General features: G+C 59.3%; 61 protein-coding genes and 1 pseudogene (1 of these 62 only partly in view). 35 read left to right on the top strand and 27 right to left on the bottom strand.

Annotated elements, in window-relative coordinates:
* Positions 1–187: 187 nt before the first annotated feature.
* The 7 genes from CAF63_RS23755 to CAF63_RS23725 all read right to left on the bottom strand — a co-directional run bounded on the left by CAF63_RS23755 (position 188) and on the right by CAF63_RS23725 (position 16,618).
* Positions 188–1,507: an MFS transporter gene (locus CAF63_RS23755; protein ID WP_085689512.1), complete on the bottom strand. Its 1,320-nt coding sequence runs from the start codon at positions 1,505–1,507 to the stop codon at positions 188–190.
* A gap of 320 nt (positions 1,508–1,827) precedes the next feature.
* Complete coding sequence (locus CAF63_RS23750) at positions 1,828–3,159, bottom strand: sigma-54 dependent transcriptional regulator (protein ID WP_085689510.1); 1,332 nt, start codon at positions 3,157–3,159, stop codon at positions 1,828–1,830.
* Positions 3,159–4,919: an ATP-binding protein gene (locus CAF63_RS23745; protein WP_085689508.1), complete on the bottom strand. Its 1,761-nt coding sequence runs from the start codon at positions 4,917–4,919 to the stop codon at positions 3,159–3,161. Before CAF63_RS23745 ends, CAF63_RS23750 begins: the two co-directional genes overlap by 1 nt.
* Before the next feature lie 76 nt (positions 4,920–4,995).
* The gene (locus CAF63_RS23740) at positions 4,996–7,653 is read right to left on the bottom strand and encodes an RHS repeat-associated core domain-containing protein (protein WP_085689506.1); all 2,658 of its coding nucleotides are present in this window, start codon (positions 7,651–7,653) and stop codon (positions 4,996–4,998) included.
* Positions 7,654–7,672: 19 nt separating this feature from the next.
* A complete protein-coding gene (locus CAF63_RS23735) occupies positions 7,673–10,459 on the bottom strand; it encodes an RHS repeat-associated core domain-containing protein (RefSeq protein WP_085689504.1) in 2,787 nt (928 codons plus the stop codon).
* Positions 10,456–14,931, bottom strand: a complete 4,476-nt coding sequence (locus tag CAF63_RS23730) for a SpvB/TcaC N-terminal domain-containing protein (RefSeq protein ID WP_085689502.1) — start codon at positions 14,929–14,931, stop codon at positions 10,456–10,458. Before CAF63_RS23730 ends, CAF63_RS23735 begins: the two co-directional genes overlap by 4 nt.
* A 163-nt stretch (positions 14,932–15,094) precedes the next feature.
* Positions 15,095–16,618 (bottom strand): fumarate hydratase, encoded by a 1,524-nt coding sequence (locus tag CAF63_RS23725; RefSeq protein ID WP_085689500.1) that lies wholly within the window; start codon positions 16,616–16,618, stop codon positions 15,095–15,097.
* Positions 16,619–16,929: 311 nt separating this feature from the next.
* Here CAF63_RS23725 and CAF63_RS23720 point away from each other — a divergent pair, with 311 nt between their 5' ends.
* The 3 genes from CAF63_RS23720 to CAF63_RS23710 are packed head-to-tail and all read left to right on the top strand — an operon-like array spanning position 16,930 to position 19,743.
* Entirely contained in the window at positions 16,930–18,036 is a 1,107-nt protein-coding gene (locus tag CAF63_RS23720) for a diguanylate cyclase (RefSeq protein WP_085689497.1), read from the top strand.
* Positions 18,029–18,964 (top strand): iron-sulfur-binding ferredoxin reductase, encoded by a 936-nt coding sequence (locus tag CAF63_RS23715; RefSeq protein ID WP_085689495.1) that lies wholly within the window; start codon positions 18,029–18,031, stop codon positions 18,962–18,964. The genes CAF63_RS23720 and CAF63_RS23715 overlap by 8 nt, the downstream gene beginning before the upstream one ends.
* 29 nt (positions 18,965–18,993) lie before the next feature.
* Positions 18,994–19,743 carry an enoyl-CoA hydratase-related protein gene (locus CAF63_RS23710; protein WP_085689493.1) on the top strand — a complete coding sequence of 250 codons (750 nt, stop codon included), beginning with the start codon at positions 18,994–18,996 and terminating at the stop codon, positions 19,741–19,743.
* Positions 19,744–20,014: 271 nt separating this feature from the next.
* On the opposite strand, the gene pyk is transcribed toward CAF63_RS23710, so the two are convergent.
* Positions 20,015–21,466, bottom strand: a complete 1,452-nt coding sequence (gene pyk, locus CAF63_RS23705) for a pyruvate kinase (protein WP_085689491.1) — start codon at positions 21,464–21,466, stop codon at positions 20,015–20,017.
* Between the two features lie 173 nt (positions 21,467–21,639).
* On the opposite strand from pyk, the gene CAF63_RS23700 reads away from it, so the two are divergent.
* The gene (locus CAF63_RS23700) at positions 21,640–22,026 is read left to right on the top strand and encodes a tol-pal system YbgF family protein (protein ID WP_011335675.1); all 387 of its coding nucleotides are present in this window, start codon (positions 21,640–21,642) and stop codon (positions 22,024–22,026) included.
* Positions 22,027–22,243: 217 nt separating this feature from the next.
* Complete coding sequence (locus CAF63_RS23695; RefSeq protein ID WP_085689489.1) at positions 22,244–22,603, top strand: PilZ domain-containing protein; 360 nt, start codon at positions 22,244–22,246, stop codon at positions 22,601–22,603.
* 147 nt (positions 22,604–22,750) lie between these two features.
* Here CAF63_RS23695 and CAF63_RS23690 read toward each other — a convergent pair whose 3' ends face one another.
* Positions 22,751–23,152 (bottom strand): DUF6124 family protein, encoded by a 402-nt coding sequence (locus CAF63_RS23690; RefSeq protein WP_085689487.1) that lies wholly within the window; start codon positions 23,150–23,152, stop codon positions 22,751–22,753.
* A gap of 470 nt (positions 23,153–23,622) precedes the next feature.
* Between CAF63_RS23690 and CAF63_RS23685 the strand changes: the two genes are divergently transcribed.
* From CAF63_RS23685 to CAF63_RS28600, 5 genes are all read left to right on the top strand, one after another.
* Positions 23,623–26,460: a hypothetical protein gene (locus CAF63_RS23685; protein ID WP_143492491.1), complete on the top strand. Its 2,838-nt coding sequence runs from the start codon at positions 23,623–23,625 to the stop codon at positions 26,458–26,460.
* A gap of 118 nt (positions 26,461–26,578) precedes the next feature.
* Positions 26,579–30,217, top strand: a complete 3,639-nt coding sequence (locus tag CAF63_RS23680) for a Tc toxin subunit A (protein ID WP_085689483.1) — start codon at positions 26,579–26,581, stop codon at positions 30,215–30,217.
* Positions 30,218–30,271: 54 nt separating this feature from the next.
* Complete coding sequence (locus CAF63_RS23675; protein ID WP_085689481.1) at positions 30,272–34,360, top strand: neuraminidase-like domain-containing protein; 4,089 nt, start codon at positions 30,272–30,274, stop codon at positions 34,358–34,360.
* Entirely contained in the window at positions 34,353–38,075 is a 3,723-nt protein-coding gene (locus CAF63_RS23670; protein ID WP_085689478.1) for an Ig-like domain-containing protein, read from the top strand. The genes CAF63_RS23675 and CAF63_RS23670 overlap by 8 nt, the downstream gene beginning before the upstream one ends.
* A 138-nt stretch (positions 38,076–38,213) precedes the next feature.
* Complete coding sequence (locus CAF63_RS28600) at positions 38,214–40,631, top strand: hypothetical protein (RefSeq protein ID WP_143492490.1); 2,418 nt, start codon at positions 38,214–38,216, stop codon at positions 40,629–40,631.
* Positions 40,632–40,697: 66 nt separating this feature from the next.
* On the opposite strand, the gene CAF63_RS23665 is transcribed toward CAF63_RS28600, so the two are convergent.
* From CAF63_RS23665 to CAF63_RS23640, 6 genes are read right to left on the bottom strand one after another with little or no spacing between them, the layout of a single operon-like run.
* Positions 40,698–42,029: a DUF58 domain-containing protein gene (locus CAF63_RS23665; protein ID WP_085689475.1), complete on the bottom strand. Its 1,332-nt coding sequence runs from the start codon at positions 42,027–42,029 to the stop codon at positions 40,698–40,700.
* Positions 42,026–43,027 carry a MoxR family ATPase gene (locus CAF63_RS23660; protein ID WP_085689472.1) on the bottom strand — a complete coding sequence of 334 codons (1,002 nt, stop codon included), beginning with the start codon at positions 43,025–43,027 and terminating at the stop codon, positions 42,026–42,028. The genes CAF63_RS23665 and CAF63_RS23660 overlap by 4 nt, the downstream gene beginning before the upstream one ends.
* Positions 43,024–44,187, bottom strand: coding sequence for a DUF4350 domain-containing protein (locus CAF63_RS23655; protein WP_085689469.1), 1,164 nt, complete (start codon positions 44,185–44,187; stop codon positions 43,024–43,026). The genes CAF63_RS23660 and CAF63_RS23655 overlap by 4 nt, the downstream gene beginning before the upstream one ends.
* On the bottom strand, positions 44,184–45,728 hold the full coding sequence (locus tag CAF63_RS23650; protein ID WP_085689466.1) for a DUF4129 domain-containing protein: 1,545 nt from the start codon (positions 45,726–45,728) through the stop codon (positions 44,184–44,186). The genes CAF63_RS23655 and CAF63_RS23650 overlap by 4 nt, the downstream gene beginning before the upstream one ends.
* On the bottom strand, positions 45,715–46,692 hold the full coding sequence (locus CAF63_RS23645; protein ID WP_085689518.1) for a stage II sporulation protein M: 978 nt from the start codon (positions 46,690–46,692) through the stop codon (positions 45,715–45,717). Before CAF63_RS23645 ends, CAF63_RS23650 begins: the two co-directional genes overlap by 14 nt.
* The gene (locus tag CAF63_RS23640; protein ID WP_085689463.1) at positions 46,689–47,414 is read right to left on the bottom strand and encodes an RDD family protein; all 726 of its coding nucleotides are present in this window, start codon (positions 47,412–47,414) and stop codon (positions 46,689–46,691) included. Before CAF63_RS23640 ends, CAF63_RS23645 begins: the two co-directional genes overlap by 4 nt.
* A 180-nt stretch (positions 47,415–47,594) precedes the next feature.
* On the opposite strand from CAF63_RS23640, the gene sbcB reads away from it, so the two are divergent.
* A complete protein-coding gene (gene sbcB, locus CAF63_RS23635; RefSeq protein ID WP_085689460.1) occupies positions 47,595–49,025 on the top strand; it encodes an exodeoxyribonuclease I in 1,431 nt (476 codons plus the stop codon).
* Positions 49,026–49,126: 101 nt separating this feature from the next.
* Here the strand turns inward: sbcB and mvaT are convergent, their stop codons facing one another.
* Entirely contained in the window at positions 49,127–49,504 is a 378-nt protein-coding gene (gene mvaT / locus CAF63_RS23630; RefSeq protein ID WP_085689457.1) for a histone-like nucleoid-structuring protein MvaT, read from the bottom strand.
* A gap of 339 nt (positions 49,505–49,843) precedes the next feature.
* Here mvaT and purU point away from each other — a divergent pair, with 339 nt between their 5' ends.
* Entirely contained in the window at positions 49,844–50,692 is an 849-nt protein-coding gene (gene purU / locus CAF63_RS23620) for a formyltetrahydrofolate deformylase (RefSeq protein ID WP_011335666.1), read from the top strand.
* A 92-nt stretch (positions 50,693–50,784) separates the two neighbouring features.
* Positions 50,785–50,961 carry a hypothetical protein gene (locus CAF63_RS28870; protein WP_178081317.1) on the top strand — a complete coding sequence of 59 codons (177 nt, stop codon included), beginning with the start codon at positions 50,785–50,787 and terminating at the stop codon, positions 50,959–50,961.
* Here CAF63_RS28870 and CAF63_RS23615 read toward each other — a convergent pair.
* The 5 genes and pseudogenes from CAF63_RS23615 to CAF63_RS29335 form a co-directional block, all read right to left on the bottom strand.
* Positions 50,945–51,943, bottom strand: a complete 999-nt coding sequence (locus CAF63_RS23615) for a lysylphosphatidylglycerol synthase transmembrane domain-containing protein (RefSeq protein WP_085689449.1) — start codon at positions 51,941–51,943, stop codon at positions 50,945–50,947. The genes CAF63_RS28870 and CAF63_RS23615 overlap by 17 nt on opposite strands.
* Positions 51,940–52,716, bottom strand: coding sequence for a DUF2334 domain-containing protein (locus tag CAF63_RS23610; RefSeq protein WP_085689446.1), 777 nt, complete (start codon positions 52,714–52,716; stop codon positions 51,940–51,942). Before CAF63_RS23610 ends, CAF63_RS23615 begins: the two co-directional genes overlap by 4 nt.
* Positions 52,709–53,821: a glycosyltransferase family 1 protein gene (locus CAF63_RS23605; protein ID WP_085689443.1), complete on the bottom strand. Its 1,113-nt coding sequence runs from the start codon at positions 53,819–53,821 to the stop codon at positions 52,709–52,711. Before CAF63_RS23605 ends, CAF63_RS23610 begins: the two co-directional genes overlap by 8 nt.
* A 158-nt stretch (positions 53,822–53,979) precedes the next feature.
* Positions 53,980–54,744, bottom strand: coding sequence for a methyl-accepting chemotaxis protein (locus tag CAF63_RS29340; protein ID WP_371807424.1), 765 nt, complete (start codon positions 54,742–54,744; stop codon positions 53,980–53,982).
* A gap of 93 nt (positions 54,745–54,837) precedes the next feature.
* A pseudogene (locus CAF63_RS29335) lies at positions 54,838–55,869 on the bottom strand (cache domain-containing protein); the annotation flags it as partial.
* 188 nt (positions 55,870–56,057) lie between these two features.
* Between CAF63_RS29335 and CAF63_RS23595 the strand changes: the two are divergent.
* Complete coding sequence (locus CAF63_RS23595) at positions 56,058–57,545, top strand: helicase HerA-like domain-containing protein (RefSeq protein WP_085689516.1); 1,488 nt, start codon at positions 56,058–56,060, stop codon at positions 57,543–57,545.
* A 33-nt stretch (positions 57,546–57,578) separates the two neighbouring features.
* Here CAF63_RS23595 and CAF63_RS23590 read toward each other — a convergent pair whose 3' ends face one another.
* Positions 57,579–58,034, bottom strand: a complete 456-nt coding sequence (locus tag CAF63_RS23590) for a DUF721 domain-containing protein (RefSeq protein WP_085689437.1) — start codon at positions 58,032–58,034, stop codon at positions 57,579–57,581.
* Between the two features lie 307 nt (positions 58,035–58,341).
* On the opposite strand from CAF63_RS23590, the gene secA reads away from it, so the two are divergent.
* The 4 genes from secA (at position 58,342) to CAF63_RS23570 (ending at position 64,174) form a co-directional block, all read left to right on the top strand.
* Positions 58,342–61,080 (top strand): preprotein translocase subunit SecA, encoded by a 2,739-nt coding sequence (secA, locus tag CAF63_RS23585; RefSeq protein ID WP_085689434.1) that lies wholly within the window; start codon positions 58,342–58,344, stop codon positions 61,078–61,080.
* A 122-nt stretch (positions 61,081–61,202) separates the two neighbouring features.
* Complete coding sequence (argJ, locus tag CAF63_RS23580) at positions 61,203–62,420, top strand: bifunctional glutamate N-acetyltransferase/amino-acid acetyltransferase ArgJ (protein ID WP_085689431.1); 1,218 nt, start codon at positions 61,203–61,205, stop codon at positions 62,418–62,420.
* A gap of 180 nt (positions 62,421–62,600) precedes the next feature.
* Entirely contained in the window at positions 62,601–63,233 is a 633-nt protein-coding gene (locus CAF63_RS23575) for a glutathione S-transferase family protein (protein ID WP_085689428.1), read from the top strand.
* Positions 63,230–64,174 (top strand): Nudix family hydrolase, encoded by a 945-nt coding sequence (locus CAF63_RS23570; protein WP_085689426.1) that lies wholly within the window; start codon positions 63,230–63,232, stop codon positions 64,172–64,174. The genes CAF63_RS23575 and CAF63_RS23570 overlap by 4 nt, the downstream gene beginning before the upstream one ends.
* Positions 64,175–64,308: 134 nt before the next feature.
* Here the strand turns inward: CAF63_RS23570 and CAF63_RS23565 are convergent, their stop codons facing one another.
* Genes CAF63_RS23565 through CAF63_RS23555 form a run of 3 tightly spaced genes read right to left on the bottom strand, consistent with a single transcriptional unit; the run spans position 64,309 to position 67,896 of the window.
* Positions 64,309–64,893 (bottom strand): cob(I)yrinic acid a,c-diamide adenosyltransferase, encoded by a 585-nt coding sequence (locus CAF63_RS23565; protein ID WP_085689423.1) that lies wholly within the window; start codon positions 64,891–64,893, stop codon positions 64,309–64,311.
* Positions 64,894–64,896: 3 nt separating this feature from the next.
* Positions 64,897–66,933 carry a HAMP domain-containing sensor histidine kinase gene (locus CAF63_RS23560; RefSeq protein ID WP_085689421.1) on the bottom strand — a complete coding sequence of 679 codons (2,037 nt, stop codon included), beginning with the start codon at positions 66,931–66,933 and terminating at the stop codon, positions 64,897–64,899.
* A 45-nt stretch (positions 66,934–66,978) separates the two neighbouring features.
* Positions 66,979–67,896, bottom strand: coding sequence for a putative 2-dehydropantoate 2-reductase (locus CAF63_RS23555; protein ID WP_085689418.1), 918 nt, complete (start codon positions 67,894–67,896; stop codon positions 66,979–66,981).
* A gap of 140 nt (positions 67,897–68,036) precedes the next feature.
* On the opposite strand from CAF63_RS23555, the gene CAF63_RS23550 reads away from it, so the two are divergent.
* Both CAF63_RS23550 and CAF63_RS23545 read left to right on the top strand, forming a co-directional pair.
* Positions 68,037–68,522 (top strand): YajQ family cyclic di-GMP-binding protein, encoded by a 486-nt coding sequence (locus CAF63_RS23550; protein ID WP_011335651.1) that lies wholly within the window; start codon positions 68,037–68,039, stop codon positions 68,520–68,522.
* A 138-nt stretch (positions 68,523–68,660) separates the two neighbouring features.
* Positions 68,661–69,500, top strand: coding sequence for a mechanosensitive ion channel family protein (locus CAF63_RS23545; RefSeq protein WP_007951217.1), 840 nt, complete (start codon positions 68,661–68,663; stop codon positions 69,498–69,500).
* 123 nt (positions 69,501–69,623) lie between these two features.
* On the opposite strand, the gene CAF63_RS23540 is transcribed toward CAF63_RS23545, so the two are convergent.
* A complete protein-coding gene (locus CAF63_RS23540) occupies positions 69,624–70,970 on the bottom strand; it encodes an OprD family porin (protein ID WP_085689415.1) in 1,347 nt (448 codons plus the stop codon).
* 899 nt (positions 70,971–71,869) lie between these two features.
* On the opposite strand from CAF63_RS23540, the gene CAF63_RS23535 reads away from it, so the two are divergent.
* Together CAF63_RS23535 and CAF63_RS23530 are read left to right on the top strand one after the other, a co-directional pair.
* Positions 71,870–72,295, top strand: coding sequence for an HIT domain-containing protein (locus tag CAF63_RS23535; RefSeq protein WP_085689412.1), 426 nt, complete (start codon positions 71,870–71,872; stop codon positions 72,293–72,295).
* Positions 72,296–72,298: 3 nt separating this feature from the next.
* Positions 72,299–72,505, top strand: coding sequence for a SlyX family protein (locus CAF63_RS23530; RefSeq protein WP_085689409.1), 207 nt, complete (start codon positions 72,299–72,301; stop codon positions 72,503–72,505).
* An 85-nt stretch (positions 72,506–72,590) separates the two neighbouring features.
* On the opposite strand, the gene CAF63_RS29130 is transcribed toward CAF63_RS23530, so the two are convergent.
* Positions 72,591–73,193, bottom strand: coding sequence for a cold-shock protein (locus tag CAF63_RS29130; RefSeq protein WP_085689407.1), 603 nt, complete (start codon positions 73,191–73,193; stop codon positions 72,591–72,593).
* Positions 73,194–73,500: 307 nt separating this feature from the next.
* On the opposite strand from CAF63_RS29130, the gene CAF63_RS23520 reads away from it, so the two are divergent.
* The 13 genes from CAF63_RS23520 to tolB all read left to right on the top strand — a co-directional run.
* Positions 73,501–73,971 (top strand): Dps family protein, encoded by a 471-nt coding sequence (locus CAF63_RS23520; protein ID WP_007951212.1) that lies wholly within the window; start codon positions 73,501–73,503, stop codon positions 73,969–73,971.
* Positions 73,972–74,214: 243 nt separating this feature from the next.
* Positions 74,215–74,562 (top strand): ribbon-helix-helix domain-containing protein, encoded by a 348-nt coding sequence (locus CAF63_RS23515; RefSeq protein WP_085689404.1) that lies wholly within the window; start codon positions 74,215–74,217, stop codon positions 74,560–74,562.
* A 113-nt stretch (positions 74,563–74,675) separates the two neighbouring features.
* Positions 74,676–74,897, top strand: coding sequence for an FmdB family zinc ribbon protein (locus tag CAF63_RS23510; RefSeq protein WP_007951210.1), 222 nt, complete (start codon positions 74,676–74,678; stop codon positions 74,895–74,897).
* Positions 74,898–75,005: 108 nt separating this feature from the next.
* On the top strand, positions 75,006–76,781 hold the full coding sequence (aspS, locus tag CAF63_RS23505; protein WP_064599001.1) for an aspartate--tRNA ligase: 1,776 nt from the start codon (positions 75,006–75,008) through the stop codon (positions 76,779–76,781).
* A 124-nt stretch (positions 76,782–76,905) separates the two neighbouring features.
* Positions 76,906–77,652, top strand: coding sequence for a YebC/PmpR family DNA-binding transcriptional regulator (locus tag CAF63_RS23500; RefSeq protein WP_003227527.1), 747 nt, complete (start codon positions 76,906–76,908; stop codon positions 77,650–77,652).
* Positions 77,653–77,791: 139 nt separating this feature from the next.
* Entirely contained in the window at positions 77,792–78,319 is a 528-nt protein-coding gene (gene ruvC, locus CAF63_RS23495) for a crossover junction endodeoxyribonuclease RuvC (RefSeq protein ID WP_007951206.1), read from the top strand.
* Positions 78,320–78,433: 114 nt separating this feature from the next.
* Positions 78,434–79,042, top strand: coding sequence for a Holliday junction branch migration protein RuvA (gene ruvA, locus CAF63_RS23490; RefSeq protein WP_007951205.1), 609 nt, complete (start codon positions 78,434–78,436; stop codon positions 79,040–79,042).
* Positions 79,043–80,104: a Holliday junction branch migration DNA helicase RuvB gene (gene ruvB, locus CAF63_RS23485; RefSeq protein ID WP_085689401.1), complete on the top strand. Its 1,062-nt coding sequence runs from the start codon at positions 79,043–79,045 to the stop codon at positions 80,102–80,104.
* Positions 80,105–80,231: 127 nt separating this feature from the next.
* On the top strand, positions 80,232–80,699 hold the full coding sequence (gene ybgC / locus CAF63_RS23480; protein WP_007951203.1) for a tol-pal system-associated acyl-CoA thioesterase: 468 nt from the start codon (positions 80,232–80,234) through the stop codon (positions 80,697–80,699).
* Positions 80,689–81,384 carry a protein TolQ gene (gene tolQ, locus CAF63_RS23475; protein WP_007912733.1) on the top strand — a complete coding sequence of 232 codons (696 nt, stop codon included), beginning with the start codon at positions 80,689–80,691 and terminating at the stop codon, positions 81,382–81,384. Before ybgC ends, tolQ begins: the two co-directional genes overlap by 11 nt.
* 23 nt (positions 81,385–81,407) lie before the next feature.
* Positions 81,408–81,860: a protein TolR gene (gene tolR / locus CAF63_RS23470; RefSeq protein WP_162130475.1), complete on the top strand. Its 453-nt coding sequence runs from the start codon at positions 81,408–81,410 to the stop codon at positions 81,858–81,860.
* On the top strand, positions 81,860–82,939 hold the full coding sequence (tolA, locus tag CAF63_RS23465; RefSeq protein WP_064383749.1) for a cell envelope integrity protein TolA: 1,080 nt from the start codon (positions 81,860–81,862) through the stop codon (positions 82,937–82,939). The genes tolR and tolA overlap by 1 nt, the downstream gene beginning before the upstream one ends.
* A gap of 17 nt (positions 82,940–82,956) precedes the next feature.
* Positions 82,957–83,420, top strand: the 5' portion of a protein-coding gene (gene tolB, locus CAF63_RS23460) for a Tol-Pal system beta propeller repeat protein TolB (protein WP_166742344.1). 817 nt of this gene lie beyond the right edge of the window; only the first 464 of its 1,281 coding nucleotides appear in the window; the start codon lies at positions 82,957–82,959; its stop codon lies beyond the right edge, outside the window.

Raw genomic sequence — 83,420 nt, 5'->3', positions numbered from 1 at the left:
TAAACTTGCTCGGGTCGTATTCGCACTACTAAAGGGGCAGAGCGAATACCAGCCGAAAGCAAGTTGAGGGTTGCCCCTCAACCATAGAATCTCCCACAGGGTCAGTTGAATGCCGATCCAATGTGGGAGCGAGCTTGCTCGCGATGAGGCCATCACAGCCACCGTTGCAGTGGCTGAATGAATCCGGTCAGTCAGTGACGATCCGCGAATGTTTCTGGGTGTCTTTCATGGTGATGTACACCAGCAGAGACACCGCGATGCACGCGGTCACGTACCAGTAGTAACCGGTTTCCATGCCGATGCTCTTGAACCACAGCGCGATGTATTCGGCGGTGCCGCCGAAGATCGACACGGTCAGTGCGTACGGCAGGCCGACGCCCAGGGCGCGGATTTCGGTCGGGAACAGCTCGGCTTTCACCACGGCGTTGATCGAGGTGTAGCCGCTGACGATGATCAGCGCCGCCATGATCAGGAAGAACGCGCCCCACCAGGTCTGGATGGTGTGCAGGGTCATCAGGATCGGCACGGTGAAGATCGTCCCGAGCACGCCGAAGGCGATCAGGATCGGACGACGACCGATTTTATCGGACAGGCCGCCGATGATCGGTTGCAGGCACATGAACAGGAACAGCGTCGCTGCGGAAATGGTGGTGGAGTCGGAGATGCTCATGCCGACGGTGTTCACCAGGTATTTCTGCATGTAGGTGGTGTAGGTGTAGAACGCCAGGGTGCCGCCCATGGTCAGGCCGACCACGGTCAACAATTCCTTCGGATGGCGCATCAAGGTGCGCATGGCGCTTTCCTTGGACTTCTCTTTCTTCACGAAGGATTCGGTTTCTTCCATGCCGCGACGCAGGTACAGCGCGACGATTGCGCACAGCGCGCCGATGGCGAACGGAATACGCCAGCCCCATGCGTACAGTTGCTCGGTGGTGAGCATCTGTTGCAGCACGATCAATACGCCCAGCGCGATGAGCTGGCCCGAGATCAGGGTCACGTACTGGAAGCTGGAGAAGAAGCCGCGACGTTCCTTGGTCGCCATTTCCGACAGGTAAGTGGCCGAGGTGCCGTATTCGCCACCGACCGACAGGCCTTGCAGCAGACGGGCGAACACCAGCAGGATCGGCGCGCCGATGCCGATGGTTTCGTAGTTCGGGCTGAGGGCGATCAGCAGGGAGCCGAAGCACATCAGGTACACCGAGGCCATCAGCGCCTTTTTACGTCCGACCTTGTCGGCGTACAGGCCCATCAGCCAGCCACCGATCGGACGCATCAGAAAGCCCACGGCGAAGATCGCGGCGGTGTTCATCAACTGCGCGGTGGTGGAGCCGGCGGGGAAGAAGGTCTTGGCGAAGTACAGCGAGAAGGCGGCATAGACGTACCAGTCGTACCACTCGACCATGTTGCCGACGGAACCGCTGAAGATCGACTTGATGCGACTGGCGGTGGTTCGTTCTTTGGCCGGCACGGCAGCCGACCCAAGAGGCAGGGCGTTGGAGTTATCCATTGAAGGATCCTTCGTTTAATTGTTTTTGTGGAGCGCGTCGAAACGCAGCCTGCGGGTGCTATAGCAGGAGCTGTGCCAACGGGGGGAGGGCCGGTTTAGAGGGGGTGGGGAAGTTTATTGAGCGGAAATCCGCTCATGTATGAGTTGTATTGAGCGGAAAATTGCTCACCCCTGACGGATAGATCATTGTCGTCTGTGCCGGCCTCTTCGCGGGCAAGCCCGCTCCCACAGGTTTTTTGTGAACACAGAATCTGTGAACACTACCGACCACTGTGGGAGCGGGCTTGCCCGCGAAGAGGCCCGATCAGGCACTGCAAAAATCAACTGCCCTGCACAAACATCTCGCGAGTCAAACCATGGCGCTGCATCTTTTCATTGAAGGTGCGGCGCGGCAGTTGCAGTTCTTCCAGCACGGCTTTCACATCGCCCTTGTGCCGCGTCAGTGCAGCCCGCAAACATTGTGCTTCAAACGCCTCTTGCTGCGCCGCCAGCGACTGACCCGGATCGATACCCTGCACCGGTTCATCCAGCCCTAGCACCTGCCGTTCGGCAACGTTCGCCAACTCCCGCACATTGCCCGGCCAGTCATGACTCAGCAGATGACTCAATTGCGCGCCACTGAGCGGTGGAAACGTCCGGCCCAGGCGCTGGGCGGCGCTCTGCGCGAACGATTCGAACAACAGCGGAATGTCTTCCCGACGATCACGCAACGGCGGCAATCGCAGCTCGGCGACGTTAAGGCGATACGCCAGGTCTTCGCGAAAACGCCCGGCCCGCGCTTCATCCAACAAGTCGGGTTTGGTCGCCGCGACGATCCGCAAGTCCACCCGGATGCTCTGGTTCGACCCCAGCCGCTCCAGCTTCTGCTCCTGCAACACCCGTAGCAGTTTCACCTGCTGGGCCAGCGGCATGCTTTCGATTTCGTCGAGAAACAGCGTGCCGCCATCGGCGTATTCCAGCTTGCCGATGCGCTTGCCGGAAGCCCCAGTGAACGCGCCGCTCTCATGGCCGAACAACTCGGCTTCGAACAGCTGCTCGGGGATCGCCGCGCAGTTCAACGCAACAAAGGGTTTGTCGGCGCGCGGGCCGAAGTCGTGCAGGCAGCGGGCGACCAGTTCCTTGCCGCTGCCGGTTTCGCCACGGATCAACACGTTGACCGGCAGCGTTGCCAGATCCAGCACCTGCCGGCGCAAGGTCTGCAAGCCACGGGACACACCGAGCAGCGTTGCATCCAGTCTGGCGCGGTTGTCAGCCTGTTCGTGCAGGGCGCGGTTTTCCAGCACCAGCCGACGCTTGTCCAGCGCCCGGCGCAGGCTGCCGAGCAGGGTCTCGGGGCTGAAAGGCTTTTCCAGAAAATCGTAGGCGCCGTCGCGCATCGCTTCGACCGCCATCGGCACATCGCCGTGGCCGGTCAGCAGAATCACCGGCAGATCGGCATCCCGGCGCTGCACTTCGGCCAGCAGTTCAAGACCGCTGAGGCCGGGCATGCGCACATCGCTGAGAATCACCCCGGCAAAATGCTTCGGCAGCGCCGCCAGGCATTCCTCGGCGCGGCTGAACAGCTGCACCTCGAACCCGGACAGGCTCAGCCATTGCTCGACAGCATTGCGAATGCTGCTTTCGTCATCGACCACCATCACCGCATTGAGCATCAGATGTGCGCCTCCAGATCGATCGGCAAGGTCAGACTGAACACCGCGCCGTTGTCGCCATTTTCGGCGCACAGACGTCCGCCGGATTCATGGACGATGGCGAACGATACCGCCAGCCCCAGACCCAGCCCGTCACCCACGGGCTTGGTGGTGAAGAACGGATCGAACACCTGACCCAGATGTTCTTCGGCGATGCCGCCACCGTTGTCGATGACGCTCAGACGCCACAATTGCTCGTCGGTTTCCAGACGGATTTCCAGACGTTTGCACGGTTTGCCCTGCATCGCATCGAGGGCATTGCGCAGCAGATTGATCAACACTTGTTCGAGACGGATCGCATCGCCGCGCACCCAGGCCGGACGGGTCAGGTGCAGCACCAGACTGACCTGTTCATCGCGCAGACGCGCATCGAGCAATTGCAGGGCCTGATCGACCACCGTCGCCAGATCCAGCCGCTCGCGCAAGCCGCTGGGGCTCTTGCGGGCGAAGGTTTTCAGGTGGCCGGTGAGGGCGGCCATGCGCGTGAGCATGTCATCCACCGGTTTGAGCGCCTTGTAGGCGTCATCGACCCGACCGTGATCGAGCAGCAGTCTCAGAGTTGCAAGCTGCATGCGCTGGGCGGTCAGCGGCTGATTGATTTCGTGGGCCAGCGCCGCCGACATCTGCCCCAGTGCCGCCAGTTTGGCCGACTGCACCAGTCCGTCCTGGGCGGTGCGCAAGTCGCGGGTGCGTTCTTCGACCAGTTGCTCAAGCTCTTCGCGGCTGCGCTGGCGCATCTTCGCCAGACGCCAGCGCTGGTTGAGGAACAGCAACAGGAACACCAGCGCCAGCCACACCCCGGCGGCGGCGAGGCCGGCGTTGCGCTGATCCTCGAAGGACACTTGCGGGCGCCGCAGCAGATGCAGCGTCCAGCCTTCGGCGGTCAGCGGCAGCGATTCCCATAAGTAATCACTCGTGCCTTGCGGGCCTTCGACGCGGCGCAGATCACTGTTGTCGTCGAAGCTGCGCAGCGCCAGATGCGTCAGCGGCACCAGCGACTGTTTGTCGTATTGGCGGGTGGCCTTGATCTCGCGGTAATCAGCCGGGCTCAGCGGGTGCAGCAGGCGATAGCGCCAGCCGGGCTGGTTGGCGATGAAGATGATCCCGCGCGCATCGCTGACCAGCAGGGTGTCACTGCCCTGGCTCCATTCGCGTTCGAGTTCGGGAAATTCGAGCTTGACCACCATCGCCCCGAGGAACTCGCCGTTGTCGCCGAGCACCGCGCTGGACAGGAAGTAACCGGGAATCCCGCTGGTCACGCCGACTGCATAGAAACGCCCGGTGCCCTGAGTGCGGGTCTGGCTGAAATAGGGGCGAAAGCCATAGTTGTGACCGACGTAACTGCTGGGCAGACGCCAGTTGCTGGCCGCCACCGCGAGGCCGGTGTGGTCGAGCAGTTCAAGGGTCGAGGATTGTGCGGCGCCGTTGATCTTTTCCAGCTTCAGATTCAGCGCAGCCTGCTGTTCGGCATCCACGGGACCTGCCAGCGCCGCACGCAATTGCGGGTCCAGCGCGAGCACGGCGGGCAGGGCGCGGTAACGGTCGATCAGGGTGTGCAGGGAGTTGGCGTACAGCGCCAGCTGTTGATTGGCCCGAGCGGCGTCTTCTTCCAGCGCCTGGCGCTCGGCGTGGCGAATGGCAAGCGTCGCGGCGAGGGCGGCGCCGGCAATGATCAGCAGGGTGTACAACGACAGACGCAACGTACGGGAAGTCGGCAGCATGCTGGGGCAAACGGATGGCAGGACGGGCGGGCAAGATAGCATGTGCCCGCCCGGTCCGGCGTATTGTCGAAGCGACTCAGACGTACGTTTCGCTCGTCGTGCGTTGCACTCGATGCTGCATTTTTGTCCTGGGCTTGGGGATCGGTTTTTTCAGTGACTCGTCACTGACTTGCTGTGCCAGTTGGGCCAGGCGTGCCGTTACGCTGTCGGCTTCGCTCGGAGAGTCCTTGAGCTGTTGCGCGGAGTTCAATACCTGATCAATGGCATCAAACGGATCGACCCCGGTTTTTAGCAATTTCATGACTTCGCGTTGTTGATTGCCCCCCAGGTCATCCAGCTGTCCATAGAACATGTCCTGAAGGCGTTGCGGATAGGCGCTGAGGTTGTCAGTGGCATCCTTGATGCTCTGCAGGAGTTCACTGCCTCCCTTGATCAGGTTTTGCGCCCCTTCAACGGCGCTGGCGGTGGTCTCGGCGGCAGCTGTCACCGTCGCGGCGATTTCCCGGGTACGCAGGGTTTGCACGGCCTTCAGGCTTTTTTTGAAAAAGTAGTAACGCAACAGCGGAAAAACGATGGCCCCGGCGAGCGTGCCCACGCCAGTGCCGATCAGGTTGCCAATACCCGGTACAGCGGTGCCTATAAGTCCACCGACACCCGCACCTTTTATCGCACCGTAGAGGGCCGATTTGATCCCGTGCCGGGACTTCATGAAGGTGCCAAAGGTGATGCTTTCGCGCAGTTCATTGATGTCGGCGTCCTCAGGAACAAGGCCGTCGAATTCGCTCGCCAGGTTGTGCAACTGACCTGCTGCGGTTGCTGCTCTGTCGAGCACGCCGATAAAGCCTTTCGCCACGTCAAAAAGTGCCTTCGCGTTGCCCGTTTTGTCGACATGGATGATCGGGTTGTTGCCCACGAACGCATACAGATTCAGCCCGTCGACGGTTCCTGACGGGTCGGCAGCCGTCCAGCGCCCCAGCCACGGCGCGTAGTATCGGGCGCCGTAGTAATAACAGCCGCTGACATCCATTTCCTTGCCCGAATAGCGCAAGGTCTTGTAATCGACTTCGACGGCGGAGCGCGCAGTCAGTGTCGCGCTGGCACCGAACGGCAGATAGGTTTCTTCGCTGATCAATCGTGCTTGTCCATCCAGCTCTTTCACGGCCGAGCCCAGGTGATCCTCCAGCCGGAAACGCAACTGATCGGCTGCAATGTCCGGCGGTTTGCCGGCCACCCAGTGCAGGCAGACTGCGCCGCCCAGGTTGATCCGGTGCAATTCTTCACCATTGTCCCGGGTGCGGATTTCCAGTCCGGGCAGATAACGGACTTCATGGAAGTGGGTCATTGTCGTCGTGTGGGTCTCGTGACGTTTGTAGACCCGCTCGCCCTGGCTGTAGCGGTAATATTCTTCGTCGTTGGCACTGCTGCCGTTGCGATCGACCAGGGTTAAAGTTTCCAGTTCTCCCCGGATGTTCCAGTGCAACGGCATGCCCGGTTGCAGGGCCAGCAGATTGCCGGCCCGACTGTACAACCGATCGAAATCGGGTGTCGGATCCCCCTGTTTCCAGCGCACCCCCCGGTTGCTTGCGGGGTCGACGAAGATCTCGCGGGTATGGTTGGCGCCTTCGCGTACATGGATGGTTTTGATCAGATTGCTGCCGTCGTCGTATGCGTACGTTTCGGTGTACGGGCGTCGATCGTTCGGGTCCGTGGGCTGTGGCCTTGCGGGATTGTCCGAGGGCGGTGCGTCGGCATGGCCGCTGGCACTGTGCAGGCGATACAGCGAATCGTAAGTGAATGTCCGATCATTAGTGATGTGTCGATTGGCGAAAAAGCGGGGCGTAAAGGCGTGATCGAGGATGGCGATGATGTTGCCCACCCGGTCGTATCGGTATTCGAAATCCTGATGCACCGTCGCCGGGCCTGATTGTGCGATCTGCCGGTGCAGGCGCCCGATGGCCGGATCGTACAGCCAGCGGCTGAGGACGCCGTTGCCTGCGAGTCGCTCGATGATCTGTCCGGCGGCGTTGTACCGGGCATCCTTGAGCACAGGATGCAAGTCGGGTTGGCCGTTGAGCTGCAGCTGAGTGTGAATGAGCTGGCCGGCAACGTCGCAACGTGATCGCTGCGTGTGACCGCCGGCATCGATCGTCTTCAGCACCACGCTTAACGGGCTGAATGTATGGCGGCTGACAAAGGCTTTACCATCGTGAAAAGTGCGAGTGTCATGCAACACGCCGCCCGTCAGTCCGATGCTGTGAAATTCGACGTTGCCGGACGGGTCGCTACGTTCGACCAACTTTCCGCGCAGGTTGTGGCCCGGGTTGTGGTTGACATCGGCGTACGTCATCGTTTCGACGTTTGGTGTGCCGTTCTCTTCAATGGTCAACGGGCGCAACTGGCCATCGTACGTCACGACTCGGTGATTCCCGTTCGCGCTCCAGGATTGTGCAGGCAGACCGCCCAGCCCATGCAGGATGACGTCAATGCCGGCGTCAACGCTGGCCGTCCTCAGCGCCTGACCATTGAGTGCGAAGAGCGCGAACGTATTCGGTGCGGGCAGACGGGGATCGCGATGGGCCACCAGTCGCCCGGCGACGTCATATTGCTTGCGGGTAATGAGCGCCTGCACGTCTTCACCGGCCACCGTGCGCAGGTATTCGACCTTGCGGATCCCGAGGGCACGCGGGTCATGAACCTGCAAGGTGGGCGTGTGCCAGTTATCGGATTGACTCACAGAGCTGCTCCTGACGTGTTCAGCGGCGTGCAGCGCGTTGCCGCGTCAGGAATTGATTGTCGGTAGTGCCCATCTCCTTGTACCAGGCCATGCCTGCTTGCATTCGGTTGATATAGTCCAGCGTCTTTGCGGTCTGTTGTCGCAGACCTGAGCGAGTGATCGGCGCGAGCGTTTCACGGGACGTCATGTGAGTGATGTTGGGAATATGATCGGCGGGATAGATGACATCTGTACCCAGTGCGTCTAAGCCCGCCTCAGCCCAGGCAGAGCGTTGTTCCACGGCCTCTTTCCATTCACTGAGCATCGTCTCGATCTTGCCGATCTTGACGGGATCGAGACGGTTCTTGATGTCTTCGGCCTCCACGGCCCGGGCAAACAGATTGAACGCGCCGCCAAGGATCGATATCCACGCCCCCACCAAACGCCCCATCACGAACTCAGGGTTGAGCACCGAATTGAGTGCCGGGTGGATCAACTCGTCCTTGATGCTCTGCCAGTCGCCGTGGATGTCGTTGACGACTTCCGGGATTCCCAATGCCTGATCGATCGCGGACACGGATATTTTTGAAGTCTGCGGTATGAGTGCGCCGACCAGCCCCATGCCTGTGATTGGCGCTGCCACGCCACCCGCCACATCACCGCCGACGTTGCCCCCCGTCACCGCCTCGACAAAAGGCAGACGGTTCACTTTGCTGTTGGAGACGTAATGCTCTACATCCGGGATGAACTGGCTGATCTGTTCTCCGCCGATGTTGCCTGCTTCATAACCGAATACACCACTGGCCACCTCGCCGATGGTATTCGCCAGCAGATTTCTCTTGATGTTCTTTTGATGGATGACGTTGTCGATCTGAACCATCGTTTGTCCGGCAATGCCTTCCAGCGTCGACAAAAAACCCGAGTACAGCATGATGACACTCTCCGCCTTTGCACCTCCTGAAGGGTCAACATAGCTAACCGGGTTGTTGGAGACATAAGCGTAAAGATTCAGCCCGTCCACAGTGCCCGCACGATCGGCACTGACCCACCGTCCCAACCAGTTGGCGTAGTAACGGGCGCCGTAGTAATACAGGCGGGTGACATCCATTTCCTTGCCCGAATACCGGATGAAGCGGTAATCCACCTCGATCAGGGTCCGCGCCACCATCCATGCGGTGGTTCCGAACGGCAGGTAACCTTCTTGGCTGATCATCTGCGCCTGCTGATCGAGCTCCAGCGCGACCGAGCCGAGATGATCGCTGAAGGTGTAGCGCAACTGATCGGCAGTGATGCCCGTCGGTTTGCCGGCTTTCCAGTGCAGGCACACCACGTTGCCACTGGGCAGCGGCAGGGTGATCAGGTGCAACTCTTCGCCGTTGTCTCGGGTACGAATTTCCAGCCCCTGCAAATAGCGTACTTCGTGGAAGTGGTTGACGTTGGTGGTGTGGGTGTCGTGGCGTTTGTAGACCCGCTCACCCTGGCTGTAGCGGTAATACTCATCGTCGTTGGCGCTGCTGCCATTGCGGTCGACGAGGGTCACCTTGTCCAGCTCACTACGGTTGTTCCAGTTCATCGGTACGCCGGGTTGCAGGGCTTGCAGGTTGCCGGCGGGGTCGAACAGTTTTGTGAAGTCCGGCGGCGGATCGCCCTGTTTCCAGCGCACGCCACGGTTGCTGTTGATGTCGATGAACATCTCGAAGGTGTGGCTGGCACCGTCGCGCATGTGGATGGTTTTGACGAGGTTGTTGGCGTCGTCGTACTGGTAGCTTTCGCTGTAGTTGCGTCGGTCATCGGGATCGGTCGGTTGCGGTCGGCCGAGGTGGTCCGAAGGCGGGGCGTCGGTATAGCCGGTGGCGTGGATCAGCCGATAGAGCGAGTCGTAATCAAAGGTGCGGTGGCCATCGACCTGCTGGTTGCGAAAGAAGCTTGGTGTGTAGGTGTGGTCGAGGATGTGGGTGATGTTGCCCACCCGGTCGTATTTGTACTCGAAGTCCTGAAGCGCCGAATCTGATGCCTTTTGTACGGAGTGGCGATGCAGAAGCCCGTCGGCGGCGTGGTACTGCCAGTGGCTGGTCACGCCATTGCCGGCCTGTTGCTCGAGAGTTTGTCCGGCGGCGTTGTACTGCGCAGCCTTCAGTACGGGTTGCCAACCGGACTGTCCGTTGAGCTGAAGCTGAACCAGCGTGAGCTGCCCGGCAACGTCGCAGGTCATTTGTTGCCTGTGACCGCCGGCGTCGAGGGTCGCCAGTACTGCGCCCAGCGGGCTGAAGATGCGGCGGCTGACAAAGGCTTTGGCATCGTGGAAGGTACGGGTTTCATACAGCCCGTTGCCCGTCAGCCCGATGCTGTGAAACTCGACGCTGCCGGACGGGTCGCGCCGTTCGATCATCTGTCCGCGCAGGTTGTGTCCGGGGTCGGCTGTGGCATTGGCGTAGGTGAAGGTTTCGACGTCAGGTCTGTTGTTTTCTGCAACGCTCAGCGGGCGCAACTGATTGTCGTAAGCCGTGAGTCGATGATTGCCGTTGGCGTCCCAGGATTGCAGGGTTTCGCCCGCGAGTCCCGGTAGCGTGACATTCGTGCCGGAGTCGACGCTGAAGTTTTTTAGCGCCTGACCGTTCAGCGCAAAAATGCTGGTTGTATTCGGCGTGGTCAGACGTGGATCGCGCTGCGCCACGGGAAGACCGGCAACGTCATAGTGCTGGTGGGTAATGAGTGCCCGTACATCTTCACCTGCCAGCGTGCGCAGGTATTCGACCTGGCGGATCCCGAGGGCGCGCGGATCATGAACCTGCAGAGTGGGCGTGTGCCAGTGCAGATGGGTGTTCATGATTTAACTTTTTTCGATGGCTTTTTCGCCGGTCTGACAGTTTTTTTCAGAGACAGCCTCGCGGGTTTGGAGGGGGGCGTGTCATCTGTGTCATTGAAGTCGTAACTGAGTTTGAACCACGGATGCAGAAGGTCGAAAGCCAGATGACCGAGCGCATTGATCGTCTGGATCGGCCGTCCCAGGGCATCGTAGAACATCCGGTCGTGGTAGCCGTGCTCACGCATCGCACTGTCATTGATGCAGCGATGGGTATTGAGGAAGTAAGCGCGGTAGACCCGGATGGTTTCACCCTTGTGGTTGTATTCCACGCGACTCTGCACCCGCCAGCGCTGAAGGGCTGGCAGTTCGATCGGTTTGCCATCGGCGCCGGTCGTGAGGTCGTCCTCGGCTTTGGCGACTAAGGCTTGGCCCGGCGGGACGAGCTGTTTGCTTTGCAACTCGCGGCCAAAGCCGTCGACGTAGCTGATCCTCATCTGAATCTGTTGCAGCGAGTCGGTGTGATAGCGGTCGGCAACCAGGCTCAGGCTGTGCACTGGTTGTCTGAGGGCGGTGCGGATGATCTTGAGCAGGGTCTGTTCACTGGCGGTGCATTTTTTTTGCTGGTTCAGCCAGCGCAGTGCCGAGGCGCGTATGCGGCCGCCGGGCAGGATCAGGCCGTTGGCAATCCATTGCTTTCTTTTGAGACGCATCATTTTGAGCGGGAGCAACGGCATCCAGCTGAACAGCTCTGTGCGCACCACGCTGGCGGCAGATGCCAGCACGGTTTTTGGATTGGCAAGGGCGAACTCGACGCTCAGATCAGACTGTGGCGGATAAACGGACAGTCGTTCGAAACCGGCCGGCAGTCCCTCTTCTGTGCCATGAAAACTGTGTGCAATGGGGTGACCACCCGCTTCGTACAGCGCTTCCTGAATATTCTCGTTGGGGTCCGTGACACTCTTTGGGAGCAGGGTGTGCATGTCGTAGACCATTGTCGTGATGCAGCCGTCCGGCAAAGTGATGGCAATGGTCAGCAGATGGACCGCGTCCCAGGTGATGTGCGTCACGCCATGGCTGGTGGTCTGCTGCACGGCAATGGGGTGGTAAAAACCGCTGGCATCGTCGTAGGTGAAAAAACCGCTCTGTGCCGACCACAGGTTTTTCAGCAGGTCCTGTGCCGGATCCTCCGGGAAGAACAGCTTCATCGGGGCATAGCCGATTTTTGCCAACTCGTCCCGAATGACAATCGGGACATCGTCGTAGGCCGCCAGTGCCTTCTTGTCGAACACAGCCTGTTCGGTTGGCCCTGCCAACGGCGGATACAGAATCTTGCCGGCCGCCTCCAGATAGGTTTGCTGCGAGAGCGAAGTCAGTTCGCGTGACGCAGTCCATTGCGCGCTGTCTTTGTGCCGGTCGAGGTTTTCGAAACTGATTGCGCCCGCCGTCAATCCGTCCGGCAGTGTTCCCTTGGGCAGCATCAGCGCATTGCCGCGCTGGCGCCAGGGCAAGCCGAGCAGCCAATGGCCGCCAGTGATCAGGTGCGTGTGCTCGGCAAGGGACTCTGCCAGATAGAAGTACCGCTGTTGCTCGTCGTGGCTGTCCAACCAGGCAAGCCGCTGATCCTCTTGATCAAGGGGCGGTTCGTCGGTTTCGGTACGACGGCGTGCGCAGGCGACTTTCAGACTGTGAGTCAGATGGCCGAACTCGTTCCACGCTAGATTGACCACATGCTGACAGTTAGGGTCGTCCATGAAGCGTTCGTATTGATGGCTGCGGCTTTCCAGTTCCAGCACCAGCAGGCTGGATGGATTTTCTTTGACCACTCGTACCCGATAGCGAAATTCGCTCAGGGAGAACAGGCGTGCCGGGGCGGGGTCGTCTGCCTGGCAGACTTCGGTGCGCAGCAGACGACCGGCCAGGGCGTCGGCGATTTCCAGATCATTGTCCGTCTTGCGCCGCTTGCGAATTTGCTCCTGCTGGCGTTTGGCGTCGAACGTTGAAATAACCGTGGGCCCCAGCGGCGTGATTTCGTCGTCGAGTTCGCAGATGCCTTTCAGGACGAGATCGATGCTTCTCCCGGTATGAAACCAGTGCGTCACCCGCATCGGCGCCGTGTGGCCACTTTCGGCCTTGCCCGGTTCCAGCTCACTGTCGGTCTGACAGACTTTGCCGAAACCGCGAAACTCGCGTTCGTAACCGTCGTAGTAACCCTCGAAATATTCGTGGAACTGCATCAGGTAATTGCCGGTGATTTCATCGTCCTGGCGCAACCAGTGAAGCACCATCTGGGGAAAGGGCAGAAGACAGACCGGACGTCGACGCGCCCTCAGTTCCAGACGTTTCTCATCCAGCCAGCATTGCGCACTGCTGCGATGGTTCAGGGTGGCGCCATAGCCCATGTTGTTGTTGCAACCGGTGAGCAAGTAGGGCCGTTCACTGACGAAGTGATACACCCAGTGCTGCGGTTTCATGTGAGGTTTGGTGAACAGCAGGCTGGCGCAGCCAATGCCTCGCAGGTCGGCGAAGGTCACCTGGCAGAGGTTGTCGTAGCGAATGCCGGTGGGCCATGGCACACGCACGGGTGTCGAGGCCAAGCCATTGCCACCCTGGTTGAACCAGATTTCGAAGTAGTCCGAAGACAGGTAAATGAAGGCCGGGGCACCAGAGCCGTCGAGATCGGCGATGCGCACCTGGTCGGCATCGAACTCGTCATAGGTGAATGGCAAACCGTCCAGCTTGAAACCCTCTGCAAACCGACCATGCCCGAGACTGATCCAGCAACGGATTTCATCGTGGCGGATCCGGCACAGCTCCATACCGCTGGCGCCCATGCCACTAAATGACACCAGTTCGCTACGGGCATCGCTGAACAGCGGTAGTCTGTCCGGATCATGCAGCACATCCTGGCCGGGAGCGAAGCCTTTTTCCCTGAGGCTGGCATACACCCGCACGCTGTTCGGGCCGATGAGGGCCATGGAGTCCAGTCCATCGCCTTTCAAGTCGCCCAGTCGGGCCATTTGATGGAAGTACTCCACTGGAAACTGGCTGAATGGTTTGAACAACGACCAGGTGCCATCCGGATTGAGCGTGTAATAACCGCTGCCGCCGGGTTTGGCGACGACCCAGTCCAGACGTCCGTCGCCCGTGAGGTCGGTGAGGATCTGCACCACCGGTTTGCTGCTGTCGGTGTTAGGGATCAGCGGCAGCAAGGTCCAGGGGCCGTAGATGACTTCGTCTGTACCGGGTGTACCGCGCAAGGGTTCGCGGTAGTACCAGGCGTTGTCGTACTGGCAGAGAAATCCGGGCAGGCCTTCGCCATACAGATCGACGCAGTGGTATGGCTGGCCGTCGTTGAGGCCGGGCATGTGATCAAGCGGTAAAAAAGCCTGGGGCAGGGTGTTGAGTACGAGGTCCTGATAGAAATACTCGAGCGGAGGAGAGTGCTTGATCCTCCCGGCCGCGTCATAACTCATGTAGTGCGCCGCTTTCAGCTGACTGTAGCGGTGTGCTGTTTCCTCGTACTCCAGCAGCAGACGATTGACCAGCACCTTGTCGGAGCCAACGTTGTTGTACAGCAGGAATTGTCTGCAACGGCGTCGGGTTCCGAATTCAAAACCGAAGCGATGCATGCGAAACGGGTCGGGGCGAGGCGGCCACGCGTTTTCGTTGGCGGCTGCGTAAGGGGGAACATCGTCATAACCGGCGACGCGTTCGCCGTAGTCAACGATCAGTTGGAACAGCCAGTCCAGCAGCTCTGGTTGTGTGTGATCGAGGCAGTACAGATCAGTGCTGGCGGTCTTGTTGCAATAACAGACCTGCCGCAGATAGCGCTGCGCCTGGTAATCAAAACGGGTGTCGGCGACTTTGTCATCGGCCTTGTATTCGTAAAAGATGTTCTCGCCCACAGGGTTCCGGACTTCCACCAGTAACCACACAGCAATGTGGGTCGGATCGGCCGGGTCGAAGATGCATGACTGCAGGCTGTTGCCGTAGCAATGTTGCGAACCGTCGGCGCGCAAAACGATCCAGAAGGGGTTGCCGTCGGCAGGAGTCCAGAGTTCGTAGAGGTCGAACGTGCTTTCCAGACGCGGGAGGTAGCGCACGACCGAAAACGTTTTGGCTCGCCGGCCTTTGCCCCGTGTACGCCGGGTAACCTTGATCTTGCCGCGAGTCGTCTGCTCAGGTCGCAGGTCGGTGCCGTCAGCTTGCATAACGTCATCGGCTTCGTATTTCGGTACGCCCTTGCTGGTCTTGCGCGAGATCGCGCCCGGAGTGAAATCCCAGCCGAGGCCACATTTGCCGTTGCCCGAGTTGCCGTCGTAGACCAGATGCAACTCGGGATTGAACGTGCGTGCATTCAGGAACGGCACCGGCAATGAATATGCGCGCTGGCCGGTTACACCCATTTCCCCCCAGGTGCGTCCACCCGTGGCAATGGACGCTGTCTTGGCGATGGAAGGCGGGGTGACAAGCGCATCTGCATCTAGAGCCATGGCAACGCAACCGGTGAATGCCGAGATTGCACGCTAACAGAGCGCCTTTAATCCGACACCTGTCAGATTTGACAGGTGTTTTATCCTTCACTTTATGGCAGGCGAAAAAAAGGCCGGGATGTCATTGCTGACCGCCCGGCCTTTTTATTGACGGATGAAGCGCTTACTGCACTTCCACCGCCAGGCTTTCGCTGATCTTCTGTTGCCAGATCGCAGGACCGGTGATGTGTACCGATTCACCTTTGCTGTCCACCGCAACGGTGACCGGCATGTCCTTGACCTCGAACTCGTAGATCGCTTCCATGCCCAGCTCGGCGAACGCCAGAACCTTGGACTTCTTGATCGCTTGCGCCACCAGGTAAGCGGCACCGCCGACGGCCATCAGGTAAACGGCCTTGTTGTCCTTGATCGCGTCGATGGCGGTCGGGCCGCGCTCGGACTTGCCGATCATGCCCAACAGGCCAGTCTGCTCGAGGATCTGACGGGTGAATTTGTCCATCCGCGTGGCGGTGGTCGGGCCAGCCGGGCCAACCACTTCGTCACCGACCGGATCAACCGGGCCGACGTAGTAGATGAAGCGACCCTTGAGGTCTACCGGCAGGGTTTCGCCCTTGTTCAGCATCTCGACCATGCGCTTGTGCGCAGCGTCGCGACCGGTGAGCATCTTGCCGTTGAGCAGGACGGTTTCGCCCGGCTTCCAGCTCTGCACGTCTTCCGGGGTCAGGGTGTCAAGGTTGACGCGACGGGCCGACGGGCCGGCTTCCCAGACGATTTCCGGGTAGGCGTCCAGCGGTGGCGCTTCCAGCGAAGCCGGGCCTGTGCCGTCGAGCACGAAGTGCGCGTGACGGGTAGCGGCGCAGTTCGGGATCATGCACACCGGCAAGGAGGCGGCGTGAGTCGGGTAGTCCATGATCTTCACGTCGAGCACGGTGGTCAGGCCACCGAGGCCCTGGGCGCCGATGCCCAGCTGGTTGACCTTCTCGAACAGCTCCAGACGCATTTCTTCGATGCGGTTCTGTGGGCCACGAGCCTTGAGCTCGTGAATGTCGATGGATTCCATCAACACTTCCTTGGCCATCACAGCGGCTTTCTCGGCGGTGCCGCCGATGCCGATGCCCAGCATGCCCGGTGGGCACCAGCCGGCGCCCATGGTCGGAACGGTCTTGAGTACCCAGTCGACGATCGAGTCGGACGGGTTGAGCATGGCCATTTTCGACTTGTTCTCGGAGCCGCCGCCCTTGGCCGCCACGTCCACTTCCACGGTATTACCCGGAACGATGGAGTAGTGGATGACCGCCGGGGTGTTGTCCTTGGTGTTCTTGCGAGCGCCCGCCGGGTCGGCCAGGATCGAGGCACGCAGGACGTTTTCCGGCAGGTTGTAGGCGCGGCGCACGCCTTCGTTGATCATGTCGTCCAGGCTCATGGTCGCGCCATCCCAACGCACGTCCATGCCCACACGCACGAACACGGTCACGATGCCGGTGTCCTGGCAGATCGGCCGGTGGCCGGTGGCGCACATGCGCGAGTTGATCAGGATCTGCGCCATCGAGTCACGGGCCGCTGGCGATTCTTCGCGCAGGTAGGCTTCGTGCATCGCCTGGATGAAGTCCACGGGGTGGTAGTAGGAAATGAACTGCAGGGCGTCGGCAACGCTCTGAATCAGGTCGTCTTGCTTGATCACGGTCATGAGTCGCGCTCCTCTAAAAGACGGGAACATTCAATAAGGTGCCTGCGGCTTGGGTGCATCGGTCGGTCGCAGACACCTTTCAAGGCACGCCGGGGCTGCTGGCGCGACGCTAAAAAGGCGCGGCAGTATACCGCGCCTCGGTGGCGGGCACATCTGCCGGGAGTCATTCGTTGGTCGCATGGCTGCAGGTTTTTGACGCCAAATACCCGGCCCGAAAATCAATGGTCATTTATCGACCGGGCCACTAAAGTGGCAGCCGGTCTGTAGAGTAGGACACTCGGTCAGCCTCTTATCGCACGGTGAGTCAACGATTGACCCATAACGCCATTCAACGTCTTTTGCTCAAACGCTTCGCCCTCGCTGCAGCCACCTATGGATTGGCTTTGCTGCTGCTGTGGCTGGCGTATTTCACCGGTCACTACGACGATTCGCTGACCGGCGTCGCCGTTGGCAGCGCGCTGGTGGTGATCAGCCAGGCGGCTTTGTTCGCCCTGTTTTTTTCCGGCCTGAACCTGCGTTTCGCCGATCCGAGCCTGACCGAGGCTCAGGTTCTGCTCGGTCTCGGCTGGCAAACGTGGCTGATCGCGCATCTGGATGAGGCCCGGGGCGAGTTCCTGGTCTTTTACGTATTGATCCTGCTGTTCGGCCTTTTCCATCTGTCGCGCCGGGCGTTTGTGCGCTGCGCGATGCTGGTGTTCTTCAGTTTCTGCGCCATTACCTTGTGGGACGCTTACCACTTCAAACTGCCCGATCCGGCACTGGCGGCGTTGCAGGTGTGCATCCTGCTGATCGTGCTGGTGTGGCTGGTGATCTATGCACGTTTCGTCCAGACCTCACGGCAACGCATGCGCCAGCGCCGGTTCGCCTTGCAGGCGCATCAGGACACCCTGCGCGGGATGATGCGTCAGCTCGAAGACCTGGTGGCCACCGATGAACTGACCGGGCTGTTCAACCGCCGGCATTTTCTGCGCCTGGCCACCCGCGAGCTGAATGCGATGGAAGCCGACGTAGTGCACGGTCTGGCGCTGATCGACCTCGACCACTTCAAACGTATCAACGACCTGCATGGCCACGCCGCCGGCGATCAGGTGCTGCAAGCGTTCGCCGGGGTGGCCGGTGCCTGTCTGCGCGACGGCGATGTGCTGGCGCGTTATGGTGGTGAAGAATTCGTGGTGCTGCTGCCCGATTGCAACGCCGAGCGCCTGACCGCTTGCTGCGAACGGCTGCGCATCGCCTTCACCGACGTTGAACTGGTGGGCCTGAATGTGAAAAACCTGAGCCTGTCGGCAGGCATGACCCTGCTGGAACTGGGCGATGATCTGGACGACGCCTTGCAACGCGCCGATCAGGCGCTGTACCGGGCCAAACGTGACGGGCGTAACCGCTGCGCGGCGGCGTGGGAGAACGTCGATGCCTGAACTGCGGGTTGGTGAACGACAGTGGTCGGTGGCGGCGGGCAGCAACCTGCTTGATGCCCTCAATCAGAATGGTGTGGCGGTACCTTATAGCTGCCGCGCCGGCAGTTGCCACGCGTGCCTGGTGCAATGCGTGCAGGGTTTGCCCGCCGACAGTCGTCCCGATGCCTTGAGTGCCGAACAGCGTGATCAGGGCTGGCGGCTGGCTTGTCAGTGCCAGGTGATCGAAGATTTGCAGGTGCACACCTTCGATCCCGTCACCGATGGTCGCCCGGCCACGGTCGAAGCGCTGGACTGGCTCGGTGCCGATGTCTTGCGCTTGCGTCTGACGCCCCAGCGGCCGTTGCGCTACAGCGCTGGCCAGCATCTGGTGCTGTGGGCCGGCCACATTGCGCGGCCGTATTCGCTGGCGAGCCTGCCGGAGGAAGACCGCTTTCTTGAGTTTCACCTTGATTGCCGCGAGCCCGGCGAATTCAGCGATGCCGCGCGCCGCTTGCAGATCGGCGACCCGATCCGCCTCGGCGAACTGCGCGGCGGTGCGCTGCATTACGACCCGGACTGGCACGACCGGCCGCTGTGGCTATTGGCCGCCGGCACCGGGCTCGGCCCGTTGTTCGGGGTGTTGCGCGAAGCCTTGCGTCACGATCATCGGGGCGCCATTCGTGTCATTCACCTGGCCCATGATGCCGACGGGCATTACTTGGTCAAACCCCTTGAGGCACTGGCCGCGCAGCGGGAAAACCTCAGCGTCGAATGCTGGACGGCGGCCGAGTTGCCGGGCGCTTTGGCGCAACTGCGCCTTGTCTCCCGACAAACCCTGGCTTTAGTCTGCGGCTCGACTGCCAGCGTCGACGCGTTTGCCAAGCGTCTGTTCCTGGCCGGACTGCCGCGCAATCAACTGCTGGCCGATGTCTTCCTGAGCCGTGGTTGAGCGCTGAATTCTCAGACGCGAGACCTGCCATGCCCGAAGCCATCCTGCTGCACCGCGAACGCGGCTTGCTGACCCTGCGCCTCAACCGCCCGGACAAGAAAAACGCCCTGACCCGCGCCATGTACAGCCAGTTGGCCGAAGCGCTCAAGCAAGCCAATCACGACCCCGAAATCAACGCCGTGCTGATCACCGGCAGCGCCGAGTGCTTCACTGCCGGCAACGACATCGCCGACTTCATCCAGCAACCGCCGAGCGACCTCGACAGCCCGGTGTTTCATTTCATGCTCGAACTCCTCGAATGCCGCAAACCGGTGATCGCCGCCGTGGCCGGGGCGGCGGTGGGCATTGGCACCACGTTGTTGTTGCATTGCGATCTGGTGTACGTGGCGCGGGATGCGCGGTTGCGCATGCCGTTCGTCAATCTCGGGTTGTGCCCGGAGTTCGGTTCCAGCCTGATCCTGCCGCGATTGCTCGGGCAGGCCAAAGCGTCCGAGCTGTTGCTGCTCGGTGAGGGTTTTACCGGTGAGCAGGCGGCGCAATGGGGGATCGCGACCGAAGCGTTGGGCAGTGGCGAAGCCGCGTTGGCCAAGGCGCGGGAGATGGCGTTGCGGTTTGATGAGCTGCCGGCCGAAGCGGTGCGGATCAGCAAGCAGTTGATGCGTGCGCCGGATCGCGAGTTGATTCGCAAGGTGATCGAGGAGGAGGGGGCGCTGTTTACCCAACGGCTGAGATCGCCGGAGGCGCTGGCGGCGTTGACCGGGTTCATCAAACGGCATTGAAATCTTTGCCGACTGCCGACTGCCGACTGCCGACTGCCGACTGCCGACTGCCGCCGCGCACCTATCGCGCTCGCACTCCGAGCACTGATCGTTCCCACGCTCTGAGTGGGAACGCCTCAATGGACGCTCTGCGTCCGCTTCGGCATGGGACGCGGAGCGTCCCGGGCTGCATTCCCACGCGGAGCGTGGGTACGATCAAATCGAACATCACCAAAAGCAAAAAGCCCCGCCATTCACATGGCGGGGCTTTGCGTTTTCAGCAACCGGTCACTCAGACCTGCGGGTCGCCCACGTGCAGGATCTTCATGCCGTTGGTGCCGCCGGTGGTGTGGTAGCTGTCGCCCTTGGTCAGGATGACCCAGTCGCCTTTCTCCACCACGCCGCGCTTGACCAGCTCGTCGATGGCTTTCTGGCTGACTTCGTTCGGGGCCAGCGAAGCCGGGTCGAACGGAACGGTGTACACGCCACGGAACATCGCCGCGCGGGCCTGGGCTTCGCGGTGCGGGGTGAAGCAGTAGATCGGCACCGACGAACGGATACGCGACATGATCAGCGGGGTGTAGCCGCTTTCGGTCAGCGCGATGATCGCCTTGACGCCCGGGAAGTGGTTGGCGGTGTACATGGTCGCCAGCGCAATGCTCTCGTCGCAGCGCTCGAATTCCTTGCCGATACGGTGGCTGGAGGTCTTGCTGGTCGGGTGCTTTTCAGCGCCGACGCAGATGCGCGCCATCGCCTGCACGGCTTCCAGCGGATACTGGCCAGCGGCGGATTCGGCAGACAGCATCACGGCGTCGGTGTAGTCGAGCACGGCGTTGGCCACGTCGGACACTTCGGCGCGGGTCGGCATCGGGTTCTGGATCATCGACTCCATCATCTGGGTCGCAACGATCACCGCTTTGTTGTGGCGGCGTGCGTGCAGAATGATTTTCTTCTGGATGCCCACAAGCTCGGCGTCGCCGATTTCCACGCCCAGGTCGCCACGGGCAACCATTACAGCGTCGGAAGCCTTGATCAGACCGTCGAGGGTTTCGTCATCGGCCACGGCTTCGGCGCGTTCGATCTTCGCCACCAGCCAGGCGGTGCCGCCGGCTTCGTCGCGCAGTTGACGGGCGTAGTTCATGTCGGCAGCGTCACGCGGGAAGGACACGGCGAGGTAGTCGACTTCCATTTCAGCGGCGAGCTTGATGTCGGCCTTGTCTTTTTCAGTCAGGGCCGGAGCGGTCAGGCCGCCACCGCGACGGTTGATGCCTTTGTGGTCAGACAGCGGGCCGCCGATGGTCACGACGCAGTTCAGCTCGGTCGCGGTGGCGGTTTCAACGCGCATCACCACGCGGCCGTCGTCGAGCAGCAGTTCGTCGCCCACGCCGCAGTCCTTGACCAGGTCCGGGTAGTCGATGCCGACAACCTGCTGGTTGCCTTCGGTCAGCGGATGGCTGGTGGAGAAGGTGAACTTGTCACCGATCTTCAGCTCGATGCGCTTGTTGGCGAATTTGGCGATACGGATTTTCGGGCCTTGCAGGTCACCCAGCAGGGCGACGAAGCGGCCGTGCTTGGCAGCGAGGTCACGCACCAGCTTCGCGCGAGCCTTGTGCTCGTCGGGGGTGCCGTGGGAGAAGTTCAGACGGGCGACGTCCAGGCCAGCCAGAATCAGCTGTTCGAGAACTTCCGGCGAGTTACTGGCCGGGCCAAGGGTAGCGACGATTTTGGTACGACGGACGGACATGCAAAGACTCCTCAGGTTCAAGCGCTCGCAGAGGCTACTACGCTCTTTGGGTGTAGTCATTGTTCGTTTGCACTACTTATTGTTTTCTTTATTGAACACGGCAACTTTGGGACAAACGCGCCTGAAGATTTTCGACCAGAGGTCGATACAGAGCACAAGACAGGAGAACCCCCATGCGATTCGTGCCCATTGCCGCCCTTGCCCTCAGCGTCCTCGCTGCTTCGGGCTGCACCCGTTGGTCGATGAACCATCATTTGAACAACGCTTACAGCGCCTATGACCGCGGCAACTGCGAGCAGGTGATGCTCGAGCTGTCCAAGGTCGAACGCGCCAGCCGCGCCCGGCCTTACGTGTGGCCGGAAGTGTCGATGATGCGCGGCCAGTGCCTTGAGCGGCAGAAAATGTTCGTCGATGCGGCGCAGACCTATCAGTTCATCATCGCCTCGTACCCCAATAGCGAATATGCCTACCGCGCCCGCGCGCGTCTGGAAACCCTGCAGAGCCTGGGTCACTACCCGACCCGCAGCGCAGCGGCCGTGGTACGCCCGACCCGCTTCTGATGGCAGTTGTCATACAAAAGCTGGCCGGCTGTATAACGTGGGCTATAGTCCAATGACACCGGTGCAGATCGATATCTGTACCGGCGCAACACCTGCGACTGGCATGAGAAGTACGTGGCGAGCGCCACACCGGAAGCGGGGAGAGCGGGCCTGACGGTCAGGTTCGTTCCGAAGCACAGTGCGGCCCGGGCATCGGGCCATGCATGGCGATACGCTCATGTTTACCGACCGTCGAATCGAACGGCATCAGTTGCCGTATTTTCTGCGTGTGTTCAACAGCGTCACCGACAAACCCATCGGCTTTCTGGGCAACGTCTCCGAAGACGGGCTGATGCTTATCAGCCAGTTGCCGATGATGATCGGGGCTGAGTTCAAATTGCGTCTGAAAATCCCGCTGGGCCAGGATTGTCAGCAGGTGATTGACCTCACCGCCTGCTGCCTGTGGTGCCACGAAGACGCGACCCCCAGACATTACGACGCCGGCTTCAGCCTGTATCGGACGCCGCCCGAGTATGGGCAACTGGTCGAGGCGTTGAAGCAGTACTTCAGTTTTCAGCCACTTCCTGCCTCGGCCTGAAAGCTGTGCTGACCTTACTATTGCTTTCGCGGGCAAGCCCGCTCCCACAGTTTTCGGCTTCGTTCACAAAAGATGTGTTCGCCGCAGATCCCTGTGGGAGCGAGCTTGCCCGCGAAGGCGTCAGCACTGACACCCTTTACTCAACGGCTAGGCAATAGCAATCGCCCGCTCGTTATCCAGCGTTCTCTCCGCCAGCAACAACCCCATCTCGCTCAACTGATAGATCGCCATCGCCAGATGCCGCGGCTTGTCGTCCAGGCTGTCGGCCAGGTCGAGCAGCAGGATGCTGACCGAGGAAAAGGTTTCATAGGTCTGGATAGCGATTGCCTCGGGATTGATGTCGGGATCGACCTTGAACATCTGCATGCCGCGATCCACGGAGTTGCGCGGTTTTTCGGCCTTGGGATTGAGGTAGAAGTCGAGAGCCTTGTGGGCTGCGTCGTGGAGCTTTTTTGAATCGATTGAAGCGTAGGGGGAGACCGGATCGGGTTGATCGGTCGGGTCCTTTGGATCGTTGTCCGAAGGGGGATTTGGAACTGGCTTTTTCATGTATTCGCACACTCTTCGTTAGTGCTACCACCTGAGTCGCGACTAAACGAATTAGGGTGGTGGCTGTAAGCAGGTTAGTCGACCGGGAGTGTACGAAACCGGCGCGCCCGAGGGCGCCCTGCGAACAGCCACCATCGAGTGCGGGGATAGGGAATACCCGACTGGATGACGCTTATGCGCAGTACACATGACCCGGGCGACTAAACCCGGCCGCTGATTGGCAGCGACACGGATCAAGTTACGGGGCAACGCCAAGGCGCACAAGCCGGCGGATTCTGAGGGATTTGTAGGCAATGGCACAAGGCGTCGTAGCCCGCTGTTACGACTTGCAGGACGCTGCCGGGCTGCGCTGTGGGAAAGGTTACCGTTTGTCGGGACTGTCAGAACTGTCAGGTGTGGCAATGAACGCTATCGGCGTTCAATGGTTTCAAGTCTCGCAGTTAGCAATATGGCCCGCTGAGGAGTGGATGATGGATAAGTCTGAAAGTGGTGTTGGTGACGCCATCGATCCGAGAACGGATAAGTCATTCCCGGCACAATTGGATGGCGAAAAGGCCCAGATACTGCAAATTGATTTTCCGCCTGATAATGCCTTATTGGGCAGTAAAGTCATTGTCCGAGGACGGGCGGTTCCGCAAAATCCTTCCGAAGAGGTTGTAGTTGAAGTAAACCAAACGTTGTATCCGCCCAGAGACGCTAATGGTTATTGGCAAGTAGAAGACGACCTTACGAGCTTGCCTTATCCGACCATAATATTTGCCGCCATGATCCGTAATCCGATGCTAAGAGTGTCGAAGAGTGTTACCTGGGAAAAGAACTGTCGATCGTTCATTGGTTTCCCCGCTGGCGGAACAGTTCTTCCTCAGGGGCAACCTTTTACCATAACGGGCCAAGGTATAACGGGGTCTACTGTTACGGTAACAAATGTTTCTACTGGGCTCATTTTGGGCACTCGCATTCCTGGTGCGAGAGGCTACTGGGAAATGCAGATCATCGCTCCTACCTCGGGCACATCATTCATCATCGAAGCTGTTCACGACGGCCTGGGTGGATCTCATGTTCCCCACCGAGTCACATATGTATTGGCTCCAAACAATAAGACTCCCGAGATTACTTTGCCTTTAGCGGGAACTGTCCAAGACCAAAAATTCAGAGTTTCAGGAAAAAATGGTGTGTCGGCATCTACCATGCAGGTGTTCATCGACTTGACGGAGACTAAAGTCGGTGAAGCGGCGGTCACAGGAGATAACTGGAGTGTTGAAGTGAATGTTGACCCAGGACGACTTTCACTCGTGGCCAAGCAGATATTGAATAATTATCCACCCGGAATCAGCCTGCCCCGATTCTTCGACATCCGCCCTCCCGCATTGACCAAAGTCAACGTCACTGTTCCAGATGCAATCACCGTGAAGTTTGACGGTGACGGTCATGAAGGTGCCACGGTCGCGATAACGGTGGTCAGTGGTCCGGGAGGGGCAGCACCGGGGGAGGCAAAGGTCGTAAGCGGCAAGTGGGCAACCAGCGCAACGAACTGGCCCGATGGCCTCTACAAGATGCGTGCGATCCAGAAGGTTTCCAACAATGCGGGGGCCTGGATCGAGTCGGCGCCAATTGAGTTTGAAGCCACTTATCTGTTTCCACCTCCATCCGACGTGAAATCCACTGCGGAGTATCAAACGACCATTTCAGGCAATGGGCTTTTGGGCGCAACGGTGTCGGTGCTGGACTCCGACAAACTGACGAAAATTGCCCCGGATGCACCGGTAAGGAGCGATAACACATGGTTCACCAAAGCCTATGTGTCATGGGGGCCGACATTGGATCGGACCATTTATGTGCACCAATTTATTGGTATCCAAAAATCGGCATCCGTCGAAAACAAAGTCCGCATTCCACCGATCGCGCCTGGCATTGACAGCGTTTCGCCGGACGGCCTGTCACCGACGTTCACCGGCACCTGCGAGCTGAACGCCCAGGTCAACCTGGTGTTCAGCGGCAGTGCCACTTCATATCCTGCAGTGGTGACCGGCACGAAATGGTCGTTCCAGCGAACGCTGCCATTCACCCCGGATATTGAGCACACCGTCATTGCAACCCAAATCGCCGCCCAGCAGACATCCCCTGAGGCACGTCGACCGTTCAAGCAACAGAGGCCAATGGTGGCGGTGGTTATTACCCATCCCGCGCAAGATTCCGAGATTGGTCATGGTGATGTGACCTTCAAAGGAACGGACGGTATGAAAGGCGCCACGGTGTCTGTGTGGGACTACGTGAACGGTGGCACTTTGGATTCTGTAAAACTGGATGCCGATGGTCCGTGGGAAATTACTGTGCGAATGACGTTTGGTCGTTGGGTGGTTCGCGCCAAACAAGTTATCGATGACCGGGAGTCGGCGCACTCTGATTCGCGCGTATTCCATGTGGTGCTGTTACAACCCGAGATCGCTGAACCGGCGGAAGCCGGTACTCTGACACGAACCTCGACGATCAGGGGCACGGGCGAACCGTTTGGGTATGTCGATGTTTTTCTGGAAAGCGCGACTACGCCTTTTCTCGAAAAGGTACGGATTGGAGGCAACGGCCGATGGCAAGCCGAAGCGACCATGCCCGTTGGCGATAAAACCATCCGGGCCAGACAGTACTTCCAGAGTCAGATATCCAGAGACACGCAGCCGCGCTCCTACAAGGTAGTACCGCATTCGCCGATTGTGGAAACGCCTGCTGCAGGCGACCACGCTGGCAGACACACGATGGTCTCGGGCTTCGGCGTGTGGGGTGACAAGGTCAAGGTAAAACTCGGCCCTGGCACAGGCCCGGCGTTGGGTGAGGCGCTCGTGGCTGAAGACCGCACATGGTCGATACCAGTGGAAATCCTTCGCGCGGGACCGGCGGTCTCATTCGTGGCCACTTCCTCGGAGGGGGATTTCGAGTCCGCTGCATCTGCGCCTCGCTCGGTGCTGGCCGGTATATTCGAGCCCACCATCCAGTCTCCTGCCGAGGGAGAGGCGGTTACCAATCCGGTGCCTTTCGCAGGCACGGGCCAAGACGGTGAAGCTCAGATCTGCAGCTGGTACAACCCGGACGTCATCCAGGCATCGGGTTTGCGCGTAACCACTGCGACAGGCTGGCAAGGGGTGGCACGCATTGCTCTTTCGCCGGGCGGCAACTGGAGCGTGATTCAGCAAACCCTCACCAAGGATCAGGACGGTGCGACAGTTTCCGACAAAGTCACGAGCCATCGATTCGAAGTTGGCCCTGTGCCTTCAGAGGGCAAATCATCGGATATTCCCGATAAGTGGTCACCCTGACTGTCATTTCTGACAGTAGACGACTACCGCCCTTTAGCGCCAAATCTAACCTTGCAAACGAATGGCCAGACAACTGTGTCGGGCCATTCAGGACTGTTTTCGCCTCAGGAAACCCGCCATGGCCAACACCCGCTTGCGTCCAGCCGAAGAACTCTACGAGCGACTCTTCGCTACGCGCACGCGCCGCAAAAAATACCCGGCCCTGCATACCTACCTGACGAAAGGCGGTTCGATTTTTCCTTTGGTGGAAAACGGTATCGATGGCTTGGTGAAAGATTATCGGATGAGCCGCGAGGACGCGCAGGCCTTCTTGCGCCAGGCCAGCAGTATGGCGATCTACATCCGGCGCCAGTTCATAGAACACACCTTGACGTGTACCGAGCAGCAGAAACCCGGCAAAGCGTTGAAAAAAACAGCATCGAACGCGGTGAACTCGCTGGTTGACGGGCCCACGTTCGAAACGTTGTTCAAGCCCAACTTCATCGGGTCTTGCCCGCCGAATGCGCTAGAGAGTGTTTGGGGGCCGGTCGCTTATCTGGTGGAGTTGTTCCAGTGGATCAGCAAGCGTATAGAGCCCGTCGGCGAAATTGCAACGAAGTACAAGCTGCACGAACGGCGCAGTGACTTGAATGAACTGGTGGTCGACGCCAACGCGGTTTTCCAGCCGGTATCCGCCGTCGAAATCATCAACAACGCGCTGGAAGCGTTCATCAAAAAACATGGGACGCTGACAGACTTGGTGGAAGCCTTGCTGACGGCGCGCTACCCCAATGACCTGCCCTGGTTTCAGCATTGGAGCACCCTCGATGGGGTTGCAGAACATCTGGGCATGTCGGTAGGCAACTTTGCGTTCACGGTCGATTTGCTGTCTCCCTATTTTTTGCAACCAAAGGCCTGGGATGCGAACGCCGGTCGCGCCTTGGCCCACTCTTCACGTCTTGGGCCGTACCAGAGAACCTTGTTGACCGAGACTCGGGTGGCCCATGCAGCCCGGAAAGCATTCTTTGACGAAAACTACGGTTGCGAAGGCGTCGACGGTTACAAGACTCTCAATGAAGTGCCGACATTCGGCGAGCAGACCGGCCTGGACCCCACCGGTATCGAAGCGCTTTTATCGATTCAAGCTTCCGCACCGCGGCGTTCCGTGAATGTGAAGTTCGCTGAAGATCCGCCAGAAGATCTGGACAGCAATCGCTTCGGATCGGCTTACATCAATGCGGGAGCGAGTCCTCCGGTTGGTATCACCGAGGGGAGTGATGGTTTGCAAAAACTGACAATCAAGCCCGAGTCGCTAGCTACCGACACAGACTTTGAACGCTTCGACCGACTGAACCGCAAGATACGCCTCGACAAATGGTTCGGCCTGCGCAGTTTTGAGGTGGACTCATTACTGGTCGCCGCGATCCGCGCGGAAGAGCAGGGCGGGCTAGCGCCAGGCAAGTGGTGGATCACCGACAACGTGGTGCATGCGCTGGGACTGTTCCAGCTAATGCGTGAGAACTACGGCTGTACAGCGATGGATTTCGCCGCTTTCATCCACGAAATGTCGGTCTACGGCGTCGGCGACGAGCTCTCGCTGTTTGATCGGGTCTTCAATGCAGACGGCGACTATCGTCAGCCCTTGGTGCTCGACGGTGCCAGCTTTACCGCGATTCCCGCAGTGGGTAGCAGCGATCTGACCGCCATCCAGTTGTGCAATGGTCTGCAGATCGATCGGCTGACATATGGATACCTGGCCCTCGCCATCGTCAATGCTCAAGGAGATGACGACAACCTGAAGCGCACGCCGGCGGTGGTTACAGCCTTTTACCGGTTGGTGAAGCTGGCGCGCTTGTTGAGCATCACACCGATCGAGCTGGTCCTGATGCTGACCTTGTTGGGAGGCGACGATAAATGGCTCAACGGGCTGGCGGGGGTGCCTCAAATTCATGGTAAACCCGGCGAAGCGCCGGATGTGTTGCACATCATCTATGCCGTGCATGACTGCGTTCGCTGGTGCAAGGATCGGCAGTTGCCGGTGCTGAGCATGCTGCAGATGGTGGCGCAGCCGCAGGTGAGTGGCGTCGCCTCCGAGACGCAACTGCAACTGTTCGACAAGGTGATCAGTCTGCTGCCGGCGGCTCGCCTGACTAATGCCGGATTCCTGGCGGCCGATGTTCCGTCAGTTCCAGCAGGCAACTGGCTCGATTTTCTGAACTCGGTGGCTGATCACTCTGGTTTGGTCCGCCCCCTCGGCGGCAATGAAGCGGAATACCTGAGGGAAGCACGCGCGAAGCTCAACCAGGCAGTGCTGGATGGGCTCCCGGCGATGGCCGACGAAGTGCGAGCCTCCATCGTAGAAAAAATGCTCGGTGTTCTGCTGCAAGCCAGAGAGGCACAAACCTCGGTGGTCAAGGAGGCATTGGCGGTATTCACCGGTCTGGACTCCGAGCGCGCAATGGTCGTACTTGCCTGGGCTAACACGACGGTCTATCTACTGTTGCGCGAAATCACCGCCCACGCTGGCACGAGTGCCCAGAATGGTCGACGCACGCGTGTTGTCGACAATCCCCTGCTCGGCAGGTTGGCCAATGTGCAACGCCTTGGCGAGGTCGTGACACAACTGCGCCTGAGTGCCGCAGTGGTGCGCGAGTATCTGGATTACGGTTACAGAGCCTGGCTCGGCCAGTTGGACAAGTATCAGTTCTCGATGAGGACGCTGTATGACCTGACGGTGTTCGGCCGAGCGTTAGAGATGAGCGATCAGCCGGAGGAAAAGCTGCTGGCCTACCTGCGTACCGTCGATCAGCTGCCAGCCGATATCGCCGGCGATTCGTTGTGGCTGGCCCAAGAGGCAGGCTACATCCTGCTGGCGGTTTTTTTCCAATGGAGCGTTGCACAGGTGCGCGAGTGCGTCCATCACATCGATCCGTCCGACAAAAAGATCTTGAAAACCCTGCGTCAGCTGGATCTGTTGATGCGTATTCGCACACTGGCGGAGCACAGCGGTATGGATGCCCAGACGATTTTTCGGCTGGGCAAGTTGCCTGCGAGCATTGACAAGGCAGCCTACGCTACCGCCGCCGAGCTTGCCCTGCTGAGCCAGTCCGAGACGCGCGTACTGGATCGGCAGCCTCCCGGAGAAACAGAGCAACTGATTGTTCGCACATGCACCGTGGACAACAGTACCGTCGTGGCAAACAAACCAGGCGCGAAAGCCATTTACACGGTGACGCTCACGGATGCCGGAGGATCGCCGTTGAAAGGTGTCCAGGTTTTCTGGCAAGCCACTCTCGGCACCATCGAGACCTTGAAAACCGATGAAAACGGTGTGCTCGAAGCCGAGTTCATTCCAGGCAAGGTACTGGGCAGCGAAACGCCGACCTATTGGCTGAATCTGTTCCAACCGCTTGATGCGCTTGAAATACAGGTTGTTCCTGACCCGGACACGCTGTTTTTCCCTGGCCCGTCGGCCTCGACCCTACCTCTGGACAGCGTACCCGCAGGCGCAGAAGTGCAGTTGTTTGCCGAGCTGCGGGACGGTTACAAGAACCGCGGGCCAAACCAACTCGTCAATTGGTTCGCCCAAGCTCTCCCTGGGCATGAAACCAAGCCGATCGTTATCCGGCCAGCCGCAGACGTGTCTACCGATCAGCAAGGCCTGACACAAGTATTTGTCCATGCACCCGAAGGCGGAACGTTCGTGTTTGAAGTGCGCAGCCAGTCCAGTAATAAAAACCTTCTACTCGGCCCCATCACGTTCCTGCCGCCGGTGTGAGCCTGGTCGCTCGCCAGACGTGCACTTTCGTCTAATGCTCCAGGAGCAAGAATCATGGCAACGATCGACAACATCGGCGGGCTGCAGGAAAAGCGTCAGCGTGCGTTGCTTGCTTATGCCATCGGAAAAATCCGTACAGACAACGTCAAGAAGTACGAGTCTGTGGCAACACCGCAAGATCTGTCCGAGGTATTGCGGCTGGATGGGCAGGATAGCTACGCGGTGCAAAGCTCCCCGGTTGCCGAGGCGGTGAGCTGTGCGCAGCAGTACATCAGTGCTGTATATACCAAGCGTGAGCCTGGCTTTGAGGCTAAAGAATTCGACAGGAAAGATCTGCAAGCGTGGAGATATACCAGTAATTATCCGGACTGGGCGTCGTTGAAGATGCTCCAGACCTATCCGGAAAACTTTGTCCAGCCCTCGGTGCGCCAGGGCACGACCAGCCTGTTCAAGACCCTGCAAAACGATTTGAACCAGACACGCCTTACCCCAGACAGTGTGCAGGCGGCGCTGCAGGCCTATCTGGAATCGTTCGAGAAAATTTGCAATCTGGACGTGGTCAGCGGTTGCATGGCCGAGGGGCTGCCGGAATCGACGGTTTATTATTTGCTCGGCCGAACACGCAGCGATCCGCGCCAATACTTCTGGCGCATGGCTGACGTTGAACTGGGTGCCACTGAGGAAGTCATGAACCCGGCGGCGTGGAGCGAATGGCTGCCCTTGGATATTCCGACTGGCGTACAGGTGGTGGATATGCGTCCGGTGCTGTGGAATGAGCAGCTGTGCATCGTGTGGGCTGCGTGGCGCGACCGGGTGGATCACGAGGAAGAGTTTCTACCCGACAGACTGGAAATCTTCGTGGCGTTCAAGCGCCAGAACGATCAGTGGTCGCCACCGACTACTTTGTTTATCGAGGAATTCCCGAAAAAAACTCAACCTATCGGCGCCCGGCTGATCGCAACGGTGTGGAAGGATTATCAGAATCCCAAAGGCAAACTCGGAGTATTGCTGACCAATGGTAAATCCGGCTCCGTGAATGTCCTCACCGTCCGGGATGTATTTCTGCGTGACATGCCCCATGACGATGGCGCCTGGCTGACGTCGGCGGCTGAGCATCGCTTTGCGGACGCCGCCATGGTTCAGCATCCGCTGATGAATCAGCCGACGGTGGTTGCCAGTGATCAAACACCCGGCGCTCTGCCGAGGTTTCTTGGGCTGCATGCCACAGCCCATCGCGTAGGCGATCAGGATGTGTTGTTTGTTCAAGGCTATTGCTGGGTGACCGGGCTTGCCGGAGGCAACGTTTCCCTGACATTGAACATGGAGGGCGCCCTTCCAGGTGACGGGCTTCCACTGACCGATGACTACCCGGTGACAGGCGGCTGGAGCACCGTCTCCAAGCAACTTACTCGCAAGGCAGGAAGCTGGACTCAGCCAGCTGTTTTCACATTTGGCAGTGCAGCCCAAGGGCTGAAACGCTTCGAGGTGCGGGTCAAGGATCTGACGGATTTTCGAGTTCCGACCCTGCTCAAGAACACTCAGAATGCGGCGCAATTCTTATCGCTCAACCAGGCGCACCTTGTTCTGTGGGGCACCCGGCTCAATACCTTGTTCAGCCCCGAGCTCGTGCAGCGCGCCAGCAGGTCCGTCGATTTCCTGCTGGACTGGTCCACTCAGTTCCTTGAAGAGCCAGGCCCTCAATCCGGCCCGGCGGAATTCAAGGAGATCAACGGCGCATTCGACAGCGCGAACGGCCGGAATTTCTGGGAGCTGTTTTTTCACCTGCCGCATCTTGTCGCCACCCGCCTGCGCGATGAGCAGCGTTTTGATGAAGTGTATGGATGGTTCAAGTACGTGTTTGATCCACAGGCGCCGGCGGACAAGCCGCAGGTCCCTCCTGAAGAGGATGAGCGACCCGCGTACTGGCGGTGCCGGCCGTTGAACCGGGACAAGGGCAACCCGGGATATGAAGCCCTGAATCCGGGCGATGTGGATTCCATCTGCTATGCAGCACCCAGGCACTATCGGATTCTGATGTTCTGCGAGTACGTCCGGACCCTGATCGTCCAAGGTGATTGGCACTATCGCCAATTGACGCGCGACAGTCTGGTGGCAGCCAAGCTGTGCTACACCCGAGCGCAGTCAATGCTGGGTAAGCCACCTTCGGTTCGCGCCGTTAACCGTTGGACGCCGATCAAGCTCGGCAATCTGTTGGCTGTCAGCGAGTCGCGATCCAGGCTTGAGGCATTCGAAAAAACATTGGCGTTCAGCCTCAAGGATTTTCCTGTCGCCACCGATGCCGATGCGCGGTCGGGGTTACTCGGCTCCGACTTGTTCATCAATCCCCTCAATGAAGATCTGCTCGGTTTGTTTGCCTTGCCTGACGCGCGACTGAATAACTTGCGCAACAACCGCAACATTGACGGGGTGTCGATGCTCATTGATTTGTTCAGTCCGCCCACCGATCCTAATCAGATGATGCGCGATCTGGCAGCCGGAAGTGGTGGCGCGCCCCGGCCAATGGGTGGGCGCCTCAAGGTCAACGCCTTTCGCTGGCGTATCTCGTTCGAAGTCGCGTTGCGCGCGGCGCAGATGCTCTCGGAGTTCGGCGCGCAGGTGCTGAGCTTGCGCGAACGCGGGGATCAGGCAGAGCTGCAGGAAATACAACAACGGCAGATGGTGGAGCTGGGCGACTACGCACGCGCAGTGCAGGAGCAGACCATCGAGCAGTTGCACTTGCAGGTCACAGCGCTGGAGCAGAGCAAAGCCGTGGCGCAAGAGCGCGCTGACGCCTATGCGCAACGCTATGACGAGCACATATCGACTGCTGAATACGAGGTCATGGACAAGATCCAGTCGGCCAAATTGTATTCATTGATTGCGTCCAGCATCAAACCGGCTGGCGCATTGCTCGCCGCAGTACCTAATATTTTTGGTCTGGCGAATGGTGGGCACAGGCTGGATAAAATCACCGATGCAGTGGTGTTCGGAATGAGCGTTGCTTCCTCGGTCGAGCAGATGGAGGCCGATAAACTGGCAACCACCGAAGCTTACCGCCGCCGGCGTGCCGATTGGGGCCTGCAACGTAATCAGGCGCAGGCAGAAGTCCGCGCGCTGGATGCACAGATCAGCGCACAGCGGCAGTCTCTGCTCGCAGCGCAGACCAGTCTGGTGCAAACCCGGCTCGCCAATAGCCATACCTTGACGGTTTACAACTTCCTCAAACAACGAGCGACCAATTCCGAGCTGTTTCGATGGATGCTGGGCCAGCTCAGTGCGCTGCACTATCAGGCACACGATACGGTAGTGAGCCTTTGCCTCAGTGCGCAGGCCTCGCTGAATGCCGATACCGGTGATTACGATACGGTCCGCCCGTTACCCGGGGTCTGGCTGGATAATCGCAATGGCCTGACCTCCGGTGAGCATCTGCGGATGTGGCTGCTGAACCTTGAGCGCGACTATATGCAGCAGCACCAGCGACGGCTGGAGCTGCGCAAAACCGTATCCCTGCGTCGCTTGTTCGATGACCCCGTTGCGCCCCAACTCGGCCTTCACAGCTGGACGCAAGCACTGGCGCAGTTACGGGACAAAGGAACACTGGATTTCTGCCTGACCCAGTTGCTGTTCGATCGTGACCATCCGGGGCATTACTGCCGGCAGATCAGCTCGGTCTCAGTCAGTTTGCCTGCGGTCAATGGCCCGTACGAGGATGTGCGTGCTTCCCTGGTCCAGATCAACAGCAGAATCGCCACCAGGGCAACGGCACAATCGGTTGTTTATTTGCACGATCCGGCAAACCACGTGGCCCCCCCGGATGTGTTGATCAACTTGCTTTCCGGTCAGCGGATCGCCTTGTCCTCCGGGCTGTCCGACAACGGTCTGACCGCCAGCAAACCTGACGAAGGCTTGCTCAATCCGTTCGAAAACACCGGCGCGGTTTCCTGTTGGCAGTTGAACTTCCCTTGGCCGTTGAAAGAACCGCAGCGTGGCACGCTGGCCTCGCTGACGGACATCATCGTGGAGATCTGTTTTACCGCCAGGCCCGGTGAGCCGACCTTTACGCGCCAGGTCGAGGACATGGTGACGATTGCCGAGACACTGGAGAAAAACAAAAAGCGCAAAGGAGCGAGCAACCATGAGTAATCAAGGCGTTCTCGCCAACCAGAATCTGGTGATTAACGGTTCATTCGAGTTGATCTTGACCAACTGGACTCGGTATCCGAGAAACAGTCCGTGGATTACTGTTTCCTCACAGATGTACAACGGCACGCCGATCAACACGCTGGCGGCCGGTTATGGGGCATCGATCAGCCAGGAGATCGTCGCACCAATAACCCCGGGCCAAGCGGCGCGATACGTTCTGAAGTTTCTGTGCGAGTCGCGCCATGAGGGCATCGCGTTGGTACGCCTCGCCAGTGCAAACATGGCACCCGTAGACATTCAAATTCCCCCCGGTAACCAGCGCAATACAGGGCAGCCATTGGACTTTGTTCCAGTTGAGTACGAAGTCGTCCTGCCCTCGACGTTCAGCGCCGAGGATATTCTGACATTCAGTTTGACCAGCCCGCCGAGCAGCCCTGATGACTATCATTTGCTGGTTTATCTCAGTGGCGTCGTTATCGAGTTGCACCTGGGACCTTTGAAGCTGAAGGAGTTCGTGCTTGATGGGCAATCCCATTCACCGGCATCTCTGGTGCCGCTCTGCCTCGGTGCGGAAAACACCGAAACGCATACGCTCGGTTTTCAGGTAGAAGAGGGCAATATCTGGGAGCGCACCGCGTACTCTCTCGAGTTCGGCAGCAATCCTGATGGAGCCGTTGTCGCCTATCCCGATGCGTCGATCGATCACCCGCTGCACGAGGGCCGGACACTGAGCTGCCCGGCACTCAGCCTGTCTGCGCCCCACCCGATGACGCTGACGTTGTGGAACCAGTACCACGCCGATCCCTATGAGTTACAGGCATCGCTGTGGCATCACCGGCTGGATTTTCTTGATGTGCTGCATCCGGCGTATTTCCCGGTACTTGCGCTCAATCAAAGCGTCCGGTTGGGCGTGCAAGCGGCCTCGTTTTACACAGGGCAGACGCTTGAGGGGGTGCCGGTTACCTGGACTGTCGCCGGGAGTTCGATCCAGGTCAATGTGACCACCGATGCCAATGGCTGGGCGTACCTGGATTACCGGCCAGACGCTGCGGGAGTCTTCAATATCGTCGCCTCGGTTCCGAGTCTTTACTACACGTCGGGCGTTGTCACGCAGAACCTCGAAGTGAAGGTGCTGGCGACGGATCCGTGGGCCGAGGTCATGGCGGTTGTCGCTGACAAGTCAGAGCCTTGGGCATTGAAGACGGGGTGGCCGAATCGGGGGGCGGATTATGATCTGCGGATAACCGTGCCGGCGGTCCTTGTGGAAACCGATTTGTCGCTCGGGTGGAAGGGCGATTCCCAGGAGCAGCTTGAGGTCGATGTTAATCCACAGATCGATGAAGAAGTGCCGGTAACGCCAAGCCTTGAATTGCTTTGGAAGATGGCGAACGGGGATGAACTGGACGGCAGATTCCAATTGAATTTGACCTGCTCGAAATTGCTCCTGCCGTCTGCAGACAAAGCCATGCGCCTGGCACGCAACGAGCTCGAAATTGGCCGGGTGCTTGAAGCGGACAAAACGTGCGTCGTTGATGAACAGGAAAGTGCGACCGTTCAGGTCGAGGTTTTGCACAAGGTGACGTCCGGCAACGGTGATCCGGTGCTGGGAGCCTTGGCAAAGTGGATGTTGCCGGACGGAACCATTGTTCACTCGACGACGGGTGCTGGCGGCTGGACCAGCATTACGTATCAACCGACCAGTGCCGGCGATCATGTAATCGTCGTACATATCCAGGCGCACCCGGATGCGATGCCGATTGAACATACGTTCTTCATATCCGCGATCGCGACCAGTCCGTGGAAGAGCGAGGTCACATTTTTACTCGATGGTGTTGAAGTACAGCACAACATGCTTGGAGTACTTTGCCGCCGGGGACAGACACATGCCTTGAAAGTCTTGCCGAACGCGGGTAGCGCCTGGATCGGGAGAAACATCAGTGTGAACTGGCGCGGTGGGGATCCCGATATCGGGCTTGCCATCAGCGATTTGGGTACGTCAAAGACTTTGGTGGCAGAGGGAGTGGAGTGGACCTTTGCCTCTGAGGCAGCCAGCAGTCTAAGCAGGCAGTTCCAGGTCGAATTTGGTCTTGAGGGCGAGCCAACAGTGCGGGAGCTTTCCGGACGTTTGATGCACGTTGATCTCAAGGAGGAACTGAGTCTGTCACTCGATCAGGTTCCTCGACTACTGAGCGGCCAACAGTTTGATCCGTGTCTGGGTGCGGTTCATTCGTTCAACGTACTGCCCTATGCGCTCAGTCCTCTGCTGGGGCTGAATATATGGTTGAAGTGGACGGGCACGTCTCCCGACCAGTTGGGCGCTTCGATAAAACCGGCGCCGGATCAGCCTCATCGACTGAACGCCAGCGGGGTGCAGTGGGCTCTGGACTTCACTGCTGCTGTGGCCGGCCTGTTCAATTTGACCGTGTCTGTGCCTGAGCTGAATTTCGTCGCTGTCGCCACGCCCATGAAGCTGGATCACAACAAGCTCCGCTTGATCAGACTGCGCGATCCGGCAGTGGATCCGGTCATCGGGCTGGACACGGCCTGGATCTGGGCGTGGGTGGTGTCTCATTTCACCGGCAAGCCGGTTGCGGGCGCGCCCGTCATTTGGGAGGCCGAAGGCACACCCATAGAAGTCAAGACCGATGCCGAGGGTGTGAGCGGTTTTGCCTATATCCCGAAAGCGCCGGGCGAGCACAGAGTCACTAGTTCAGTCGTCAGTCCTTTTGATGACTTCAAAGAATCCCTCTCGACATCGGCCACCGCTTTGCCCAGCGACCCCTGGGATGAGGTTCGCAGCAGTATGGACGGACTGACCACCGTTCCTGTCGGAAAACAAACCTACTTCCCGCGTCGCAAGGCCCAGCACTCCCTGGAAGTGTCGGCACCCGCAGGCAATGCGTTGATTGGACGCCATTTGACACTGGGCATGGGCGGGAACGCGCCCAGTAAGTTGGGGTTCGTTTTTGCCACGCCCAACATCCTCGGATTGGCGCAAGCATTCCACGGAAATTTGCGTTACCCGTTTTCTGTAAGTGATCTCAGGGACGGCAGCTGCACATTTCGCCTGGGTGCCGAGCGACTTGCACGTCTGTCGCCGCCGATTCACATGTCCGTGGGGTCGAGCGAGCAACTGCTGAAATTTGCCCCGGCCAGCCGTGTAACTAACACGCTTTTTTGGGGGCAAGTGTTCAAGGCAGAGGTGGTGGTGAATTCGTCCATCAGCGCTAGACCCGTAGTGGGGGCGTCAGTTGGCTGGTCCGGTGCGGGGCGGGTGAAGTCGACTTCTGACACTGATTATTACGGCAAGGCAACGATAAGTTTCATCCCGGACGTACCGGGGCCGGGCGAATTGAAAGCAACGGTTGGCCAAGGCGAGTTTTCTGACTCGGTAACGCTCCCCTATACCATGCTAGATCCACGACTCATCGAGTCGCTAACCACGCCGAACTCTCATGTTTCGCCAGGACAAAATGTTGTAGGAAACATAACGGTGGTATCCGCATTGGATGGCAAGCCGCTGCGTGACGTGAAAGTTGATTGGGCGTTTGGCGATTTGATAATACCCCCTACATTCACAGATGCCGCTGGCAAGTCACAAGTGCAGTTTATGGTGCTGGGTTTTATTAGTGAATTATTGATTGCAACTGTGCAAGGAGGGATGGGCGGGGGGCAGTATAAACATATTGAGTTTACAGGCTTGGCCAATATCTGAATTGCAGTGTGGTGTCCGTTATCGATTGAGGCTTCGTTAGTTTGAGTTTTTTCAATAATTAGTTGTGGGTGTTGTATCGAAATTGTTACGGTTGACTATCCCGGTGTTAATTAACGGTTTGCAAGGGGAGTGGTGAAAATGTCCAGTAATTATAATTTATCGACTACGTGGTTGCAGAACTTCAGGCCTTCCGTTGATGGAGAGAAAGTTGAAGATTGGCCAACTTTTAAGTTGAATTTGGCTGCGGGTGCAATCACTACAATAACATTGGAGTACAAGTACAGTAGTTTGATTGGTACATCGCAGGGTGTGATTGCTGTAGATTTGCAGGCTGCTGTGCCAGGTCTCAAAATTTCGCCTCCGCCGGGGCAGTTGATCGAGATGGCGACAGGGACCACGGAACTGAGCTGGGTTATTACTGCACCTCGTGATTTTAGTGGTCCAGTTGTTGTGTTTTTCAGATTGCCGAATTATTCGGTTGCAGGGGATTCTCCACCGTTTCCGATTCAGATATTTGATTTGTCGTGGTTGACAGATTTTCAACTTCTTGTGAATGAAAAAGAAGTAAGTTGGGCTGAAGCGTATTTGCCTGTCGTAGAGCGTGGCACTTGCAAGCTGACGCTTAAATATCCTGAAAGTCCTCCGCCCGGGTCACCGGAAGCCCATGTGCTTTTGGACTTCGCCCCCGAGGGGAAAGTGGACGGCTTGCATGCTGATAAGCCGTTCGGAGAGTTGGTTCCCATGGAGGTTGGGCGTGATTCTATTAGCTGGGATCTCATTTCGGATGCTAAGGCAGATAGCGCGACCTTTAGATTGCAGTTTTATATGCCTAAGTTTCCTGGAATGCCAGTCTCACAATCCTTGTCGGGTACTATATTGAATGACGTGTGGTTGCGGGAGTTTACTCTCTTTGTGAATGATGAATTAGTAGGTTTTGATAACATTTTCTTGCCTGTAGTGGAAGGTGGAATTTGCAAACTGACGCTGAACTATGAAGGAAGCTCATTAGTTGGTCTGAGGGGCGCGGCTGTAGCTTTGCAGTTCAAACCCGGCGCAGGCGTCGACGGTTTGGTGAGTGACAGGCCGTTGGGAGAATTGGTTCCGATGGCAGTTGGGACGAAATCTATCAGTTGGAATATCTCGTCAAATCCTGATGCTCGTAACTCTTCTTTTGAATTGCAGTTGAGCATGTCTGAGCTTCCCGAGGTGCCACTGTCACAGTCCTTGCCGGGCACTGTATTAAATGACGTATGGCGGCGAGAGTTTACTCTGCTTGTGAATGATGAGTCAGTAGATGTTGATAACATTTATTTGCCTGTAGTGGAAGGAGGGATTTGCAAACTTACGCTGAACTATGAAGGAAGCTCATTAGTTGGCCTGAGGGGCGCATCTGTAGCTTTGCAGTTCAGTCCCGGCGCAGGCGTCGACGGCTTGGTGAGTGACAAGCCGTTGGGAGAATTGGTTCCGATAGCAGTTGGGACTAACTCTATCAGTTGGAAGATTTCATCATTGCCGGACGCAAGTAGCGCTCCGTTTAAGTTACAGCTGAGCATGCCTGAGTTTATTGGAATGCCGGCGTCCCCTCCCTTGGAGGGACATATTTATAATGCTGTGTGGCAGAGAGAGTTTACTATTCGCGTCAATGGTGAGGTACAAGATTGGTCAGCAGTTAATTTGCTTATGGCGGCTGGGCAGTCTTGTACTCTGACGTTGGACTATGAAAAAAGTTACTTGATCGGCGACTCGCGATCTGCTGTTTGTCTGGTACCTATGCCGGGTGAAGATTTAGCAGGTCTGGTCAGTGATCCGCCTTTTGAGGCGCTGCTATTGTTGGATGAGGGAACCAGATCCCTGAGTTGGACTCTTTCTACAGACAAAGCCTCAAACGGCCCTTTCAAACTGAATTTTCAGATGCCTTTGTTTTATGAAGGCACGCCTGACTCGCAACCGATAGCGGGAACAGTCATTGATTTCGCTAAAGAAGTGGATGTTAAATTTGACTTTTTCGCGGCTGCTTTTGATGAAGGTAATGCCTATCCCTGTCATGGTGCAAAGCATACGTTAACCGTTCGACCAAAACCTTCCAGTAATTTTCTTAATGCCAACGTAAAATTGTTGTTGACCGGAGAAGGTTTGGGGGTGGTATTCAGACCTTCGGTGGTGACCGAGCAACGGCTGACGCAGGAGGGAGCTACGTGGGAACTTAATTGTTTTAATACTGTTTTGAATGGATCGTTTTCCTTGCAGTTGGCAGTGGTTGAGTCCGGTTTGACGTCTTTGCCACTTACAATGAAGCTCGCGCATAACTGGGTGAGCGCTGAGAAGTGGTTTACGGGGCCTCATTATGTATGGCCAGATACAGATAATCCGTACTATCAAATTTATATTCGCGCTACCTCCATATACTTGAATGTTCCTGCATCTAATGTTCCAGTGTATTACGGTAATAACCCGCCTTCGATGTTCACTAACTCTGCTGGGCAAAGTAATAGAAGAAGCAATAGTGACTTTCTTGATCTTCGTATTCTAAATCTATATAACGGCACAATTGTCTGATGTTTGCTTGCGGATTCCATTAGCAGTCGGCGCTTTTTCAATGAGAAAAGGCGTCTTTTTTTCGTCTTATAAAACCCCCGCCTTCTTCAATTCCAAATACCGTGTCACCAACTCAGCCCCCAAACCACAGGCGCGGGAGTCCAGTACCGGGGTTCCTATGGTAATCAGTCGCTCATGAAGGTCGGCCCGCGCATTTAAATACCCCACTGTTTCGCAATAGGCCAGTGCTCCGGGCGATGTTTGCACCGACATAAGGCATAATCCCTCGAGTATCTCCTCACGCAGGCTGGCCACCAGCACCCGATGTTGCTGATTCAGATGTTTGACTGAGGTCAGCATTTCTTCATTAGTGTCGTCGCGCAAATTGGTGACTAAGATCGCCAACGCCCGACGCTTTTGTCTGGCCAGCAAGTGATTCACCGCGGCCAGATAATCAGCGGGACGTTGCGTGCTGTCGAGATCATAAACAGTGTTAAGCAACACTTTGAGCTGTCCCATCCCTTTGGCCGGTGCGATGTATCGCGGCTGATCACTGGCAAAGGTCACCAACCCCACTGCATCCCCCTGCCGTAACGCCACATAACTCAACAACAGACAAGCATTCAACGCATGATCAAAATGCGACAGCTCGCCGTCCTGATTGCGCATCTGCCGTCCGCAATCGAGCATGAAGATGATCTGCTGATCCCGTTCGTCCTCGTATTCCCGGGCAATCGGTGTGCGGTGGCGGGCGGTGGCTTTCCAGTCGATCTGGCGCAGGCTGTCGCCTTCGCGAAATTCGCGCAGTTGATGGAATTCCATGCCCTGGCCACGGCGTTGGCGCTGGCGCACGCCGAGCTGCCTGAGCCAGTTGTCGACCGCCAGCAACTGGCCGCCGTAGAGGCGGGCAAAGTCGGGGTAGACGCGGGTGTGGTCGGTGATGTTCAGCAGGCGTTTGCCGGACCACAGGCCGAAGGGGCTTGGCAGGTTGAGTTCGCAGGTGTCGAAGGTGAAGTGGCCGCGTTTGAGCGGGCGCAGGCGATAGCCGATCAGGCTGCGCTGGCCGGGTTGTAGCTCGGTGTCGAGTGGCAGGTTTTCGAAACTCAGGCCATCGGGTACGTGATCGAAGATCTGAATGGCCAGTGGTTGGTCGAAATCATGTTCTACCTCCAGCCGCACTTCGCTCCAGCGACCTAATGCCAGGCTGCCGGGCATCTGTCGTTGCACGCGGGGCGAGGGCAGGCGCCTGAGGCGCAGCGCGTCCAGCAGGCTCAGAGCAAACAGCGCCAGCAGCAATCCCCAGTTGATCGACAACAGGCTCGATGGCACCTCGACGTCCAGCGCCTGCAACGTGCCCAGCACTATGCCGATGGCCAGCAGGATCGCCAGCCAGATCAACAACAGGCGCGAGGGTTTCACAGGCGCGGCGCCGGGATCTGGTCAAGCAGTTGCTGGAGCACCTGATCGACTTGCAGTCCTTCGATGTCCAGCTCCGGCGCGAGGCGCACGCGGTGGCGCAGCACGGCCAGTGCGCAACCTTTGATGTCGTCGGGAATCACGAACTCGCCGCCGCGCAACAAGGCTCGGGCGCGGGCGCAGCGTACCAGTGCAATGGAGGCACGTGGTCCGGCGCCGAGGCTCAAGCCTGGCCAGGTGCGGGTGCTGCGGGCGAGACGCACGGCGTAATCGAGGACCTGATCGTCCAGCGGCAGATCGCTGGCGATGCGTTGCAGGGCTTGCACGTCCTTGGCCTGCAACACGGTGCGCAGCGGTTGCACATCGAGCATGTCGGCGCGGGTCGAGCGGCTGACCTGGCGCACCATGTCCAGCTCCTGATCGGCGTCGGGGTAATCCATCCGTACCTTGAGCATGAAGCGATCAAGCTCCGCTTCCGGTAACGGGTAAGTGCCTTCCTGTTCAATCGGGTTCTGCGTGGCGAGCACCATAAACGGCTGTGCAATCGGCAGAGCCCGGCCTTCGAGGGTCACCTGACGTTCCTGCATCGCTTCGAGCAGAGCGGCTTGCGTCTTGGCCGGGGCGCGGTTGATCTCGTCAGCCAGCAGAAGGTTGGTGAACAGCGGGCCTTTGCGCAGTTTGAACTGCTCGGTCTGCAGGTCGTAGACCGCGTGGCCGGTCACGTCGCTGGGCATCAGGTCCGGGGTGAACTGGATGCGGGCGAACTCGCCGCCGAAGCACTTCGCCAGGGCGCGCACCAACAAGGTTTTGCCGAGGCCGGGAACGCCTTCGAGCAGCACGTGGCCGCCGGCGATCAGTGCGGTCAGTACGTCGTCGATCACCGGGTTTTGGCCGATCAACGCCTTCTGCAATTCACCGCGTACCGCTTGCGCCAGCTGACTGGCTCGGTGACGTTGCTGGGCCGCGTGGCTGGGCGAGCCGGGTTCGATGTGTTCGGTCATAGCGAGTTCCTCAAGGCTTGCAGGTGGGCGACCTGACGGCAGAATTCGGCGCTGGACAGGCGTCGTTTCGGTGCCGGGCTCAGGGCCTGGCTGATGGCACGGGTCGGTTGGCGGGTCAGGCGTGACAGGGCCAGCCATTGTTCGGCGACGTTCAACTGGTCGAAACCGGGGTGACGATGGCGGGCGCGGCGCAGGACGTCCTGCTGCAAGGCTTGCAGCAAGGCCTGTTGGCCGTTGTGGCGCAGGATGAAATCGGCACTGGCGCGCAGGTGTTCCATCAACTGACGACGACCGCTCGGGGTAGGGGCCTGCACCGGGCCGTGACGCACGCCGACATGCCAAAGCCATAGTCCGATCAATGCGAGCAGGGCCACAAGGGCTTGCGGGAAATAGCGCCAGAGCAACGTCAGCAGACCGTCATGTTCGGTGTTGTACAGCAGCGTCACGGCGGTGTCGGCGCTCAGGTACCAGAGCAGCCAGGCATTGTCGTGTTGTGCGATGGCCGGGGTTTTCCACAGATCGGCATCGGTGACCACAGTGATCGTGCCGACGCCGTAGGGCAGTTGCATCATGTGCGTGGCCCGAGCGCTGTTGGCCCAGGCCTGGGCGAGGTTTTTCGGGTCGTCGAGGTGGAACGCGGTGTCGAACCCGGCGTAGGCCGGGGCGTCTTCGTCTTCCAGATAGAGCTTGGTCAGGTTGGGCCAGGGATCGTCGTTGGCATCCGGTGGCGGGTCTTTCAGATCCTTGCTCAGGGACTGATGCAGTTGCACACGGTCGAGCAGCAGGTCATTGCTCTGGCCGGTCTTTTCATCCCACAGCGACTCGGCAACGAATACCAGTCGCCCGCCGGCCCGGGCCCAGTTCAAGACCTGATCGACCTGACGCGGGGTCATTTTTGAACGGTCGTTGAACAGCAGCAGCGTGTGTCGGCGAGGGTCGATCTCGGGTAACACGGCAAGGCTTTCGGCATGGCTGACGGTTATCCCGTGACTGCGTAGAAACATCTCCGCCGCCAGATAAGGATTGGCTTGTGCGGCGGGGGAAGGGCCGTGATCGACCTCGGCCTGGTAAGGCGTGGCCTTGAGGTACAGATAAACGCCCAATGCGCCGAACAGGGCGACGATCAGCGCGCCGATCAGCCAGAGTGCGCGCCGGTTCAACGGGCGGCTCCGTGGCCGAACAGGGTGCGCCAGCCCTCACACAATTCCTGTTGCAGATGCGCCGCCGGTACGCGGTGCCCGTAGGCCATATTCTGCCAGTGGCCCGTGAGATGACGGCTGTAGGCGAGCAGATCCGGACGCTGCAAATGTTCGATTCGCGCCAGCACTTCGCTCTCGGTGTCGGCGGGTTTCAGGGGCAGGTTGAAGTCGTGCAGCAGATGACTGAGCAGCGCCCGGTACAGCAGACCCAATGCTGCGCGCGGTTCGTTTTGCCAGAGCTGTTCCGCGTGGCTGGCGATGTCATCGGGCAGGCTTTCCTTTTGCAGATCCAGACCGAAAGCCTGTTGCGGCAGAGGCCTTTTGATCCGTTCAGGCAGGCGCGGACGGCGGCCGACGAACGCTTGCAGAAAATCCCGATAGCGCCAGACCAGCCAGCCGAGCCCCGCGATCACCGCGCTCCAGAGCAGCACCTCAATCGCCTTGGCCAGCCCGTCGAGATGCCGACCGTCGAGCCAGCCGAGCAGGGTTTTCAACCATTGCGGTGCTTCGCCTTCGTTGGGTTTTTCGTCAGCAGCGGGATCTTCGCCGAAGCGATAACGGGTGACGGTTTCCTTGTTCTTGAACGGCGGTTGTTCGAGCAAGGCCTTGATGCTGTTGCGGGACGCCTCGCTGGTCAGTGGCTGATTCAGGAGACGCGGTGCATCCGGCGCGGTGTCAGGTTCGGCGGCCCATGCCGAGGGCACTCCCGGCAGCAGCAGGCACACCACCAGCAGCAAGCCGATCACGCTGCTGTTCAAACGCTGGCGCAAACGGCGGAACACCAGTTCGATGTCCCAGGCTTCGAGGACGGTGCGGCGGTTCAGATACAAGCTGAACCCGCAGGCGATATATATCGGTTCCCAGATCACCAGGATCAGCGCATAGAATGCATTGGTCAGATGCTCCAGCCAGCGCCATTCGTAGTCGGCGGCGAAGATCAGGCTTTGCCAGTCCCAGTCGGTTTCGACCTGTTGCGGCAGAAGCAGGTAGAACAACACCATCAGACCGATCCACAGCGCCGTTTCCAGATGGACACCGATGATTGTCAGCCACTGGGCCGCGCCGGCATTGCGTTGCAGCAACACGTGCAAACGCTGTTGGCGCGCGCTGCCGTTCAGGCCTTCGAGTTGCATCACCGGCATCAGGAAACTGCGACTGAAACTCAAGCGGCGCCAGGTCAGGCTGGCCAGCAATTGCGGTCTGAGCAGATGCGGCCATTGTCGTAACGCCTGTTTCAAGGTGGGCGTTTCGCCGAACAGGGCTTTGGAAAGAATGTACAGCGGCAAGCGTTCGTAGGCCGGTTTCAGCCACCAGAAGATGAACACGGCGAGCGACGGTGAATCCCACAACAACAGGCTGAGCACCGCGAACAGTGGCAGGGTGACGATGGCCCAACTGGTCATCAGCAGGCGCCGATATTGCTGGCTCATGAGCACGCCCAGATCCATGGCTTCCCAGGTGGTGCGCGGACGGATTGCCACAGTTGCATCACTCAGGCGCATGGCGGGTCCTTCCGGCAAACAGCAGGTAGATCGCCACGCCGAGCCAGAGCCCGGCGCCGACCAGGTATTTGGTCTGCGGCGAAACCCCGATGCGTGACGACCAATAAGCCTCGATAAACGCGGCGATCAACAGAAACAGCATGACCCCACAGATCAGCAGTACGCTCTGGCGCGCCGAATGTCTCAAGGCCTCGCCGCGCGTCAGGCGTCCCGGTGCTATCAGCGCCCAACCCAGTTTCAACCCCGCTGCACCGGCCAGGACAATCGCGCTGAGTTCAAATGCGCCGTGGCCGATCACGAACGGCCAGAAAGTCTGGCCAAAGCCGATCTCGGTGAGATGCCCGGCCACCGCGCCGATAGTCAGACCGTTGTAGAACAGGAAGAACGCGCTGCCCAGGCCCAGCAGCAAACCGCTGGCAAAGGTCTGAAAGGCGATGCCGATGTTGTGCATGATGTAGTAGCCGAACATCACCCAGTTTTCACTGGCGGCGCGCTCCGCCGAGCGCCCGAGGTGGCCGGCGACCGGATCGTACATGCCTTGCATCTCGCGCACCTGCTCGGCGGGGATAAGGTTGTAGATCAATTCGGGATTCAGATACACCAGTACCCCGAAACCGGCCAGGCTGCCGAGAAACAGCAGCCCGGCAACCAACACGAAAGGCCATTGCGCGCGAACCAGCCGGGGGAACCCGGCGAAGATGAAGCTCAGCAGGCTGGAACCAGTTTGCCGGCGATGACGGTAAAGCTGTTGATGACCGCGCAGCACCAACTGTTGCAATGAGTCGACGAGAAAACTGCTGTAACCACGTTCCTGCGCCAGCGCCAGATGCTGGCAGATTCGGCGATAGGCCTTGGGAAATTCTGCGACCTGCGACGTGTCCTTGCCTCGTTCGAGACGTTCGAGGGCGAGGGTGAAGCGCTCCCATTCGGCCTTGTGGCGGGTTTCGAAAAGGCTTTGCTTCATGTCGGACCCAACAGGCCGCGAGCGATGCCGTTAAGTTCGCCAACGGCTTTCGGCGCGCTGATGTGCAGCGGTTGAGCGAGCAATGCAGCGAGTTCATTGACCCGCGCCGTCGACAGTTCCCCCTGGCGTTCGGCGAAAGCGAGCAGGGCGCGTTGTTCAGTCAGGGTCAGCGGAATCGGCGAGCGGCGGGGTTCGGCATCGGGCAACTGCGGGCGCTGGAGCGGGCGTTCGCTGTAGATCACCAGCGTGCCGGCAGCGATGTCGCCGAGGCGTTTGAAGGTCGGGTGTTGCAGGCAACTGATCGCCCCGAGGAAATAGCCGAACGGCATCAGGTCGACAAAACGCAGCAGGTTGCGCAACAGGGAGGCTGACCAGCCGACCGGCGTGCCATCGTCGTGCACCACCCGCAGGCCCATCCATTGCTTGCCCGGCGATCGGCCCTGACGCAGCACTTCAAACAGCACCATGTACCACCAGCTCACCCCGAACAGCAGAAGTGATCCGAGGCCTATGCCGAGTTTGCCGAGCAGCGCCAGTAAGATGAAAAGCAGCCCCAGGATCAGCCCGCGCAGCCCCAGATCGATGGTGAACGCCACGGCGCGCACCATCAGGCCGGCGGGGCGCAGCGGCAGGTCGATGCCTTCCGGCGTTTCGACCTTGTGCCGCGTGTCCAGTGGCGGGGCCAGCGATGCTTTCCTTCGCGCTGCTGTGGTCTCGAGCATGGGCTACCTGATGTTGCCGGATCGGGATGCAAGTGCGTCCGATGCTAGCAGCCTCTCGGGGGGAAACGACATAACTATGTCATACACATTCTTCAACCAAAGGTGACTGAATGATGCGGTGCTGGCCGCGACGACGCTTGAACGCCTAGACTTTGCCGATCATCAGTTCAGGAACCGCCCGTGACTTCCATTTTCTGGTACGACTACGAAACCACCGGCATCAATCCCCGATGCGATCGTCCCTTGCAGGTGGCCGGGATCCGCACCGATCACGAACTCAACGAAATCGACGCGCCGGTCAATCTCTACTGTCAGCCCAGCGAAGACATCCTGCCGCATCCGGCGGCATGCGCGATCACCGGCATCACTCCGAGCCGCCTCGCCGAGCAAGGCTTGAGCGAAGCCGACTTCATGACCCGGGTCCATGCCCAGCTTGCAGCTCCTGGCACTTGCGGTGCGGGATACAACACCCTGCGCTTCGACGACGAGATGACCCGCTACAGTCTGTACCGCAACTTTTTCGATCCCTATGCCCGTGAATGGCAGGGCGGCAACAGTCGCTGGGACCTGATCGATGTGGTGCGCGCCGCCTACGCATTGCGCCCGGACGGGCTGGTGTGGCCGACCGACGACGAAGGCAAGGTGACGCTCAAGCTGGAACGCCTCACCGCCGCCAATGGCATCGATCACGGCAATGCCCACGAAGCCTTGTCGGACGTGCGCGCCACGATTGCCCTCGCCCGGTTGATCCGCGAGAAGCAGCCGAAGTTGTATGACTGGCTGTTCCAGTTGCGCAGCAAACAGAAGGTCATGGACCAGATTCGTCTGTTGCAGCCGATGGTGCACGTTTCCGGTCGTTTCTCGGCCGCTCGCAGCTATGTCGGCGTGGTGCTGCCGCTGGCCTGGCATCCGCGCAACAAGAACGCGTTGATCGTCTGTGACCTGCACCTGGATCCGCAGGGGCTGCTCGACCTGGATGCCGAAACATTGCGCCAGCGCCTGTATACCCGGCGTGACGAGTTGGCCGAAGGCGAGTTGCCGGTGCCGCTCAAACTCATTCACATCAACAAGTGCCCGGTGGTGGCGCCATTGTCGGTGTTGCGTGCCGAGGATCAGCAGCGTCTGGGTCTGGACATGGCGTTGTATCAGGCGCGTGCATTGCGACTAAGTGACGCACGACAAGTTTGGAAAGATAAAGTCTCGGCGATTTATGCCAGCGAAGATTTCACCCCGAGTGAAGATCCCGAACAACAGTTGTACGACGGATTTATCGGTGATCGCGATCGTCGTTTATGTGAGCAAGTGAGGATGACCGATCCTGCTCAATTGGCGCGAGAGCAATGGCCGTTCGATGACGAACGTTTGCCTGAATTGTTGTTTCGATATCGAGCACGTAACTTTCCCGATACGTTGAATTTCGAAGAGCAAGAACGCTGGAAAATCTTTTGCCGGCAACGCTTGTCCGAGTCGGAGTGGGGAGCCCCTAATACCTTGCAATCTTTTGCCGAGGCGATGGAGCAATGGCTGCTTAGTGCTACGCCGATGCAGGCCGAGGTGTTGGTTGAATGGCAGAACTATGTCCAGGCATTGCGCAAACGTTTGGATCTTTGAAATCGAACATGTGCGGCGCTTGAATGCCGGGCATAAAAAAACGCCAGCATTCGCTGGCGTTTTTTTGTGTCGCAGAAGCGCTCTGCGACAAGGGTTGCGGCTTAGCCCAGCAGGGTAGCCCAGCCTTCAACCACGTCACCGCCCCACTTGGCTTTCCACTCTTTCAGAGTTTTGTGGTTGCCACCTTTGGTTTCGATGACTTCGCCGTTGTGCGGGTTTTTGTATTGTTTAACTTTGCGAGCACGCTTGGTGCCAGTAGTTTTTACTGCACCGCCGCGTGGTGCTTTGGTTTTGGCTTCTGGATCCAGCAGCGCGATGATGTCGCGCAGGGATTTGGAATATTCGCCCATCAGTGTGCGCAGTTTGCCTTCGAATTCCAGCTCGGCTTGCAGTTTGTCATCTTGCGACAGGTTCTTCAAACGGGCTTGCAGCTCTTTGATAGCTTCTTCGGTGGCACGATATTCGTTGATCAAGGACATGATTACTACCTTATGTGGGAGTGCGCGATGGCAGGGGACAGTGCGGCAATAATAGTCAGGCTGTTTCATCAAGTAAACATTTAACCGGGGTTTTTATTTGAATTAGTTACGTTGAAAAGCCCTGAATTGAATGTTCAGTTAAATATTGTGATGGAGTCTTCACAGATATTCACATCAGTCTGTTCACGCATGGCTATTGCTGCGCCATCATTCTGGCGTTTACGGGCGTCAAAAAAGCTGCGACGGGCTGCCGTGAGCCTCCGAGGGTCATCAATACTGCAGTTTTCCCGCGCAGTCGCTAGAATGGCCGCCTTTGCGAAGTTCTGGAGTTTCCCCCTCATGCGCACTTTTCGGCTGGTGATTTCTTGCCCGGACCGCGTTGGCATCGTTGCCAAAGTCAGTAACTTTCTGGCGGCCCACAATGGCTGGATCACCGAAGCGAGCCACCACTCGGATAACCAGGTCGGCTGGTTCTTCATGCGTCACGAAATCCGTGCCGATTCCCTGCCTTTCGGTATCGAGGTGTTGCGCGAGAAGTTTGCACCGATTGCCGAAGAGTTCTCGATGGACTGGCGCATCACCGACACCGAGCAGAAAAAACGCGTGGTGCTGATGGCCAGCCGCGAATCCCACTGCCTGGCTGACCTGCTGCACCGCTGGCACAGCGACGAGCTGGATTGCGAGATTTCCTGCGTGATTTCCAACCACGACGACCTGCGCAGCATGGTCGAGTGGCACGGCATTCCTTATTACCACGTACCGGTCAACCCGCAGGACAAGCAGCCAGCCTTCGACGAAGTATCGCGTCTGGTCAAACAGCATGACGCTGAAGTAGTGGTGCTGGCGCGCTACATGCAAATCCTGCCGCCGGACATGTGCCGCGAATATGCGCACAAAGTCATCAACATTCACCACAGCTTCCTGCCGTCGTTCGTCGGCGCCAAGCCGTACCACCAAGCCTCGATGCGCGGCGTGAAGTTGATCGGTGCGACCTGCCACTACGTGACCGAAGAGCTGGATGCCGGCCCGATCATCGAGCAGGACGTGGTGCGTGTCAGCCACAGCGACAGCATCGAAGACATGGTGCGTTTCGGCCGTGACGTCGAGAAGATGGTGCTGGCCCGTGGTCTGCGTTATCACCTGGAAGACCGCGTGCTGGTGCACGGCAACAAGACCGTAGTGTTCTGATCGAACCTTTCGGTTGAAAAACAAAGGGCCTGGGCGTTCAATCGCCTCAGGCCCTTTTTTTCGACTTGTTGCAGCCCTGTGAGGAAGCGTTCATGAGCGATCCACTGGACAAAGCCACTTCCAAGGCACCCGCCACCCTCGGCGAGGGCTGCCTGAGCCGCTATGACCCGGATGACCTGAGCCCGGAGGATGGCACGGAGTTTCCCGGCGCTGCCGAACTGTGGGAACAACTCAAGGACAAAGAAGATGACCTCAAGAAGCCTGTCTGACGCTCAGCAGTTTTTTCAGCAACGGCCGGCCCAGCATCAATAGAAACACCGGGCCACCGACCAGCAGATAGAAGTAATACGTCACCACCCGCCAGATCAGGATCGCCGCCGCCGCGGTCGATTTGCCGACCATCGGCGCCAGCAGCGCCGCCGAGGTCAATTCCGCCGCACCGGCACCGCCCGGCAACAGGCTGAATTGCCCCGCACCCAGCGAAAGCATCTGGATCAGAAACGTCCAGGCCCACTGCACGTCCGCCCCCAGCCCGCGCAACGCCAGGTACAGCACGCTGTATCGCAGCGACCAATGCACGCAGGTCAGGACGAACACCTTGATCAGTGTCTGCCACGACAATTTCAGCGCATCGGTGAAAGCGGCCAGAAAATGCAGCAACTGCCGCGCCCAACGCCGTCGAGTGCGGGGTTCCACGTTCATCCCGGCCAGCAGGCGCCCGCTCAGGCGGATCAAGCGACGGTGATAGCGCGCGACCAGCACGCAACTGAACAGGCCACCGGTCAACGACATCGCACTGACGATCAGCAACCATTCCATACGGTCGCTGAGATGCTGGAACAGCGCGTAGATCAGAATTCCGCTCAGGGCGCAGAGAAAGAACAGCAGATCGCTCAACTGATCCATCGCGAACACGGCGCTGCCCCGGGCCGGGCGCACGCCGCTGCGGGCCAACAGCGCCATGATCGTCAACGGCCCACCGCTGCCGCCGGGCGTGGCGCACCAGGCAAATTCGGCAGCCATCACCACCCCGAGGCTTTTGACGGGCGTGACCCGGTCACGCTGATCGCCGAGCAACAGCCGCAGACGCAAGGTGTTGATGCCCCAGCACAGCAGAACCATGGCGAACATGATCAATAGCCAGCGCAGCGGAAAGGCCTGCAGGCGCTCCCACGTCTCGCCGCCCCCGAGCAGAACGGGAACCGCCACGGCCACCAGCAGGCCGATCAGCAACAGAATGCCGCGGCTCAAGCGGCACGCTCGGCTTGAGTGCGCTGGCGCGTCAGCCAGTCGATTTTGGTCATGGGCACACGTCCGTCCGCCAGCAATCGTTCAAGGGTGCGCCACCAGTAATCCCGGGAAAACCGGTGGCGCATGTCCACCGGGTGCAAGCCTAGACGAATCACCGGCGCCTGACGCCAGCGCTGTTCCCGCTGTTCGCTGATGACCTTCGACATGCCGCGACGCCAGGCACTGCGTGCGCTCCAGACCAGTCCCGGGGCTTCGACCGCGGTGAACTCCGGCAAGTGATAAAGATGCTGCGGGTCGCTGGTGTAGCGCAGCGGCAATTCGCGCAGTGCCTGGCGCGTGCCGGCGCTCATCAACCAGGCGGGGGCGACGAAACCGTGCAGCGGCCAGTCGTGGCGCCGAAACAGATCGATGCCCGGGCGCAGGCGGGCGAGGGCGGCTTCCCGGGACAGCTGATAGAACTCGCCTTCATGGGTGTAGACCCGGCGCATGAGCCAGTCGCGCGCCGTGCGCGGGCCGGGCTCGGTATCTTCATGAAAGTGGCCGTGCAGGGCCAGTTCATCACCGCGTGCGACGCGCTCGTCGAGCATTCGACAAAACGCTGGATGGCCTTCAAGTGCCTCGCGTCGATGGAAGTCCGGAACCACCAGCCACGTCATCGGGACATTGCCCAACCGGTCAACGGCTTCGACGAAGGCTCGATAATCGGCCCACGTGGAGGGCGCCACGTCATGCAGCACCAGCATCAGCGCCGGACGCTCGTGAGATTCAGCCATTGGCCACCCGTGGAACCGAATCGCCGAGTACGGCGTGATAATGCCCCAGCAGGCTGTCGACGACCGTGTCCCAGGCGTAATGCCGTTCGACATGCTGGCGTGCCTGTTGCCCGAGTACGCCAGTCCCGCGACTGAACAGTTCGCGCACGGCATTGGCCATGGCTTGCGCATTGTTCGGCGCGCAGAGCAGGCCGCAGGATTCGCTGACGATTTCCTCGAACGCCCCGGCCGCCACCGCCACCACCGGGATGCCGCAGGCCATCGCCTCCAGAATCACCAGACCGAAGGTTTCCTGATCGCCGGCGTGGATCAGCGCGTCGGCACTGGCCATCATCCGCGCGACCTGCGCGGCCGGGCAGAACCGGTCGATCACGCTGACGTTGTCCGGGACGGACGCCGGCATCGACGAGCCGACCAGCAACAGGTGATAACGCGGGCCCAGGCGTTTCATGCAATCGAGCAGCACCGGCAGGTTTTTCTCCTTGGAACCGCGACCGGCAAAGATCAGCAGGCGCGTGTCCTCGGCAATCCCCAGCTCGCTGCGTAACCCGGTATCGCGGGCATCCGGGTGGAAGGTCTGAAGGTCAACGCCCAGTGGCTGCACATATACGTTGCGCACGCCCAGCCTGCTGAGCTTGTCGGCCATGACCTGGCTGGGCGCCAGCACCCGGTCGAAATTGCCGTACAACTTGCGCACATACGCGTCGACATTCGGCGTGACCCAGTGGCCCATGCGGTTGCCCACCAGCAGCGGCAGGTCGGAGTGATAGAAGCCGATCACCGGCACGTCCAGTTGCCGACGCGCGTCGAGCGCAGCCCAGGCGGTGAGGTACGGGTCGCCGACTTCGATCAGATCGGGTTGCAGATCCTGCAAAACGTTTCGCCAAGGGGCCAGGCGCAGGGGAAAACGATAGCCTTTGCCGAATGGCAGGGCAGGGGCGGGAACCGTATAAACGCCGTCAGACTCACCAAAATCCGCCCCGGGGATCAGCAGGCTGTGGCGGATGCCGGGCTTGACCCCCAGCCGACGGTGCTTGGCATCCAGATAGGTGCGCACGCCGCCGCTGGCCGGGGCGTAGAACATGGTGATGTCAGCGATATGCACGGTGAACGTCCCTCCGCGTTGATCTCCCTTGGTTGACCTTTATCAAGAATAGATGTTCGGTCGGGGTTTCGCGGTGGGGTGCAAGGCCGGTTTCGGAGGGATTGTCGGTCGTCTTCGTCGGATAGTTGTGAACGACGAAGACGACCGGCAGAACGGCGTTAAATCCGGAAGCTGCCAACCAGTTGCTTCAAGCGCGAAGCCTGCTGCTCCAGATCCGAGCAGGCACGCAACGTCGCCTGCAAGTTCTCGACACCTTCCTGGTTCAGCGTATTGATCTCGGTGATATCCACGTTGATCGACTCGACCACGGCGGTCTGTTCCTCGGTGGCGGTGGCGACCGACTGGTTCATGCCGTCGATCTCGCCGATGCGCTGGGTCACGCTGTTCAGGCGTTCACCGGCGAGGTTGGCGATGTCCACGCTGTCCTGGCTGTGGCGCTGGCTGTCGCTCATGGTGCTGACGGATTCACGAGCGCCGACTTGCAGCTCCTCGATCATGGTCTGCACTTGTTGCGCCGACTCCTGGGTGCGGTGGGCGAGGTTGCGAACTTCATCAGCCACCACGGCGAAACCACGGCCGGCCTCGCCAGCCCGCGCGGCTTCGATGGCCGCGTTGAGCGCCAGCAGGTTGGTCTGTTGGGAAATGCTGGTGATCACTTCCAGAATCTGGCCGATGTTCACGGTTTTGCTGTTCAGCGATTCAATATTGCTGCTCGATGCGCTGAGCATGCTCGATAGCTGATTCATCGCCTTGATGCTGCGATCCACCACTTGCTGACCGTCTTCGGCCAGGCCACGGGCGTCGCTGGCCTGCGTCGAGGCCTGGGCGGCATTGCGAGCAATTTCCTGGGCGGCGGCGCCGAGCTGGTTGATCGCGGCGGCTACGCTGTTGGTGCGCGAGGCTTGCTGGTCGGAGTTGTACATCGACGAGTTCGAGGCCGCGACCACCCGCAGGGCGACTTCGTTGACCTGCCCGGTGGCCGACGACACTTCGCGGATCGAACCATGAATGCGCTCTACAAAGCGGTTGAACGCCGTGCCGAGCTTGCCGAATTCGTCCTGGTTCTGGATGGTCAGACGCTTGGTCAGGTCGCCTTCGCCGTCGGCGATGTCCTCCATGGCGCGGGTCATCACGTGCAGCGGCTGAATCAGGATACGGATCAGCATGCCGAGCAGGGCGATGATGATCGCCACGGCAATCACCGTCGCCACCACGGCGGAGGTGCGGAACTCGCTGAGCATCGAAAAGGCCTTGTCTTTGTCTACCGACAGGCCGATGTACCAGTTCACCGACGGCAGGCCCTTGATCGGGGCGAAGGTGACGATACGGGTCTTGCCGTCGACAGTGACCTCACTGAAATCGCTGCTGATGCGCGGCGTGTCCTGCGGATAGGCTTCCTTGAGCGATTTCATCACCAGGGCCTTGTCCGGATGCACCAGAATCTTGCCGTCGGCGCTGACCAGGAAGGCGTAGCCCATGCCGGAGAAGTCCCGGGCGCTGAGGGTGTCGATCAGGGTTTGCAGGCTCAGGTCGCCGCCTACCACGCCCACGCTTTGACCGGCCTTTTTCGAGGCGGTGGCGATGGAAATGATGGTCTGGCCGGTGGCCGCATCGATGTAAGGTTCGGTCAGGGTCGAGGTGCTGCTGCTCTCGGCCCCTTTGTACCAAGGGCGAACACGTGGATCGAAGCCATCCGGCATCTTTGCATCCGGGCGGATGGTGAAGTGGCCGGTGGCATCGCCAAGGTAGGACGCCATGAATGTCGAGGTCAGAGCTTTCTGTTCCAGCAGGCTGGCGACGGCGGACGGCTCGGGGTTGATGGCAATGTTCTGGGCAGCGTTCTCGATCAGCAGGATGCGGCCGCTCAGCCAGGCCTGGATGTTGTCGGCTGTAACCTCGCCCATCTCGTTGAGGTAATTGTCCAGGTCTTCGCGGATCGCATTGCGCTGCAACCAGTCGTTGTACAGCGTGAACGAAGCGAAGGCGGCAATGACGATGAGGGCCGCGGCAAGCAAAATTTTATGGCTGAAACGCAGATTTTTGTTCATGGCTTGGGGTTCCGCTAAGGTCTTAATGTCCAAGGCGTGCTTTTATAAACGCGCGCAGAATGGGCAGGGGTGAAAGCGCACTGATATTTCCTTCTCTCCTTAGGGAAATCTCAGACCGGACTTTTGATCGGGTCTCTCACTCCTTTCTATCGGCCATGCTCGACAAAGATTAACCATTGGGTGACCAAATGCATGACTCCTCGCAACTCGTAATCGGCGCCGACCTCGCGGGGCAACCGATCGCCCAGGCCATGCGCCTGGCCAACCGGCACGGACTGGTGGCCGGCGCCACCGGCACCGGCAAGACCGTCACTTTGCAGCGGCTGGCCGAAGCCTTCAGCGACGCCGGGGTCGCGGTGTTCGCCGCCGACGTCAAGGGTGATCTGTGCGGTCTGGGTGCTGCCGGTAACCCTCAGGGCAAGATCGCCGAGCGCATTGCCGGCATGCCGTGGCTCAATCACACGCCTCAGGCGTATCCCGTGAGCTTGTGGGACATTCACGGTCAGTCCGGTCATCCATTGCGCACCACATTGAGCGAAATGGGCCCATTGCTGATCGGCGCCTTGCTGGAACTGACCGACAGCCAGCAATCGGCGCTGTACGCAGCATTCAAGGTCGCTGACCGCGAAGGGCTGTTGCTGCTGGATCTTAAAGACCTGAAAGCGCTGCTCAATCATCTCAAGGACAATCCGCAGTTGCTGGGCGAGGACGCGGCGCTGTTCACCACCGGTTCCAGTCAGGCGCTGTTGCGGCGTCTGGCGACGCTGGAGCAGCAGGGCGCCGAAGCGTTGTTCGGCGAGCCAGCGTTGCAACTGGAGGACATTCTGCAACCGGCCGCTGATGGTCGCGGGCGCATTCATTTGCTTGACGCCAGCCGTCTCGTGCATGAGGCGCCGAAGGTCTACGCGACCTTCCTGCTGTGGCTGCTGGCCGAATTGTTCGAGCAGTTGCCGGAGCGTGGCGATGCCGACAAGCCGCTGCTGGCGCTGTTTTTCGACGAAGCGCATTTGTTGTTCGGCGATACGCCCAAAGCGTTGCAGGAACGTCTGGAACAGGTGGTGCGGCTGATCCGCTCCAAAGGTGTCGGTGTGTACTTCGTCACACAGTCGCCGAGTGATCTGCCGGACGATGTGCTGGCGCAACTAGGTTTGCGGATCCAGCACGGCCTGCGCGCGTTCACCGCCAAGGAGCAGAAATCCCTGCGGGCGGTGGCGGACGGCTTCCGGCCGAATCCGGCGTTCGATACGTTGTCGGTGTTGACCGAGCTCGGGATCGGCGAGGCGCTGGTGGGTACGCTTGCAGAGAAAGGCACGCCGGAAACGGTCCAGCGGGTGCTGGTGGCGCCGCCGCAATCGCGGATCGGGCCGTTGACCGAGACCGAGCGCACGATGCTGATCGCCGGCTCACCGTTCAAGGGGCGCTACGACAAACCGATCGACCGTGAATCGGCCTATGAAATCCTGATGGGGCGCAAGGGGCTGGCGCCGGAGGCTGAAGCGGCACCGGGCAAGCCGGCGGCCGAAGAGCCGAGTCTGGCGGACAAGGCCGGGGAGTTTCTCGGCACGGCGGCGGGGCAGGCGCTCAAATCGGCCATGCGCCAGGCCGCGAATTCACTGGGTAAACAGTTGGTGCGCGGCTTGATGGGGTCATTGCTGGGGGGCAGCAAGCGCCGATAAATCCCGTGGGAGCTCGCTCCCACAGGTTTTTTGTCAGGATTTTGGTTTTGCGTGCGCCGCCAGTCGTTCCAGCGCTGCCCGCAGGTTTGGATCGCTGATTCCGTCGGCGGTAGCCTGGATGGTTGCCGCTGCATTCACTGACAGGTCGATCGTGTGACCGGCGGCGCCGCTCTGGACAGTCGGTGGCTGCACCTTGAACAGGATTCGCGTCAGGCTGGCGAACTCGTCGAACATCTGCAGTTGCCGTTGCAGGCGCTTCTGCTGGTAGCGCAGGCGCGTCGCCCAATGTCCGTCGGTGACGATAAGCAGGAGACTGCCTTCACGCCAAGACGCCACATGGCAGTGTTCGCGGGCGGCGGGTTGCAACTGGCTTTCGAGCAGGCGTTGCAGATGGCCCAGTCGTTGGGCGTGGCCGAGGATGGCTTTGAGCGGCTTGGCTTCGCGAAGCAGAACGGCGGGTGCTCTGGCCGTGAGAGGGCGAAATGCCATGATCGAACACCTGAAGTAACAGAGCCGCCATGGTAGCAGAAAGCGTCCGATTCACTCGCCCATTGCTTTTGCCGCTGTTTTGCCCATTAAATCAACGACTGACTTCTGCCATGAACGGCTTGAAGTTGAGCAAAACGCCCCTATTTTAAGTGAGCCCCGTCAAAGCGCAGTGCCAGCATCGTGGAATATCCCCACTTTCCTCACCACCGTTTCCGGGTAGAATGCTCGTTCGCATGCGGCCATGAGGGCTGCACGGGCGACTCACGGGGCCGCCCTCCATCCCTTTAGTGTGGAAGATCCTGCCGATATGTTTGCGCCTTTGTTAAAAAAACTTTTTGGAAGCAAGAACGAGCGTGAAGTCAAGCGCATGCTCAAGACGGTGCAGCTCGTCAATGCCTTCGAAGAGAAGATGGTCGCCCTCTCGGACGATCAACTGCGCGCCAAGACCGCAGAGTTCAAGGACCGCATTGCCAAGGGGGAGACCCTCGACAAGCTGTTGCCGGAAGCCTTTGCGGTCGCCCGCGAAGCCGGCAAGCGCGTCATGGGCATGCGCCACTTCGACGTCCAGCTGATCGGCGGCATGACCCTGCACGAAGGCAAGATTGCCGAAATGCGCACCGGTGAAGGCAAGACCCTGGTGGGTACACTGGGTGTTTACCTCAACGCGCTGTCCGGCAAGGGCGTGCACGTTGTGACCGTGAACGATTACCTGGCCCGCCGCGACGCCAACTGGATGCGTCCGCTGTATGAATTCCTCGGTCTGAGCGTCGGCATCGTGACGCCGTTCCAGCCGCCGGAAGAGAAGCGCGCCGCCTACGCTGCCGATATCACCTACGGCACCAACAACGAATTCGGGTTCGACTACCTGCGCGACAACATGGCGTTCAGCATGGAAGAGAAATTCCAGCGCGAACTCAACTTTGCCGTGATCGACGAAGTCGACTCCATCCTCATCGACGAAGCGCGTACCCCGCTGATCATTTCCGGTCAGGCCGAGGACAGCTCCAAGCTGTACATCGAGATCAACAAGCTGATCCCGAAACTCAAGCTGCACGTCGAAGAAGTCGAAGGCGAAGTCACCCAGGAAGGCCATTACACCGTCGACGAGAAGACCCGTCAGGTCGAACTCAACGAAGCCGGTCACCAGTTCATCGAAGACCAACTGACCAGCATCGGCCTGCTGGCCGAGGGCGAGAGCCTGTACTCCGCGCATAACCTGAGCCTGCTGACTCACGTTTACGCCGGTCTGCGTGCGCACAAGCTGTTCCACCGCAACGTCGAATACATCGTGCAGGACGGTCAGGTCGTACTGGTCGACGAACACACCGGCCGTACCATGCCCGGCCGTCGTTTGTCCGAAGGCCTGCACCAGGCCATCGAAGCCAAGGAAAACCTGAACATTCAGGCCGAGAGCCAGACCCTGGCATCGACCACGTTCCAGAACTACTTCCGTCTGTACGAAAAGCTGTCCGGCATGACCGGTACTGCGGACACCGAAGCGTTCGAATTCCATCAGATCTATGGTCTGCAGGTCGTCGTCATCCCGACCAACAAGCCGTTGGCCCGTAAGGATTACAACGACCTGGTGTTCCTGACCGCCGAAGAGAAGTACGCGGCGATCGTCAACGACATCAAGGAAAGCATGGCCGCCGGCCGTCCGGTGCTGGTGGGTACTGCGACCATCGAAACCTCCGAGCACATGTCCGCATTGCTCGTGAAGGAAGGCATCGAACACAAGGTTCTGAACGCCAAGTTCCACGAAAAAGAAGCTGAAATCATTGCGCAGGCGGGTCGTCCGGGTGCACTGACCATCGCTACCAACATGGCCGGTCGTGGTACCGACATCCTGTTGGGCGGCAACTGGGAAGTTGAAGTCGCGTCGCTGGAAAACCCGACCCCTGAGCAGATTGCCCAGATCAAGGCCGACTGGCAGAAGCGTCACCAGCAAGTGCTGGAGTCCGGCGGTCTGCAGGTGATCGCGTCCGAGCGTCACGAATCCCGTCGTATCGACAACCAGCTGCGTGGCCGTGCCGGCCGTCAGGGTGACGCCGGTTCCAGCCGCTTCTACCTGTCGCTGGAAGACAGCCTGATGCGCATCTTTGCCTCTGACCGGGTGAAGAACTTCATGAAGGCCCTGGGCATGCAATCCGGTGAAGCGATCGAGCACCGCATGGTGACCAATGCCATCGAGAAGGCGCAGCGCAAGGTTGAAGGCCGCAACTTCGACATCCGCAAGCAACTGCTTGAGTTCGACGACGTCAACAACGAGCAGCGTAAAGTGATCTATCACATGCGTAACACGTTGCTGGCTGCGGACAACATCGGCGAAACCATCGCTGATTTCCGTCAGGATGTCCTGAACGCTACCGTCAGCGCGCACATTCCGCCGCAATCGCTGCCAGAGCAGTGGGACGTGGCGGGTCTGGAAGCGTCGATCGCCAGCGACTTCGGCGTGAAGCTGCCGATCCAGCAATGGCTCGACGAAGACGATCACCTGTACGAAGAAACCCTGCGCGAGAAGCTGATGAACGAGCTGATCGCCGCCTACAACGAAAAAGAAGACCAGGCGGGTGCCGAAGCCCTGCGCTCGTTCGAGAAGCAGATCGTGCTGCGCGTACTGGACGATCTGTGGAAAGACCACCTGTCGACCATGGATCACCTGCGTCACGGCATCCACTTGCGTGGTTATGCGCAGAAGAACCCGAAGCAGGAATACAAGCGCGAGTCCTTCACGCTGTTCTCCGAGCTGCTGGATTCGATCAAGCGCGACTCGATCCGCGTGCTGTCGCACGTTCAGGTTCGCCGCGAAGATCCGGCCGAAGAAGAACAACGCCTGCGTCAGGAAGCCGAAGCACTGGCCGCCCGCATGCAGTTCGAACACGCCGAGGCTCCTGGCCTGGAAGCGCAACCGGAACTGGTCGGTGAAGAGGTCGATGTGGCCCTCGCCGCCGCCCCGGTTCGCAACGAGCAGAAGCTGGGCCGCAACGAACTGTGCTACTGCGGTTCGGGCAAGAAATTCAAGCATTGCCACGGGCAGATCCAGTAAACCCCGTTTCAATCGCTGAAATACCCGCGCCGCGACCGGCACCAGCCGTCGCGGCGTTTTGCCATTTACACCACCGCCACTACGCTTGGCGGTGCTGACATCATTGAGTAAGGAGCGCATTCATGGCTGTTGGTCTTGGTCCTTTGCCAACGTTGCACCCGGTTGCCGGTTTTGAACTCGGTATCGCTTCGGCCGGCATCAAGCGCCCGGGGCGCAAGGATGTCGTCGTGATGCGTTGCGCCGAAGGTTCCACCGTGGCGGGCGTGTTTACGTTGAACGCTTTCTGCGCAGCTCCGGTGATCCTGGCCAAGAAGCGCGTGCAGAACCCGGTGCGCTACCTGTTGACCAACACCGGCAATGCCAACGCCGGCACCGGCGAACCGGGCCTGGCAGCCGCCGAGCGAACAACCGCCAAACTGGCCGAACTGACCGGTGTGGATGCCAGTCAGATCCTGCCGTACTCCACCGGCGTGATCGGCGAGCCGCTGCCGGTCGAGAAGATCGAGGGCGCCTTGCAGGCCGCACTGGACGATCTGTCGGAAAACAACTGGGAAGCTGCCGCCACTGGCATCATGACCACCGACACGCTGCCCAAAGGCGCCAGCCGCCAGTTCCAGCATGACGGCGTGGCCATCACCGTCACCGGCATCAGCAAGGGCGCGGGGATGATCCGTCCGAACATGGCGACCATGCTCGGCTACATCGCCACCGACGCCAAAGTCTCCCGTGACGTGCTGCAAAACCTGATGCTGGACGGCGCCAACAAGTCGTTCAACCGCATCACCATCGACGGCGACACCTCGACCAACGACTGCTGCATGCTGATCGCCACCGGCAAGGCTGCGCTGCCGGAAATCACCCGTGCCGAAGGCGAGCTGTTCAACAAGCTGAAACAGGCCGTGTTCGAAGTGTGCATGGACGTGGCCCAGGCCATCGTGCGTGACGGCGAAGGCGCGACCAAGTTCGTGACCGTTGAAGTCAACGGCGGCGGCAATCACCAGGAGTGCCTGGACGTCGGCTACACCGTGGCCCACTCGCCGCTGATCAAGACCGCACTGTTCGCCTCCGACCCGAACTGGGGTCGCATCCTCGCCGCCGTCGGCCGTGCCGGCGTGCCGGATCTGGACGTGAGCAAGATCGACGTATTCCTCGGCGAAGTGTGCATCGCCAGCCGTGGCGCCCGCGCCGCGACCTACACCGAAGCCCAGGGCTCGGCGGTGATGCAGCAGGAAGAGATCACCATCCGTATCGAGCTGGGTCGCGGTGATTGCAGCGAAACCATCTGGACCACCGACCTGTCCCACGAGTACGTGAAGATCAACGCCGAATACCGCACCTGATCTGAAACAGGGAGTGGGCGACTGGCCTCTTCGCGGGCAAGCCCGCTCCCACAGGATTCGACGGTGTACACAAGCTTTGGGCCCGACAACAATCACTGTGGGAGCGGGCTTGCCCGCGAAGACGGCAGATCAGACGCTACGAGTCTGAAACTGATTCTCTGACGAAAAGGCACCTCAATCATGAGCCTTCACCTGATCATCGGCGACAAACTGCTTTCCTCCTGGTCCCTGCGCGCGGCGCTGGCGCTTGAATTGACCGGCGCGCCCTACACCGAAGAACTGGTCAAACTCGGCAAGCCCGACACCCGCGAGCGGCTGCTGGCGCATTCGCCGACCGCCAAGGTGCCGCTGCTGAAAACCGCCCGGGGCACCATCGCCGACTCTCTGGCGATTGCCGAATACCTGGCTGAACAGTTTCCTTCCGAGCAGTTGTGGCCGACCGATATTGCGGCCCGTGCTCAGGCTCGATCAGCCTGCGCGCAGATGCACAGCGGTTTCTTCGCGATGCGCAACCACATGCCGTTCAACCTGAGCCACGACGCGCCGCTCAACCCGGTGCCGCCGGAAGTGAAGGTCGATGTCGAGCGCATGCTCGCGCTGTGGGCCGAATGCCGTGCCGTGGCCACCGAGTCAGGGCCGTTCCTGTTTGGTCGGGTGTCGCTGGCCGATGCGTTCTTCGCCCCGATTGCCGTGCGTCTGCGCACCTATCAGGTGAAGCTGCCGGCCGAAGATGAAGCCTATGTTGAAACCGTCTACCAATGGCCGGCCTTCAAAGCCTGGCAAAAGGCTGGACTGGAGGAATTGCAGTCGTGAAACGTGTACACGTCGCCGCCGCCGTCATTCGTGACGGCAGCGGCAAGATTCTGATCGCCCGCCGTGCCGATACCCAGCATCAGGGCGGCCTCTGGGAATTTCCCGGTGGCAAGGTCGAAGCCGACGAGTCGGTGCAAAGCGCGCTGGCCCGCGAGCTGCACGAAGAGTTGGGCATTGTCGTCGGCGCCGCGCGGCCGCTGATCAAGGTACGCCATGATTACCCGGACAAGCAGGTGTTGCTGGATGTCTGGGAAGTCTCGAGCTTCACCGGCGAACCCCATGGTGCCGAAGGCCAGCCCTTGGCGTGGGTTTCGGCCAAGGAACTGACGGGTTACGACTTCCCGGCAGCCAACCAGCCGATCGTGGCGGCGGCGCGTCTGCCCGCTGAATACCTGATCACTCCTGAAGATCTGGAAGCCCCGGCCTTGCTGCGCGGTATCCAGAAGGCGATTGCCGGTGGGATCAAGCTGATTCAGTTGCGTGCGCCCAATGGCTACGATCCGAAATACCGCGACCTCGCGGTGGACGCGGTCGGCCTGTGCGCCGGCAAGGCGCAGCTGATGATCAAGGGGCCGTTCGAGTGGTTGGGCGATTTCCCGTCCGCCGGTTGGCACATCACCTCGGCGCAGTTGCGCAAGTACGCGGCAGCGGGGCGTCCGCTACCGGCGGAGCGCTGGTTGGCGGCGTCCTGCCACAACGCTGAGGAACTGGCACTGGCCGAGCAGATGGGTGTGGATTTCGTCACCCTGTCGCCGGTGCAGCCGACCCTGACTCACCCGGATGCGCAACCGCTGGGCTGGGAACAGGCTTCGACGCTGATCGAAGGTTTCAGCAAACCGGTGTTTCTGTTGGGCGGCGTCGGCCCGGCGGAGCGCGAAAAAGCGTGGAGCGCCGGGGCTCAGGGTGTGGCGGGGATTCGGGCGTTCTGGCCACAGACCTGAGTTTTTGTTGATTCTGCCCGCCTCATCGCGAGCAAGCTCGCTCCCACATTCGACCGCATTCTGTCTGTCGGAACCCGGTCAACTGTGGGAGCGAGCTTGCTCCGGGCGGCGTTCCGACGAAGGTTTGTCAGGCGCTACTTTTCTGTGGGTTTTGCTGCCGGCTGCCACAGGATTTCTGCAATACCCTGGCGCCGCGCAATCAGCCTGGCCGCCACAAACAACAGATCCGACAAGCGATTGATGTAAGCCAGGCCGACCCCGGTCAATGGTTCGATTGCATTCAAATGCTGACAGCGCCGCTCGGCACTGCGCGCCAGGCTGCGACAGACATGCGCTTGGGCAATCAGCATCGAACCACCCGGCAGAATGAAGTTCTCCAGCGGCCCCAATTCCTCGTTCCACACATCGATGGCGGCTTCCAGCCGTTCGATTTCTGCTGCGTTCAATGCCTGATACTCCGGCATCGCCAGTTCACCGCCAAGGTCGAACAACCGGTGTTGGCAGGGTGCCAACACGTCGATCAATTCATCAAGCCCAGGGCTGGTTTCGCGTTCGGCAATCAGTCCGGCCAGCAGCACGCCGACCTGGCTGTTCAGCGTATCGACCTCGCCGATAGCCTCAATGCGCGGATGGTCCTTCGGTACCCGGCGGCCGTCGCCCAGCCCGGTTTCGCCCTTGTCGCCGGTGCGGGTGTAGATCTTCGACAAGCGAAAGCCCATGGTTTACCTCGGTAGTTGATTGGTTTCGGCGGCGATGGGCGCCGGTTGCGCCAGCGGCAGGCGCAGGGTGAAGCAGGTGCCTTGACCCGGCGCCGACTGCACTTCCATCTGCCCTTTGTGGTTGTTGGTAATGATGAAGTACGACACCGACAGCCCGAGTCCCGTGCCTTGGCCGATTTCCTTGGTGGTGAAAAACGGCTCGAAGGTGCGCTTGCGTACGTTTTCGCTCATGCCGATGCCGTTGTCTTCGACCTGAATTTCAGCCCACGGCGGATTGAGTCGGGTGCGCAGGATGATCCGCCCCGGTTCGCTGTCATCTTCACGTTGGTGAATGGCCTGCGCGGCGTTTTTCAGCAGGTTGAGCAATACCTGCTCAAGCTCGTTTGCGGTGCCCGGCACGGGGCCCAGCGCCGGGTCAAACTGACGGACAATCGCCTGTCCCTTGAAATCGAAACCGATGGCCAGGTCGAAGTCGTTGCCGGCGATTTCCACCGCTTGATCGATCAGTGCCGGCAGGTCGCACGGCGCCATCTGGCGGTTGCTGCGGCGACTGAAACTGAGCATGTGGGTGACGATTTTCGCCGCACGGGCACCGGCCTGCTGGATGCCGTCGAGCAGTTGCGGGACTTCCCGCCCTTGCAGGTAGCGGTTCACGGTATCGAGTTCGATGCCCAGTTGCTCGGCCTGCTCCAGGTTTTTTGGCAGATCCGTCGACAACCGCCGACGAATGTTCTGCACGTTGTGCAGGATCGCCCCGAGCGGGTTATTGATCTCGTGGGCCATGCCGGCGGCGAGGCCGCCGACCGAGAGCATTTTTTCCGACTGCACCATCATTTCTTCCAGTGACAGGCGCTGGGTGATGTCGTCGATCCGGATGACCACGCCGCGCCCGGATCCGCCCATCAACGGATAGAACGTCAGGGCGTAATGCTTGGGCTCATCATCCTTGAACCAGGTCACGCGTTCGATTTTCGCCACGGTATGCTGTTCAACGGTCTGCTTGAGTTGGGGCAGAAACGGCTTGAGCGGTTCAAACGCGAGGAAGATCGGCTGGTTCAGCGCTTCGTCCAGCCGTGTACCGGAAAGCGCGCTGGCCTCTTGGTTCCACTGCGTGACGTAGAGCTGCTCGTCGAGGGCGATCAGCGCCGAGGGCATGGAGTCGATGATGCTGTTGAGGTAGTTCTGGAAACCGGTGAGTTTCTTCTCGATCTTGCTGCGCACCTGGACTTCCAGTTCCAGCTTGCGGTTGGTGTGGCGGGTTTCTTCCGCCAGACCCTGCGCCTGATCGTAGGCTGCCTGGGAATCGTCGCGGGCGCGCTTGAGCTGCTGCTCCCGAGCCTCGATGCGCGAAAGCATGGTGTTGAATGCTTCGGCGAGGCTGCCGATTTCGTCATGATTGCCCCGGGAGGCGCGCAGGGCGTAGTTTTCTTCGCGGGTCACCTGGCGGGACAGTTCTTCGAGTTGATGGATCGGCCGGGTAATGAGGCGCTTGATCTGCCGCGCGATGACCAGCCAAAGCAGCACACTGAAAATCAGGATCCCCAGACTGGCCGTGAGTGTGCCGGTATAGAACGCTACTGGCAGTTCGCTGCTGGCCACCAAAAGCAGGTGGCCCGGTGCAGTGCCGGGACGGGGCAGGGTGATGAGTTGATTGCTGCGAAATTCGGTCAGTTGCCAGGCTTCGATGTGTCGATAGCGCTCTGGCAATTTGAGTTTGTCGCCGTGTTGCAACTGCGCCAGACGTTCGCCTTTGCCGTCGTATAAAGCGGCGGCGCGCAGCGGGGAATAGCTGTCGAGTTCCTTGAGCAGCCGCTCGGCGCTTTGCGGCGACTGCAAGGCTTCGGCCACCAGGCTCGGATTGGATACCAGCCGGCCAATGGTCTGCAACGCCTGAGGCGCCATGCTTTCCTGGGAGATGTAATAGGCGGCGCTGATAAAGGTCAGGTTGGCGACCAGCAGTACGGTGGTCAACAGCACCAGCAGGGCAGCCAGCAGTTTCTGGCCGACCGGCAGGTTTTCAAGACGCTGGCGCAATGGCATCAGGTTTATCGCAGAAAAGGAACAAGTGGCCAGCGTAGCCGCTGCTCAGTCGACGGGCAATCCGAGACTGTGCAGATGAGCGGTCAGTCGCTGTTGCAATTGCTTGAGATGCGGGAGGCTCAACTGATGACGTTCTGCAACCTTGCAGGCATGCCCAAGCAAATAGCTGATCTCGGTGCGGCGTTTGCTGGCCACGTCCTGATGCATGGACGAGAAATTCGCTGCCGTGGCCTGGATCACCCGTTCGACTTCCTGTTGCAGGTTGTCCGCTGCGGCCGGTTGCCCACAGCGTTCCAGCAGTTCGGTCAGTTCGCCGCACAGGGTGGCGACTTCGCAGTGATGCTGCTGTAAGCCGCCGTTGCGGCAGTCGTGCAGCACCGTCAGCGGATTGATCGCACAGTTGAGTGCCAGTTTGCGCCACAGGCGGGTGAGGATGTCGGCGCTCCATTCATGGGGGATTTTCGCCGCCTCGAGATCGTCCAGCCAGATCGGTGCTACCGGATGACCGGCGTCCCCTAGCCAGGTGTAGCCATGGCCTGCGAACACCACGCGCCAGTCGCCGTCGCGAAATGCGCCTTCGGTGCTGGAGGCGCTGATACAGCGGGCTTGCGGGACTCGCGCGGCGACCGCTTCCTGGCTGCCGAGGCCGTTCTGCAAAAGGATCAGTTCGGCGTCCGCTGCCAGACGGTGGGCAAGTCCGGCCACAGCCGCTTCGGCGTCGTAGGCCTTGCAGGCCACGAGCAGGCGGCGGATCGGTTCGGGGCTGTCCGGGGTTTCGCCGGGGATGGCGTAACGGCTGGCGATGCCTTGTTCGACGAGGGTCAGCCCGCCCGCCGTTGCATAGTCGTGCAAGCGGTCGATGTCGCGCAGGATCAGCCGGACCGGCAATCCGGCCCGGGCCAGACGCGTGGCCCAGAGCGTGCCGAGACTTCCGGCGCCGAGGACATGCCAGGGGGTGGACATCAGTTTTTCACTCGGTAAGGTACAGGCATGCAAGGCTCGCCGTGTCGGTGGGAAAAGACCCGTTATAATGAGCCCGATTTTAACCGCAAGCCAAGCGCGCCGCGTCCTGTACGAGCGCGCCTTTTTATTGGAGAGATTACATGCCGTCGTTCGACGTGGTATCCGAACTGGACAAACACGAACTCACCAACGCGGTCGAGAACGCCGTGAAGGAACTCGATCGTCGTTATGACCTGAAAGGCAAGGGCAGCTTCGAATACAAGGAAAAGGACCTGACCGTCCACCTGACCGCTGAAGCCGATTTCCAGCTGGAAGCGATGATCGAGATCCTCAAGCTGGCCCTGGTCAAGCGCAAGATCGACGTGCAGTGCCTGGAAGTCAAAGACTCCTTCGCCTCGGGCAAGCTGATGAAGCAGGACGCCGTCCTCAAGGAAGGCATCGACAAGGAACTGGCGAAGAAGATCGTCGGCCACATCAAGGAAGCCAAGCTCAAGGTACAGGCCGCCATTCAGGGCGAGCAGGTGCGTGTGACCGGCAAGAAGCGTGACGACCTGCAGGAAGCCATCGCAGCCCTGCGTGCCAAGGAATTCGGCATGCCACTGCAGTTCAACAACTTCCGCGACTAAGCTTTCCGGTCGGGAACCTCTCGGCGTTTAAAGCGTCCGAGGCCCAAGCAACGGCAGAAACGATTGAGCCTATTACGGCCCGGTCTTTCTGCCGCTGGTTTTTTACAGCCCGGGAAGCCGGTAATCAGGAGATAAAAGATGGATTTGAATGCTGAGGTAGACAACCTTGTCAAGGCATCCCAGGCGTGGATTCCGATGATCATGGAATACGGCAGCCGTGTGCTGCTGGCGGTGATCACCCTGGCCATCGGCTGGTGGCTGATCAACAAGGTCACGCAAAAGCTTGGCGGCCTGTTGGCCCTGCGCAATGCCGACTTGGCGCTGCAAGGTTTCATCAGCAGCCTGGCCAACATTATTCTCAAGGTGCTGCTGATCGTCAGCGTGGCGTCGATGATCGGCGTCGAAACCACTTCGTTCGTCGCGGCGATCGGTGCGGCCGGCCTGGCCATCGGTCTGGCGTTGCAGGGCAGCCTGGCGAACTTCGCCGGCGGCGTGCTGATTCTGCTGTTCCGTCCGTTCCGCATTGGTGACTGGATCGAAGCCCAGGGTGTGGCGGGTACCGTCGACAGCATCCAGATCTTCCACACCGTGCTGCGCACCGGCGACAACAAGACCATCATCGTCCCGAACGGCAATCTGTCGAACGGCATCATTACCAACACCAACCGTCAGCCAACCCGCAAGGTTGTGTTCGACGTAGGTGTGGATTACGAAGCCGATCTGCAAAAGGCCCGTCAGGTGCTGCTGGATCTGGCCAAGGATGATCGCGTGTTGCAGGATCCGGCACCTCAGGCCGTTATTTCGACACTGGGTGACAGTTCGATCACTGTTTCTCTGCGTGTGTGGGTTAAAACTGCGGATTACTGGGATGTGATGTTCATGTTTAACGAACAGTCGCGTGATCGTTTAAAGACGGCTGGCATTGATATTCCTTTTCCACAACGAGTGATTCGTGTGGTTCAGGAATCGGCAGTGTAATGATAGGTTGCTAATTAATTGCCTGACTTATCGGTCAGGCATCTATTACCAGTGACAGACAATAAAAAAGGCCCATCCGAAGATGGGCCTTTTTGTTTTGTTACCGCAACTAACTCGGTGCGATTACAAAAGCGACAGCGGGTAGTCGACGATCAGACGGAACTCTTTGGTATCGCCTTCACCTTCGTCGGCGTTAGCAAAGTGCCAGGCCTGACGAATACGGAAGGACAGGTCTTTGGCCGGGCCAGACTGAACTACGTATTTGGCTTCGAAGTTGGTTTCATTGTGTTTGCCATCTTCGCCATACAGACCGGTGTAGGCGCTGCCTGCCGGAGTGTGGGTGCCGTCGATGTCCCAGCCTTTAACGTAGCGGGTCATGAAGCTCAGACCTGGAACGCCGTACTCGGCCATTTTGATGTCGTAACGGATCTGGGCAGACTTCTCGCCCGGGGCGTTGAAGTCAGAGTACTGGATGGAGTTGGCGAGGAAGATCGAGTCGCCGCCACGGTTGTTCTTGCCCACGCCGATGTAGTCGAACGGAGTGTCGCCGTTGACCTTCTGGAAGGCCAGGGTGATGGTGTGCGCTTTCAGGAACGAGAGGGCGGTGGCCAGGGAGAACGCGGTGTTGCTGATGTCACCGGCTTTCGCGCTACCGGTGTCGGTGGTGCGATAGATGTTGAAGTCGGTGTTCAGCGAAGTGTCACCACCAAATGGAGTGGTGAGGTTCACGTTGGCGTAGTACTGGTTCCAGATGTCTTCCAGTTTGGCGCCGTAGAGCGATGCGCTCAGGTTTTCGGTGATGCCGTACTTGCCACCGAAGTAGTCGATGGTGTTGGCTTCAACGCCAGCGTAGGTCGCGTACAGACCGCCTTCACGGGAGTTACGGTCCTGGCTGGTTGCCGAGTAGAAGTGACCGGCTTCGAGGTCAAGGTCTTTGATCTCGCTGCTCTGCAGTTGGAAACCGCTGGCAGTTTGCGGAAGGATACGGGAGCCGCCGATAGCGAACACCGGAGCGGTGGTAGGCTGCATGTCACCGATTTTCAGCTCGGTTTTCGATACGCGGAACTTGATGGCAGCGCCGGCTTTGCCTTGGCTGTCGTCAGGGTCGCGGGAACCGTTTGCATTGAATTCGTTGCTGCGGCTCATGTTGCCGGAGCCGCTGGTGCCGGCACCGCCGTCCAGTTTGATGGCCAGGTAGCCGAACGCATCAACGCCGACGCCAACAGTGCCTTGGGTGTAACCGGAGCTGAAGTTGCCCCAGATACCCTGGGTCCAGTCTTTTACGTCACGGGCACCGTCTTTGTTGTCACGGTTGAAGTAATAGTTGCGAATCAGCAAATCAGCTTTCGCGTCTTCAACAAAGCCTTTGGCTTCAGCCTGGTCACTTACGAACGGTGCGGCCGTAGCCATCTGAGTACTGGCTGCTGCTGCAACTGCCAGTGCGATCATGCTCCACTTCATCACGCGCATCGTGATTTGCTCCTTTGGTTTTAGAAGAGTACTGCCGTCCCACCTGTTTTATTATCTGGGCGGCTCTTTCTTTTTGTGTCGGCGCAAACTTATATCACGCCGACCATGTTGGCGATACTTGCGCATTCAACCTTTCAGCTTCTTTACGAGCGTGTCGCAATCAGCTTGCTAGGTGTCGCAAATTTACAGTCCAAATGCAATGGGACTGACAACTTCAGCGCTGTTTTACAGGGCTTGAGCATCGGTAAAAAAGAGTCCCTTGGCAAAACGCTTGAATCTCCATCGGGCAACCCTGCCACTGTTTTTATGGGGCTCAAGGCATCCACTTCTTGTGGTGCGCTTATAGTCCATATGGGTATGAATGCAACAAGCGTGCACAAACCGCTGAATTGTTCCGGTTTTTTTAAGGGCGCTCGTCTGATGCTGTAAAAGCCTCATAAAACCGGGGGCTTCGAGGGCCTTTCAATCAGGCTTGACGCCATCCTTCGCATGGTGTTGCTCCCTGAAAGTCGCAGCGCGACAACCAAAAACGTTACCGGTTCACCCCTTGGGTGAGTATTCGGCGGATGCCCGACGCACTGAGCGTAGACGCACTGTGCGGTTTTGGTGCAAAAAAATTCAAAGGCTGTACTGAATTCATACAGTTGGGTCGCTGGATGAACGTAAAGGCTGAGGTGTCAGGCGGTCATATTGCTCGATTCGTTCGCGCTCCCGGTTCCGTTCTGGTGCGCATGAGTCATAAATGTCACATCCCGGGGCGTGGAAGAATTCTTGCCGCAACGCTGTTCGCCGTGAAGGTCGCTCCAATCGCAGGTATGCTGCCGTCCTGTCGCTTGGTGCACTGCTTTCAAAGCAGGGCGCTAAGCTGTAAACAGGTCATTTCGCCGGGAGTGCGCGCAGTGTTTGCTTTAGATCCACGACTTCAACAGGACACGCTGACCATCGGCGATTTCCCGCTTTGCCGACTGCTGTTGTCCAACGACGCCAACTACCCGTGGTTCATCCTGGTGCCACGCCGCGACGATATCAGCGAGTTGTTTCAGTTGGATGTCGCCGACCAGCAGCGCCTGTGGCAGGAAACCACTGCCTTGGCCGAGGTGCTCAAGGATTCGTTCGACGCCGACAAGATGAATGTCGCGAGCCTGGGTAATGTGGTCAGCCAACTGCATATGCATGTGATCGTGCGTAAACGGGACGATGCCGCCTGGCCGGCGCCGGTCTGGGGCAAGCATCCCGCCAGGCCTTACAGTGCCGAGCAAGTGGCCGCGATCCGCGAACGCCTGCGTCTGGTGCTGGACGAAGACTTCACTTTTCTGGAGGGCTGAGTCATGAGCTTCGAACAACGTGTTACCGAACTGGAAAGCCGCCTGGCGTTTCAGGACGACACCATTCAGGCATTGAACGATGTGCTGGTGGAACAGCAGCGAGTGGTCGAGCGCCTGCAATTGCAGATGGCAGCCGTACTCAAGCGCCAGGAAGAAATGGTGGGGCAGATCGGATCGTTTGAAGAAGATGCGCCACCGCCACACTATTGAAATGTGTGCGGGCATGCTCCCGTGCTCCCATTAAAAAACCGCGAACAGCCAGGCTGTTCGCGGTTTTTTTATTGCGGGGCGTGGATCAGCGACGCGGCAGGGCGGCGATCACGTCTTCGGCCTGCAGGCCCTTGTCACGGTTCATCACCGAGAACTCCACGCGCTGGCCTTCGACCAGGACGCGGTGGCCTTCGCCACGGATGGCGCGAAAGTGCACGAAAATATCATCGCCGGAATCCCGGGAGATAAAGCCGAAGCCCTTGGAGGTGTTGAACCACTTGACGGTGCCGGTATCGCGATTGCTCATGTCGTAGCTGGTGGGAGCGGCGGCCGGGGAGGACTTGTAGAAACTGACGGCCAGGTGCAGGACCACGGCAACCAGAGCGATCACCAGGCTGAACAGCACGGCTGGTTGGCCGGCGATGACAGGCATCGGCGCGATCAGGGTCAGGGTTTGCAGGACGACGGTCAGAACCAGCAAGGCGCTGACCAGGTTTTGCAGATGCTGGCGCGGACCTTTGTTCCAGTAAGGGATGACTGGCGCAAGGATCAGGTTCAGCAGGCCGAAAAAGGCCAGGTAAAGTGCATCGGGTTGTTGCAGGTAAGGTACCGCTTCGGACTTCAGGCTAGGTATGAAGGACAGCAGCAAGGCTGCTGCGCCCATTAGCAGGTGGACGATTTTCAACATTTTTATTGACTCACGTTATGACGGCTCACAAGGAAGAGCTGAAGGCGCACGGTTCGCTTCGGAACAATAAGAGGCGTTGGACACGTGCACGGCACCAGCCTATGCGCAGGCCCGGAAAACGGGGCGTAGCGACACACTGCCTATTTAACAGCAAAGCCTGCGGCTACTCAAATCACACCGGCCAGCGGTGCGTGGTGGACAATTTGTCGCGTCTATCGGGGTCATACGGGGGCTGCGGGGCGGGGGTGGCCTTGCTACAGTGAACCGACACCTGCTGGATGAATTCAATCGCCGTTAGGGGGTAAGCATGGCAATCGATATCGGTATCAGTGAAGAGGACCGCAAATCCATCGTCGAAGGGCTCTCGCGCCTGCTGTCGGACACCTACGTGTTGTATCTGAAGACTCACAACTTCCACTGGAACGTCACCGGGCCGATGTTTCGGACCCTGCATCTGATGTTCGAGGAGCAATACAACGAACTGGCCCTGGCGGTCGATTCGATCGCCGAACGCATTCGGGCGCTGGGCTTTCCGGCGCCGGGCGCGTACGCGACCTACGCGCGTCTGTCTTCTATTAAGGAAGAGGAGGGCGTGCCGAGTGCCGAGGACATGATCAAACAATTGGTCGAGGGGCAGGAAGCGGTCACGCGCACGGCGCGGGGGATTTTCCCTCTGCTGGATAAAGTCAGCGATGAGCCGACTGCCGACCTGCTTACCCAGCGCATGCAGGTTCATGAGAAAACTGCGTGGATGTTGCGCGCCCTGCTCGAGGCTTGATAGCGGGAAGCGCACGGATCTTTCGTTCGTGCGCTTTTCTCTTTTTTGCCCGGAAAAATCATTCACGACGGTAGGAAAAAAGGAAGACGACCCGCCGCTCCACGATCCTCCGTATCGCGTTGGCTTATCCTACGTGGATGGTCAAAAAGTCATCTGGATCTGCCTTTGCACCTGCGCTTCTAATGAGGTCACAGGAACTCGCCTTGATCACAGGCGCAGAAATGACAAAGGAGTGTCAGCGATATGGATGGTGGAGACAGGCGAGGCAACATTGCTGTCGGTTTGCAGCAGGACATGTTCGGGGAGCCGTTTCTCGGCGGGTTTGACATGGCGTTGATCCGGCCGCTGTCCCGGTCGGTACGCTTGAACGGGTTCGCGACCTGCATGCGGCTGGAGCAGGTTTACTGGAACATCCTGGGCCGGATGGCCGACGACAATTGCTGTTCGGTCGGCACGCTGTTGTCCCGCGTCGATCGTGAAGTCCACCTGCGCCATGGCGGGGTGAAAAACTTCAGCGGTCTGGTACGGGTGGTGTGTGTGGTGCATGGCCTGCGGGATTCCCCGGTGAAGCACGACGCGGGTTGTCACTGACAAGACGGCCTGTGCAGTCTTCCGGCTGCACAGGCCGCATTTAATGGATATAATCCCGCTCTTTCGCCGCACAGCCCTGCGTGTGCTGGCAATCTGATTTCCGAGACAACCCCATGCCGATGTACGATTACCAATGTGCTTCCTGTGGTCATCAGTTGGAAGCCATTCAAAAGATCAGCGACGCACCACTGGTCGATTGCCCTGCCTGCCAGGCGCCGGAACTCAAGAAGCAGCTATCCATGCCGGGCTTTCGCCTCAGCGGCAGCGGCTGGTACGAAACCGATTTCAAGACCGGCGCGAAGAAGAATCTGGCCGGTGGCGACAAATCTGACTAGGGTTCAAACCCAGGTCGAACGACACGCGCGAGTTTCCACAGGTTGCACAGTGCTTGAGTGCAACCGGATCTCCACCGAATTTCGAATTACGAGAAGCGAACCACTACCATGATGCGCAGCCATTATTGCGGCCAACTGAACGAAAGCCTGGAAGGCCAGGAAATTACCCTTTGCGGATGGGTTCACCGTCGTCGCGACCACGGCGGGGTGATTTTCCTCGATATCCGTGATCGTGACGGTCTGGCCCAGGTAGTGTTCGATCCGGATCGCGCCGAGAGCTTCGCCGCCGCCGATCGCGTGCGCAGCGAATACGTCGTGAAGATCACCGGCAAGGTGCGTCTGCGTCCGGCCGGTGCCACCAACGCCAACATGGCGTCGGGCATGATCGAAGTGCTGGGCTACGAGCTCGAAGTGTTGAACGAGTCGGAAACCCCGCCGTTCCCGCTGAACGAGTTCTCCGACGTCGGCGAAGAAACCCGCCTGCGTTATCGCTTCCTGGACCTGCGTCGTCCGGAAATGGCCGAGAAGCTGCGTCTGCGTTCGCGCATGACCACCAGCATCCGTCGCTACCTCGACGAGAACGGCTTCCTCGACGTCGAAACGCCGATCCTGACCCGTGCCACTCCGGAAGGCGCGCGTGACTACCTCGTACCGAGCCGTACCCACGCCGGTTCGTTCTTCGCACTGCCGCAATCGCCACAGCTGTTCAAGCAACTGCTGATGGTCGCCGGCTTCGACCGTTACTACCAGATCGCCAAATGCTTCCGCGACGAGGACCTGCGTGCCGACCGTCAGCCTGAGTTCACTCAGATCGACATCGAGACCAGCTTCCTCGACGAAAAAGACATCATGGGCCTGACCGAAGGCATGATCCGCAACCTGTTCAAGGAAGTGCTGGGTCTGGAGTTCGGCGAATTCCCGCACATGACCTTCGAAGAAGCCATGCGTCGTTACGGTTCCGACAAGCCAGACCTGCGTAACCCGCTGGAACTGGTCGACGTGGCCGATCAGCTGAAAGAAGTGGATTTCAAGGTCTTCAGCGGCCCTGCCAACGATCCGAAATGCCGTATCGCCGCACTGCGCGTTCCAGGCGGGGCGAGCATGCCGCGCAAGCAGATCGACGACTACACCAAGTTCGTCGGCATCTACGGTGCCAAGGGCCTGGCGTACATCAAGGTCAACGAGCGTGCTGCCGGTGTTGACGGTCTGCAATCGCCGATCGTGAAGAACATCCCGGAAGCCAACCTGAACGTGATCCTCGATCGCGTCGGCGCAGTAGACGGCGACATCGTGTTCTTCGGCGCCGACAAGGCCAAGATCGTCAGCGAAGCCCTGGGTGCGCTGCGTATCAAGCTCGGTCACGACCTGAAGCTGCTGACCTGCGAATGGGCTCCGATGTGGGTTGTTGACTTCCCGATGTTCGAAGAGAACGACGACGGCAGCTTCTCGGCTCTGCACCACCCGTTCACCGCACCGAAGTGCTCGCCGGAAGAGCTGGAAGCCAACCCGGCTGGCGCTCTGTCCCGTGCCTACGACATGGTGCTGAACGGCACCGAGCTGGGTGGCGGTTCGATCCGTATCCACCGCAAAGAGATGCAACAGGCGGTATTCCGTCTGCTGGGCATCAACGAAGCGGAGCAGGAAGAGAAGTTCGGCTTCCTGCTCGACGCCCTGAAATATGGCGCGCCGCCGCACGGTGGTCTGGCCTTCGGTCTGGACCGTCTGGTGATGCTGATGACCGGCGCCCAGTCGATCCGTGAAGTGATCGCCTTCCCGAAAACCCAGAGTGCTGCCGACGTGATGACGCAGGCGCCGGGTGTTGTGGATGCGAAGGCATTGCGCGAATTGCACATTCGTTTGCGCGAAACGCCAAAGGCCGAGTAAGACGGGCCTGAAGGCGCATCTTCGGATGCGCCTTTTTTCTTTCTGCAGTGATTGAAAACAAGATTTTTTTGCTGGCCGATGCATCTGCATGGCGGGCATTGTTCAAGAGAATTCGGAGCGAGTTATGGCAGGTCATTCCAAGTGGGCGAACATCAAGCACCGCAAAGAACGCCAGGATGCCAAGAGAGGCAAGATCTTCACCAAGTGGATCCGCGAACTGACCGTGGCGGCCCGTCAGGGCGGCGGTGATCCGGGCTCCAACCCGCGTCTGCGTCTAGCACTGGACAAAGCGCTGGGCGCCAACATGAGCCGGGACATCATCGACCGTGCCGTGGCTCGTGGCGCCGGCGCGACCGAAGCCGACAACGTTGAAGAGCTGACCTACGAAGGTTACGGCCCGGGTGGCGTGGCGGTGATGGTCGAGTGCATGACCGACAACCGCAACCGTACCGCAGCGGCCGTGCGCCACGCGTTCAGCAAGTGTGGCGGCAATCTCGGCACCGACGGTTCGGTGGCCTATCTGTTCGAACGCAAGGGCCAGATCAGTTTTGCGCCGGGCGTAGACGAAGACGCACTGACGGAAGCGGCGCTGGAGGCCGATGCTGACGACGTGGTCAGCCACGAAGATGGCTCGATCGACGTGTTCACTTCGTTCACCAGCTTCTACGCTGTTCGCAATGCCCTGGAAGCCGCTGGTTTCAAGGGGGATGACGCTGAAATCGTCATGCAGCCGACCACCAGCGCCGAACTGGATCTGGAGGGCGCCGAGAAGGTACTCAAGCTGATCGACATGCTGGAAGACCTGGACGACGTGCAGAACGTCTACTCCAACGCGGACATTCCGGAAGACGTGGCCGCTCAGCTCGGTTAAGAGCGACTAGGCTCAATGTGGGAGCTGGCTTGCCAGCGATGGCGTCGGCACATCAGGAAATGATGGCGCCTGACACACCGTCATCGCTGGCAAGCCAGCTCCCACATTTGTTTTTGTGTTTCTTCGAACCAGCAGGCTTATGACTTTAATTCTTGGTATCGACCCCGGTTCGCGCATTACCGGTTACGGCATTGTTCGCGATACCGGACGTGGCGGCTGCATCTATGTCGCCTCGGGCTGCATCCGCACCGGTGCCGGCGAGCTGCATGAGCGGTTGCAGATCGTCTATCGCGGCGTACGGGAAATCATCCAGACCTACGGCCCGGTCACCATGGGCATCGAAAAGGTGTTCATGGCGAAAAACGCCGATTCGGCGCTCAAGCTCGGGCAGGCCCGTGGGGCCGCTATCGTTGCCGGCGCCGAAGAAAGCCTGGAGATTGCCGAGTACACGGCCACCCAGGTCAAGCAGGCCGTGGTGGGAACCGGTGCGGCCAATAAGGAGCAGGTGCAGATGATGGTCATGCACATGCTCAAGTTGACCAGCAAACCGCAAATCGACGCATCGGATGCCCTGGCGATTGCCATTTGTCACGCCCACACACGCTCCAGTCTGTTGCCGCACGGCTTGGGAACGGCACGCAGTCGTGGCGGGCGCCTGCGTCTCTGATAGCATCAGCAGTCAATTTCACGGAATGTGGATTTCGCGCCTGGGTCGTCGGCCGTCAATCCATGTTCTGTCGGTCGCCAGCCCACGGCTGGCCAACGCTCAAGGATCTGAAACGTGATTGGACGCTTGCGCGGCACTCTGGCTGAAAAACAGCCGCCGCACCTGATTCTGGATGTAAACGGCCTCGGGTATGAGCTGGAAGTGCCCATGACCACCCTTTATCGTCTGCCGTCGGTCGGTGAACCGCTGACCCTGCACACCCATTTGGTCGTACGCGAAGACGCGCAGTTACTCTATGGTTTTGCCGGCAAGCGTGAGCGAGACTTTTTTCGCGAGTTGATCCGTCTCAATGGTGTGGGGCCGAAACTGGCCCTGGCCTTGATGTCGAGTCTGGAAGTCGACGAACTGATTCGCTGCGTGCAATCCCAGGACACCTCGGCGCTGACCAAGGTGCCGGGCGTGGGCAAGAAAACTGCCGAGCGCCTGCTGGTCGAACTCAAGGATCGCTTCAAGGCCTGGGAAACCTCGCCGGCCATGTTTGCGCTGGTTCCGAACCAGCCGGACGGCCCGGCGCCGGTCAATACCGCCGAGAATGATGCGGTCAGCGCGCTGATTTCCCTGGGTTACAAGCCACAGGAAGCGAGCAAGGCGATTTCCGCAATCAAAGAGAAAGGCCTGAGCAGCGAAGACATGATTCGACGCGCCCTGAAGGGAATGATTTAAGTGATTGAAGCTGATCGTCTGATCGCCGCCACGCACAGTCCGCGTGAGCGCGAAGAAGTCCAGGATCGGGCGATACGTCCCGTCAGTCTGGCCGAATACATCGGCCAGCCGACCGTTCGCGAGCAGATGGAACTGTTTATCCAGGCCGCCCGTGGTCGTAGCGAATCCCTCGACCACACCCTGATCTTCGGTCCGCCGGGGCTGGGTAAAACCACCCTGGCGAACATCATCGCCGAGGAAATGGGCGTATCGATCAAGAGCACTTCCGGTCCGGTGCTTGAGCGTCCGGGGGACCTGGCGGCGCTGTTGACCAATCTTGAACCGCACGATGTGCTGTTCATCGATGAAATCCATCGTCTGTCGCCGATTGTTGAAGAAGTGCTGTACCCGGCCATGGAAGATTTCCAGCTCGATATCATGATCGGTGAAGGGCCGGCGGCGCGTTCGATCAAACTCGATCTGCCGCCGTTCACCCTGGTCGGTGCAACCACGCGGGCAGGTATGCTGACCAACCCGTTGCGCGACCGTTTCGGCATCGTCCAGCGCCTCGAGTTCTACAGCACTGCTGATCTGGCGACGATTGTCAGCCGTTCGGCGAGCATTCTTGGCCTGCCGCTGGATCCGGAAGGGTCTTTCGAGATCGCTCGCCGCGCTCGGGGCACGCCGCGAATCGCCAACCGACTGTTGCGCCGGGTGCGGGATTTCGCCGAAGTCCGGGCCAAGGGGCACATCACCAAGTCCGTCGCGGATCTGGCGCTGAACCTGCTGGATGTCGACGAGCACGGTTTCGATCATCAGGACCGGCGTCTGCTCTTGACCATGATCGAAAAGTTCGATGGCGGCCCGGTGGGCATCGACAGTCTGGCGGCGGCGATCAGTGAAGAACGCCACACCATTGAGGACGTGCTCGAGCCGTACCTGATTCAGCAGGGCTACATCATGCGTACGCCGAGAGGCAGGGTGGTCACCCGCCACGCGTATCTGCATTTTGGTTTAAACATTCCGACACGAATGGGCGAGATGCCCGTGGCAGACGAGTTTCTCGATGCCGTGGACGATTGATACACATTTATTGGCGATTTATTCAGCGTTTGTACTGTCTCAGGACGGTACTTTTGCGGTAAAGCCTTTGAACAACGAAAAACAGTTGCCTGGCCGGATTGGCAACCCGAGGAGTAAGCACTAGAGTATGCGCGCGCAAAACGGGCTTGAGCCGTTCGCACATCGTTGTCGCGTTTATTACGAGGACACCGATGCGGGCGGCATCGTGTATTACGTTAATTACCTCAAGTTTATGGAACGGGCTCGAACCGAGCGGCTCCGGGAGCTGGGCTTTGCCCAGTCGGCGCTGGCAGGGGAGGACCTGTTGTTCGTCGTGCATTCCAGCGAAGCGCGTTATCACGCGCCGGCGCGACTGGACGACGAGCTTCTGGTAAGCGCTGATGTAATCGAATTGAACCGTGCCAGCCTGCGCTTTCGACAGCAGGTCAGGCGGGCGACGGATAATGTGCTGCTCTGCGAAGGGCAGTTTCTGGTGGCCTGTGTGCGCACTAACAGTTTGAAACCCCGGGCCCTTCCCGAAGACCTGCGTGCGGCCTTTGCCGACGCGGTCGGCACGGGTACACACTCAAAGCAGGAGATAAAGCGTGGAAGCTAACGTCGTCGACCATTCCTCCATGTGGAGCCTGGTCAGCAATGCCAGCATCGTGGTGCAGTTGGTAATGTTGACCCTGGTGGCCGCATCGGTGACCTCATGGATCATGATCTTTCAGCGCAGCAACCTGCTGCGCGCCGGTCGACGTGCCCTGGAGAGCTTCGAGGAGCGCTTCTGGTCGGGTATCGACCTGTCCAAACTCTACCGTCAGGCCGGCAGCAACCCGGACCCGGATTCGGGCGTCGAGCAGATCTTCCGTGCCGGCTTCAAGGAGTTCTCCCGTCTGCGTCAGCAGCCAGGCGTCGATCCTGAAGCGGTGATGGAAGGCGTGGCCCGTGCCATGCGCGTCGCCATCTCCCGTGAAGAAGAGAAGCTCGAACAGAGCTTGCCGTTCCTCGCCACTGTTGGTTCCGTCAGCCCTTACATCGGTCTGTTCGGTACGGTCTGGGGGATCATGAACTCCTTCCGTGGTCTGGCCAGCGCACAACAGGCAACCCTGGCTACCGTGGCACCCGGCATCGCCGAAGCCCTGATTGCCACCGCGATCGGTCTGTTCGCTGCGATCCCGGCCGTTATCGCTTACAACCGTTTCTCTGCCCGCAGCGAAACTTTGCTGAGCCGCTACTACACCTTCGCCGATGAATTCCAGGCGATCCTGCACCGCAAAGTGCACACCAGCGAAGAATAAGCAGGTATTTCCCGATGGCTTTAATCACTCGAGCCCGACACAAGCGCAAGCCGGTCGCCGAGATGAACGTAGTGCCTTACATCGACGTGATGCTGGTGCTGCTGGTCATCTTCATGGTGACTGCGCCGATGCTCAATCAGGGCGTGAAAGTGGATCTGCCCAAGGTTTCCAGCGAAGCCTTGCCGCAGGACAACAACACCCAGGTGCTGACCATTTCGATCAAGTCGGACAAGACCTACTACTGGAACCTTGGCAGCGAAGTCGACACCGAGAAGCAGCAGGACCGGGCCATGACCCTGCCACAGATGACCGACGCGGTGACCAAGATCATTCGCGCCGGCACTGAGGGCGGCAAGCGTACCCAGGTCTTCATCCGTGGCGACAAGTCCGTCGATTATGGCTCCGTCATGGGCGCCATGGGCGGGTTGCAGAAAGCCGGGGTCGGTAACGTTGGCTTGATCACCGAGGCGCCCTGATGCAGCAACAGCGAGAGCCGTCCGCCTCGGAAAGCTACTTCTGGCCTAGTGTCTGGGCGATTGGCTTGCACGTGCTGGTGTTCGGCATGCTGTTCGTCAGTTTCGCCCTGACCCCGGAGCTGCCGCCGGCCAAGCCGATTGTCCAGGCGACCCTGTACCAGCTGAAATCGAAAAGTCAGGCAACCACCCAGACCAATCAGAAGATTGCGGGTGAGGCGAAGAAATCCGCCGCGCGCCAGACCGAAGTCGAGCAGATGGAGCAGAAAAAGGTCGAGCAGGAAGCGGTGAAGGCTGCGGAACAAAAGAAAGAAGAAGCGGCTCAAAAGGCCGAGGAAGCCAAGAAGGCCGATGAGGCGAAGAAAGCGGACGAGGCGAAGAAGGCTGATGAAGCCAAGAAAGCCGACGACGCGAAGAAAGCCGCCGAAGCCAAGAAGGCAGAAGAGAAACAATTGGCTGATATAGCCAAAAAGAAAGCCGAAGAAGAAGCCAAGAAGGCTGCTGAAGAAGAGGCCAAGAAAGCGGCCGCTGAAGAAGCCAAGAAGAAGATCGTCGAAGACGCGAAGAAGAAAGCCGCCGAAGACGCCAAGAAGAAAGCTGAAGCTGAAGAGGCGAAGAAGAAAGTCGCCGAAGACGCGAAGAAGAAAGCTGCTGCCGATGCTGCGAAGAAGAAAGCGCAGGAAGCGGCACGTAAATCCGCCGAAGACAAAAAGGCTCAGGCCCTGGCAGATTTGCTTTCCGACACGCCGCAGCGCCAGCAGGCCTTGGCCGATGAGCAGGGCGATGAAGTCGCGGGCAGTTTCGATGACCTGATTCGTGCGCGGGCAGCGGAAGGCTGGGCACGTCCACCTTCGGCACGCAAAGGCATGACGGTTGTGCTGCAGATCGGCATGTTGCCGGACGGTACGGTGACTTCGGTCAGCGTGGCCAAATCCAGTGGCGACGGTCCGTTCGATGCGTCGGCAGTGGCAGCGGTCAAGAATATTGGACGTTTGACGGAAATGCAGGGAATGAAGCCGAGCGATTTCGCTCCGTATCGTTCATTCAAGATGACATTCACACCTGAGGATCTAGCCTTGTGAGAAACCTTCTTCGAGGAATGCTGGTCGTGATCTGCTGCATGGCAGGGATCGCGATGGCGGATGAAAAGAACATTCTGGTCACCAGCGGCAGCGATCGGGCAACTCCGATCGCAGTCGTACCGTTCGGTTTCCAGGGCGGTGCCGTCCTGCCGGATGACATGGCCGAAATCATTGGTAACGATTTGCGCAACTCGGGCTATTACTCGCCGATTCCAAAGCAAAACATGATCAGCCAGCCAAGCCAGCCGAGCGAAATCATTTTCCGTGACTGGAAGGCGGTGGGCGCGCAATACATGATGGTCGGCAGCATCGTGCCGGCCGGTGGCCGTCTGCAGGTGCAGTGGGCTCTGTTCAACGTCGCCACCGAGCAGAAAGTGGCTGACGGCAGTGTGTCCGGTACCACTGAGCAGCTGCGTGACATGGCGCACTACATCTCCGATCAGTCGTTCGAAAAGCTGACCGGCATTAAAGGTGCATTCTC

It is taken from the genome of Pseudomonas sp. B20(2017), from assembly GCF_002113125.1.
Classification (GTDB): Bacteria; Pseudomonadota; Gammaproteobacteria; order Pseudomonadales; family Pseudomonadaceae; genus Aquipseudomonas.
The sequence above is the reverse complement of the archived record's forward strand: the minus strand, read 5'-3'. Positions and strand labels throughout refer to the sequence as shown.

Bases quoted from the DNA above. Each gene is read 5' to 3' on its own strand.
- CAF63_RS23755 (WP_085689512.1), bottom strand. From the start codon at position 1,507: ATGGATAACTCCAACGCCCTGCCTCTTGGGTCGGCTGCCGTGCCGGCC.
- CAF63_RS23750 (WP_085689510.1), bottom strand. From the start codon at position 3,159: ATGCTCAATGCGGTGATGGTGGTCGATGACGAAAGCAGCATTCGCAAT.
- CAF63_RS23745 (WP_085689508.1), bottom strand. From the start codon at position 4,919: ATGCTGCCGACTTCCCGTACGTTGCGTCTGTCGTTGTACACCCTGCTG.
- CAF63_RS23735 (WP_085689504.1), bottom strand. From the start codon at position 10,459: ATGAACACCCATCTGCACTGGCACACGCCCACTCTGCAGGTTCATGAT.
- CAF63_RS23730 (WP_085689502.1), bottom strand. From the start codon at position 14,931: ATGGCTCTAGATGCAGATGCGCTTGTCACCCCGCCTTCCATCGCCAAG.
- CAF63_RS23725 (WP_085689500.1), bottom strand. From the start codon at position 16,618: ATGACCGTGATCAAGCAAGACGACCTGATTCAGAGCGTTGCCGACGCC.
- CAF63_RS23715 (WP_085689495.1), top strand. From the start codon at position 18,029: ATGCCTGAACTGCGGGTTGGTGAACGACAGTGGTCGGTGGCGGCGGGC.
- CAF63_RS23710 (WP_085689493.1), top strand. From the start codon at position 18,994: ATGCCCGAAGCCATCCTGCTGCACCGCGAACGCGGCTTGCTGACCCTG.
- pyk (WP_085689491.1), bottom strand. From the start codon at position 21,466: ATGTCCGTCCGTCGTACCAAAATCGTCGCTACCCTTGGCCCGGCCAGT.
- CAF63_RS23700 (WP_011335675.1), top strand. From the start codon at position 21,640: ATGCGATTCGTGCCCATTGCCGCCCTTGCCCTCAGCGTCCTCGCTGCT.
- CAF63_RS23695 (WP_085689489.1), top strand. From the start codon at position 22,244: ATGTTTACCGACCGTCGAATCGAACGGCATCAGTTGCCGTATTTTCTG.
- CAF63_RS23690 (WP_085689487.1), bottom strand. From the start codon at position 23,152: ATGAAAAAGCCAGTTCCAAATCCCCCTTCGGACAACGATCCAAAGGAC.
- CAF63_RS23685 (WP_143492491.1), top strand. From the start codon at position 23,623: ATGGATAAGTCTGAAAGTGGTGTTGGTGACGCCATCGATCCGAGAACG.
- CAF63_RS23680 (WP_085689483.1), top strand. From the start codon at position 26,579: ATGGCCAACACCCGCTTGCGTCCAGCCGAAGAACTCTACGAGCGACTC.
- CAF63_RS23675 (WP_085689481.1), top strand. From the start codon at position 30,272: ATGGCAACGATCGACAACATCGGCGGGCTGCAGGAAAAGCGTCAGCGT.
- CAF63_RS23670 (WP_085689478.1), top strand. From the start codon at position 34,353: ATGAGTAATCAAGGCGTTCTCGCCAACCAGAATCTGGTGATTAACGGT.
- CAF63_RS28600 (WP_143492490.1), top strand. From the start codon at position 38,214: ATGTCCAGTAATTATAATTTATCGACTACGTGGTTGCAGAACTTCAGG.
- CAF63_RS23660 (WP_085689472.1), bottom strand. From the start codon at position 43,027: ATGACCGAACACATCGAACCCGGCTCGCCCAGCCACGCGGCCCAGCAA.
- CAF63_RS23650 (WP_085689466.1), bottom strand. From the start codon at position 45,728: ATGCGCCTGAGTGATGCAACTGTGGCAATCCGTCCGCGCACCACCTGG.
- CAF63_RS23645 (WP_085689518.1), bottom strand. From the start codon at position 46,692: ATGAAGCAAAGCCTTTTCGAAACCCGCCACAAGGCCGAATGGGAGCGC.
- CAF63_RS23640 (WP_085689463.1), bottom strand. From the start codon at position 47,414: ATGCTCGAGACCACAGCAGCGCGAAGGAAAGCATCGCTGGCCCCGCCA.
- mvaT (WP_085689457.1), bottom strand. From the start codon at position 49,504: ATGTCCTTGATCAACGAATATCGTGCCACCGAAGAAGCTATCAAAGAG.
- purU (WP_011335666.1), top strand. From the start codon at position 49,844: ATGCGCACTTTTCGGCTGGTGATTTCTTGCCCGGACCGCGTTGGCATC.
- CAF63_RS28870 (WP_178081317.1), top strand. From the start codon at position 50,785: ATGAGCGATCCACTGGACAAAGCCACTTCCAAGGCACCCGCCACCCTC.
- CAF63_RS23610 (WP_085689446.1), bottom strand. From the start codon at position 52,716: ATGGCTGAATCTCACGAGCGTCCGGCGCTGATGCTGGTGCTGCATGAC.
- CAF63_RS29340 (WP_371807424.1), bottom strand. From the start codon at position 54,744: ATGTACAACTCCGACCAGCAAGCCTCGCGCACCAACAGCGTAGCCGCC.
- CAF63_RS23595 (WP_085689516.1), top strand. From the start codon at position 56,058: ATGCATGACTCCTCGCAACTCGTAATCGGCGCCGACCTCGCGGGGCAA.
- CAF63_RS23590 (WP_085689437.1), bottom strand. From the start codon at position 58,034: ATGGCATTTCGCCCTCTCACGGCCAGAGCACCCGCCGTTCTGCTTCGC.
- secA (WP_085689434.1), top strand. From the start codon at position 58,342: ATGTTTGCGCCTTTGTTAAAAAAACTTTTTGGAAGCAAGAACGAGCGT.
- argJ (WP_085689431.1), top strand. From the start codon at position 61,203: ATGGCTGTTGGTCTTGGTCCTTTGCCAACGTTGCACCCGGTTGCCGGT.
- CAF63_RS23575 (WP_085689428.1), top strand. From the start codon at position 62,601: ATGAGCCTTCACCTGATCATCGGCGACAAACTGCTTTCCTCCTGGTCC.
- CAF63_RS23565 (WP_085689423.1), bottom strand. From the start codon at position 64,893: ATGGGCTTTCGCTTGTCGAAGATCTACACCCGCACCGGCGACAAGGGC.
- CAF63_RS23560 (WP_085689421.1), bottom strand. From the start codon at position 66,933: ATGCCATTGCGCCAGCGTCTTGAAAACCTGCCGGTCGGCCAGAAACTG.
- CAF63_RS23555 (WP_085689418.1), bottom strand. From the start codon at position 67,896: ATGTCCACCCCCTGGCATGTCCTCGGCGCCGGAAGTCTCGGCACGCTC.
- CAF63_RS23550 (WP_011335651.1), top strand. From the start codon at position 68,037: ATGCCGTCGTTCGACGTGGTATCCGAACTGGACAAACACGAACTCACC.
- CAF63_RS23545 (WP_007951217.1), top strand. From the start codon at position 68,661: ATGGATTTGAATGCTGAGGTAGACAACCTTGTCAAGGCATCCCAGGCG.
- CAF63_RS23540 (WP_085689415.1), bottom strand. From the start codon at position 70,970: ATGCGCGTGATGAAGTGGAGCATGATCGCACTGGCAGTTGCAGCAGCA.
- CAF63_RS23530 (WP_085689409.1), top strand. From the start codon at position 72,299: ATGAGCTTCGAACAACGTGTTACCGAACTGGAAAGCCGCCTGGCGTTT.
- CAF63_RS29130 (WP_085689407.1), bottom strand. From the start codon at position 73,193: ATGTTGAAAATCGTCCACCTGCTAATGGGCGCAGCAGCCTTGCTGCTG.
- CAF63_RS23520 (WP_007951212.1), top strand. From the start codon at position 73,501: ATGGCAATCGATATCGGTATCAGTGAAGAGGACCGCAAATCCATCGTC.
- CAF63_RS23515 (WP_085689404.1), top strand. From the start codon at position 74,215: ATGGATGGTGGAGACAGGCGAGGCAACATTGCTGTCGGTTTGCAGCAG.
- CAF63_RS23510 (WP_007951210.1), top strand. From the start codon at position 74,676: ATGCCGATGTACGATTACCAATGTGCTTCCTGTGGTCATCAGTTGGAA.
- aspS (WP_064599001.1), top strand. From the start codon at position 75,006: ATGATGCGCAGCCATTATTGCGGCCAACTGAACGAAAGCCTGGAAGGC.
- CAF63_RS23500 (WP_003227527.1), top strand. From the start codon at position 76,906: ATGGCAGGTCATTCCAAGTGGGCGAACATCAAGCACCGCAAAGAACGC.
- ruvC (WP_007951206.1), top strand. From the start codon at position 77,792: ATGACTTTAATTCTTGGTATCGACCCCGGTTCGCGCATTACCGGTTAC.
- ybgC (WP_007951203.1), top strand. From the start codon at position 80,232: ATGCGCGCGCAAAACGGGCTTGAGCCGTTCGCACATCGTTGTCGCGTT.
- tolA (WP_064383749.1), top strand. From the start codon at position 81,860: ATGCAGCAACAGCGAGAGCCGTCCGCCTCGGAAAGCTACTTCTGGCCT.